At 55.7% G+C, this 115,343-nt stretch carries 104 protein-coding genes, 11 tRNA genes and 1 riboswitch (2 of these 116 cut by a window edge); of the genes, 60 read left to right on the top strand and 55 right to left on the bottom strand.

Features of this window, described 5'->3' with window-relative positions; all coding sequences use genetic code 11:
- The 4 genes from galK to gpmA form a co-directional block, all read left to right on the top strand.
- Nucleotides 1-102, top strand: the 3' end of a protein-coding gene (gene galK / locus H0S68_RS06210) for a galactokinase (RefSeq protein ID WP_410529234.1). Its footprint begins 1,050 nt before the window's first position; 102 of the gene's 1,152 nt are visible here — the last part of the coding sequence; the start codon falls outside the window, past its left edge; it ends in the stop codon at nt 100-102.
- Entirely contained in the window at nt 96-1,139 is a 1,044-nt protein-coding gene (gene galM / locus H0S68_RS06205; protein WP_217330921.1) for a galactose-1-epimerase, read from the top strand. The genes galK and galM overlap by 7 nt, the downstream gene beginning before the upstream one ends.
- Nucleotides 1,140-1,335: 196 nt before the next feature.
- Nucleotides 1,336-1,674 carry a PsiF family protein gene (locus tag H0S68_RS06200; protein WP_020825694.1) on the top strand — a complete coding sequence of 113 codons (339 nt, stop codon included), beginning with the start codon at nt 1,336-1,338 and terminating at the stop codon, nt 1,672-1,674.
- Between the two features lie 213 nt (nt 1,675-1,887).
- Nucleotides 1,888-2,640 carry a 2,3-diphosphoglycerate-dependent phosphoglycerate mutase gene (gene gpmA, locus H0S68_RS06195; RefSeq protein ID WP_004941818.1) on the top strand — a complete coding sequence of 251 codons (753 nt, stop codon included), beginning with the start codon at nt 1,888-1,890 and terminating at the stop codon, nt 2,638-2,640.
- Between the two features lie 70 nt (nt 2,641-2,710).
- On the opposite strand, the gene aroG is transcribed toward gpmA, so the two are convergent.
- Nucleotides 2,711-3,763: a 3-deoxy-7-phosphoheptulonate synthase AroG gene (gene aroG, locus H0S68_RS06190; protein WP_020825692.1), complete on the bottom strand. Its 1,053-nt coding sequence runs from the start codon at nt 3,761-3,763 to the stop codon at nt 2,711-2,713.
- Nucleotides 3,764-3,969: 206 nt separating this feature from the next.
- Between aroG and H0S68_RS06185 the strand changes: the two genes are divergently transcribed.
- From H0S68_RS06185 to zitB, 3 genes are read left to right on the top strand one after another with little or no spacing between them, the layout of a single operon-like run.
- On the top strand, nt 3,970-4,575 hold the full coding sequence (locus H0S68_RS06185; RefSeq protein ID WP_142815729.1) for a response regulator: 606 nt from the start codon (nt 3,970-3,972) through the stop codon (nt 4,573-4,575).
- Nucleotides 4,572-7,787 (top strand): ATP-binding protein, encoded by a 3,216-nt coding sequence (locus H0S68_RS06180; RefSeq protein ID WP_410529233.1) that lies wholly within the window; start codon nt 4,572-4,574, stop codon nt 7,785-7,787. The genes H0S68_RS06185 and H0S68_RS06180 overlap by 4 nt, the downstream gene beginning before the upstream one ends.
- Nucleotides 7,787-8,749: a CDF family zinc transporter ZitB gene (gene zitB / locus H0S68_RS06175; RefSeq protein ID WP_046374259.1), complete on the top strand. Its 963-nt coding sequence runs from the start codon at nt 7,787-7,789 to the stop codon at nt 8,747-8,749. The genes H0S68_RS06180 and zitB overlap by 1 nt, the downstream gene beginning before the upstream one ends.
- Nucleotides 8,750-8,787: 38 nt before the next feature.
- On the opposite strand, the gene pnuC is transcribed toward zitB, so the two are convergent.
- The 26 genes from pnuC to sdhC all read right to left on the bottom strand — a co-directional run bounded on the left by pnuC (nt 8,788) and on the right by sdhC (nt 31,210).
- On the bottom strand, nt 8,788-9,513 hold the full coding sequence (pnuC, locus tag H0S68_RS06170) for a nicotinamide riboside transporter PnuC (protein ID WP_020825689.1): 726 nt from the start codon (nt 9,511-9,513) through the stop codon (nt 8,788-8,790).
- Between the two features lie 21 nt (nt 9,514-9,534).
- Nucleotides 9,535-10,596 (bottom strand): quinolinate synthase NadA, encoded by a 1,062-nt coding sequence (nadA, locus tag H0S68_RS06165; protein ID WP_041415250.1) that lies wholly within the window; start codon nt 10,594-10,596, stop codon nt 9,535-9,537.
- A 348-nt stretch (nt 10,597-10,944) separates the two neighbouring features.
- A tRNA-Lys gene (locus H0S68_RS06160) sits at nt 10,945-11,020 on the bottom strand.
- Nucleotides 11,021-11,075: 55 nt separating this feature from the next.
- Nucleotides 11,076-11,151, bottom strand: a tRNA-Lys gene (locus H0S68_RS06155).
- A gap of 69 nt (nt 11,152-11,220) precedes the next feature.
- A tRNA-Lys gene (locus H0S68_RS06150) sits at nt 11,221-11,296 on the bottom strand.
- Between the two features lie 7 nt (nt 11,297-11,303).
- A tRNA-Val gene (locus H0S68_RS06145) sits at nt 11,304-11,379 on the bottom strand.
- A 32-nt stretch (nt 11,380-11,411) separates the two neighbouring features.
- Nucleotides 11,412-11,487: transfer RNA gene (locus H0S68_RS06140), tRNA-Lys, on the bottom strand.
- A gap of 179 nt (nt 11,488-11,666) precedes the next feature.
- Nucleotides 11,667-12,467: a cell division protein CpoB gene (cpoB, locus tag H0S68_RS06135; RefSeq protein WP_217330920.1), complete on the bottom strand. Its 801-nt coding sequence runs from the start codon at nt 12,465-12,467 to the stop codon at nt 11,667-11,669.
- A gap of 9 nt (nt 12,468-12,476) precedes the next feature.
- Complete coding sequence (gene pal / locus H0S68_RS06130; RefSeq protein WP_020825686.1) at nt 12,477-12,992, bottom strand: peptidoglycan-associated lipoprotein Pal; 516 nt, start codon at nt 12,990-12,992, stop codon at nt 12,477-12,479.
- A gap of 44 nt (nt 12,993-13,036) precedes the next feature.
- The gene (tolB, locus tag H0S68_RS06125; RefSeq protein WP_020825685.1) at nt 13,037-14,329 is read right to left on the bottom strand and encodes a Tol-Pal system beta propeller repeat protein TolB; all 1,293 of its coding nucleotides are present in this window, start codon (nt 14,327-14,329) and stop codon (nt 13,037-13,039) included.
- A 132-nt stretch (nt 14,330-14,461) separates the two neighbouring features.
- Nucleotides 14,462-15,727, bottom strand: coding sequence for a cell envelope integrity protein TolA (gene tolA, locus H0S68_RS06120; protein ID WP_410529232.1), 1,266 nt, complete (start codon nt 15,725-15,727; stop codon nt 14,462-14,464).
- Between the two features lie 82 nt (nt 15,728-15,809).
- A complete protein-coding gene (gene tolR, locus H0S68_RS06115; RefSeq protein ID WP_020825683.1) occupies nt 15,810-16,238 on the bottom strand; it encodes a colicin uptake protein TolR in 429 nt (142 codons plus the stop codon).
- A 12-nt stretch (nt 16,239-16,250) separates the two neighbouring features.
- Entirely contained in the window at nt 16,251-16,934 is a 684-nt protein-coding gene (tolQ, locus tag H0S68_RS06110) for a Tol-Pal system protein TolQ (RefSeq protein ID WP_039992358.1), read from the bottom strand.
- Nucleotides 16,931-17,335, bottom strand: coding sequence for a tol-pal system-associated acyl-CoA thioesterase (gene ybgC / locus H0S68_RS06105; protein ID WP_020825682.1), 405 nt, complete (start codon nt 17,333-17,335; stop codon nt 16,931-16,933). The genes tolQ and ybgC overlap by 4 nt, the downstream gene beginning before the upstream one ends.
- A 130-nt stretch (nt 17,336-17,465) precedes the next feature.
- The gene (ybgE, locus tag H0S68_RS06100) at nt 17,466-17,762 is read right to left on the bottom strand and encodes a cyd operon protein YbgE (RefSeq protein WP_020825681.1); all 297 of its coding nucleotides are present in this window, start codon (nt 17,760-17,762) and stop codon (nt 17,466-17,468) included.
- Entirely contained in the window at nt 17,762-17,875 is a 114-nt protein-coding gene (gene cydX / locus H0S68_RS06095; protein WP_004949761.1) for a cytochrome bd-I oxidase subunit CydX, read from the bottom strand. Before cydX ends, ybgE begins: the two co-directional genes overlap by 1 nt.
- A 17-nt stretch (nt 17,876-17,892) precedes the next feature.
- Nucleotides 17,893-19,032: a cytochrome d ubiquinol oxidase subunit II gene (cydB, locus tag H0S68_RS06090; RefSeq protein ID WP_020825680.1), complete on the bottom strand. Its 1,140-nt coding sequence runs from the start codon at nt 19,030-19,032 to the stop codon at nt 17,893-17,895.
- Between the two features lie 14 nt (nt 19,033-19,046).
- The gene (gene cydA, locus H0S68_RS06085) at nt 19,047-20,615 is read right to left on the bottom strand and encodes a cytochrome ubiquinol oxidase subunit I (protein WP_020825679.1); all 1,569 of its coding nucleotides are present in this window, start codon (nt 20,613-20,615) and stop codon (nt 19,047-19,049) included.
- A gap of 777 nt (nt 20,616-21,392) precedes the next feature.
- Nucleotides 21,393-22,265: a succinate--CoA ligase subunit alpha gene (sucD, locus tag H0S68_RS06080; RefSeq protein ID WP_020825678.1), complete on the bottom strand. Its 873-nt coding sequence runs from the start codon at nt 22,263-22,265 to the stop codon at nt 21,393-21,395.
- The gene (sucC, locus tag H0S68_RS06075; RefSeq protein WP_020825677.1) at nt 22,265-23,431 is read right to left on the bottom strand and encodes an ADP-forming succinate--CoA ligase subunit beta; all 1,167 of its coding nucleotides are present in this window, start codon (nt 23,429-23,431) and stop codon (nt 22,265-22,267) included. Before sucC ends, sucD begins: the two co-directional genes overlap by 1 nt.
- 240 nt (nt 23,432-23,671) lie before the next feature.
- Complete coding sequence (gene odhB / locus H0S68_RS06070) at nt 23,672-24,892, bottom strand: 2-oxoglutarate dehydrogenase complex dihydrolipoyllysine-residue succinyltransferase (protein ID WP_020825676.1); 1,221 nt, start codon at nt 24,890-24,892, stop codon at nt 23,672-23,674.
- Between the two features lie 11 nt (nt 24,893-24,903).
- Nucleotides 24,904-27,717, bottom strand: a complete 2,814-nt coding sequence (gene sucA, locus H0S68_RS06065; RefSeq protein WP_020825675.1) for a 2-oxoglutarate dehydrogenase E1 component — start codon at nt 27,715-27,717, stop codon at nt 24,904-24,906.
- A gap of 261 nt (nt 27,718-27,978) precedes the next feature.
- Nucleotides 27,979-28,695 carry a succinate dehydrogenase iron-sulfur subunit gene (locus H0S68_RS06060; protein ID WP_020825674.1) on the bottom strand — a complete coding sequence of 239 codons (717 nt, stop codon included), beginning with the start codon at nt 28,693-28,695 and terminating at the stop codon, nt 27,979-27,981.
- A gap of 16 nt (nt 28,696-28,711) precedes the next feature.
- Nucleotides 28,712-30,478 carry a succinate dehydrogenase flavoprotein subunit gene (sdhA, locus tag H0S68_RS06055; protein ID WP_020825673.1) on the bottom strand — a complete coding sequence of 589 codons (1,767 nt, stop codon included), beginning with the start codon at nt 30,476-30,478 and terminating at the stop codon, nt 28,712-28,714.
- A 1-nt stretch (nt 30,479) separates the two neighbouring features.
- The gene (gene sdhD, locus H0S68_RS06050) at nt 30,480-30,827 is read right to left on the bottom strand and encodes a succinate dehydrogenase membrane anchor subunit (RefSeq protein ID WP_020825672.1); all 348 of its coding nucleotides are present in this window, start codon (nt 30,825-30,827) and stop codon (nt 30,480-30,482) included.
- The gene (gene sdhC / locus H0S68_RS06045) at nt 30,821-31,210 is read right to left on the bottom strand and encodes a succinate dehydrogenase cytochrome b556 subunit (protein ID WP_020825671.1); all 390 of its coding nucleotides are present in this window, start codon (nt 31,208-31,210) and stop codon (nt 30,821-30,823) included. Before sdhC ends, sdhD begins: the two co-directional genes overlap by 7 nt.
- A 733-nt stretch (nt 31,211-31,943) precedes the next feature.
- Between sdhC and H0S68_RS06040 the strand changes: the two genes are divergently transcribed.
- Nucleotides 31,944-33,236: a citrate synthase gene (locus tag H0S68_RS06040; protein WP_020825670.1), complete on the top strand. Its 1,293-nt coding sequence runs from the start codon at nt 31,944-31,946 to the stop codon at nt 33,234-33,236.
- A gap of 56 nt (nt 33,237-33,292) precedes the next feature.
- Here the strand turns inward: H0S68_RS06040 and nei are convergent, their stop codons facing one another.
- From nei to H0S68_RS05980, 12 genes are all read right to left on the bottom strand, one after another.
- On the bottom strand, nt 33,293-34,084 hold the full coding sequence (gene nei, locus H0S68_RS06035) for an endonuclease VIII (RefSeq protein ID WP_046374263.1): 792 nt from the start codon (nt 34,082-34,084) through the stop codon (nt 33,293-33,295).
- Nucleotides 34,085-34,141: 57 nt separating this feature from the next.
- Nucleotides 34,142-34,786, bottom strand: coding sequence for a pyroglutamyl-peptidase I (gene pcp / locus H0S68_RS06030; protein WP_187962453.1), 645 nt, complete (start codon nt 34,784-34,786; stop codon nt 34,142-34,144).
- Nucleotides 34,787-34,795: 9 nt separating this feature from the next.
- Nucleotides 34,796-35,815 carry a DUF979 domain-containing protein gene (locus H0S68_RS06025; RefSeq protein WP_410529231.1) on the bottom strand — a complete coding sequence of 340 codons (1,020 nt, stop codon included), beginning with the start codon at nt 35,813-35,815 and terminating at the stop codon, nt 34,796-34,798.
- Nucleotides 35,812-36,543, bottom strand: a complete 732-nt coding sequence (locus H0S68_RS06020; protein ID WP_020825666.1) for a DUF969 domain-containing protein — start codon at nt 36,541-36,543, stop codon at nt 35,812-35,814. The genes H0S68_RS06025 and H0S68_RS06020 overlap by 4 nt, the downstream gene beginning before the upstream one ends.
- 170 nt (nt 36,544-36,713) lie before the next feature.
- Nucleotides 36,714-37,451, bottom strand: a complete 738-nt coding sequence (gene pxpA / locus H0S68_RS06015) for a 5-oxoprolinase subunit PxpA (protein WP_410529230.1) — start codon at nt 37,449-37,451, stop codon at nt 36,714-36,716.
- Entirely contained in the window at nt 37,441-38,373 is a 933-nt protein-coding gene (pxpC, locus tag H0S68_RS06010) for a 5-oxoprolinase subunit PxpC (protein WP_046374265.1), read from the bottom strand. The genes pxpA and pxpC overlap by 11 nt, the downstream gene beginning before the upstream one ends.
- Complete coding sequence (gene pxpB, locus H0S68_RS06005) at nt 38,367-39,023, bottom strand: 5-oxoprolinase subunit PxpB (protein ID WP_020825663.1); 657 nt, start codon at nt 39,021-39,023, stop codon at nt 38,367-38,369. The genes pxpC and pxpB overlap by 7 nt, the downstream gene beginning before the upstream one ends.
- 152 nt (nt 39,024-39,175) lie before the next feature.
- Nucleotides 39,176-39,919, bottom strand: coding sequence for a type 2 GTP cyclohydrolase I (locus H0S68_RS06000; RefSeq protein WP_122077604.1), 744 nt, complete (start codon nt 39,917-39,919; stop codon nt 39,176-39,178).
- A gap of 18 nt (nt 39,920-39,937) precedes the next feature.
- On the bottom strand, nt 39,938-40,918 hold the full coding sequence (locus H0S68_RS05995; protein ID WP_048759467.1) for an MBL fold metallo-hydrolase: 981 nt from the start codon (nt 40,916-40,918) through the stop codon (nt 39,938-39,940).
- 22 nt (nt 40,919-40,940) lie between these two features.
- Nucleotides 40,941-42,371 carry a deoxyribodipyrimidine photo-lyase gene (gene phrB, locus H0S68_RS05990; protein WP_259216573.1) on the bottom strand — a complete coding sequence of 477 codons (1,431 nt, stop codon included), beginning with the start codon at nt 42,369-42,371 and terminating at the stop codon, nt 40,941-40,943.
- A 15-nt stretch (nt 42,372-42,386) separates the two neighbouring features.
- The gene (locus H0S68_RS05985) at nt 42,387-43,340 is read right to left on the bottom strand and encodes a YbgA family protein (protein ID WP_020825659.1); all 954 of its coding nucleotides are present in this window, start codon (nt 43,338-43,340) and stop codon (nt 42,387-42,389) included.
- 144 nt (nt 43,341-43,484) lie between these two features.
- A complete protein-coding gene (locus H0S68_RS05980; protein WP_020825658.1) occupies nt 43,485-43,691 on the bottom strand; it encodes a YbfA family protein in 207 nt (68 codons plus the stop codon).
- 443 nt (nt 43,692-44,134) lie between these two features.
- Here H0S68_RS05980 and H0S68_RS05975 point away from each other — a divergent pair, with 443 nt between their 5' ends.
- The 6 genes from H0S68_RS05975 (at nt 44,135) to kdpE (ending at nt 52,328) form a co-directional block, all read left to right on the top strand.
- The gene (locus H0S68_RS05975) at nt 44,135-44,224 is read left to right on the top strand and encodes a K(+)-transporting ATPase subunit F (protein WP_004949718.1); all 90 of its coding nucleotides are present in this window, start codon (nt 44,135-44,137) and stop codon (nt 44,222-44,224) included.
- On the top strand, nt 44,224-45,912 hold the full coding sequence (kdpA, locus tag H0S68_RS05970; RefSeq protein ID WP_410529229.1) for a potassium-transporting ATPase subunit KdpA: 1,689 nt from the start codon (nt 44,224-44,226) through the stop codon (nt 45,910-45,912). Before H0S68_RS05975 ends, kdpA begins: the two co-directional genes overlap by 1 nt.
- A gap of 155 nt (nt 45,913-46,067) precedes the next feature.
- Nucleotides 46,068-48,137 carry a potassium-transporting ATPase subunit KdpB gene (gene kdpB, locus H0S68_RS05965; protein ID WP_020825656.1) on the top strand — a complete coding sequence of 690 codons (2,070 nt, stop codon included), beginning with the start codon at nt 46,068-46,070 and terminating at the stop codon, nt 48,135-48,137.
- 19 nt (nt 48,138-48,156) lie between these two features.
- On the top strand, nt 48,157-48,726 hold the full coding sequence (gene kdpC, locus H0S68_RS05960; protein WP_048759470.1) for a potassium-transporting ATPase subunit KdpC: 570 nt from the start codon (nt 48,157-48,159) through the stop codon (nt 48,724-48,726).
- Between the two features lie 200 nt (nt 48,727-48,926).
- On the top strand, nt 48,927-51,620 hold the full coding sequence (kdpD, locus tag H0S68_RS05955) for a two-component system sensor histidine kinase KdpD (RefSeq protein WP_020825654.1): 2,694 nt from the start codon (nt 48,927-48,929) through the stop codon (nt 51,618-51,620).
- An 18-nt stretch (nt 51,621-51,638) separates the two neighbouring features.
- Nucleotides 51,639-52,328 carry a two-component system response regulator KdpE gene (kdpE, locus tag H0S68_RS05950; RefSeq protein WP_046374274.1) on the top strand — a complete coding sequence of 230 codons (690 nt, stop codon included), beginning with the start codon at nt 51,639-51,641 and terminating at the stop codon, nt 52,326-52,328.
- Nucleotides 52,329-52,397: 69 nt separating this feature from the next.
- Here the strand turns inward: kdpE and H0S68_RS05945 are convergent, their stop codons facing one another.
- The 4 genes from H0S68_RS05945 to seqA all read right to left on the bottom strand — a co-directional run bounded on the left by H0S68_RS05945 (nt 52,398) and on the right by seqA (nt 55,807).
- Nucleotides 52,398-52,697 carry a DUF3861 domain-containing protein gene (locus H0S68_RS05945; RefSeq protein ID WP_020825652.1) on the bottom strand — a complete coding sequence of 100 codons (300 nt, stop codon included), beginning with the start codon at nt 52,695-52,697 and terminating at the stop codon, nt 52,398-52,400.
- Nucleotides 52,697-53,359, bottom strand: coding sequence for a PadR family transcriptional regulator (locus H0S68_RS05940; RefSeq protein ID WP_048759473.1), 663 nt, complete (start codon nt 53,357-53,359; stop codon nt 52,697-52,699). The genes H0S68_RS05945 and H0S68_RS05940 overlap by 1 nt, the downstream gene beginning before the upstream one ends.
- Nucleotides 53,360-53,546: 187 nt before the next feature.
- Nucleotides 53,547-55,190, bottom strand: coding sequence for a phosphoglucomutase (alpha-D-glucose-1,6-bisphosphate-dependent) (gene pgm, locus H0S68_RS05935; RefSeq protein WP_046375073.1), 1,644 nt, complete (start codon nt 55,188-55,190; stop codon nt 53,547-53,549).
- A 77-nt stretch (nt 55,191-55,267) separates the two neighbouring features.
- On the bottom strand, nt 55,268-55,807 hold the full coding sequence (gene seqA, locus H0S68_RS05930; protein WP_116691007.1) for a replication initiation negative regulator SeqA: 540 nt from the start codon (nt 55,805-55,807) through the stop codon (nt 55,268-55,270).
- Nucleotides 55,808-56,116: 309 nt separating this feature from the next.
- On the opposite strand from seqA, the gene ybfF reads away from it, so the two are divergent.
- The 4 genes from ybfF (at nt 56,117) to fur (ending at nt 59,004) form a co-directional block, all read left to right on the top strand.
- Nucleotides 56,117-56,890 (top strand): esterase, encoded by a 774-nt coding sequence (ybfF, locus tag H0S68_RS05925; protein WP_122077596.1) that lies wholly within the window; start codon nt 56,117-56,119, stop codon nt 56,888-56,890.
- A gap of 291 nt (nt 56,891-57,181) precedes the next feature.
- Nucleotides 57,182-57,469: a LexA regulated protein gene (gene ybfE, locus H0S68_RS05920; protein WP_004949692.1), complete on the top strand. Its 288-nt coding sequence runs from the start codon at nt 57,182-57,184 to the stop codon at nt 57,467-57,469.
- Nucleotides 57,470-57,698: 229 nt separating this feature from the next.
- Nucleotides 57,699-58,238, top strand: coding sequence for a flavodoxin FldA (gene fldA, locus H0S68_RS05915; RefSeq protein WP_048759474.1), 540 nt, complete (start codon nt 57,699-57,701; stop codon nt 58,236-58,238).
- Nucleotides 58,239-58,557: 319 nt separating this feature from the next.
- Nucleotides 58,558-59,004, top strand: a complete 447-nt coding sequence (gene fur, locus H0S68_RS05910; RefSeq protein ID WP_020825646.1) for a ferric iron uptake transcriptional regulator — start codon at nt 58,558-58,560, stop codon at nt 59,002-59,004.
- A 204-nt stretch (nt 59,005-59,208) separates the two neighbouring features.
- Here fur and H0S68_RS05905 read toward each other — a convergent pair whose 3' ends face one another.
- The 8 genes from H0S68_RS05905 to nagE all read right to left on the bottom strand — a co-directional run bounded on the left by H0S68_RS05905 (nt 59,209) and on the right by nagE (nt 72,440).
- Nucleotides 59,209-61,170: a glycosyltransferase gene (locus H0S68_RS05905; RefSeq protein ID WP_410529228.1), complete on the bottom strand. Its 1,962-nt coding sequence runs from the start codon at nt 61,168-61,170 to the stop codon at nt 59,209-59,211.
- Entirely contained in the window at nt 61,160-62,212 is a 1,053-nt protein-coding gene (gene galE / locus H0S68_RS05900; RefSeq protein ID WP_122077592.1) for a UDP-glucose 4-epimerase GalE, read from the bottom strand. The genes H0S68_RS05905 and galE overlap by 11 nt, the downstream gene beginning before the upstream one ends.
- 49 nt (nt 62,213-62,261) lie before the next feature.
- Nucleotides 62,262-63,407 carry an MFS transporter gene (locus H0S68_RS05895; protein WP_128864467.1) on the bottom strand — a complete coding sequence of 382 codons (1,146 nt, stop codon included), beginning with the start codon at nt 63,405-63,407 and terminating at the stop codon, nt 62,262-62,264.
- A 76-nt stretch (nt 63,408-63,483) separates the two neighbouring features.
- Complete coding sequence (locus tag H0S68_RS05890) at nt 63,484-66,141, bottom strand: beta-N-acetylhexosaminidase (RefSeq protein WP_410529227.1); 2,658 nt, start codon at nt 66,139-66,141, stop codon at nt 63,484-63,486.
- 14 nt (nt 66,142-66,155) lie between these two features.
- Nucleotides 66,156-66,482 carry a ChiQ/YbfN family lipoprotein gene (gene chiQ, locus H0S68_RS05885; protein WP_020825644.1) on the bottom strand — a complete coding sequence of 109 codons (327 nt, stop codon included), beginning with the start codon at nt 66,480-66,482 and terminating at the stop codon, nt 66,156-66,158.
- Nucleotides 66,483-66,595: 113 nt separating this feature from the next.
- On the bottom strand, nt 66,596-67,999 hold the full coding sequence (gene chiP / locus H0S68_RS05880) for a chitoporin ChiP (protein ID WP_020825643.1): 1,404 nt from the start codon (nt 67,997-67,999) through the stop codon (nt 66,596-66,598).
- 578 nt (nt 68,000-68,577) lie between these two features.
- A complete protein-coding gene (gene glnS / locus H0S68_RS05875; RefSeq protein WP_020825642.1) occupies nt 68,578-70,242 on the bottom strand; it encodes a glutamine--tRNA ligase in 1,665 nt (554 codons plus the stop codon).
- A 251-nt stretch (nt 70,243-70,493) separates the two neighbouring features.
- The gene (gene nagE, locus H0S68_RS05870) at nt 70,494-72,440 is read right to left on the bottom strand and encodes a PTS N-acetyl glucosamine transporter subunit IIABC (RefSeq protein ID WP_041414298.1); all 1,947 of its coding nucleotides are present in this window, start codon (nt 72,438-72,440) and stop codon (nt 70,494-70,496) included.
- Nucleotides 72,441-72,775: 335 nt separating this feature from the next.
- Between nagE and nagB the strand changes: the two genes are divergently transcribed.
- The 12 genes from nagB (at nt 72,776) to H0S68_RS05810 (ending at nt 81,620) form a co-directional block, all read left to right on the top strand.
- Nucleotides 72,776-73,576 carry a glucosamine-6-phosphate deaminase gene (gene nagB / locus H0S68_RS05865; protein WP_020825640.1) on the top strand — a complete coding sequence of 267 codons (801 nt, stop codon included), beginning with the start codon at nt 72,776-72,778 and terminating at the stop codon, nt 73,574-73,576.
- 18 nt (nt 73,577-73,594) lie between these two features.
- Nucleotides 73,595-74,734, top strand: a complete 1,140-nt coding sequence (nagA, locus tag H0S68_RS05860) for an N-acetylglucosamine-6-phosphate deacetylase (protein ID WP_020825639.1) — start codon at nt 73,595-73,597, stop codon at nt 74,732-74,734.
- 153 nt (nt 74,735-74,887) lie between these two features.
- The gene (locus H0S68_RS05855; protein WP_020825638.1) at nt 74,888-76,108 is read left to right on the top strand and encodes an N-acetylglucosamine repressor; all 1,221 of its coding nucleotides are present in this window, start codon (nt 74,888-74,890) and stop codon (nt 76,106-76,108) included.
- 67 nt (nt 76,109-76,175) lie between these two features.
- Complete coding sequence (locus H0S68_RS05850; RefSeq protein ID WP_020825637.1) at nt 76,176-76,928, top strand: HAD-IIA family hydrolase; 753 nt, start codon at nt 76,176-76,178, stop codon at nt 76,926-76,928.
- A 178-nt stretch (nt 76,929-77,106) separates the two neighbouring features.
- The gene (locus H0S68_RS05845; protein WP_410529226.1) at nt 77,107-78,561 is read left to right on the top strand and encodes a carbohydrate-binding protein; all 1,455 of its coding nucleotides are present in this window, start codon (nt 77,107-77,109) and stop codon (nt 78,559-78,561) included.
- A gap of 404 nt (nt 78,562-78,965) precedes the next feature.
- The gene (gene asnB, locus H0S68_RS05840; protein WP_020825635.1) at nt 78,966-80,630 is read left to right on the top strand and encodes an asparagine synthase B; all 1,665 of its coding nucleotides are present in this window, start codon (nt 78,966-78,968) and stop codon (nt 80,628-80,630) included.
- Between the two features lie 385 nt (nt 80,631-81,015).
- Nucleotides 81,016-81,092: transfer RNA gene (locus H0S68_RS05835), tRNA-Met, on the top strand.
- An 8-nt stretch (nt 81,093-81,100) separates the two neighbouring features.
- Nucleotides 81,101-81,185 (top strand) — tRNA-Leu (locus H0S68_RS05830).
- A 29-nt stretch (nt 81,186-81,214) separates the two neighbouring features.
- Nucleotides 81,215-81,289: transfer RNA gene (locus H0S68_RS05825), tRNA-Gln, on the top strand.
- A gap of 45 nt (nt 81,290-81,334) precedes the next feature.
- Nucleotides 81,335-81,409: transfer RNA gene (locus H0S68_RS05820), tRNA-Gln, on the top strand.
- A 40-nt stretch (nt 81,410-81,449) separates the two neighbouring features.
- Nucleotides 81,450-81,526 (top strand) — tRNA-Met (locus tag H0S68_RS05815).
- A 19-nt stretch (nt 81,527-81,545) separates the two neighbouring features.
- Nucleotides 81,546-81,620, top strand: a tRNA-Gln gene (locus tag H0S68_RS05810).
- A 104-nt stretch (nt 81,621-81,724) separates the two neighbouring features.
- Here H0S68_RS05810 and ubiF read toward each other — a convergent pair.
- Nucleotides 81,725-82,906, bottom strand: a complete 1,182-nt coding sequence (gene ubiF, locus H0S68_RS05805) for a 3-demethoxyubiquinol 3-hydroxylase (protein ID WP_410529225.1) — start codon at nt 82,904-82,906, stop codon at nt 81,725-81,727.
- A 196-nt stretch (nt 82,907-83,102) separates the two neighbouring features.
- On the opposite strand from ubiF, the gene miaB reads away from it, so the two are divergent.
- The 12 genes from miaB to H0S68_RS05745 all read left to right on the top strand — a co-directional run bounded on the left by miaB (nt 83,103) and on the right by H0S68_RS05745 (nt 94,786).
- On the top strand, nt 83,103-84,527 hold the full coding sequence (gene miaB / locus H0S68_RS05800; RefSeq protein WP_046374284.1) for a tRNA (N6-isopentenyl adenosine(37)-C2)-methylthiotransferase MiaB: 1,425 nt from the start codon (nt 83,103-83,105) through the stop codon (nt 84,525-84,527).
- 130 nt (nt 84,528-84,657) lie between these two features.
- Nucleotides 84,658-84,993, top strand: coding sequence for a zinc ribbon domain-containing protein YjdM (locus H0S68_RS05795; protein WP_020825632.1), 336 nt, complete (start codon nt 84,658-84,660; stop codon nt 84,991-84,993).
- Nucleotides 84,994-85,208: 215 nt separating this feature from the next.
- Nucleotides 85,209-86,264: a PhoH family protein gene (locus H0S68_RS05790; protein ID WP_020825631.1), complete on the top strand. Its 1,056-nt coding sequence runs from the start codon at nt 85,209-85,211 to the stop codon at nt 86,262-86,264.
- Nucleotides 86,261-86,734: an rRNA maturation RNase YbeY gene (gene ybeY / locus H0S68_RS05785; protein ID WP_115059640.1), complete on the top strand. Its 474-nt coding sequence runs from the start codon at nt 86,261-86,263 to the stop codon at nt 86,732-86,734. The genes H0S68_RS05790 and ybeY overlap by 4 nt, the downstream gene beginning before the upstream one ends.
- An 84-nt stretch (nt 86,735-86,818) precedes the next feature.
- Nucleotides 86,819-87,697, top strand: coding sequence for a CNNM family magnesium/cobalt transport protein CorC (corC, locus tag H0S68_RS05780; protein WP_012005653.1), 879 nt, complete (start codon nt 86,819-86,821; stop codon nt 87,695-87,697).
- 7 nt (nt 87,698-87,704) lie between these two features.
- The gene (gene lnt, locus H0S68_RS05775) at nt 87,705-89,234 is read left to right on the top strand and encodes an apolipoprotein N-acyltransferase (RefSeq protein WP_410529224.1); all 1,530 of its coding nucleotides are present in this window, start codon (nt 87,705-87,707) and stop codon (nt 89,232-89,234) included.
- 415 nt (nt 89,235-89,649) lie between these two features.
- Complete coding sequence (locus tag H0S68_RS05770; protein WP_020825628.1) at nt 89,650-90,546, top strand: amino acid ABC transporter substrate-binding protein; 897 nt, start codon at nt 89,650-89,652, stop codon at nt 90,544-90,546.
- A gap of 211 nt (nt 90,547-90,757) precedes the next feature.
- Nucleotides 90,758-91,498, top strand: coding sequence for an amino acid ABC transporter permease (locus H0S68_RS05765; protein WP_017891917.1), 741 nt, complete (start codon nt 90,758-90,760; stop codon nt 91,496-91,498).
- Nucleotides 91,498-92,172 carry a glutamate/aspartate ABC transporter permease GltK gene (gene gltK / locus H0S68_RS05760; RefSeq protein WP_020825627.1) on the top strand — a complete coding sequence of 225 codons (675 nt, stop codon included), beginning with the start codon at nt 91,498-91,500 and terminating at the stop codon, nt 92,170-92,172. The genes H0S68_RS05765 and gltK overlap by 1 nt, the downstream gene beginning before the upstream one ends.
- Nucleotides 92,172-92,897, top strand: a complete 726-nt coding sequence (locus H0S68_RS05755) for an amino acid ABC transporter ATP-binding protein (protein ID WP_020825626.1) — start codon at nt 92,172-92,174, stop codon at nt 92,895-92,897. Before gltK ends, H0S68_RS05755 begins: the two co-directional genes overlap by 1 nt.
- A 117-nt stretch (nt 92,898-93,014) precedes the next feature.
- Nucleotides 93,015-93,947 (top strand): pyrimidine-specific ribonucleoside hydrolase RihA, encoded by a 933-nt coding sequence (gene rihA, locus H0S68_RS05750; protein WP_261138632.1) that lies wholly within the window; start codon nt 93,015-93,017, stop codon nt 93,945-93,947.
- Nucleotides 93,948-94,093: 146 nt separating this feature from the next.
- Nucleotides 94,094-94,786, top strand: a complete 693-nt coding sequence (locus H0S68_RS05745) for an FMN-dependent NADH-azoreductase (protein WP_020825624.1) — start codon at nt 94,094-94,096, stop codon at nt 94,784-94,786.
- A 54-nt stretch (nt 94,787-94,840) separates the two neighbouring features.
- On the opposite strand, the gene H0S68_RS05740 is transcribed toward H0S68_RS05745, so the two are convergent.
- Nucleotides 94,841-95,323 (bottom strand): zinc ribbon-containing protein, encoded by a 483-nt coding sequence (locus H0S68_RS05740; protein WP_046374288.1) that lies wholly within the window; start codon nt 95,321-95,323, stop codon nt 94,841-94,843.
- A 388-nt stretch (nt 95,324-95,711) separates the two neighbouring features.
- Between H0S68_RS05740 and leuS the strand changes: the two genes are divergently transcribed.
- The 13 genes from leuS to lipA all read left to right on the top strand — a co-directional run bounded on the left by leuS (nt 95,712) and on the right by lipA (nt 109,324).
- A complete protein-coding gene (gene leuS, locus H0S68_RS05735; RefSeq protein WP_048759487.1) occupies nt 95,712-98,294 on the top strand; it encodes a leucine--tRNA ligase in 2,583 nt (860 codons plus the stop codon).
- 14 nt (nt 98,295-98,308) lie between these two features.
- Complete coding sequence (gene lptE / locus H0S68_RS05730; protein WP_020825621.1) at nt 98,309-98,869, top strand: LPS assembly lipoprotein LptE; 561 nt, start codon at nt 98,309-98,311, stop codon at nt 98,867-98,869.
- Nucleotides 98,866-99,900, top strand: a complete 1,035-nt coding sequence (gene holA / locus H0S68_RS05725) for a DNA polymerase III subunit delta (protein WP_130015901.1) — start codon at nt 98,866-98,868, stop codon at nt 99,898-99,900. The genes lptE and holA overlap by 4 nt, the downstream gene beginning before the upstream one ends.
- Complete coding sequence (nadD, locus tag H0S68_RS05720) at nt 99,890-100,552, top strand: nicotinate-nucleotide adenylyltransferase (protein ID WP_048759491.1); 663 nt, start codon at nt 99,890-99,892, stop codon at nt 100,550-100,552. The genes holA and nadD overlap by 11 nt, the downstream gene beginning before the upstream one ends.
- 189 nt (nt 100,553-100,741) lie before the next feature.
- Nucleotides 100,742-101,059 (top strand): ribosome silencing factor, encoded by a 318-nt coding sequence (rsfS, locus tag H0S68_RS05715; protein WP_020825618.1) that lies wholly within the window; start codon nt 100,742-100,744, stop codon nt 101,057-101,059.
- Nucleotides 101,060-101,062: 3 nt separating this feature from the next.
- Entirely contained in the window at nt 101,063-101,533 is a 471-nt protein-coding gene (gene rlmH, locus H0S68_RS05710) for a 23S rRNA (pseudouridine(1915)-N(3))-methyltransferase RlmH (RefSeq protein ID WP_004949595.1), read from the top strand.
- Between the two features lie 38 nt (nt 101,534-101,571).
- Nucleotides 101,572-103,467 carry a peptidoglycan DD-transpeptidase MrdA gene (gene mrdA / locus H0S68_RS05705; protein ID WP_020825617.1) on the top strand — a complete coding sequence of 632 codons (1,896 nt, stop codon included), beginning with the start codon at nt 101,572-101,574 and terminating at the stop codon, nt 103,465-103,467.
- An 8-nt stretch (nt 103,468-103,475) separates the two neighbouring features.
- A complete protein-coding gene (gene mrdB / locus H0S68_RS05700) occupies nt 103,476-104,588 on the top strand; it encodes a peptidoglycan glycosyltransferase MrdB (RefSeq protein WP_020825616.1) in 1,113 nt (370 codons plus the stop codon).
- A 10-nt stretch (nt 104,589-104,598) separates the two neighbouring features.
- Nucleotides 104,599-105,675, top strand: coding sequence for an endolytic peptidoglycan transglycosylase RlpA (gene rlpA / locus H0S68_RS05695; protein WP_130015899.1), 1,077 nt, complete (start codon nt 104,599-104,601; stop codon nt 105,673-105,675).
- A 177-nt stretch (nt 105,676-105,852) separates the two neighbouring features.
- A complete protein-coding gene (gene dacA, locus H0S68_RS05690; protein ID WP_020825614.1) occupies nt 105,853-107,064 on the top strand; it encodes a D-alanyl-D-alanine carboxypeptidase DacA in 1,212 nt (403 codons plus the stop codon).
- A 111-nt stretch (nt 107,065-107,175) separates the two neighbouring features.
- Entirely contained in the window at nt 107,176-107,439 is a 264-nt protein-coding gene (gene ybeD, locus H0S68_RS05685) for a DUF493 family protein YbeD (RefSeq protein ID WP_020825613.1), read from the top strand.
- A 258-nt stretch (nt 107,440-107,697) separates the two neighbouring features.
- Entirely contained in the window at nt 107,698-108,366 is a 669-nt protein-coding gene (lipB, locus tag H0S68_RS05680) for a lipoyl(octanoyl) transferase LipB (RefSeq protein ID WP_020825612.1), read from the top strand.
- Nucleotides 108,359-109,324, top strand: a complete 966-nt coding sequence (gene lipA, locus H0S68_RS05675) for a lipoyl synthase (RefSeq protein WP_020825611.1) — start codon at nt 108,359-108,361, stop codon at nt 109,322-109,324. The genes lipB and lipA overlap by 8 nt, the downstream gene beginning before the upstream one ends.
- Before the next feature lie 95 nt (nt 109,325-109,419).
- On the opposite strand, the gene tatA is transcribed toward lipA, so the two are convergent.
- On the bottom strand, nt 109,420-109,629 hold the full coding sequence (tatA, locus tag H0S68_RS05670; RefSeq protein WP_020825610.1) for a Sec-independent protein translocase subunit TatA: 210 nt from the start codon (nt 109,627-109,629) through the stop codon (nt 109,420-109,422).
- Nucleotides 109,630-109,847: 218 nt separating this feature from the next.
- On the opposite strand from tatA, the gene H0S68_RS05665 reads away from it, so the two are divergent.
- The 4 genes from H0S68_RS05665 (at nt 109,848) to H0S68_RS05650 (ending at nt 113,621) form a co-directional block, all read left to right on the top strand.
- A complete protein-coding gene (locus H0S68_RS05665) occupies nt 109,848-110,909 on the top strand; it encodes a diguanylate cyclase (protein ID WP_201895649.1) in 1,062 nt (353 codons plus the stop codon).
- Between the two features lie 98 nt (nt 110,910-111,007).
- A riboswitch (Fluoride riboswitch) is annotated at nt 111,008-111,070 on the top strand.
- A gap of 76 nt (nt 111,071-111,146) precedes the next feature.
- A complete protein-coding gene (gene crcB, locus H0S68_RS05660; RefSeq protein ID WP_020825608.1) occupies nt 111,147-111,530 on the top strand; it encodes a fluoride efflux transporter CrcB in 384 nt (127 codons plus the stop codon).
- Between the two features lie 298 nt (nt 111,531-111,828).
- Nucleotides 111,829-112,425, top strand: a complete 597-nt coding sequence (locus tag H0S68_RS05655) for a TetR/AcrR family transcriptional regulator (protein ID WP_020825607.1) — start codon at nt 111,829-111,831, stop codon at nt 112,423-112,425.
- A 5-nt stretch (nt 112,426-112,430) separates the two neighbouring features.
- Nucleotides 112,431-113,621 (top strand): multidrug effflux MFS transporter, encoded by a 1,191-nt coding sequence (locus H0S68_RS05650; protein WP_020825606.1) that lies wholly within the window; start codon nt 112,431-112,433, stop codon nt 113,619-113,621.
- Between the two features lie 67 nt (nt 113,622-113,688).
- On the opposite strand, the gene cspE is transcribed toward H0S68_RS05650, so the two are convergent.
- Nucleotides 113,689-113,898 carry a transcription antiterminator/RNA stability regulator CspE gene (gene cspE, locus H0S68_RS05645; RefSeq protein WP_002210315.1) on the bottom strand — a complete coding sequence of 70 codons (210 nt, stop codon included), beginning with the start codon at nt 113,896-113,898 and terminating at the stop codon, nt 113,689-113,691.
- A gap of 346 nt (nt 113,899-114,244) precedes the next feature.
- Between cspE and H0S68_RS05640 the strand changes: the two genes are divergently transcribed.
- Nucleotides 114,245-115,343, top strand: partial view of a M20 peptidase aminoacylase family protein gene (locus tag H0S68_RS05640; RefSeq protein ID WP_122077571.1) — the 5' portion only. The gene runs 65 nt beyond the window's last position; the window shows 1,099 of its 1,164 coding nt (coding positions 1-1,099); the start codon lies at nt 114,245-114,247; its stop codon lies beyond the right edge, outside the window.

The following is a 115,343-nucleotide window of genomic DNA, read 5'->3' as shown; positions in this document are numbered from 1 at the left end:
CCGGTCCGCGAGGCAGTAGCACGCGAATACCCGCTGCAGACCCATGGGCTGAAAGAAACCTTTTACGTCTGTAAGGCGTCAGAGGGGGCCGGCAGATGCTGAGCGACAGTCAAACGTTGGCCCCTGACGGCCAGCCCTACCAATTGACCCAGTTGAAAAACGCTGGCGGAATGACGGTAACGCTGATGGATTGGGGCGCCACCTGGCTCTCCGCAGTATTGCCGCTGAAATCGGGCAAAACGCGCGAGTTGCTGCTGGGGTGTCGTACCCCAGCGGACTACCTGAATCAAGCGGCCTACCTGGGCGCTACCGTCGGGCGCTACGCCAACCGCATCGCGCACGCCAGCCTGCAGATTGATGGCAAACCGCATCCGCTGGTCGCCAATCAGGGAGAACACCAGCTGCACGGTGGGCCGGAAGGCTTTAATGCCCGCCGCTGGCGCATTACCCAACAGGATCAGCAGCAGGTGAGCTACGCCTTGCATTCGCCAGACGGTGACCAGGGTTTTCCCGGCAATCTCGACGTTCAGGTCAACTATCGACTCACTGCCGACAATAGACTGGAAATCAGCTATCAGGCGCGGACCGACAGCGCCTGCCCGGTCAATTTAACCAACCACGCCTACTTCAACCTCGACGGGGCCGGAACCGACGCCCGCCATCAGCGGCTACAGCTGTTTGCCGACCGCTATCTGCCGGTCGACAGCGAAGGGATCCCCTGTGCCGATCTAACCCCGGTGGCAGACAGCGGCATGGACTTCCGCCAGCCAAAAACGCTGCTGCAGGATTTTTTGAGCGATCGCTGTCAACAGCGGGTAAAAGGCTACGATCATGCCTTTTTGCTGCATCGTACCTGTGGCGCATTGGACTGCCCGGCGGCCCATCTTTGGTCGGCTGATGGCCAGGTACAAATGAGCGTCTTCACCAGTGCGCCGGCGTTGCAGCTCTACAGCGGCAACTATCTGGGCGGAACGCCGGCACGCGAAGGCGGCAGCTATGCCAATTACGCCGGCGTGGCGCTGGAAAGCGAGTTTTTGCCGGACAGCCCGAACCACCCGGAATGGCCGCAGCCCGACTGTTGGCTGCAGCCGGGGCAACAATACCTGAGCGCCACCCATTATCAGTTTTATCCTATCTGACCCGCTACGCCCCTTGCCACGCGGCGAGGGGCCGTTTGTTATAAATGCTTACCTTTTTACCCCGCTGCCGCGCCGAGGGCTGCCTTTCCTTATTCCAAAGCGCGCACTAGAATCAGGCTACGGTGATAAGCACAACACCTTGTGCAACGTCACAATTTTCGGCCACCCCGGCCGGCCAATAGCTGAAGGAACACCTATGCGTCTGATTACTGCACTTCCATTACTGGCGGGTTTACTGCTGAGCACCAATCTGATGGCTGCCGAGACCGCAGCAAAAACGCCATCACCGGCACAGGCCGCGCAGCAGAAACGCATGACCGATTGTAATCAACAGGCCACCAGCAAAACGCTGAAAGGCGCGGATCGCTCTACCTTCATGAGCACCTGCCTGAAATCCGAAGGCACCGCTGCGACCAAAACGCTGACTCCGCAGCAGCAGAAAATGAAAACCTGTAACGCCGACGCCAAGACCAAAAGCCTGAAGGGTGACGAGCGTAAAACCTTTATGAGCAATTGCCTGAAAAAAGCAGCCTGATTGCCCTTCCCCACGGCACGGCCGAATCTCCCTTCGCCGTGCCGCACTCCCTGTCTGCACCAGCCTGATCGATTCAGCTTTTCCTCAGAACAGCACTTACTTTGCGGCAAGAAATTGGCTATGGTTAAACACTATCGATTGCCGAGCCCCCGGCCGCGGCAATATAATGATTTTCGTTATCATTGAAATGTCAGATTATTAAGGAGTTAAGCTATGGCTGTAACTAAGCTGGTTCTGGTGCGTCACGGCGAAAGCCAGTGGAACAACGAAAACCGCTTCACCGGTTGGTATGATGTTGATTTGTCCGACAAAGGCCGCACCGAAGCGAAAGCAGCAGGCAAACTGTTGAAAGACGAAGGTTTCTCTTTTGACTTTGCTTACACCTCCGTACTGAAGCGCGCTATCCACACCCTGTGGAACATTCTGGACGAACTGGATCAGGCCTGGCTGCCGACTGAGAAATCCTGGAAACTGAACGAACGCCACTACGGCGCGCTGCAGGGTCTGAACAAGGCTGAAACCGCAGAAAAATACGGTGACGAGCAGGTTAAGCAATGGCGTCGCGGCTTCGCCGTTACTCCACCAGAGCTGACCAAAGATGACGAACGTTACCCGGGCCACGATCCGCGTTATTCCGCGCTGACCGAGAAAGAGCTGCCGCTGACCGAGAGTCTGGCGCTGACCATCGATCGCGTGATCCCTTACTGGGACGAAGAAATTCTGCCACGCATCAAAAGCGGCGAGCGCGTTATCGTTGCTGCACACGGCAACTCCCTGCGTGCGCTGGTGAAATACCTGGATAACCTGAGCGAAGACGAGATCCTCGAGCTGAACATCCCAACCGGCGTGCCGTTGGTGTATGAATTTGACGAGAACTTCAAGCCAATCAAACGTTACTACCTGGGTAATGCCGACGAGATCGCTGCTAAAGCGGCCGCCGTGGCAAACCAGGGTAAAGCGAAGTAATTTTCGCCGCATGATCTAAAAAGCCCCCGGTTTTGGCCGGGGGCTTTTTTATTGGAACCAGGCAGGTTTATCAGCCGCGGCGCGCTTTCACCGCTGTTGCCAACTCGCGCAGCACGGTTTCGGTGTCTTCCCAACCGATGCAGGCATCGGTGACGCTCTTGCCATAAACCAGCGGATCGCCGCTTTCCAGGTTTTGGTTGCCCTCCACCAGATGGCTTTCAATCATCACGCCCATAATCGCCTTTTCGCCGCCGGCAATCTGCTTGCAAACGTCAGCATTCACTTCCAGCTGCTTTTTGAATTGCTTGCTGCTGTTGGCATGGCTGAAATCGATCATCACCTGCGCCGGCAGACCCGCTTTGACCAGGCCTTCTTTGACTTCTTTCACATGCGCCGCGCTGTAGTTCGGCTCTTTGCCGCCGCGCAGAATAATGTGGCAATCGCCGTTACCGCTGGTGTTCACAATGGCTGAATGGCCCCATTTGGTCACCGACAGGAAACAGTGCGGTGCGCTGGCAGCATTGATGGCGTCAATAGCAACCTTGATGGTGCCGTCGGTACCGTTCTTGAAGCCAACCGGGCAAGACAGGCCGGAAGAGAGCTCGCGATGCACCTGAGATTCAGTGGTACGAGCGCCGATCGCGCCCCAGCTCATCAGATCTGCCAGATACTGCGGGGTGATCATGTCGAGGAATTCACCCGCCGCCGGCAAACCGGTATCGTTAATATCCAGCAGCAGCTTACGGGCCAGACGCAGACCGTCGTTGATCTGGAAGCTGTTATCCATTTGCGGATCGTTGATCAACCCTTTCCAGCCCACGGTGGTACGCGGCTTTTCAAAATAAACCCGCATCACCACTTCCAGCTCGCCGCTCAGTTCCTGACGCAGCGACAGCAGGCGACCGGCATACTCTTTCGCCGCTTTGGTATCGTGGATTGAACAAGGGCCAATCACCACCAGCAGGCGATCGTCACTGCCGCGAAGGATCTGATGAATGGCACTGCGTGCCTTTGACACCGTCTCTGCTGCACGTTCAGTAGCCGGAAACTTCTCTAACAGGGCCACCGGTGGCAGGAGTTCCTTAATTTCTTTAATGCGTAAATCGTCGTTTTGGTAATTCATAACTTTTCCATTCGGTATCGAGAGGCGGTATTTCGCAGAGCATAGATCCAACCAATTTAGCCTGTGCGGATAACGCTGTAAATCACCTTTGCCACCTGCCGAATGAACCTCTAAATTAACAGTGGATTGTGCTGTTTCATCAGGGGAGCGCAGTGGCTCCTTTTTCGTTATGCTAACGGCCAGGATACTGTTACTCGAGCCAAGCCATGCCCTCTTTGTTATTAGTTGATGACCACCCGGTGGTTCATGTCGCACTGGAAGCGGCGCTAATCAAGTCATCCCGCCTCTATCACCTGCAGGCGGTGCAAGACGACGTTCAGGCAATGGCCCAATTGGCCACGGCCGACTTTGCGCTGGTGATCCTCGATATCGGTCTGCCGCAGGTGGACGGTTTGCAATTATTGAAAAAAATCCGCCGCCACTATCCGCAGCAACCAATCCTGATCTATACCGCACAGGAAGAAGATATCTACGCCCGTATGGCCTATTCGGCCGGCGCCAACGGATTTGTGCACAAGGGCAGCCGTCTCGAAGAGCTGGTGCTGGCGATTGAAACCGTACTGGATGGAAGCTTGAGCTTTCCCGCCACCGCCATGACCGAGGAGGCGCTACCGGCAGAAGGCACACTGCTGACGCCAAAAGAACTGCAGGTGCTCGGGCTGCTCAGCAAAGGCTTGTCCAATCTGCAAATCGCCGAGATGCTGAACATCAGCAACAAAACCGTCAGTACCCACAAGAAGAATATTCTGCGTAAGACCGGCGCCAGTAATCTGTTGGAGCTGGTGGCGGTGTTTAAAGAGCTGGCGCCATGATGCGTGCGCTTTTGCTGCTGGTAACGGTGTTGCTGTGCGTCGGTAGTCTGGCGCACGCGGCGCAGCCGGTACGTTATCAATTGGTCAGCAACCTGAATATCCCGCCCGACCTGCTGATTGCCAGCGAGAAAAACCCCTGGCGCGACGCGACGCTGCGCATCGGTATCATCAGTGAAAATACCAGCCCCTATAACATTATTGTGGATGACGACCTGTACGGTCTGAATGCCGACTACCTGGGCTATGTTCAGCAGGTCACCGGCATCCACTTTCAGATCTACGGCTTCTCCGATCTGGCGAAACTTGAGCAAGCGCTGCATGACGGGACTGTCGATCTGGTGTACGGCATTCCACAAAACGAAGCGCTACACGGCCTGAAAATTTCTCAGCCTTATTACGTCAGTAACCTGCGCGTACTGCGGGATCGCAGCAACGATCGCAAAGTGATGCTCAACTCCGCCAATGCCCGGGTGGCGATCAGCACCCTGACCGATATGCAGGCCGGCAATGCGCTAAAGACGGTGTCGTCCCACGTACAACGCTATGACAACAACCTTCAGGCGGTGTATGCCCTGCTCAATGGCAGCAGCGACTACTTTATTGCCGATGAAGCCAGCGCCAGCTTTATTATCGACCAGCTGCAGCTCGGCCAGCTTTATCAGATCGAAAGTACCCTCAACCTCGGCAACCTGTCGTTCGTATTTGCCGCCGCCAACCCGGCGCTGATCGAGACCCTCAACGTAGCCATCGCCGACACCCCGATGGAGTTGATGAATGCCATCCAAAGCCGCTGGAGTAAAAAGATCCCCAGCTATCTCGATACCGGCAACGCCGATCTGACGCAGATGGAGAAAAGCTGGGTGAAGACTCACCCCACCGTCTATTACGCCGCCATCGAGAATAACTTCCCCTTCGCTTACCGCGGTTCCGGTGGGCAAGCGCGCGGTTATGCCATCGACATTTTGAATATCATTGCGCAAAACACCGGATTGCGCTTTGTTCCGCTGTGGGCGCGCAATGCCGAACAGGCCGATCAATTGGTGCAATCCGGCCAGGCCAGCTTTCGCACCGCGTTGCCATTGGCGCGTGGGGTTAAAGCGCGCTACAGCGCAAGTATGCCCATCCACCGTTCGCTGTGGGGGGTGTATGTTGGCCAACACGACAACGGGATTTCCACCTGGAGCGATCTGGCCGGTAAACGCATTGGCGTACTGCAGGGCGATCTGGCACAAGGCCTGGTGCCTGCCAACGAAGAACAGATCCGTTTTGCCGACAGTAAGGCCATGTATGACGCTCTGGCTAACGGCCAGTTGGATGCGCTGGTGGATAACGTGATTTCGGCAAACTTTGTCGCTTTGTCTCGTTACTCCGGGGCGATAAAGTTGGCGTTCGCCGCCAATAATATTGCCTACCCGGTAGCGTTCGGCGTGCGGCAGGATCAGCCATTACTGTTGGCTATCCTCGATAAAAACCTGATGCAGATCCCGTCGGAAACGCTGCAATCACTGCGCGATGAGTGGATTGTCGATCGTAGCAACCTGATTGACGCCGTGAATGAAAACCGTATGCAGCCGCAAACCACCTGGCTGCTGGCGCTGCTGGCTGCGGCGATCCTGTTGCTGTTGGGGCTGACCCTGCGCCGGTTTATCCTGCAGAGACGGGATAAGCGCGAACGGGAAGTGCTTGAACAGGCTCGTCGGCATGCGGAAGCCGAAAACCGAATGAAGAGTAAATTTCTGGCTACCGTCAGCCATGAATTGCGCACTCCGATGCACGCCATTCTTGGTCTGTTGGAGCTGGAGCTGAAACGTCAGCCAACGCCCGAGGGGCTGCCGGTGATCTACAGCTCGGCATCATCGTTGCTCAACCTGCTCAATGACTTGCAAGATCATGCCCGGCTAGCCACCGGCTCGTTAACCTTAGCGCCCAAGGCCGTAGCCCTGCACCCTTGGGTGGCCCACATTAGCGCCCTGTACCGGCCGCTGATTGGCGAACGCCCGGTGACGCTAAAAGTGAGTGCGGCCGACAACCTGCCCGCAGCCGTTCTTATTGATGGTGAGCGTTTACTTCAGGTCGCTAACAATCTGATAAATAATGCGATTAAGTTTACACTGCGCGGCAGTATTCAGGTCAGCATCGGCTGGCGTGAGCAGTCTACACAGCAGGGAGAACTGTCGCTGACGGTGACCGACAGCGGGTGTGGCATCGCCGCCGATGAGATTGGCAAACTGTTCCAGCCGTTTTACCGCGCGCGTGGTGCACAGCGTGTATCCGTGCAGGGAACCGGATTAGGGCTGTCTATTTGCAAGGAAATTATCGAACAAATGGGCGGACGGATTGAGTTGCACTCGCGTCTCGGCGTCGGCACTGAGGTTTCCCTGTCGGTACCGGTCACCGAGGTTGCTCTTGACTCGGCGACACAGCAAACCGATAAGCCGCTCAACCTGCCGCCGCCGAGTTTGCGCGTGGCGCTGATTGACGATCACCCCACCAATCTCCTGCTGATGGAACGACAGTTGCGCCACTTCGGTCTGCAGCCGACGCTGTTCGAGCAGGGTTATCCGCTGCTGAAAGCCCATCGTCGGCAGCGGTTTGATCTGCTGTTCATTGATTACAATATGCCGCGCCCGGATGGCCTGACGCTGGCGAGGCTGATACGCCGCGACGAGCAGCGCCATCGACGCCCGGCTTGCCAAATTATCCTCTGCTCGGCGGACGTGCAGGAATTTACCCGTATCCCGCCGGAGTTGGTGGCTATAGATCGCTTTTTAACCAAGCCCATCTCGCTGGACGCACTCGCCCAAGCGTTGCCACAGCAACCCCAGGCGCTGGAGCAGCAGTTAGTCCTTACTGACCTTCAGCAGTCCCTGGCCGATATGGCCGGTAATGACCGACCGATGATCCAACGTTTGGCGACAACGCTGCTGACAACCCTACAGCAAGACCGACAGCGGCTCGCGCTAGCGGCACAAAGCGAGGACTGGCTACAGCTTGGGCAAGCCGCGCATCGCATTAAGGGTAGCCTGTTGATGTTGCAACTGCCGGCAGCGGCCAGCCTGTGCCAACAATTGGTGGAAAGCGGTCGTGAAGGAACATTGCTTCAGGACGCCTATACTGAACTAAGTACGTTAGTGGAACAGATACTGATAGAACTGGATGATCTGGTCAGCGCTAACGAGTCGTATATTGCTATGCATCATAAGGATGAATAATGTCGGATAGCCCGCACGTACACCTACCGAAAGACAGTAATAGTAAACGCCTACTGACCGCTTTTTTAGTCACTGCGGTATTCATGATCGCCGAAGTGATCGGTGGGTTAATTTCAGGGTCCCTGGCGCTGCTGGCCGATGCCGGCCATATGCTCACCGATGCGGCGGCGCTGCTGGTGGCATTGATGGCGGTGCACTTCTCGCAGCGTAAGCCCAATGCACGCCATACCTTCGGTTATCTGCGCTTGACGACGCTTGCGGCTTTCCTCAACGCCGCCGCGCTGTTGGTGATCGTGGTATTCATACTGTGGGAGGCGATACGGCGTTTCTTCGAACCACAGCCGGTGATGGGTACCCCAATGCTGATTATCGCCATAGCGGGGTTGCTGGCTAACCTGTTCGCCTTCTGGCTGTTGCACCGCGGCAGCGAAGAGAAGAACATCAACGTGCGGGCCGCGGCATTGCACGTATTGGGGGATTTACTGGGGTCGGTGGGTGCCATTGCCGCGGCGATTGTGATCCTGACCACCGGCTGGACGCCGATCGACCCGATATTGTCGGTACTGGTATCCTGCCTGGTGATACGCAGTGCCTGGCGGCTGCTGAAGGAGAGCTTCCACGAGCTGCTGGAAGGTACGCCACAGGAAGTGGATATCGCCAAACTGCAAAAAGACCTGTGCCTGAATATTCCGGAAGTACGCAATATCCACCACGTCCACGTCTGGCAGATTGGTGAACAGAAGCTGATGACGTTGCATGCACAGGTGATACCGCCGAATGACCATGATGGCTTGCTGCGCCGCATTCAGGGCTATCTGTTGGAACACTACCGGATTGGCCACGTGACCATTCAAATGGAATACCAGCATTGTGATACGCCCGACTGCGGAATTAATCGGGCTCCCGAGCCGAGTGACCACTCACATTCCGGCTCGCATTCCCATCTGGGGCATCATCATTAAAACAAACGGGGCGCCTTATAGGGCGCCCCGGCGATATTTTAAGGTGCGGAAGACAAAGGCCGCGATTGGTTGTTGCCGGCGCTTTTGATCCACAGCCAGGAACCGTTCAGCGCAATCAGCGTCAGGATCACGTATTCCAGCGCCATGGCGTAAACGCCCTGATAGGCAAAAATCGCCACGCTAATCACGTCAATCACCACCCACAGCAACCAGTTTTCCACGTACTTGCGCGTCATCAGAATCATCGCGACGATCGACAGCACCATCATCGCCGAATCCCAGAACGGGAAGGCGTCCGGTTGCAGCTCAGGCATTTGCACGCTGAGGCCCAAGCCCTGCATTACCGTCACCGCAACCTGAGTCAACCAGGCGAAAACGCGGTCGATATTAAAGGTCATCAGTGCAATGCCGATCACACATACCGCCGCCCAGCCCAATGCCTTCGGCAGCGGTAACCAACGAATCTTCAGCTCGGCCTGATTATCCTGCGTCTGACGACTCCAGGCGTACCAGCCGTAGATATTGGCAACAAAGAAGAACAGCTGCAGCAGCAGACTGGCGTAAAGCTGGATTTGGAAGAAAATCACCGCGAACAGCGTGACGTTAATCAGGCCGAACAGGTAATTGATGATTTTCTCTTTGCTGGCATACCAGATACACAACAAACCGAACAGGGTGCCGATCGCCTCAATCCATGACAGATCATAACCCCCTGCGCCCAGCGGGATATGCACCAAGATATTGCTGGTACTGAAAAAGCTCATTTTATTATCCTTATTAAACGGTTAAGCGTTCCCTTTTACCTGCATTTTTAATTGGGCAGCAAAATCCAACATCCGGTTCAGCGGGATTAGCGCCTTTTGACGTAACGCCGCATCCACGTGGATCTCATGCAGTGCACCGCCCTGCTCCAGCCCGTCGGCAATCGCCTTCAGGCCGTTCATCGCCATCCATGGGCAGTGCGCACAGCTGCGACAGGTGGCGCCTTCACCGGCGGTCGGCGCTTCAAAAAGCTCCTTGTCCGGGCAGGCCTGTTGCATCTTATAAAAAATACCGCGATCGGTGGCGACAATCAGCTGCGGATTAGGCAAAGTTTTCGCCGCCTGTATCAATTGGCTGGTTGAGCCTACCGCATCGGCCAGGTCAACCACCGCCTGTGGCGACTCAGGGTGCACCAGTATCGCCGCGTCAGGGTATAAGGCCTTCATGCGCATCAGGGCCTGGGTTTTAAACTCGTCATGGACGATACAGGCCCCCTGCCAACACAATACGTCGGCGCCCGTCTGCTTTTGCACGTAGTTGCCCAGGTGACGATCCGGGGCCCAGATGATTTTCTCGCCAAGGCTGTCGAGGTGCTCAATCAGTTCAACGGCGATACTGGAGGTAACCACCCAGTCCGCGCGAGCTTTTACCGCCGCCGAGGTATTAGCGTAGACCACCACGGTGCGATCGGGGTGGCTGTCGCAAAATGCATGGAATTCTTCTTCCGGACAGCCAAGATCCAGCGAGCACTCTGCGTGCAGCGTCGGCATCAGCACCTGTTTTTCCGGGCTGAGGATTTTGGCGGTTTCGCCCATAAAGCGCACGCCGGCGACCAGTAAGGTCGAAGCTGGGTGATTGCTGCCAAAGCGCGCCATTTCCAGCGAGTCCGCCACACAGCCGCCGGTTTCCTCCGCCAGCGCCTGGATCTCAGGATCGGTATAATAATGGGCCACCATCACCGCATTGCGCTGCTTGAGCAGGGTTTTAATCTTCTCACGATAAAACGCCTTCTGCGCGACGTCTAACGGCACGGGTTTGGGCGGGAACGGGTACACCGCCGCATTAACATCAAACATTTCACTCATCGCTGCAATCTCTGTGCTAGGCTGGGTGTCTGCTGCCCGGGTATTACCCATCGCAACCCCCTTCGTTTTATATACTAAACAAAATACCTAAAATTGAGCGAAAAGTCCGCTGATATTTTCAATATCACGCCAATGAAGTTTAATGGATTGAATTTTTGATCAAAGAGAGAGATCTGCAGGGGGAAAGTGCTTTCGTGATAGAGAGAATGGAGTGCGCATGCCAACAAAAATGGCGGAAGGTGGAACGTACCGGAGATTTCCTCGAATCTGAACGCAGCTTCTCACCGACACGATTCGTGCTATATGCCAATTCAGAGTTTTTAATAAGGGGGGGTATTTCTTTAAGAATGGTGGGTCGTGCAGGATTCGAACCTGCGACCAATTGATTAAAAGTCAACTGCTCTACCAACTGAGCTAACGACCCACTGATGTGGTTTACTGCTGAACCGCGTAAGCAGGAGAGGAACTCGCTGCAATAATGGTGGGTCGTGCAGGATTCGAACCTGCGACCAATTGATTAAAAGTCAACTGCTCTACCAACTGAGCTAACGACCCACTGACGTGGTTTACTGCCGAACAGCCAATACAAACCGAAGCCTGGATTGAGGAAAAACAATTCTGAAATGGTGGGTCGTGCAGGATTCGAACCTGCGACCAATTGATTAAAAGTCAACTGCTCTACCAACTGAGCTAACGACCCACAGCAGTGGTGGGTGATGACGGGCTCGAACCGCCGACCCCCTCCGTGTAAAGGAGATGCTCTACCAACTGAGCTAATCACCCACTGACGTGGTTACTGCTACTACTTCAGAAATTGGTGGGTCGTGCAGGATTCGAACCTGCGACCAATTGATTAAAAGTCAACTGCTCTACCAACTGAGCTAACGACCCAATTTCCTTGCTGCTTTAACATCTTGCAAGATGTCTTGGCAACGGCGGCATATATTACTAATTTATCTTGGCAGCGCAACCTAAATTTTTGAACAAGGGGTTCAACTGCTTGTTCTTCACGCGAATGAGCCCAGAAAGCGGTCAAATCGACTAACTTCTGGGCTCATTATTTTTTCTGACTAACCGGCTACGCGACTTTTCGCCTGTTTGGCCGCCGCACTGGTTGGGTATTGTTTAATCACCTGCTGGAACACGGCTTTGGCTTTATCGGCCTGCCCTTTCTCCTGCATGATGATACCTACCTTGTACATGGCGTCCGGCGCCTTAGGTGACTTTGAGTAATTCTTCACCACGACCGCATAATAGTAAGCCGCATCGTCTTTCTTACCCTTGTTGTAATACAACTGGCCCAGCCAATAGTTGGCATTAGGCTGGTAAGTAGACTTTGGGTACTGTTTTACGAAGGTCTGAAAAGCAGAAATTGCCTGGTCATACTGTTTTTTTTCCAGCGCTAATGAAACAGCGGCATTGTAGTCGCTGTTTTCATCACCCTTGCTGGCCGGCGCTGCTGCTGTAGCGCCCGCAGACGCACTGTCAGCGCCTTCGGAGGACGCAGCCGCTGCTGCTCCACCCGCGGCACCCGCTGCGGCGGCGGAGCTCTGAGCGCCGCCCTGGCTGATGCTATCCATCTGCTGATAGATTTGCTTTTGGCGTTCAACGACCTGATTCAGTTGATATTGGCTTTCCTGGATTTGCCCGCGGAGCGAGTCAATATCGCGCTGATTGTCAGAGAGTTGTTGCTGGAGTTGGTTTAAAAGCTGGCCTTGAGCATTGCTGATGCGCTCAAGCGAGGTGACACGGTCTTCGACCGAGCCGGAGCCGACATTACTGATTGGCGCTTGGGCAGTAGCGGCCCATGGGACCGCTACGCCAACCAGTAACGACAGACTCAACAAGTGACGTCTGAAGTTACTGTTCATGCGATTCTCTTAGTAAACCAGAACTGCACGACGGTTTTTAGCATAAGCCGCTTCGTCGTGGCCCAGTACTGCTGGTTTTTCTTTACCGTAAGAAACGATAGAGATTTGGTCAGCTGAAACGCCTTTACCTTGCAGGTACATTTTCACGGAGTTAGCACGACGCTCACCCAGGGCAATGTTGTATTCCGGCGTACCGCGCTCATCCGCGTGGCCTTCTACGGTCACTTTGTAAGACGGGTTGTTACGCAGGAATGCAGCGTGCGCGTCCAGCATCTGAGCGAACTCAGAGCTCACGTCATACTTGTCCAGACCGAAGTAAACAATGTTGTTCTTCTGCAGTTCTTGCATCTGCAGACGAGCTTGTTCTTCAGAAGACAGGTTGCTGCTGCCGTTTTCTGTACCAGTGCCAGCGCCAGCGCCCAGACCAGATTGGTCGTTGTTTGCGCTTTTGTTAGAACTACAAGCTGCTACAGCCAGGACTGGCAGTGCCAGCAGAAGCCCTTTCAGCACTTTGTTCAGTTGCATTTCTTTAATCCTTTTATAGTTTGCCATACATATTTACACATGCATCACAGATACGGCGACCAGGCAGGGAATTTGACCTGTCCATCAGTTGCCGGAAGACGCGCTTTAAAACGCCCATCAGTCGATACCAGTTGCAACACGGAGCCCATACCTTGCGTGGAGCTATAGATCACCATGGTGCCGTTTGGCGCAATACTAGGCGTTTCGTCCAGGAAGGTGCCGGTCAAAACTTGAACTGCACCCGATCCGAGATCTTGTTTGGCGATATGCTGAGCACCATTGTTTGAGCTCACCATCACCAGGAATTTACCATCAGAGCTGACTTCAGAATCCTGATTCTGAGAGCCTTCCCATGTCAGACGCTGTGACGCACCGCCACTGGCACTGACTTTATAAATCTGTGGCCGGCCACCCTGATCGGAGGTATACGCCAGAGACTGGCCATCCGGGAACCAGGTCGGTTCGGTATTGTTGCTGCGCCCGTCGGTGATTTGAGTAATCTGGCCAGAGCCCAGATTCATCACGTACAGGTTCAGGCTGCCGCTTTTAGACAGCGCGAAGGCCAGACGACTGCCGTCCGGTGAGAACGCCGGTGCACCGTTGTGGCGCGGGAACGAGGCGATCTGACGGATAGCACCGTTAGCCAGGGTCTGAACCACCAGCGCAGAGCGGCCGCTTTCAAAGGTCACGTACGCCAGTTTGCTGCCGTCCGGCGACCAGGCCGGGGACATCAGTGGTTCCGGTGAACGGTGTACCACAAACTGGTTGTAGCCGTCGTAATCCGCTACGCGCAGCTCGTACGGGAATTTCCCGCCGTTGGTCTGCACAACGTAAGCGATACGGGTACGGAATGCGCCCTTGATACCGGTCAGCTTTTCAAACACTTCGTCACTGGCGGTGTGAGCAGAATAACGCAACCACTGCTTGGTCACTTTATACTGGTTCTGCGCCAATACGGTGCCAGGAGAACCTGAAGTGTCCACCAGTTGATAAGAGATCAGGTAGCCGCCGTCCGCACCAGGTTGAACCTGGCCGACCACGACTGCGTCAATGCCCAATGCAGTCCAGGCCGCCGGCGTCACTTCAGACGCGGTGGTCGGTTGCTGCGGCATGCGCGCTACGTCAATTGGGTTGAATTTGCCGCTGTTGCGCAGGTCTGCGCCGACAATCTTGCCAATATCTTCCGGAGGCGTGCCTGGGCCAGCCCATTTAAACGGCACCACACCAATCGGGCGAGCGGAGTCGACCCCTTGGGTGATTTCAATGCGAACTTCCGCGTGAAGAACGGAGGCCCACAGTATTAAAAAACCTAACGCTACTCGAAATGCCTGCTTCATCTCATCTCCCTTATCCAGGCGGGATGCCTGCGATAAATTAGCAGAATTTTAACAAACCAACGCAAACAAAACTACATAATCCCTGTTGGTTACCTTAGTACATCCCTGCGATATGACTTAGCTAATCAACCGTTATTGTGGCTTAAATACAAGGGTCGAATTCTTAAAGTGCTGATAAACGGCATCGCTCGGTGGTTTCGGGATCTTCGCCTGATTCGCAGCAGCTACAGCCGCCTGGCACAGGGCAGGATCGCCACCTACCGATTTCACGTCAATCAAAAAGCCATCAGGCCCCAGCTTGATGCGTAGGTCACAGGTCTTACCGGCAAACGAACTGGCATCATAAAACTTATTCTGAATTGCTGTGCGAATCTGCCCAGCATAGCCATCAATATCGGCACCACTCGCCCCTGCAGCCTTGGCATTGCCCTGACCGGCCGGTTTACCGTCACCCTTCGCTTTAGCCCCGCCGCCTTTCGGCGCGTTTTTACCGTCCGCCAGGTCGCCAAACAGATCATTGACGTCCGAAGACTGAGCTGCCGCTGCGGCAGCCGCTTTCTTCTTGGCGTCTGCGGCCTTCTTGGCAGCAGCTTTCTCAGCGGCGGCTTTTTCGGCAGCGGCGGCTTTTTTCTCAGCTTCTGCAGCCGCTTTCTTCTCGGCATCAGCTGCGGCTTTTTTCTCGGCTTCTGCTGCAGCTTTCTTCTCGGCTTCGGCAGCGGCCTTTTTCTCTGCAGCTTCGGCAGCAGCGGCTTTCTTCGCTTCTTCCGCCTGTTTCTTGGCGGCAGCGGCAGCAGCCGCTTCTTTCTTGGCTTCAGACTCCGCTTTCTTCTGCGCGTCGGCCTGTGCTTTAGCGACTTTATCTGCCTCGGCCTTGGCCTTGGCGGCGGCCGCTTCCGCTACTTTCTGTTGTTCTTTGGCTTTCGCCGCGGCGTTCTCGGCCGCTTTTTGCTGTTCAGCAGCCTGCTTTTGTTGCTCCGCCGCCTGTTTTTGCTGCTCTGCGGCCTGCTTCTGCTGTTCAGCCTGTTCTTTCGCGTCCTGCGCCGCTTTTTCCTGCGCAGACAAACGCTCTTTCTCCAGCTCTTTCAGGCGCTGTTGCTCCGCCGCTTGCTTCTGCTGAAGTTCTTCGGCTTGTTGTTCCGCTTTTTTCTGGCGCTGCTTTTCAGCACGCTGCGCGTCGTTACTCTGCTGTTGCTGGCGGTTGTACTGCTCCACCACTGCCGCGGGATCGACCATCACTGCACCGACGACAGAACCATCGCCACCGCCGCCGGCACTGTTCATGTCGACGTTTTCTTGCAGCGATCCCCAAATCAGCAGGGCAATCAATACAAAGTGCAGAACGACCGAAACAATAACGGCGCGGTTCAGCTTATCGTTTTGCTCAGTTGCCTTTACCAAAATAGATTCCCAAAAACTGGTGTTGCTTATACGGGGTTCCTGAGCCAACGGCACAGGAACCGGGTTGCCACTGACCTTAGGGTCAGATTGGCTGGGTCATTAGCCCCACGGAAGCCACGCCCGCCTGATGGAGAATATTCAATGCCTTGATAATCTCATCGTACGGTACTTCCTTCGCCCCACCGATCAAAAAGACCGTTTTCGGGTTAGCCGCTAAACGCGACTTGGCTTCGGCGGCAACCTGTTCCGGCGGCAGCAGCTCCATGCGGTTGTGATCCACCACCAGGGTGTATTGACCCACGCCTGAAACCTCAAGGATCACCGGCGGGTTATCATCGCTGGACACCGTCTTGGAATCGGTGGCGTCCGGCAGATCAACCTCAACGCTCTGCGTGATAATCGGCGCCGTTGCCATAAAGATCAGCAACAGCACCAGCAACACGTCGAGCAACGGAACGATGTTTATTTCGGACTTCAGCTCGCGCCGATTACGTCCACGAACTCTCGCCATGCTACCTCCTACTTATTTGCTGTCGCTGGAGAAGGCCTGACGATGCAGAATAGCGGTGAACTCTTCCATAAAGTTGTCGTAATTCTGCTCAAGCTTGTTGACGCGCTGGTTGAGGCGGTTATAGGCCATAACGGCCGGAATAGCGGCGAACAAACCGATGGCGGTTGCGATCAGTGCTTCGGCGATACCCGGTGCTACCATTTGCAGCGTGGCCTGCTTCACCGCGCCCAGTGCGATAAAGGCGTGCATAATCCCCCACACGGTGCCGAACAGACCGATATACGGACTGATCGAACCCACGGTGCCGAGGAAAGGAATGTGGTTTTCCAGCGTTTCCAGCTCGCGGTTCATCGAGATGCGCATGGCGCGTGACGCCCCTTCGATCACCGATTCCGGCGCATGGTTGTTAGCGCGGTGTAAACGAGCGAACTCTTTGAAGCCAGAGTGGAAAATTTGCTCTGAGCCGGTCAGGCTATCGCGACGCGCCTGGCTTTCCTGGTACAGGCGAGAAAGCTCGATACCGGACCAGAATTTGTCTTCAAAGGCTTCGGCGTCACGCGTGGCCGCATTCAGGATGCGGGTGCGCTGGATGATGATCGCCCAAGAGGCCACTGAGAAGCATATCAAAATCAACATGATAAGCTTAACCAGCAGGCTCGCCTTCAAGAATAAATCTAGGATGTTCATGTCAGTCACTGCTTAAACTCCGCGACAATAGACTTAGGAAGCGCTATCGGCTTCATTTGGTGTGGATCAATGCATGCAATCAACACATCGGCCTGACTCAAGAGAGTCCCGTCAGAATTGACAATGCGTTGGGCAAACGTGAGAGAGGCCCCGCGCATTGAGGTGATTTCACTCTGCACTTCCAGCTGTTCGTCGAGACGAGCCGGAGCCAGGTAATCCACCGTCATGCGCCGAACCACGAAAGCGACATGTTCACTGAGCAGCTGCTGTTGATGAAAGTTGTGATGACGCAGCATCTCGGTGCGCGCTCTTTCAAAAAAGGCGACATAGCGGGCGTGATAGACCACACCACTGGCATCGGTATCCTCGTAGTAAACGCGAACCGGCCATCGAAACAACGTATTACTCACTCTACTTCCCAGCAATGCAATTTAACGGTGCTACTATACGCAAGACAGATCGGGTTGGGAATGGGTTACAAGAGGGGAACGAAAATAATTATGGGCCGGAAGGGCCCATAACTCGGGGTTATAACGGAGATTATAAAGAAACGTAAAGTAATCCTGCGGCGAGGATCACAATTGCCGGAAGTGGCGCGAAAAAAGCGCGCCATAACGTCCGCTGCGGTTTGAAGCCAACGCCGTGAACCACCCCGGCGCAAACTGCCCAAATCAGCAGCAGCCCTTCCCAAATCTCCAGCGAGCTGGTCTTCGCCGCAAAGCGGGTCGGATCCCAAAAAATACAGCCCGCCAAAATCAACGCCAGCACCAGTGAAAGGGCCCGGACAGGGCCCTTGTCAGTCATGGCGTACAGCTTGTCAGTTAATGACGAACTCATCACTTACCGTCTTGCTGTGCTTTTGAATCTTCGTGGTGCTCAAGCGCCAGCGCCGTGATGATACCGAAGGCACAGGCAAGAAGCGTTCCGAGAATCCAGGCAAAATACCACATGGTTTAGCTCCCTATCCTTAATACAGCGAATGCTTGTTGTTCTCGACGAAGTTTTTGTCGAGACGGCCGAACATTTTGTAGTACGACCAGCTGGTGTACCCCAGAACGATAGGCACGAAGATCGCCGCGACAACGGTCATCACTTCCAACGTCAACAGACTGGAGGTGGCATCCCACATGGTCAGGCTGATGTTAGGCACGGTGCTTGACGGCATCACGAACGGGAACATGGTCACACCGGCAGTCAGGATCACGCAGGCAATGGTCAGTGACGAAGTCACGAACGCCAGCGCGTCTTTCGACATGCGGGAGAACAGCACCGTAAACAGCGGCAGCACCACACCCAGGGCAGGCAATGCCCACAGCAGCGGATACTTGTTGAAGTTGATCAACCAGGCACCGGCCTGATGAGCCACTTCTTTACGCATCGGGTTAGACTCCGCCATGGTATCCAGCGCCGAGGTAATCACATAACCATCGATGCCTTTCACCAGCCAAATACCACCCAACAGGAAGAACACCGCCATCACCAACGTGGAGATCTGCGCCGCAGCACGTGCACGCAGGTGGATCTCACCGCTAGTACGCATCTGCAGGTAGGTTGCCCCCTGGGTCACCAGCATGGTCAGGCTGACGACACCCGCCAACAGGCCAAACGGATTCAGCAGTTGGAAGAAGTTGCCGGTGTAGAACAGACGCATGTATTCGTCCATGTGGAACGGCACGCCCTGCAGCAGGTTGCCGAACGCCACGCCGAACACCACCGCCGGCACAAAGCTGCCGATGAAGATGCCCCAGTCCCACATGTTGCGCCAGCGGCTGCTTTCCAGCTTCGAGCGGTAGTCAAAACCGACCGGGCGGAAGAACAAGGCGGACAGCACCAGGATCATGGCAACGTAGAAACCGGAGAACGCCGCCGCATAGACCATTGGCCAGGCGGCGAACAGCGCACCACCGGCCGTGATCAGCCACACCTGGTTACCGTCCCAGTGCGGCGCGATGGAGTTGATCATCACCCGGCGCTCGGTATCGGTTTTACCGATAATGCGCACCAGGATGCCGACCCCCATGTCGAAACCGTCGGTGACGGCGAAACCGATCAGCAGTACGCCAATCAGGACCCACCAGATAAATCGCAGTACTTCATAATCAAACATACGTGGACTCCTGTTTAGCGCGCTTCCTGCACGGCGGCAGTCGGTTGTTCAAAGTGGTAGCGGCCAGTTTTCAGGCTGCTTGGACCCAGACGTGCAAATTTGAACATCAGGTACATTTCAGCCACCAGGAACAGGGTGTACAAGCCGCAAATCAGCCCCATCGAGAACAGAATGTCGCCCGCAGTCAGTGAAGAGTTGGCAACCGCAGTCGGCAGCACCTCACCAATCGCCCAAGGTTGACGACCGTATTCAGCCACAAACCAGCCGGCTTCGATGGCAATCCACGGCAGCGGCAGGCCATACAGCGCCGCACGGTGTAGCCACTTTCTCTGGCCAATGCGGCCACGAAGCACGCTCCAGAACGACAGACCGATAATCAGCAACATCAGCACGCCACAGGCCACCATGATACGGAAGGCGAAGTACAGCGGTGCTACGCGTGGGATAGAGTCTTTGGTCGCCTGCTGGATCTGCGTTTCCGTCGCGTCGGTGACGTTCTGGGTATAGCGCTTCAGCAGTAAACCGTAGCCCAAATCCTGCTTGGCTTTATTGAACTCGGCGCGAACCGCCGGATCGGTATTGCCACTGCGCAACTCTTCCAGCAGTTGGTAGGCTTTCATCCCGTTGCGGATACGCACTTCATGCTGCGCCATCAGATCTTTCAGGCCGGTGACCTGAGTATCCGTTGAGCGGGTGGCAATCAGGCCGAGCGCATAAGGAATTTGGATCGCGTAGGAGTTTTCCATTTTATCCTGATTCGGAATACCGAACAGGGTAAAGGAAGCTGGAGCCGGTTGAGTGTCCCATTCGGCTTCGATGGCGGCCAGTTTGGTTTTCTGCACGTCACCCATTTCGTAGCCGGATTCATCACCCAGTACGATTACGGACAGTACGGCAGCCATACCGAAGCTGGCAGCGATTGCGAAGGAACGTTTGGCAAAGGCAGTATCACGGCCTTTCAGCAGGTAGTAAGAGCTGATACCCAGTACGAACATCGCACCACAGGTGTAGCCGGCAGCTACGGTGTGAACGAACTTAACCTGCGCAACCGGGTTGAGCACCAGTTCGGAGAAGCTGAGCATCTCCATGCGCATGGTTTCGAAGTTGAAGTCCGAGGCAATAGGGTTCTGCATCCAGCCGTTGGCCACCAGGATCCACAGCGCAGAGAAGTTTGAGCCCAGTGCCACCAGCCAGGTTACGGCCATGTGCTGCACCTTGCCCAGACGATCCCAGCCGAAGAAGAACAGGCCGACCAGCGTCGATTCAAGGAAGAACGCCATCAGACCTTCGATGGCCAGAGGGGCCCCGAAAATATCACCGACGTAGTGTGAGAAATATGACCAGTTGGTCCCGAACTGGAACTCCATGGTCAAACCGGTGGCCACACCCAGAGCAAAGTTAATTGCAAATAACTTGCCCCAGAATTTGGTCATATCTTTATAGATTTGTTTGCCTGACAGTACATATACCGTTTCCATAATTGCCAGCAAAAACGCCATGCCTAGCGTTAATGGGACAAATAAGAAGTGGTACATCGCCGTTAAAGCAAACTGTAAGCGCGACAGTTCGACAATATCAAACATCTTGACTCCTTGCTCCTCGCAGGAAGACTCCGACATGCGGTTATCGATATGACTTCGGGTGAAGCTACCGGTAACGCCCCGCAGTGAATGCCCTTAAACACAACAAAAATTTGATCCAGCTTCTCCGCTTTCAACCATGCATTCGACGCGGGCCGTACTGGCCAGTGCACTAAACACACCACTGAAAACCGACAACGGGTAACAAATGCAACAAGATCAACCATCCATATTCACCATGGATGATACTCGCCCAATCCCACACAATAAATAGGTTTTTACGTGATATGGGTTAGACTTTTGGTTACAGGTCAAATTTTAGCCCAAAGAGGTACTCAGCCCTAATTTGATCTGGAACAATTTAAGCCTATCTGAATTTTATTTCCAGATTCAGCTCACAATTTCTCATAATTATCTTGTGGTTATGTTACATAATGGTTTCGTAGTCTATCTAGGTACTTTTTGTGTTAAATAGATGTGATATTTAATGGTTATCTGTATTTAAATGAAGTCTCGAGTGTGAATGATGTTAACGCTTATTAACCTGCTAATAGGACAAGCTTAGCTTATTTTTTTACTCTGATAATTGTAGGCAATAAAAAGAATAATTATCGATAAAGCAGTGCTTAAATACGTCCACCCGTCCCTCCCCCCTTTAATTGATGCCGCTAACGCTCACCACGGCCACCGCAATGCCCTATTCCCTCTCGTGCAGGCAAAAAAAAACAGGGCCAGACACTTGGTCTGACCCTGCTTGAATACGGACTACCGCAGATTAAATTAGCGGTTCAGAACCGCTTTAACTGCCTCGCCGATGTCAGCCAGGCTGCGCACGGTTTTAACCCCTGCCGCTTCCAGCGCTGCGAATTTTTCGTCCGCAGTGCCTTTGCCGCCGGCAATGATGGCGCCGGCATGGCCCATACGCTTGCCTTTAGGCGCGGTAACACCCGCGATGTAGCCAACTACCGGCTTGGTCACGTGTTCTTTGATGTACGCCGCTGCTTCTTCTTCTGCGCTGCCGCCGATCTCACCGATCATGACGATCGCTTCAGTTTGCGGATCTTCCTGGAACAACTTCAGGATATCGATGAAGTTAGAACCTGGGATCGGGTCACCGCCGATGCCTACACAGGTAGACTGGCCCAGACCGGTATCGGTGGTTTGCTTCACCGCTTCGTAGGTCAGGGTGCCGGAGCGGGAAACGATGCCCACTTTGCCTGGCAGGTGGATGTGGCCTGGCATGATGCCGATTTTGCACTCGCCCGGGGTGATAACGCCTGGGCAGTTCGGGCCAATCATACGCACGCCGGCTTCATCCAGCTTCACCTTGACGGTCAGCATATCCAGCGTCGGGATGCCTTCGGTAATGGTGATGATCAGTTTGATGCCTGCATCGATAGCTTCCAGAATGGAGTCTTTGCAGAATGGTGCCGGTACGTAGATAACGGACGCCGTGGCGCCGGTCGCTTCTACCGCTTCACGCACGGTGTTGAACACCGGCAGGCCCAGGTGCTGAGTGCCGCCTTTGCCCGGCGTCACGCCACCGACCATTTTGGTGCCGTAAGCGATAGCTTGTTCGGAGTGGAAGGTCCCCTGGCTACCGGTGAAACCCTGACAGATAACTTTGGTGTTCTTATCGATTAAAATGGACATTATTTACCCTCCACTGCCGCAACAACTTGCTGAGCCGCATCAGTCAGGCTGGTCGCAGCAATGATATTCAGACCGCTGTCCGCCAGTTTCTTGGCGCCCAGTTCGGCGTTATTCCCTTCCAGACGCACCACCACCGGGACGTTAACGCCCACTTCGGCTACGGCGCCAATGATACCGTCAGCGATCAGGTCGCAGCGCACGATACCACCGAAAATGTTAACCAATACCGCTTTCACCTTGTCGTCGGACAGGATGATTTTGAAGGCTTCGGTCACGCGCTCTTTGGTTGCACCACCGCCTACGTCGAGGAAGTTGGCTGGCTCACCGCCGTGCAGCTTAACGATGTCCATGGTCCCCATCGCCAGGCCTGCGCCGTTAACCATGCAGCCGATGTTGCCGTCGAGAGCAACGTAGTTCAGCTCCCACTGTGCCGCACGGGATTCACGCTCGTCTTCCTGAGACAGGTCGCGCATTTCACGCAGCTCAGGTTGACGGAACAGTGCGTTACCGTCAGCGCCCAGTTTACCGTCCAGACAGATCAGATCGCCCTGCTTGGTCACCACCAGCGGGTTAATCTCAACCATCGCCAGGTCGCGCTCCAGGAACAAGGTCGCCAGGCCCATGAAGATCTTGGCGAACTGGCCAACTTGCTTGCCGGTCAGGCCCAGTTTGAAGGCCAGTTCACGGCCCTGGTAAGGCTGTGGGCCTGCCAGTGGGTCGATGGTCATTTTGTGGATCAGTTCCGGCGTTTCTTCCGCAACTTTCTCAATCTCAACGCCACCCTCGGTGGATGCCATGAACACCACGCGACGGCTGGCACGGTCTACTACCGCGCCCAGGTACAGTTCTTTATCGATGTCGGTCGCGGCTTCTACCAGGATCTGGTGAACAGGTTGGCCCAGCGCGTCAGTCTGGTAGGTCACCAGACGCTTGCCCAGCCAGGCTTCAGCGAAAGCGCGGATATCTTCTTTGCTGTTTACAACTTTAACGCCGCCAGCTTTACCGCGGCCGCCAGCATGAACCTGACATTTAACCACCCACGGGCCGGAGCCGATTTTGGATGCGGCTTCTTCCGCTTCACGCGGTGTGGTACAGGCGTAACCGGTTGGTGCCGGCATGCCATACCGAGCAAACAGCTGTTTTGCCTGATATTCGTGTAAATTCATGATGTTCTATCCATTCAGTTCTGAAGGTTTTAGCCGAGTCATTTTGGCGGAAAACCGCATGACTTTCGTCGGCCACATAGCACAGAGTGTGGGCGCGGCAATCTCTGTCATCCTTAAAGCTGCATCTTTGTTGGCTGCCTTCTCTCACCCCAGTCACATAGTTGACTATGCTCCTGGGGATTCGCTCCGTTGCCGCCGCGATGCAACTTCAATGATTTAAGATATACGCGCCCATCAGGGTTATACGTCCAGCAGCAGACGAGCCGGATCTTCCAGCATCTCTTTTACCGTCACCAGGTAACCGACGGATTCTTTACCGTCGATCAGGCGGTGATCGTAAGACAGTGCCAGATACATCATTGGCTGGATCACAACCTGGCCTTTAACCGCCATTGGGCGATCTTTAATGGCGTGCATGCCCAGGATGGCGCTCTGCGGTGGGTTGATGATCGGGGTAGACATCAGTGAACCGAATACGCCGCCGTTGGTAATGGTGAAGTTACCGCCGGTCAGCTCTTCCACAGTCAATTTGCCGTCACGGCCTTTAACTGCCAGCTCTTTGATTTTCTTCTCGATGTCCGCCATGCTCATGGTGTCTACGTCACGCAGTACCGGGGTTACCAGGCCGCGTGGGGTAGATACCGCAATGCTGATATCGAAGTAGTTGTGGTACACCACGTCGGTACCGTCGATGGAAGCGTTCACTTCCGGGAAGCGCTTCAGGGCTTCAACCACCGCCTTGATGTAGAAGGACATGAAGCCCAGACGTACACCGTGACGTTTTTCGAAGGCTTCACCGTACTGCTTGCGCAGGTCCATGATCGGCTGCATGTTGATTTCGTTGAAGGTGGTCAGCATCGCAGTGCTGTTCTTCGCTTCCAACAGGCGCTCGGCCACGCGTTTGCGCAGGCGGGTCATCGGCACGCGTTTTTCGCTGCGGCTGCTCAGAGCAGGCTGCGGTGCGGCTTCAACGGCGGCAGCGGCAGGCTTATCGGCTTTTTTGCCGTTAGCCAGGTGCGCTTCCACGTCTTCACGGGTGATACGGCCACCCACGCCGCTGCCTTTGATGGCGGCAGCATCGAGATCGTGTTCGGCAATCAGACGGCGGATCGCCGGGCTGAGCGCGTCGTTGCTCTCTTCTTCCAGGCTGGCAGTCGCGCGCTGTGCAGGCGTGGCTTCTTTCTCCTGGCTCTTCTCGGCGGTCGGCTTGCCGGAGCTGTCACCCGGGCGGATGCGGCCTAGCAGTTGGCGAGAAAGCACGGTTGCGCCCTCTTCTTCCACGATCGCATCGAGGATGCCAGCTTCACTTGCCGGAACTTCCAGAACCACTTTGTCAGTTTCGATTTCAACCAGAACTTCGTCACGCTGGACGCTGTCACCTGGTTTCTTGTGCCAGGTGGCTACGGTCGCATCCGCAACCGATTCAGGAAGGTCAGGTACCAGAATATCTACGCTACTCATTTAGCTTTCCCTTAATCTTTAACAATATTCAGCGCGTCATTAACCAGAGCCTGCTGCTGCTTCTGGTGTACGGACATGTAACCGACTGCCGGAGAGGCAGAGGCTGGACGTCCTGCGTAACGTAAAGAAGCCCCGAACGGCACCACTTCACGGAAGTTGTGTTGGCTGCAGTACCAGGCGCCCTGGTTCAGCGGCTCTTCCTGACACCAGACGAAATCATGCACGTGAGCATACTTCTCCAGCACCGCCTGAACGGCCTGATGCGGGAACGGGTACAGCTGCTCGATACGGATGATAGCCACGTCTTTCTGGTCGTTCTTGCGGCGTTGTTCCAGCAGATCGTAATAGACCTTACCGGAGCACATGACCACGCGTTTGACCGCTTTCGGATCCAACTCGTCGATCTCGCCGATAGCCGGCAGGAAGGTGCCGTTAGCCAGCTCTTCCAGAGACGAGGTTGCCAGCGGGTGACGCAGCAGAGATTTCGGCGACATCACCACCAACGGACGGCGCATACCGCGCAGCGCCTGACGACGCAGCATATGGTAGACCTGTGCCGGAGTGGACGGGATGCACACCTGCATGTTCTGCTCAGCACACAGCTGCAGGTAACGTTCCAGACGCGCAGAGGAGTGCTCTGGACCCTGACCTTCGTAACCATGCGGCAGCAGCATCACCAGGCCACACATACGGCCCCATTTCTGCTCGCCGGAGCTGATGAACTGGTCGATCACCACCTGAGCACCGTTGGCGAAGTCACCGAACTGCGCTTCCCAAATGGTCAGGGTGCGCGGTTCTGCGGTGGCGTAACCATATTCGAACGCCAGTACGGCTTCTTCCGACAGCACGGAGTCCCACACTTTGAACTCGCCCTGCCCGCTGTGAACATTGGCCAGCGGAACGTAGACCGAACCGTTTTTCTGGTTGTGCACCACAGCATGGCGGTGGAAGAAGGTACCGCGACCGGCATCTTCGCCGGAAAGGCGAATCGGGATGCCTTCATCGACCATGGTGGCATAGGCCAGCGTTTCCGCCGCGCCCCAGTCGAACGCTTTGTTGCCTGCCGCCATCTCGGCGCGGTCTGCGTAGATTTTCGCTACGCGTGACTGCATTTCGATCGCTTCCGGCACGGTGCTGATGCGACGGGCCAGTTCCTGCAGGCGCTTCATCTCAACCTTGCTTGGGTACTCTTCATCCCATTCGTGGTTAAGGTACGGCGACCAGGTAAAGCTATGCAGGTTCATCGGACGCCACTCTTCAACCACGCAATCGCCGCGGTCGAGTGCATCACGATACAGGTTGACCATTTCCGTGGCATCTTCCAGGCTGGCGACTTTTTGTTCGGTCAGCACGTCAGCATAAAGCTTGCGCGGCGTTGGGTGTTTTTTGATCTTCTGGTACATCACCGGCTGGGTTGCACTTGGCTCATCGGCCTCGTTATGCCCATGGCGACGGTAGCAGACCAGATCGATCATCACGTCACGTTTGAAGGTGTTACGGAAATCCAACGCCAGGCGGGTCACAAAGGCCACCGCTTCCGGATCGTCAGCATTTACGTGGAAGATCGGCGACTGCACCATCTTGGCGATGTCAGTACAATATTCGGTAGAACGCGCATCCAACGGGTTGGAGGTAGTGAAACCAACCTGGTTGTTGATCACGATACGCACCGTGCCGCCCACTTCGTAGCCGCGAGCCTGCGACATGTTCAGGGTTTCCTGAACCACGCCCTGGCCGGTAATGGCGGCATCACCGTGGATGGTGATTGGCAGTACCATATTGCTGCGCGCTTCGTCCAGACGGTCACGACGAGCACGAACTGAGCCCATGACCACCGGGCTGACGATCTCCAGGTGCGACGGGTTAAACGCCAGCGCCAGGTGAACCATGCCGCCTTCGGTTTCTACGTCGGAGGAGAAGCCCTGGTGATATTTAACGTCACCGGTGCCGAGGTGTTCTTTATGCTTGCCGGCAAACTCGTCGAACAGGTCGGCAGGTTTTTTGCCCAGTACGTTGATCAACACGTTCAGACGGCCGCGGTGGGCCATGCCCAATACCACTTCGCGCGTACCGTTCTTACCGGCGTGACGCACCATCTCTTTGAGCATCGGTACCAGCGCATCGCCACCTTCCAGCGAGAAGCGTTTCGCCCCTGGGAATTTGGCACCGAGGTAACGCTCCAGACCTTCCGCTGCGGTCAGTTCGTTCAGGAAGCGGCGTTTCTCATCATCGGTAAAGCTGGCGTGCCCCACCACCGATTCAATACGCTGCTGGATCCAGCGTTTCTCTTCAGTGTTGGTAATGTGCATGTATTCCGCACCGATCGAGCCGCAGTAAGTCTGCTTCAGCGCGGCATACAGGTCGCCCAGCTTCATGGTTTCTTTGCCGATAGCGAAAGAACCCACGTTGAAGGTTTCCTGGAAGTCGGCTTCGGTCAGGTTGTGATAGGCGGGTTCAAGGTCAGGAACTTGCTCACGCTGCCACAGACCGAGCGGATCGAGGTTGGCATGCTGATGTCCGCGGAAACGGAAGGCGTTAATCAGCTGCAGTACCTTGACCTGTTTGGCATCGGTGTCTGGGTCGTTGATGGTGGTGTTGTAACGCGCGGAGTCTTTCGCCAGGCGGCGGAAGTAGTCACGCGTTTGAGAGTGAAGCTGATCGGGTTTTACACCCGCGGTTGGTAGCTGTTGAAAAATGGAACGCCAGCTATCTTCAACGGAGCCCGGATCGGTTAAGAAGTCTTCATAGAGCTGTTCTATGTAAGACTGGTTCGCGCCCGCCAGATAGGAGGAATCCAGCCAGGCCTTCATTGCGCCGTTCTGCATCATGATCCCTTAAGCTTTGAAGCTTTAGTTTTCGCCGTGGTTAACATAATTACCGTGATGGATACGGTTTGCCGTAGAAACGGTTCACTCGACGTACTTTTACGGTACGTTCTGCTATGGACCTTGCGGTCCCTTACAAGGAACCTCTAAAAACCGGCGGGCGAACCTGGCTGCATAGTGCCGCAGCCACGGGTCAGTTTTTAGAGGCTCCCTCCTTTGTGATGTGCGCCGGAAACTGCCCGGCGCAGCATCTCATTCCGCTTATGCGCCGCGTTGCAGCAGCATAGACTTGATATGACCGATAGCACGCGTCGGGTTCAAGCCTTTAGGACATACACTGACACAATTCATAATGCTATGGCAGCGGAAAACACTGAAAGCGTCGTCTAGATCGTCTAAACGTTCTTCGGTTTCCGTGTCGCGGCTGTCAATCAGGAAGCGGTATGCCGCCAGCAGGCCAGCCGGGCCAATGAATTTGTCCGGGTTCCACCAGAATGACGGGCAAGAGGTCGAACAACAAGCGCATAAAATGCACTCATAAAGTCCGTCCAGCTTGGCGCGCTGCTCCGGCGATTGCAGGTGTTCACGCGCCGGCGGGTTCTTGCCGTCGTTCTGCAGGTAAGGTTTGATCTTTTCATACTGGGTGTAGAACTGACCCATATCCACCACCAGATCGCGCACTACCGGCAAGCCAGGCAGCGGGCGGATCACAATCTTGTTGTTGCCTTTACGCAGCGACGAGATCGGGGTGATGCATGCCAGGCCGTTTTTACCGTTCATGTTGATCCCGTCGGAACCACACACGCCTTCGCGGCAGGAACGACGGAACGACAGGCTAGGATCTTTTTCTTTCAGCAGGATCAAGGCATCCAGCAACATCATGTCGCGACCTTCTTCCGCTTCCAGGCTGTAATCCTGCATGTGCGGAGCGTCATCAACATCCGGATTGTAGCGATAAATTGAAAATTCGAGTTTCATCAATCGATCTCCGCAATTAGTAAGAACGCACTTTCGGCGGGAATGCCGGGCGCAGCTTCGGTTGCATGTTCACTTCACGACGCGTCATGCTTTCCGATTGCGGCTGATACAGCGAGTGACACAGCCAGTTGGCGTCATCACGTTCCGGGAAGTCGAAGCGGCTGTGTGCGCCACGGCTTTCGGTACGGAAGTTGGCCGACACGGCGGTGGAAAACGCGGTCTCCATCAGGTTATCCAACTCCAGGCATTCGATGCGCTGGGTGTTGAACTCGCTGGAGGTATCGTCCAGACGTGCGTTCTTCAGACGTTCACGGATCACTTTCAGCTCTTCCAGGCCTTTCGCCATCGCATCGCCTTCGCGGAATACCGAGAAGTTGTGCTGCATGCAGGCTTGAAGCGCCTTACGGATTTCGACCGGATCTTCACCGGAACGGGTGTTGTTCCAGCGGTTCAGACGATCCAGCGATGCTTCTACATCAGAATCGCTGGCATCACGGCTTTCGCCCTGCTCCGCCAGAGACTCATGCAGATGCATGCCGGCGGCACGACCGAACACCACCAGGTCCAGCAACGAGTTGCCGCCCAGACGGTTGGCACCGTGCACTGAAACGCAGGCAATTTCGCCCACGGCGAACAGACCCGGGATCACCACGTCTTCGCCTTTTTCGTTCACGGTCAACGCCTGGCCGGTCACTTTGGTCGGAATACCGCCCATCATGTAGTGGCAGGTTGGGATAACCGGAATCGGCTCTTTCACCGGGTCGACGTGCGCGAAGGTGCGCGACAGTTCCAAAATGCCCGGCAGACGGGATTCCAGCACTTCTTTGCCCAGGTGATCCAGCTTCAGCTTGACGTGTGGGCCCCATGGACCGTCACAGCCGCGGCCTTCGCGGATTTCAATCATGATAGAACGGGCTACGACGTCACGGCCCGCCAGGTCTTTGGCGTTCGGCGCATAGCGCTCCATGAAACGCTCGCCGTGTTTGTTCAGCAGATAACCGCCTTCGCCACGGCAACCTTCGGTCACCAAGACCCCGGCGCCGGCGATGCCGGTCGGGTGGAACTGCCACATTTCCATGTCCTGCACCGGCACGCCGGCGCGCAGCGCCATGCCGACACCGTCGCCGGTGTTGATATGGGCGTTGGTGGTGGACTGGTAAATACGGCCCGCACCGCCGGTCGCCAGCACGGTGGCCTTGGCTTTGAAGTAAACCACTTCACCGGTTTCGATGCAGATAGCCGTGGTGCCGACCACTGCGCCATCCTGGTTTTTCACCAGATCCAGCGCATACCACTCGGAGAAGATAGTAGTGTGGTTTTTCAAATTCTGTTGGTACAGGGTGTGCAGCAACGCGTGACCGGTACGGTCAGCCGCCGCAGCGGTGCGTGCCGCCTGTGCGCCACCGAAGTTCAGTGACTGGCCGCCGAACGGACGCTGATAAATGCGGCCTTCGTCCGTACGGGAGAACGGCAGGCCCATATGTTCCAGCTCCAGAACCGCTTCCGGGCCGGTTTTACACATATATTCAATGGCGTCCTGGTCACCGATATAATCGGAACCTTTCACCGTGTCATACATATGCCATTCCCAGTTATCATCGTGGTTGTTGCCCAGCGCAACGGTGATACCGCCCTGCGCAGACACGGTATGGGAACGGGTCGGGAATACTTTGGACAGCAGGGCACAGCTGGAGCCTGCTTGAGAAATTTGCAGTGCCGCGCGCATACCTGCGCCGCCTGCACCGATAACTACAGCATCAAATTCTCTGATCGGCAGTTTCATCTTATGCACCCCACACTACGATTGTTCCGTACAGTAAATAGACCAGCAACACGACAACAATCGCCAGTTGCAACACCAGACGTACCGCCAAAGGTTTGACGTAATCCGTCAATACCTGCCACAAACCGACCCAGGCGTGAACCAGAATCGACAGCAGCGTCAGCAGAGTGAACACTTTCGTAATAGAGGTGGCGAAGAAGCCGCGCCAGATTTCGTAGGTGAGATCCGGAGCCGTAACGAAGAAGCCCAGGATATACAGAACATACAGGGTGATGACGATAGCGGAAGCACGCAGTAACAACCAGTCGTGTACGCCGTTGCGTCCTAATGCAGAAACATTGTTTACCATACGAGGACTCCAGCCAGAACTGACAGCACGACGGTCAGACCGATCGCCACCTGGGCAGAACGGGTACCGGCAGCTAAACTCTCTTCGATATAGCCAAAATCCATTAACAAGTGGCGAATACCACCGCAAATGTGATAGGCCAGCGCCGTGAGGATGCCCCAGAATATGAATTTGACAACGAAGCTATTCATGATGGCGGCAGCCTGCATGAACCCCTCTTGGGAAGAGAGAGACAGGCCCAGCAGCCAGAGGAGGATACCCACGGCAACGAAGGTAATTACGCCAGAGACTCGGTGTAAGATGGACGCTATCGCAGTTACGGGAAACCGGATCGTTTGCAGATCCAGGTTGACAGGTCTTTGTTTTTTCACGTTTTTGCCCACACAGCTCTTATTATTTTCCTTCCTCCGGCCTGGGCGGGGATCAGACAGCGTTAAGAGCCAAAACCCTCACACGTCACGCGCTCAAACAACAACATCCTCTGTGCTTAAACGGCGCGTAGTTATAACGCTGGGTGCTCCTACTTCAGGGTATCCCGGAGACCTGGCGGCAGTATAGGAGGATCACATTCTGATTACAATTCCCATACAATCCCTTTGGTAACATTTCCCCCGAACAGTGATTTAGATCACGAATTTCACAATTGGCACAAAATTAATTATCTGATTTGACAAGAGATCAACAATTCCATTACATATAGGGGCACAAACGGTCCTATGATGCGCTATAGGTCAGCAGATACACTTCCCCCTGTGTTCAAGATATGCAACAGTGTATTTGGCAGAACCTATCCCAATGGCGGTTTTTGCCGGACATGTTTGCAGCAGTTCGCCGCAGATTAAACAAAATAAGGCATATAAAACAGTTTATTGGGATAGGTTCAACAACCCCCGAACACGTCGTAGGTAAGATTAACAGAATATAACGAATTCCGATGAATCGTTAACAACTGGTCACCCGCCTCGTTCGCCTGGTTAGCACTCTGTACCCTACCCGCGCATTTGCGCAGTCGCTCACAGAGTTAGCGTCCGCACCATTTTTTGCGGGCAACCTGAGGAGAATTAAGGTATTTCAGTTGTTAGAGGTTTTTAAAATAAGGCGCTAAGGAGACAGTAAATGACTGATAAGAAAGCGACGCTAACCATTAATGATGGTGAAGCTCCAATCGAACTGGGCGTATTATCCCCGACACTGGGCCCCGATGTCCTCGATGTCCGCGCCCTGGGCTCCAAAGGTTATTTCACGTTTGATCCCGGCTTTACCTCTACCGCTTCCTGCGAATCAAAAATCACCTTTATCGACGGTGACAAAGGCGTGCTGCTGCACCGCGGTTTCCCGATTGAACAGCTGGCGAAAGAGTCTTCTTACCTGGAAGTGTGCTACATCCTGCTGTACGGCGAGACCCCAACCGCAGAAGAGTTCGAAACCTTTAAAACGACCGTAACCCGCCACACCATGATCCACGACCAGATCACCCATCTGTTCCGTGGTTTCCGCCGCGACTCGCACCCAATGGCAGTACTGTGCGGCGTGACCGGTGCCCTGGCGGCGTTCTACCACGATGCGCTGGACGTCAACAACGAGCGTCACCGCGAGATCACCGCGTTCCGCCTGCTGTCCAAAATGCCTACCGTGGCGGCCATGTGTTATAAATATTCCCTGGGCCAGCCGTTCGTTTACCCACGTAACGACCTGTCCTACGCCGGTAACTTCCTGCACATGATGTTCGCAACCCCGTGTGAAGAATACGTGGTGAACCCTGTGCTGGAACGCGCAATGGATCGCATCCTGATCCTGCACGCAGACCACGAGCAGAACGCTTCCACCTCTACCGTACGTACCGCAGGTTCTTCAGGCGCTAACCCGTTTGCCTGTATCGCGGCCGGTATCGCCTCCCTGTGGGGGCCGGCACACGGCGGCGCCAACGAAGCCGCGCTGAAAATGCTGGAAGAGATCAAAACCGTTGAGCACATCCCTGAGTTTATCAAGCGCGCCAAGGACAAGAACGACTCCTTCCGCCTGATGGGCTTTGGCCACCGCGTGTACAAGAACTACGACCCACGCGCCACCGTGATGCGCGAAACCTGTCACGAAGTGCTGAAAGAACTGAACAAGAAGGACGACAACCTGCTGGAAGTGGCGATGGAGCTGGAACACATCGCGCTGAACGACCCGTACTTCATCGAGAAGAAGCTGTACCCGAACGTCGACTTCTACTCAGGCATCATTCTGAAGGCAATGGGTATTCCTTCATCCATGTTCACCGTAATCTTCGCCATCGCCCGTACCATCGGCTGGATTGCACACTGGAACGAAATGCACGACGAAGGCATCAAGATTGCCCGTCCGCGCCAGCTGTACACCGGCTATGCCGAACGCGATTTCAAATCCCAGGTGAAAAACAAATAACGCCGCTTTACCCTACATAAAGCAGCACAAGCCGCCCGATGGGCGGCTTTTTTTTGCTATTTCTGACAGCCTGGACACCAATAAAACGGCCGCGACGACAACGAGGTACGGACGATCATCGCGCCGCAACGTTCACAGGGTTCACCGCTGCGGTGAAACACCTTGAAACTGAATAACGCGCCGTGATGACGGTTCTCATCCACCTGCCCGCGAGTCTGGTAAGACAGCCTCGGTACCGCCAGCAGGGCCTTTGCCAGCCGTTGCAAAGCCTCCGGTGACAGATCCTGCGGCTTATGCTGCGGTGCCAGTTCGGCCTGCCAGAGAATTTCGGCGCGCAGGTAATTGCCCAGCCCGGCGAGAAACGCCTGATCGAGCAACATGCCACCCAGTTGCCTGCGACGAAACTTCGGCGACAACAGTCGCTGTTCTACCGCGGTTTCCGTCAGCGTCATATCCAGCACGTCGGGGCCGATACGTTGCAAAAACGGATGCTGTTCAATTTCTTCGCGCGGCCCCAGGGTAATATCTGACGCGCTGTACAACAGAATTGCCCGCTCCGCCGTTTCCAGCCGTACGCGCAGATCCCGTTTGGTTTCCGGCGTTTCCCCCGCGTTCACCACTTTCCACACGCCATACAATTGGTTATGGCTATAAAGCGTCAGCCCATTGGAAAAGTGGGTCAGTAACGCCTTGCCGCGCGGTTCGATAGCAATGATCCGCTCACCGATTAACCTGTCGCGATAGTGTTTAAGCTGGGGAAAGGCAAAACCGACGTCGGTCAGCGGCTGGTCGATCACCGCCGCCGCCAATGCATCTGCCGCCCGGCGAATCTCCGGTCCTTCCGGCATAGAATCACTCCTGAGTAGCCCCCGACGCGACAAACCGCGCCGGGGTAAAAACGGCGATTAATGCGTCGCGCCGCCGACGACTTTCAAATCGTGTTCAACCTGCAGCGCAATGGAAACGGCCAATTCCAGCGCAAACAGGACCGTGGTTGCCGCCATACTGGGGGCACCAGGATGGACAGCAGCCTGCTCCGGCAGATAAGGAATATGAATGAACCCGCCCTTGATCGCCTGCTGCTTGCTCAAACGGTGCAACAAGCCGTACATCACATGGTTGCAAACGTAGGTGCCGGCCGTTTGCGATACCGAAGCAGGGATACCCGCTTCACGCATCGCCTCAACCATAGCCTTGACGGGCAAGGTACTGAAATAAGCCGCAGGCCCCTTTTCAACGATAGGCTCGTCTATCGGCTGCTGCCCCTGATTATCCGGAATACGCGCATCGTCGATATTGATTGCCACGCGTTCCAGCGTAATGTCAGTCCGTCCACCGGCTTGGCCGATAGCTAACACCATCACTGGCTGCACGTCATCAATCGCCTCATTGAGCGCTTCCAGCGCCGCGCCGAATACGCAAGGCAGCTGGCGTGCAATAATGCGCGCGCCGGAAAGCTCCATATCATTGAGTTGCTTTACCACTTCCCACGAAGGATTAACGCGCTCGCCGCCAAAGGGCTCAAAGCCCGTGATCAATACCTTTTGCATGCGTTCTCCTTAAAGGAACATCAGGAAATAAAGCAGGAACACGTTCACCAGCAGCAGCAGCACCCCGGTCGGCACCTGCGCCTTGATCACCGCATTCTTGTCCGGCAATTCCAGCAACGCCGCCGGTACAATATTAAAGTTAGCAGCCATTGGCGTCATCAGCGTGCCGCAATAGCCGGAAAACATGCCGATGGCCGCCATCACCGCCGGGTTACCACCGTGTTGCAGCACCAGGATCGGGATACCGATACCGGCGGTGACGATAGGAAAAGCGGCAAAGGCGTTACCCATCACCATGGTCAACAGCGCCATACCAATGGCATAAACCGCCACCGCGATGAAGCGGTTATCCACCGCCAGATACTCTTGAGTCAGATGAGAGATGGCGGTACCGACGCCTGCGGTGGTAAACAGCAGGCCCAGCGTGGCGAGGATTTGCGGCAAAATAAACGCCCAACCGATGGAGTCCAGCAGGCGGCGCGCTTCCTGAATCGGCTGCAGCGCTTTCTCATGAGTCATTTTCACCGCAATGACCAACCCCAGCAAACAACCGACGGTCATCGAGAACAGAGTAATCAAGGTTGCGTGGTTACCGCTGCCGAATATCGCCGTTTGCAATGCCGGAATATTGTTGAACAGCAGCACGCCAACCACCGTCACCACCGGGATGGCCAGTGCCGGAATAAACAGCCGGTTACCCAGACGTTTCGCGCTCTCTTCGCGCTGCTGTGGGGTACGTTGATGATAGCTCCCCAGACGCACACCGCCAAAGCCGGCGATCAACGCCATCACCACGACCACCACGCCGACGATAATATGCAGCATGCGTTCTTCGTTGCTGCCCTCCCCCAGCACGTCGCCCAACAGGCTATAGGTCCAGTCGCCAACCAGGAACACCACACCGTACAACGCCCAGAACAAACCGGTGGTAATACGCCGCGGGTTGGCGCGATCGCGGAACGACATCACGGCGACAATCAGCAGCACCACGCCGGCCAGCCAATAGAGATATTGTTGTTGGAAAGTCATTGGGCATCTCCTTTGGCCTGCAGTGCCGCCTGATTAAGCTGCGACAATTCAGCGCTGAGCTGCTTATCCATCCGGTAAAGTCGAAACGCATGGATCAGGAAGGCAAAAATAGCGGTGGGAATGCCCCACAAGGCGATATGCAGCGGCTCGGTCTGGATACCGCCGGATTCCAGCATAAAGTTGTGCATGAAGATGATCGCGCCGAAGGCCACAAAAATGTCTTCGCCAAAGAATAACCCGACGTTATCCGTCGCGGCAGACATGGCACGCAGGCGGTGACGCGTACGCTCCGGCAGCTCACCGTAACGGTTTTCCGCAGCCCCTTCCGCCATGGGGGCCAACAGTGGACGCACCATTTGCGGGTGCCCGCCCAGGCTGGTCAGCCCCATGGCGGCAGTAATTTCACGCACGAACAGATAGACGATCAACAAACGTCCAGCGGTGGCGCTTTTGATCTTGGCGATCCATGCCTGTGCACGCTCTTTCAAACCGTGGCGTTCCAGCAAACCGATCACCGCCAACGGCAGCAGCAGGATCAGCGGCAGGTTACGGGTATTCAAGAAGCCCTCACCGAGTTTTTCCAGGATCACATCCAGCGGCATCAATGCCGCCAGCCCGGTGATAATGCCGGCGACAATCACCACCAGCACGGGGTTAAAGCGTAAAACAAACCCGACCACGATGGCGGCAATGCCAATCAGTGGCCATAAGTTAACAACCTGTTCCATAGCGCCTTCCTTTTCCCCTCGTCTTTCAAGCCACAGCGTTGTTAGCTGCATGGGCAAACGCCAGTCACTTACTCAAGTAAGCTCCTGGAGATTTACCCCCTTGCTGCCTGGCTGTGACTCGAAATCCATTGGGTATTATTGTGTTGTGTGTTGTGTATGTTTAATTATTTTTATTCTGCGCTGACGTTAATGCCTTCCACGGCAAAACGTTTGCGCAGCGTGCGCGCGTATTCCAGCGCATGTTCACCGTCGCCATGCAGGCAGACGGTTTCGGCCCGAACAGCGGCCCAGGTGCCGTCCAGAGTGCGAACCCGATGGTGGCGTACCATTTCCAGCGTTTGCGCCAGCGCCAGTTCGTCGCTGGTAATCAAAGCCCCTGGCTGGCCCCGTGGTACCAGCGTGCCATCGGCCTGATAACCGCGATCGGCAAAGACCTCTTGTCGCGTCGCCAAACCTTGCTTTTCACCGGCGCGGATCAGTTCGCTGCCCGCCAGCCCCACCAGGCGCAAAGCCGGATCGACTGCTTTAACCGCGCGGGCAATGGCTTCCGCCAGCGCCGGCTCCACGGCCGCCTGGTTGTACAACATGCCGTGCGGCTTCACGTGCACCATTACCCCGCCTTCTGCACGGGCAATCGCCGCCAGCGCACCGAGCTGATACACCACCTGCGCATACACCATTTCCGGCGGCAACTGCATGCGGGTACGACCAAAGTTCTCGCGATCGGGAAAACTCGGATGCGCGCCAATCGCCACGCCGTACTGCAGCGCCCAACGCACCGACTGGCGCATGGTTTGCGCATCTCCGGCGTGAAAACCGCAGGCGATATTGGCCGAACTGACCAATTGCAGCAGCGCCTGATCGTTAGCGCAGCCCTCACCCAGATCGGCATTCAAATCAACGTTCATCTAACCCCCAGGCAATCTGTTGGATAAAGTGCTCCTGTTCGGCCTTGGCGCGCTGCGCCTGGGCCAGGGTACAGGGTACAAAGTGGATAGCTTCGCCCAGACGGATTTGCGCCAGATGATAGAGATCGGCTTCGATCACGCAGGCAATGCGCGGGTAACCACCGGTAGTTTGAGCATCGGCCATCAACACGATAGGCTGACCGTTATGCGGCACCTGCACCACGCCCGGCAACAGGCCATGCGACAACATTTCGCGTTCGGTGGTACGGTTCAGCGCGCTGCTGCCGTGCAAGCGGTAGCCCATGCGGTTGCTCTGCGGGCTCAGTTGCCAGGCAGTACGCCAGAAAGACTCTTTCGCCTCTTCGCTGAATTCGTCATATTCCGGCCCCGGCAAGGCCCGGATACGGTTGTTGAACAACAGTTGTTTCACGCCGGTGCTTTGCTTTTGCAATTCGCGCCCCGCTCCCAACGGCAGGCAGTCGCCATCTCGCAGGTTACGTCCTTCCAGCCCGCCAAAAGCGGCTTTGTTGTCGGTGCTGCGTGAGCCGAGTATTTCCGGCACCGCGATACCACCGTCTATCGCCAGATAGCTGCGCATGCCACGTTTTGGCATTTTCAACATCAGCTGTTGGCCCGCATTGACCTGATAACGCCAGCCGGTCCACAGCGGCTTGCCGTCCAGTTGCGCATCACAACCGGCGCCGGTCAGCGCGATCCAGCCTGGCCGGGTAAATTCGGCGCTAAATTGCCCGAGGGTGATTTCCAGCCCGGCGGCATTCGTATCGTTACCCACCAGCAGGTTGGCGATCCTCAACGCGGGTTCGTCGAGCGCGCCGCCCTGGCTGACGCCCAGACGACGGAAACCGTTACGGCCCAAATCCTGCACCGTGGTGTAAATGCCCGCACGCAGGATCTTCAGCATACGCCCTCCTTCTGTGGCACAAACCGCACGCTGTCGCCAGGGCGCAGCAGGGTGGGCGGCATTTCATAGGGATTAAACAACGCCAGAGGTGTACGGCCAATCAACTGCCAGCCGCCGGGGGTCACCAGCGGATAAATACCGGTCTGACTGCCACCGATACCCACGGAGCCAGCCGCCACCGACAGGCGCGGTTCGGCACGGCGCGGCGTTGCCAACTTGTCCGGCATGCCGCCCATGTAGGAGAAACCAGGTTGAAAACCAAGGAAATAGACTACGTAATCCGCAGAGGAGTGGCACTCCACCACCTGCTGCGGAGTCATGCCGGTGTGGCGCGCGACCTCATCCAGATCGGGCCCGTCCTGTCCGCCATAGATCACCGGAATATCCACCTGACGTGATTCCGGCACCAGGATCTCCTCGCTGTCCCATCCCTGTTGCAACAGCGCTAACATCATTTCGGCGTCGGCCTGCGGCGTCTTCAGCAGCAGCGTAAGGTTGTTCATGCCGGGCACCACTTCGCGCACGTCGGGATGATGATTCAGCTTTTCGGCCAGCGCCCAAATCCGCTGCTGGCTTGGCAGCGTCACCGGCGGCGACAGTTCAAGCACTACCGCGCGTTCACCTAACAGGTAACATCGTGCTCGTTGCACCCTTTTCTCCTTATTATTATCGCGATGAAAACACATCAGTTATGCGCGACAGCGCTCCGGCTGTCAATAGAACAACCTTCGAGAAAATAAGGGATTAGGCTATTAAAAGGATTCAGCCTCGGTATAAACCGGGCTGGATCCTCGGAGGGAAATCAGGCGGGATTTGGGATATCGATAAAGGTCACATCAAAACCATGCTGCTCAGCCAGCCATTCACCGAGCGCCTTGACGCCACCGCGTTCAGTGGCATGATGCCCGGCGGCAAAAAAGTGAATGCCCATTTCACGCGCGCTGTGAATGGTTTGCTCAGAAACCTCTCCGGTAATGAAAGCATCGACGCCAAATCGCGCGGCGCTGTCGATAAAGCCCTGACCGCCACCGGTGCACCAGGCCACACGGCGGATATGCGCCGGGGCGTTATCACCACAGTGCAGTACGGCCCGCCCGAGGCGGCTCTCAATACGTTGCTGCAGTTCAACGCCGGTCAGCGGTTGCTCAAATTCCCCGTGCGGCACCAGCGGTTCCACTTCGCCAATCACCCGAATGCCCAGTTGATGCGCCAGCTGCGCGTTGTTGCCCAACACCGGATGCGCGTCCAGCGGCAGGTGATAAGCGTACAGGTTGATATCATTGCTCAACAGCGTTTTCAGCCGAGTGCGCTTCATGCCACGTACCGAGGGCGCCTCGTTTTTCCAGAAGTAGCCGTGATGTACCACAACGGCGTCGGCCTGGTGTTCCACCGCCGCATCCAGCAGCGCCTGACAGGCGGTAACGCCGGTAACGATACGCTGCACATGGGGCCGCCCTTCCACCTGCAACCCATTAGGGCCGTAATCCTGAAACGCGCCGGTATTCAGTTCGGTGTTGATCAACTTTTCAAGATCGAGGTTACGCATAAAAATTCTCTCTTCAATTCAAAATGTCTGGCGGTCGCCCTGTTCCATCAGGATAAATTTCACGCCCAGATCGTTGCCCTGTTCCAACTGCTGTTTGATGGTCGCCCGCACATCTTGCCCTTGCTTCAGGCTGGGTTTGATATGGCTGATGACCACCGGGAAATCCTTCAGCGATCCTTCTCCCCCACTGTACTGGGTCAAATTTTTCAACTCTTTCAACAACCATGCCGGCGTCAGGTGCCCGTAGAGATTTTTATCTTCAACCTCGTTGGGATAGGAGCTTTCGATGATCATGCCTTTCAGCTTTTTCTGCTCGATGAGCGGCCCCAACGCGCGCCAGGCGCCGTCCAGATTGCGCGACTGCTCAAGCGCATCCGGGCCGGTATCGCCGAAATAGGCGAAAGAGCCGCTGCGATCGGAGACCAGCAGCATCGAAGAAGGATACCGATCGTGGCTGAGCGGATACATTACGCCGCTTAAACCGGTCACGCCCAGGGTCACACGCTGCTGCGGGCGCACGGTTTGCAGCCGGTAAGTCCCCAACCGCGATCCGTTGCCGGAATCGGTGAAGTTGGGCCAGGCCTTCCAGTTAAAGTAATGATTGCGCAGGGTCAGAATGGTATCGGCCTGGGCATAGATATTCTTCTTGCTGTCCTCCGGCGAACCGATTATCAACCCCGCCACGTGGTCCAGATGACCATGGCTGATAAAGTAAGCGCCGATCAGTTGGCGGAATACATAACCCTGCGGAGTATAAGGCGCCGCCAGTTCAGGGGTCACCTGCGGGAAACTCCCCTTCTCCAGCCCTTTGGCGATACCCGGTAACAACGAGCCGGCATCCAGCGCCAGATACTGCGGTTGGTTGTCGCTGCGGATCAGATAAGAGGTCAGATTGCCGTCGCTGACGCCGCCATCCACGCCCAGCGCCACCACGTCAAAACCGGCCAGCGCCAGGGCTGAATAGCCGCTCAGGCACAGGGCCAGCACCTTTTTCATCATTATTTCGCTCCTTGCTGTTGCCTTAATATTCCCCGCGCTTCGCCGCCTCAAAGGCCGCCAGCGTTTCCAGCCGCGCCTGCTTGTGGTCGACAATCGGCAGCGGATAATCCAGCACGCGCTGCTGTTGTTCTGCCCAGCGATGGGGTTGATGGATAGCATTGTCCGGTACATCCGCCAGCTCGGGCAACCATTTACGGATAAAAGTGCCTTGCGGATCAAAACGTTCGCCCTGAGTGGTCGGGTTAAAGATGCGGAAATACGGCGCGGCGTCGGTACCGGTGGAGGCCGCCCACTGCCAACCGCCGTTGTTGGCCGCCAGATCGCCGTCCAGCAGTTGCGACATGAAATAGCGCTCACCTTCGCGCCAGTCGATCAGTAAGTCTTTCACCAGAAAACTGGCGCTGATCATGCGTAACCGGTTATGCATCCAGCCGGTTTTATTCAATTGTCGCATAGCGGCATCAACGATCGGATAGCCGGTGGCGCCCTGCTGCCAGGCCTGCAGCAGCTCACGGTCGTTCCGCCAGCGTACCTTATCCGTCCAATCGATAAAGGGACGGTGCTTGCATAACGCAGGATAGGCCACCATCAAATGCCGATAAAACTCGCGCCAGATCAGTTCATTCAGCCAGCCAAAAGCGCCGCCGTCGGGATTTTCCAGCACCTGTGGGCATTCAGCACGCAGGCGGTTAAAGCATTGGCGCGGTGACAACACGCCAATCGCCAAATAGGGCGACAGGCCGCTGGTACCGTCAATGGCCGGCAGATCGCGCTGCTTAAGATAGTCCTGCACCTGCTCCCGGCAAAAAGAACGTAATCGCTGCAAAGCCGCCTCTTCCCCGCTTGGAAAATCCCCGGTCGGCTCTGCCGGTGGATAATCGAACGCCTCGGGTACTGCAGGGGTGGGCAGTGCGCCACCGGCTCGCGGTTTGGGGGCGGGAACAGAGCGGATGTCGGATTCGGTCAGACGCTGGATAAAGGCTTTACGAAAAGGCGTATAGACCTTGTACATTTCACCGCCGCCGGTTTGCACGCTCCCCGGCGGCAGCAGCAGGCTGTCGTCGAAACTCTGGCAAATCACCTGCCCGGCTAAACGCTGTTCCAGCCGTTGGTCGCGCTGGCGCTCGTTGATTTCGTACTGGCGATTGTAAAACAGCGCATCCACCCGCTCCTGTGTGCAGTACGCCACCAGCCAATCCACTGCAGCTGAGAAGTCGTCGCATTGGTGATAGCTAAGGGGAATGCCGCGCTCGGCAAGGGCCTGCTGTACCTGCAGCAAACCCGCATGGATAAACGCCGCCTGACGTGGCGCCATTTGGTGCTGCTGCCATTGTTGCGGCGTGGCGATAAACACCGCCAGCACCCGAACTTCGGGATCGCTACAGGCGGCGTGCAGGGCTTTGTTGTCGGTGATACGCAAATCGTTACGCAACCAGACCAGATGCGTGGTCATAAAACTCCTTGTCAATCAGTGGCCATAACGCAGGCGCAGCGCCTCGGGATAGGGCTCGAAATAGCGTTGGTCGGCCAGATAACGATCGGGGTATTCGGCCATGTAGTGTTTGAGCAGGGTTATCGGTGCCAACAACGGCTGCACGCCCTGCCGATAACGATCGATCAACTGCGCCAGTTCCTGGCGCTGCGCGGAGCTCAGATGATTGCGGAAATAGCCCTGCACATGCATCAATACGTTGGTGTGGTTACGACGGGTAGCCTTGTGCGCCAGCAGTTTCATCAGGCGACTGCGGTATTCGAGGGTGAAGGCTTCCAGCGAATCCCATTTATCGATGCCCGCCACAAAACGGCCAAGCTCCCGGTATTCCTGCTGAGAATGCGCCAACAGCGACAGCTTATAGCGACTGTGAAAGGCGATCAGTCCGCCGCGGCTCAGGCCTTTACGCCACAGCATGTTTAACTCATACAGCGCATAAACGCGTTCGACAAAGTTCTCCCGCAGCGTTGCGTCGTTCAGCCGCCCGTCCTCCTCCACCGGCAGCCAGGGCATTTGCCGCAGTAGCTCGGCGGTGAACAATCCGACGCCACTTTTACGCGCGCCGCTACCGTTCTCATCATACAGACGGACCCGCTCCATGCCGCAGCTTGGCGAGTTGGCGCAAACAATGTAACCGCACAGGTGCTGCAAAGCGGCGATTCGCTGCTCGGAAAACTGCTGCATCCGCTCGGTTACGTCAATGCTATCGTCATTGCTGTGGCGCAGTGCCACGTGATGTTGTTTTTTGATCAACCGCAGCGCCGGGCGCGGGGTCGGTAAACCGATGGCCATTTCCGGGCAAATCGGCTCAAACCGCACAAAAGGGGCCAGTTGTTCCACCGCAAAGGCCAGTCGTTTATGGCCGCCGTCAAAACGTACCGTCTCGCCAAGCAGGCAGGCGCTGATACCGACCGGAATTTTGTCACTCATTGATAGGCTCCCGCAGCGTTGGATGTGACTAAAAGTGTAGAAGAATTCGCGCTATGACACGAACGCTATCGACACCATGCCCGAACCGCAGCCATAAAAAAACCCCCGCTGGAAAGCGAGGGTTTTCGTTGGGGCAAGCTGCGATCAGTAGAAATCGCAGGACGCCAGTTCCGCCTGTTGCAGCCAGACCGGCTTATCGCTGGTTTTTGACCAGACGCGGTGCAAATAGCTGTAAAAACGGGCGCGGTCGCTGCGGAACAGCATTACCGGTAAAGCCAACACACCTGCCAGGATCACTGCGCTACGGCGCAGGAGAATCCGATGCAATGAATAAGCGTGATAAGTAGACATGCGAACCTCCTCAAAAACGCCTGGCCGTTGATTTACTGCGAAACAGCGCTGGCGTAAACAATAGAAACAAGACCATTTGGTAACTGGACAAAATTTTAGCGCAATTGATGAAAGTTTACTACTCATCCGACCACTGAATCGCACAAAAAATCGCAAATAATTCGCCTAATCCGTAATTTTGTTACATCAAGGTTAATAATTAACTAACCATTGGTTACATTGTGGTTATTTACGCCCTGTTTACGCAAACCTTCATCTTCACGCCCCCAAACAGGAGTCCAATCGCGCTACGCCCCCCAAAACCGAGGCTAAAAAGCCATTTTTTGCTGTAATTTCAGCCATTTTTATACTTTTTTTACACCGGCCAACGCTATTTTTTCATCTTCTTTCTACCGCCCTCCCTACACTCGCTCTATCAAAAACTACACCTCTGGAGGTGTCCCGTGAGTATCAGCGTTATTGGTGGTGCGCTGTTGGTTCTGCTGCTGTTGGGCTATCTGGTTTATGCCCTGTTCAATGCGGAGGATTTCTGATGGCAGCTTCAGCCTTTTTATTGATTGCCAGCTTCCTGCTGGTGCTTCTGCTGCTGGCGCGACCGCTGGGCGGTTTCCTGGCACGCCTGATTGAAGGAGAGCCGCTGCCGGCGCTGCGTCGGCTGGAAGCCGGCATTTGGCGTTGCTGTGGCACAACCCCCGCCGAAATGAACTGGTGGCAATACGCACTGGCGATCCTGTGGTTTAACCTGCTCGGTCTGGTGCTGCTGTTCGCGTTGCTGATGGCGCAAGGCTCGCTGCCGCTTAACCCGCAGGGCTTCCCCGGCCTGTCCTGGGATCTGGCGTTCAATACCGCGGTCAGCTTTGTCACCAACACCAACTGGCAAGCCTACAGCGGTGAAAGCACTCTCAGCTATCTCAGCCAAATGGCCGGTCTGGCGGTGCAGAACTTCCTGTCCGCCGCGACCGGTATCGCCGTGGCCTTTGCGTTGATCCGCGCCTTCACCCGTCGTTCCAGCGCCACTATCGGCAACGCCTGGATCGATATGTTCCGCGTGACGCTGTATGTGCTGCTGCCGATTTCGCTGTTGATCGCTTTGTTCTTCGTCAGCCAGGGCACGCTGCAAAACTTCCTGCCCTACCTGCACATCAACACGCTGGAAGGCGCGCAGCAGACGCTGCCGATGGGGCCTGTGGCCTCTCAGGAAGCGATCAAAATGCTCGGCACCAATGGCGGCGGTTTCTTCGGCGCCAACTCGGCTCACCCGTTCGAAAACCCGACCGTGCTGACCAACTTTGTGCAAATGCTGGCGATCTTCCTGATCCCCTGCGCGTTGTGTTTTGCTTTCGGTCAGGTTGCCGGTGAAAACCGCCAGGGCCACGCGCTGATCTGGGCGATGGCGCTGATCTTCGTGGTTGCCGTGGTGGTGGTGATGTTCGCCGAACTGGCGGGTAACCCTCATCTGGGCGAATTGGGCAGTGCCAGCAACATCAATATGGAAGGCAAGGAGTCGCGCTTTGGCATTCTCACCACCAGCCTGTTCTCGGTGGTGACCACCGCGGCGTCCTGCGGTGCGGTCAATGCGATGCATGACTCCTTCACCGCGCTGGGCGGCATGGTGCCGATGTGGCTGATGCAGATTGGCGAAGTGGTGTTTGGCGGTGTTGGCTCGGGCCTGTACGGCATGCTGTTGTTCGTCCTGCTGACGGTGTTTATTGCCGGGCTGATGATCGGGCGCACACCGGAATACCTGGGCAAAAAGATTGACGTCTACGACATGAAAATGACCGCTCTGGCGATCCTGGTCACGCCGACGCTGGTGCTGTTGGGCACGGCGCTGGCCATCGCCACCGACGCCGGTCGTGCAGGCATCCTTAACCCGGGCGCGCACGGCTTCAGCGAAGTGCTGTATGCGCTGTCTTCCGCCGCCAACAATAACGGTAGCGCCTTTGCCGGCCTGAGCGTCAATACGCCGTTCTATAACCTGCTGCTGGCCTTCGCCATGTTCGTCGGCCGCTTTGGGGTGATCCTGCCGGTGCTGGCCATTGCCGGTTCGCTGTGTGCGAAGAAACGTCAGCCTGCGGGCAACGGTACTCTGCCAACCTACGGGCCGCTGTTTATCGGTCTGCTGATCGGCACCGTGCTGCTGGTGGGCGCATTGACCTTCGTACCAGCGCTGGCGCTGGGACCGGTGGCCGAACATTTGCAACTTTGGCTGGCCAAATAACAGGCGCATTCCCGTCGCCTTTCGAGCCGCAGCGTTGTTACTGGCACTCGCTCACCCCAGTTACTTACTCAAGTAAGCGCCTGGGGATGTGCGAGTTGGGTGCCTAGCTGCAACTCGAAATCCATAGGGAATGAAATAAAGAGAGAGATTAAGTGATGACTCGCAAACAACGTGCGCTGTTTGAACCGGCACTGGTCCGTACCGCGCTGATCGATGCGCTGAAAAAGCTAGATCCACGCACCCAGTGGCGTAACCCGGTGATGTTCGTGGTGTATATAGGCAGCATCCTGACTACGGCCATCTGGCTGGCGATCCTCGCCGGACAGACCGACGGCAGCGCGGCTTTCACCGGCAGTATCGCTCTGTGGCTGTGGTTCACCGTGCTGTTCGCCAACTTTGCCGAAGCGCTGGCCGAAGGGCGCAGCAAAGCCCAGGCGGAAAGCCTGAGGGGCACCAAGAAAACCAGTTGGGCGAAAAAATTGGCCGCGCCGCGCCGTGATGGTGCCACCGAGAAAGTGTCCGCCGAAAGCCTGCGTAAGGGTGACATCGTACTGGTGGAAGCCGGCGATACCATCCCCTGCGACGGCGAAGTGCTGGAAGGTGGCGCCTCCGTGGACGAAAGCGCCATTACCGGCGAATCCGCACCGGTGATCCGCGAATCCGGCGGTGACTTCTCGTCGGTGACTGGCGGTACCCGCGTGCTGTCCGACTGGCTGGTGGTGCAGTGCAGCGTTAACCCGGGCGAAACCTTCCTCGACAGGATGATCGCCATGGTGGAAGGCGCCAAACGGCGTAAAACCCCGAACGAAGTAGCGTTGACCATTCTGCTGGTCGCACTGACCATCGTGTTCGTGCTGGCGACCGCGACGCTGTTTCCGTTCTCGCAGTACAGCGTGGACGCCGCCAACGGCGGTTCGGTAGTCACCATTACCGTGCTGGTGGCGCTGCTGGTCTGCCTGATCCCTACCACCATCGGCGGGTTGCTGTCGGCCATTGGCGTGGCCGGGATGAGCCGAATGCTGGGGGCCAACGTGATCGCCACCAGCGGGCGCGCGGTGGAAGCCGCTGGTGACGTTGATGTGCTGCTGCTGGACAAAACCGGCACCATTACGCTGGGTAACCGTCAGGCCTCCGAGTTCTTGCCTGCGCCGGGCGTGAAGGAGCAAGATCTGGCCGACGCGGCCCAGCTGTCATCCCTGGCGGACGAAACGCCGGAAGGCCGTAGCATCGTGGTGCTGGCGAAGCAACGCTTCAACCTGCGCGAACGTGACCTGCAGGCGCTGAACGCCACTTTCGTGCCCTTCTCCGCCCAAACGCGCATGAGCGGCGTCAACGTGCAGGACCGGATGATCCGCAAAGGCGCGGTGGACGCCATTCGTCGTCACGTGGAGTCCAATCAGGGCCACTTCCCGCAGGCGGTGGACGAACTGGTCGCCAGCGTGGCGCGCACTGGCGGTACGCCGCTGGTGGTAGCAGAAGGCCCGCGCGTATTGGGCGTGGTAGCGCTGAAGGATATCGTCAAGGGCGGCATTAAAGAGCGTTTCGCCGAGCTGCGTAAAATGGGCATCAAAACGGTGATGATCACCGGTGATAACCCACTGACCGCCGCCGCGATCGCCGCCGAAGCCGGGGTAGACGACTTCCTTTCGGAAGCGACGCCGGAAGCCAAGCTGGCGTTGATTCGCCAATATCAGGCGGAAGGCCGTCTGGTAGCGATGACCGGTGACGGCACCAACGACGCGCCAGCGCTGGCTCAGGCTGATGTGGCGGTGGCGATGAACTCGGGCACTCAGGCCGCCAAAGAGGCGGGCAACATGGTCGATCTGGACTCTAACCCGACCAAGTTGATTGAAGTGGTGCACATCGGCAAACAAATGCTGATGACGCGCGGTTCACTGACCACCTTCAGCATCGCCAACGACGTGGCCAAGTATTTCGCCATTATCCCGGCGGCGTTTGCGGCAACCTATCCGCAGCTTAACGCCCTGAACGTGATGCATTTGCACTCCCCAGCCTCCGCCATTATGTCGGCGGTGATCTTCAACGCCCTGGTGATCGTATTCCTGATCCCGCTGGCGCTGAAAGGGGTGAGCTATAAACCGATGAGCGCAGCTGCACTGCTACGACGCAACCTGTGGCTCTATGGCGTGGGCGGTCTGTTGGTGCCTTTTGTCGGCATCAAGCTGATCGACCTGATCCTGGTCGCCTTGCACATCGCCGGTTAATCATTGAGAGGAAATGAAAATGTCTTATTTACGCCCTTCGTTGGTGATGTTGATTCTGCTGACGTTGATTACCGGTATCGCCTACCCGTTGCTGACGACCGGACTTTCGCAGCTGCTGTTTTCCGGCGCGGCCAACGGTTCGCTGCTGTATCAGGGCGATAAGGTGGTCGGCTCCGCGTTAATCGGCCAAAACTTTACCAAACCCGAGTATTTCTGGGGCCGCCCTTCTGCCACCGGCGATTCGGCCTATAATGCGATGGCGTCCGCCGGCAGCAACCTGGCCGCCACCAACCCGGCGCTGGATAAAGCCATCGCCGAGCGTGCCGCGCAATTGCGTCTGGCCAACCCGGCGATGAAGGGCCCGATCCCGGTCGATCTGCTGACGGCCTCGGGTAGCGGACTGGATCCGCAGATCTCTCTCGCGGCGGCGCAATATCAACTGGCCCGGGTTGCGGCGGCGCGCCAACTACCGCCGGAGCAAATCGCCAAGCTGATTGATCAAAGCACCGATCAGGCCACCCCCAACTTTATGGGCGAGTCGGTGGTAAACGTGCTGAAATTGAACCTGGCGCTCGACGCATTGAAATAATCCGTTGCGTGTTAAAGGATAAGTATCGGGTTCGGCGTGCCGAACCCGATATATATACCCAAAATAATTCGAGTTGCTTGTAGGCGGAAACTGAGTGAATCCCCAGGAGCTTACTCAAGTAAGCGACTGGGGTGAGTGAAGGCAGCCAACACCCAAGCAGCTTGCAGTATGACGGGTACATTGCTGCAAAAGGAACTCCGATGGTGGATGAGGAACAACAACGCCCTGACCCTGACAGCCTGCTGGCGCTGGCCAATGAAAAGCCCCGCGGCCGGTTGAAGGTTTTCTTCGGCGCCTGTGCCGGGGTGGGCAAAACCTACGCCATGCTGCAGGAAGCCCAGCGGCTGCGCAGCCAGGGGTTGGACGTGCTGGTCGGCGTGGTGGAAACCCATGGCCGCAGCGAAACCGCAGCGCTGCTGAACGGCTTGGATCTGCTGGCGCAAAAACGCATCCAGCATCGCGGACGCTTAGTGCAGGAATTTGATCTCGATGCCGCGCTGGCACGCCACCCGGCACTGATCCTGATGGATGAGCTGGCGCACAGTAACGCCTACGGTTCGCGCCATCCGAAGCGCTGGCAGGATGTGGAAGAGCTGTTGGACGCCGGTATCGACGTGCTGACCACCGTCAATGTCCAACATCTGGAAAGCCTGAACGACGTGGTCGGCGGCGTGACCGGCGTGCGTGTACGTGAAACGGTGCCCGATCACGTGTTCGACGAGGCCACCGAGGTGGTGCTGGTTGACCTGCCGCCAGACGATCTGCGTCAGCGATTAAATGAAGGCAAGGTGTACATTCCCGGCCAGGCCGAGCGCGCCATCGAGCACTTTTTCCGCAAGGGCAATCTGATCGCGCTGCGCGAACTGGCGCTGCGCCGCACCGCCGACCGGGTTGATGACCAGATGCGCGCCTTTCGCGATACTCAGGGCCGCGAGCGGGTATGGCACACTCGCGACAGCATTTTGCTGTGCGTGGGGCATAGCAGCGGCAATGAGAAACTGGTGCGTATCGCGGCGCGGCTGGCGGCCCGATTGGGTTGCCACTGGCACGCGGTGTATGTAGAAACACCGAAACTGCACCGCTTGCCGGAAAATCAACGCCGGGCGATCCTGCGGGCGCTGCGGCTGGCGCAGGAGTTGGGGGCTGAAACCGCTACCCTGTCTGAACCTTATGAAGAACGTGCGGTGTTGCGCTATGCCCGCGAACATAACCTGGGCAAAATCATTATCGGCCGCCGCAGCGAACAACGCTGGAAACTGCGCGGCAGCTTTGCCGATCGTCTCGGTCGCCTGGGACCCGATCTCGATCTGGTGATCGTCGCGCTGGAAAACGACACCCCTGCGCCGCAGGGGAAAGAACATGATGGCCGCAACTTTACCGAAAAATGGCGCATGCAATTGCGCGGCTGCGCCGTGGCCGTTGCACTCTGCGCCCTGATCACCCTGCTCTCCCAATGGTTGTTGCCGGGCTTTGACCAGGCCAACCTGGTGATGGTGTATCTGCTCGGGGTGGCGATCGTCGCGCTGTTCTTCGGCCGTTGGCCCTCGGTACTGGCGGCGGTGATTAACGTCGCCAGCTTTGATCTGTTTTTCGTCCAGCCTGAATGGTCGTTTGCCGTCAGCGATATGCAGTATCTGCTGACCTTCGGCGTCATGCTGATCGTCGGCATCACCATCGGCAACCTGACCGCCGGCGTGCGTTATCAGGCGCGAGTGGCCCGTTATCGCGAGCAAAGAGCTCGGCACCTGTATGAAATATCTCGTGGGCTGAGCCAGGCGCTGACCACCGAAGATATCGCCAAAACCAGCCGCCACTTCCTTTCCAGCAGCTTCCAGGCCAAAACCGTCCTGCTGCTGCCACAGGAAGACGGCAAGCTGCAGCAAATGGTTGGCGAAACGGGCGGGCTGCTGTCGGTGGATGAGGCTATCGCCCGTTGGAGTTTCGACAAGGGCATGCCGGCCGGCGCCGGTACCGACACCTTGCCTGGCGTGCCTTACCAACTGCTCCCGCTCACCACGTCGAAACAAACCTTCGGCCTGCTGGCTATCGAACCCAGTAACCTGCGCCAACTGATGGTGCCGGAACAACAGCGGCTGCTGCAAACCTTTGCGGTGCTGATCGCCAGCGCGCTGGAACGATTGCATCTGGCGCGCAGCGCCGAGGAAGCAAAACTGGACGCCGAGCGGGAGCAGCTGCGCAACTCGCTGCTGGCGGCGCTGTCCCACGATTTGCGCACGCCGCTGACGGTGCTGTTCGGCCAGGCGGAAATTCTGACGCTCGATCTGGCCGCGGAAGGCTCCAACCATGCTCCGCAGGCCAGTCAGATCCGCCAGCAGGTATTGAGCACCACCCGGCTGGTGAACAACCTGCTGGATATGGCACGCATTCAATCCGGTGGCTTTAATCTGCGAAAAGAGTGGCAGTCGCTGGAGGAGATCGTCGGCGCTTCGCTGCACATGCTGGAACCGCTGATGACCCAACACCAGATCAAGGTTGAGCTGCCGCCGGAGCTGATATTGGTTAATTGCGACGGCAGCCTGCTGGAGCGGGTTTTCACTAACCTGTTGGAAAATGCCAATAAATACGCCGGTATCGATGCTACTATCGGCATTCGCGCCCATACGCTGCCCGACTGGCTGGAAGTCGAAGTCTGGGACGATGGCCCAGGCATTCCTGAAGGGAAAAAACAGCTTATCTTCGATAAGTTTTCCCGCGGCAATAAAGAGTCGGCCATTCCCGGCGTAGGTTTGGGGTTAGCGATTTGCCGTGCCATTATTGAAGTGCACGGCGGCCGCATTTGGGCGGAAAACGGCGCTAACGGCGGTGCCAGCTTCCGCTTTGTGCTGCCGCTGGAAAAACCGCCGGAAATAGACAGCGAAGCCTTTGATCTCTAACCAACTCCAGGGAGCCTTGTGAGCAGCACGCCAACCAATATTCTGATTGTCGAAGATGAGAAAGAGATCCGGCGCTTCGTCCGTACCGCGCTCGAAAGTGAGGGGCTACGGGTGTTTGAAAGCGAAACGCTGCAGCGCGGGCTGATTGAAGCTGGCACGCGCAAGCCGGATCTGATTATTCTCGATTTAGGGTTGCCGGACGGTGACGGGCTTAACTATATCCGCGATCTACGCCAGTGGAGCGCCATTCCGGTGATTGTGCTGTCGGCGCGTAATGCCGAAGAAGACAAAATTGCCGCGCTGGACGCCGGGGCGGATGACTATCTCAGCAAACCGTTTGGCATCGGCGAACTGCTGGCCCGCGTGCGAGTCGCCTTGCGCCGCCATTCAGGCAGCCAGCAGGAGAGTCCGTTGGTCAGCTTTTCCGAAATCACCGTCGATCTGATCAACCGCCGGGTACTGCGCCAGGGTGAAGATCTGCATCTGACACCGATAGAGTTTCGCCTGCTGGCCGAACTGCTGGCCAACTCCGGCAAGGTCATCACCCAGCGTCAGCTATTAAGCCACGTCTGGGGACCGAACTACGTCGAACACAGCCACTATCTGCGAATTTATATGGGGCATCTGCGGCAAAAACTGGAGGCCGATCCGGCCCGGCCAAAACACTTGCTGACCGAAACCGGCGTCGGTTACCGCTTTATGCCATGAGGTGAAAGGGTGCAGCATGCGGTTAAGCTGATGCAATATTCGATTAAACGGGTGCAGCATGCGGCCCCCCTACACGTTTTGGCCTTTCTTCAGCCCCACCATAAATTCTTTGAACGCCTCGCGCAGCGGGGCAAACACCGGGTGCTTGCGGTTTTCGATCATCACTTCAGAGAACAGCTTCAAGCCGACGGCGAAGGCCGCGCTGTTATTTTCGCCAAAGTTCAGATCTTCGCGCGCTTTGATGCGCTCAACGATGCCAAGAATATCGTCGTGGTTTTCCACCTCAAAACTCAGTGGCGTTTTCTCAACGGGCTCGCCTTGGCGATCGCTCAGGGCTTCAACGGTAATGCGGAAACGGTGGCCAGGCATCAGTTGTTTTCCTTATCTGTATCTGTTGGAGCAATGTTCATTTCACTTTCAATTGCCGCCACCGCGGTGAGCAGCGCCGCATTGATGCGTTCGACCTGCTGTGGCGAAAGATCGGCGCGCATCACATTGCCACGCAACAAACTGCGCAGGCGGTTCATGGCGTCGGAGATGCCTTCCGCCAGATTGCCATGATGATGGTGGCCGCGACCGGCACCGGCCAAACGAGCCAGGATCACATCGACGACGGCCTGGTGTTTTTGTAATTCACTCTGGCCCAGCTCGGTGATCTGATAGCTTTTACGGCCGTTGCCGCTGGTGATCGGCTCGAGGAAATCCTGCTCTTCCAGCAGCGTCAGTGTCGGATAAATCACCCCTGGGCTTGGCACATAGAGACCGGAAGACGCCTCGTCGATCGCCTTGATCAGTTCGTAACCGTGGCTCGGTTTACGCGCCACCAGCGCCAGCAGCACCAGCCGCAGATCGCCGTGTTCAAACATGCGGTGACGGCCGCCACGACCGCCGCGCCCTCCCCGGCCATGCTCTTCACCATGGTCGCCGCCAAAATGATGGCGACCGCCACGACGACGATGGTGATGTTCGTGCCCTTCTTCGCTGTCATGGCGACAGCCGTGACGACGGTGTAAATCTAAACGGTGAAACATAGTCTGTACCTCGCATTGGATAATCAGCTTACGAGGTGATTTAGATATATCTAAGTCACTTCGATATATCTAATCTAGATCGATATATCTAAATGCGCAAGAGGTGAAGAATGAAAAAGATATATCTAAATTGCAGGCATAAAAAAAGCGCTGTTAAAACAGCGCCTTTTTTCAAGGGAGAGAAGCCTTACTTGGCAGAAGCCAGCACTTCGCTGACGATTTCTACCGCTTCGTGCTCGATCTTTTCACGGTGCTCAGCACCGAGGAAGCTCTCACAGTAAATCTTGTAGGCTTCTTCGGTACCAGAAGGACGTGCTGCGAACCAACCGTTGTCGGTCATCACTTTCAGGCCACCAATCGATGCGCCGTTGCCCGGTGCCGCCGTCAAACGTGCGGTAATAGGATCACCCGCCAGAGTATCGGCTTTGACCATTTCCGGTGACAGCTTGGACAACGCCGCTTTCTGCGCAGAAGTTGCCGGTGCCTGAATGCGGTTGTAGCTCGGGGCACCAAAACGCTTGGCCAGGTCTTCGTAGTGATGCTGCGGATTTTCGCCGGTCACTGCGGTGATTTCCGCCGCCAACAGGCACATGATGATACCGTCTTTATCAGTAGACCACGGGGTAGCATTGAAACGCAGGAACGAAGCCCCTGCGCTCTCTTCGCCGCCAAAGCCCAGGCTACCGTCATGCAGGCCATCAACGAACCATTTGAAGCCCACCGGCACTTCCACCAGCTTGCGGCCCAAATCAGCTACCACGCGGTCAATCATCGCGCTGGAAACCAGCGTCTTGCCTACCGCTACGTTAGCACTCCACTGTGGACGATGCTGGAACAGATAGTTGATGGCAACCGCCAGATAATGGTTCGGGTTCATCAGCCCCGCAGGCGTAACTATGCCGTGGCGGTCGTAATCCGGATCGTTGGCAAACGCCAGGTCGAACTTGTCGCGCAGCGCCAGCAGGCCACCCATCGCCGGTTCTGAAGAGCAGTCCATACGGATCACACCGTCGTGGTCCAGGTGCATAAAGCGGAAGGTCTGATCGATAGCATCGTTCACCAGCGTCAGATCCAGCTTGTAATGCTCGGCGATACGCTGCCAGTAGGCGATGCCGGAACCGCCGAGCGGATCGACGCCCAGCTTCAGGCCGGCACGCTGAATCGCAGGCATATCAACCACGTCCACCAGCCCTTCAACATATGGCTGCACCAGGTCCTGTGCATGCACACGGCCGCTGGCCCAGGCCTTATCCAGCGATTGACGCTGAACGCCTTTCAGCTGCAGAGACAGCAGTTCATTGGCGCGCTTTTCAATCACCGAGGTCAGGTTGGTGTCCGCCGGGCCGCCGTTGGTCGGGTTATATTTGATGCCGCCATCTTCAGGCGGATTGTGGGACGGGGTGATCACGATGCCATCGGCCAATGCCCCACCGTTACGGTTGTGGCACAGGATAGCATGGGAGACCGCAGGCGTTGGCGTGAAGCCGTTATTTTCCTGCACGATCACATCAACGCCGTTGGCGCTCAGCACTTCCAGCACTGAAATGAAGGCAGGCTCCGACAGCGCATGGGTGTCTTTACCCACGTAGCATGGACCGGTCACGCCCTGCTGATGACGCACTTCGGCAATCGCCTGCGCGATAGCGAGAATGTGGGCTTCGTTAAAGCTGTGGCGCAGCGCACTGCCGCGATGGCCTGAAGTCCCGAACTTGACCGCGTGTGCGGCGTTGCCCGCTTCAGGTTGCAGTACATAGTACTGCGACGTCAGCTGGGCTACGTTGATCAAATCGCTTTGCTGAGCCGGCTGCCCGGCACGTGGGTTATTCGCCATCGACATATCTCCCTAATCCCTGTCCTGCGGCCTGGCAATATGTCGCTCACGGCCACCATGACGGGCTGTTCGCTAAATTAGATAGTGCCGCAAACTTTTTCAGTCAGTTCCGTCGGGAACTGCATAGCCTGCATGATGTGTTCAACCATGCTGCGTTTGCGACCGGTATTGGTATTGGTGATCACCCAGTAAGGCGTGCCCGGAACGTGCTTTGGCTTGGTGTGCGTTCCGTTCGCCAACAGGGTTTGCTGATCGCCGGCAAAATAGGTACGGGTACGGCCATGCAACGCATCGGTGGCGCTGGCAAAGCCGGCCGCATCGAGGGTATACAGGGTGGAAAGTACCAGCATAAAACGGTTCACCGCTTTGCTCTGTTCGGCGTACTCGTCCGACAACAACAGTTCACGCACGGCACGTACGCGATCGCGCGGGCGCGATGCGGCAACGATTTTTTCCTGTTCTGCGCTCTGTGCGCTGGCGGCCGGCGCTGCACGTAACGGCTGGCCTGCGGTAAATTTCAACATACGGCGCAAAATATCGGACGCGCTCTCACCAATATGTTGCGTGTGGCTGGCAATATAGCGGTAGAGCTCTTCGTCGACTTCAATAGTTTTCATCTTTATCCAGTACTGTTTTTTTCTACTTAGAACCTGAAGCCAGATCCGGCATTCAAGCCATGGGATTATAAGGTTAAAAGCGCAGAGGCGAACATAACAATGTGCCCCAATACGGCAAAAGCAGACTAATACCTATAGCCCGCCGGACACCGGCGCTGCCAAACCTGCACCTTACCATGAAAAATCCACGTTTTATCCTATGGATTTTAAGTTGCAGCAAGTACAGCGAACAACCCTGCCGCTTGAAAGGCGACGGGTTTATTCATCGAGTGTTTTAATCATGATAACCTAATCTGAATCTCTCTCAGTATGAACTTCGCCATGAAATTACATTATCAACTGCTGGCCACCGAGTCCGATGCATTGCCGGTGATCCTGATCCACGGGCTGTTTGGCAATTTGGACAACCTGGGCGTGCTGGCGCGCGACCTGAACCAGCAGCACAGCGTAGTTAAAGTCGATCTGCGCAACCACGGCCTGTCACCGCGTTCTGAGGTCATGACCTACCCGGAGATGGCGCAGGATCTGCTGACGTTGCTGGACGATTTGCAGTTGGAAAAAGTGATTGTCATTGGCCACTCGATGGGCGGCAAAGCGGCCATGGCGCTGACGGCAATCGCCCCGCAGCGCGTGGAGAAGCTGATCATCATTGACGTTGCGCCGGTGGACTATCAAACGCGCCGCCACGACGAAATTTTTGTCGCGTTGCAGGCGGTAAGCGCCGCCGGCATTACCCAACGCCAGCAGGCGGCGGAATTGATGCGCGGCTACCTGAATGAGGAAGGCGTGATCCAGTTCCTGCTGAAATCCTTCCATCAAGGCGAATGGCGTTTCAATCTGCCGGTGCTGATCGAAGAGTACGAGAACATCACCGGCTGGCAGGAAGTGCCGGCCTGGCCTCACCCGACGCTGTTTATCCGCGGCGGCCTGTCGCCTTACGTGCAGGACAGCTATCGCGAAGATATTGCCCGTCAATTTCCGCAGGCTCGCGCTCACGTCGTTGCCGGTACCGGACATTGGGTTCATGCAGAAAAACCGGAGGCGGTGTTGCGCGCCATTCACCGCTTTCTCGGCGAAGCCTGAGTCGCGCCAGGCCCAACAAATGGGCCGTTTCCCTCCCAAAGTCACCATCTGATGAAAAAACGCGCTAAAGATAACGGCTTAGCGCGTTTTCGGCTCAGTTAAGCATTGTCGTCGCTCTACCTGCTGGGGTAATATGGCGCGCTATAATTTTGCCGCCGTGCCGAGCGTGTTCGCTAACGTCAGGCTGGGGTGAATTTGGGTTAGGGTTTATTGGCCCGAAGTGTGTTAACCGAACCGTCCGGAAGCGTGTAAGCGCTTTTTGATGCAAACTCCCTTGCAGTACCGCTACCTATGGCAAAAGAACAAACGGATCGCACGACGCTGGATCTGTTCGCAGATGAACGCCGTCCGGGGCGCCCGAAAACCAACCCGCTATCCCGAGATGAACAGCTTAGAATCAATAAGCGTAATCAGCTTCGACGCGATAAAGTCCGTGGCTTACGGCGTGTGGAACTGAAGATCAACGCGGATGCGGTGGACGCCCTGAACAAACTGGCGGAACAGCGTAATATCAGCCGCAGCGAGCTTATTGAGCAAATGCTGCTGGCACAACTGGCGGACGAGCAGCCAGAACATTGATCATTGCAGCCGCACATGCGGCGCGGCGTTAAGGATGACGCCCGATCAACACCGCTTTATTCCACCCGGCATCGCATTAAAGTGATAAATACCCGGGGTAAATTTCTGGCATGATACGCACTTACCGGTAAGAGATAATCTCTTGCCATGGCATCATTTTAATCGGTGTTATCGTAGTCTACGCTAACATCGTGAATGCAATTTATTGAATTTAAAGGTTATACGCGATATGGCTAATGTAGGCATTTTCTTTGGCAGCGACACTGGCAATACCGAAAACATTGCCAAGATGATCCAGAAAATTCTTCAGCAGCAGTTTGGTAAAGAGGTGGCTGAAATTCATGACATCGCCAAAAGCAGCAAAGAAGATCTGGAAGCTTTCGATATCCTGCTGCTCGGTATCCCAACCTGGTACTACGGCGAAGCGCAGTGCGACTGGGACGATTTCTTCCCAACGCTGGAAGAAATTGACTTCAACGGCAAGCTGGTTGCGCTGTTCGGCTGTGGCGATCAGGAAGACTACGCAGAGTATTTCTGTGATGCGATGGGTACCATTCGCGACATCATTGAACCGCGTGGCGCCGCGATCGTAGGCCACTGGCCGACCAAGGGTTACCACTTTGAAGCGTCCAAAGGCTTGGCCAACGACAGCCATTTCATCGGCCTGGCCATTGACGAAGATCGCCAACCTGAGCTGACCAACGAACGTGTTGAAGGCTGGGTAAAACAAATCGTCGAAGAGCTGAGCCTGGCCGAAATCGTCGGGTAACGCCAAAGGTTGAACAAAAGCCCTGCAAAGTGCATAGTGTGCCGGCAGGGCCATCATTGGCAGTACAAATTACTGCAATAGAAGCTACAGATTTGTAACTTCCCACACCATCAAGGTAGACTGAGTTTTCGGTTTATCCCATTCATCAAGACGTTGCATGTATAACATGCAATTGTGCAATTATAGCTTTGTTAACAACCGGCGGTTTCCATTTAGAGCAACCGGTTCTATAATGAGACGCAATTAACTCTTTGTGCCGACCGATGCCAAAGGCGAGAACGCCTCAACTTGATTAGCATAGTAACAGGACTGAATCCGCATGACTGACAACAACACCGCATTGAAGAAGGCCGGCTTAAAAGTCACGCTTCCGCGACTCAAAATCCTGGAAGTACTGCAAAATCCGGAATGCCATCACGTCAGTGCGGAAGATCTGTACAAAAAACTGATAGATATGGGCGAAGAAATTGGCCTGGCTACGGTTTACCGCGTACTGAACCAATTTGATGATGCCGGCATTGTGACCCGTCACAACTTCGAAGGCGGCAAGTCCGTGTTCGAATTGACCCAGCAACATCACCACGATCACCTGATTTGCCTGGATTGCGGCAAAGTGATCGAATTCAGCGATGAGTCTATCGAAGTGCGTCAGCGTGATATCGCCAAACAACACGGCATCAAGCTCACCAACCACAGCCTGTACCTGTACGGCCACTGTGAAACAGGTGACTGCCGCGAAGACGACACCCTGCACGACAAAAAATAATGTCCTAACCGGCATTGAGAACCGCCTTAACGGCGGTTTTTTTGTGCCTGCGATAATAGGATAAAAAATCCCCGGACAGGCCGGGGAAAGTTTACAGCGTTAAATACAACAATTGCAGCGGCACTTCTCTACAGCACTTCTCTCGCTTCCCACTTACACTCTCAGCACTCACTCACCCGCCGACACGCGGATGGGCAAACCTCTTCACAGCTCATACTCAAGAAACAGCAACCGATCAAAAAACAGCGACCAGACGTGATCGAATACACCTCGAACACGGAACCCCTTGTTCAGATAGATTTGGCTGGCATCACTGCGTTGCCATACGCACAGCACGATATTTTTCGCCTGGTGCTGTTGTGCTCGCTGCCTTATCTGCGCAAACAGCTGGTTAAAATGCCCTAGCCCGCGGAATTGGCTCTCAATCGCCAGACTGCAGATGAAATAGTCATCCTCAGTGCACTGGCTTTGGACAAAGCTGTCATAAGCCTCATCAAGCGGCCTTATTTCATCGCGATAATGATAATCCGCTTCTATGCCATACAGCTCGCTAATGGTGGCCGCATTAAAAAAACCGACAAACTCTCCACGCCGATCGTAAGCTACCGTGATCAGCCCCAGATAAGGCTCAATATTTTGCGCCTGCTGTAATGACACCAGATCCATCCCGGCTCGATTGCCAACAGAACAGTACTCAAGGTAGCTGGTACTGAAAATCAGCTTCGCCATACGGGTTTTATCTGTTTCACTCGCCTGGTGTCCAGGCAGAAAATGCAATGCCCCACCCGGCTCCGGCAAAACCGCCCCCCCTACCCCAGCGGTCGGACACCAGTAATTACCCGCCGTAATCTGCCGCCGGTTATCGGCGATCAGGTACTCGCCAAATAGCTGGTTTACCCGATCAAGCGTGCGGTCATGGGAAAGTACGGAATAATAGTGGTAATGGTCAATATCGGAACGGATCTGCGCTGGATAGGCCATACGCGGCACTTCATCAACGGTAAATATTTCCGCATAACGTGCCAGATCCAGCGGCTGCTCAAGCTGCCAGTCCACCTGCTCCAGCCGGCTGACGCATTGCCGGTAGCTGTGTTGCTCTTCCTGCGACAGCGGTAGTCGTTCATTGGTGATCACATCCTCCAGCAGACGCATTCCGCGAATACCGCAGGTGACGGCCTGTGGGTGCGCATCATAATGGACGCCATAATCCTGGCAGAAGCGATCGTGACTGAGGAAAGAGCGGCCTATGTGGCGACTCCACAGCTGATAAAAGGGATCAAACAGTTTGCGTTCATAATCCGAATTCTTGTCCGGGACTTCGCCGCTTTCCGCCGCATAGATCTGATCCAACCCCGCCAGCATTCGGCACAGTGAGATATCGCCCTTGCGGCTGACTATCATGCCGGTTTCATCGAGAAACAGATTCAACCAGCTGACGTGGCTGACCTCGCCCTCAGCCAGGAACTGAAGATAATCAGGCACCTCTGGTTTGATCAAAAACAGCGTCGCCGACCGGTGGGGTATGGTATCGATATCCATATACAGCCCCCCCATCTCGATCAAAATCAGAAAACGGAAGTAGTCGGAAAGCGTGGCGTAATAGCGCTTATCGTGCAGTTGATGGATAAAGCCCAGGTTGTCGCCGACCCTTTTTTGCGCCAGTTCGCTCAGCGAATGCACCTGCAGGCGATGGTTGCCCGCATCATACTCCCCCAGGTAGCCGCCTTTTATCACCGGTACGGGGATGAAATACGCATCCCTTGCCAGCTGCTGTGCGTCCCAAACCCATAACATGCCGACCCAGTCATTCGTCTCGGTGCTAGCCACCGCCTGCTGCGCGGCCCCCCACTGGGAGATAACCTCTCTGGCGTCGTCAGGTATCGCGCCCCCCAGCCAGATCCGGTGCAGCCGTTTTTCACTCGCAGCCAGCGGGCGAGTAGGCACACAAAATAGTGAAGAACAGCGGGCGGCATCGAATAAATGTCCATGTGCAGCCCGCCACTCACGCAGTTGCGCGACACCGCGCTGATAACGCTCCAGCAGCAGCAACGAAGCCTCACGTTGATATTTCACAAACTCAAACTTTAGATCGTTGATCCGCGCCTCATATTCAGCCCGGAACAGATCATCCTGCATAACCCCCAAATGCCCGTCGTTAAGCTTCATCGGCCAGCATCCTTATCGATGACAGCGGCACCGAAGAGCCATAACCCTGCGGATTTTTGCTCTGCCATGACCAGGCATCGCGCACCATTTTTTCCAGACTGCGTTTGGCTTGCCAGCCCAGCTTCTCTGCCGCCAGAGACGGGTCGGACCAACACTCGGCAATATCTCCCGCACGCCGGGGATTAAATTGGTAGGCGATTTTGAAGCCACAGGCGCGTTCAAACGCCCGAATAATCTCCAGCACCGAGTAGCCTTTACCGGTGCCCAGGTTATAGACGTTAAATCCTGGCTGCAGGTTATCCAGCGCTTTTAAATGCCCTTCGGCCAAATCCATAACGTGAATGTAATCACGTACCCCGGTACCATCGCTGGTAGGGTAGTCGTTGCCATACACCGGCAACACCGCGAGTTTGCCAATAGCCACCTGCGCCAGATAAGCCAGAAGATTATTGGGAATGCCGGCGGGATCCTCACCAATCAAGCCGGACTCGTGCGCCCCGGCCGGATTAAAGTAACGCAGCGCGGTGATTGCCATCTGCGGTGCCGTTGAAGCGAACTCCGCCAGGATCTGCTCGACAATCAGCTTTGAGGTTCCGTAAGGATTGGTGGTCTGCCCAACACGACAGCTTTCCGTCAGTGGGGTATATTCTGCCGGCCCATAGACGGTGGCTGAAGAGCTGAAAATAAATTGCTTAACGCCAGCATGGCGCATTCTGTCCAGTACGATCAATGAGCCGGAAATATTATTTTGATAATATTTCAGTGGCTCTTCGGTAGATTCTCTGACCGACTTCAAACCCGCAAGATGAATAACCGCATGAACATCATGCTGGCGAAAGATATGATCCAGCAAATGATGTTGCTGGATATCTCCCTGATAAAAAATTACTTTTTTACCGGTTAATCGCTCCACCCGAAACAAAGACTCTGGCGAACTGTTGGACAGGTTGTCCAGTACGACAACTTCCTCCCCCCTTTCTAACAGTGCCAATACCGTATGCGAGCCGATATAACCGGCGCCGCCCGTCACCAATATAGCCATCATATATCCTTGTTTGTGTTTAAAAATAAACGACTCACTCAGAAACCACCTAGACTTCCCGGGTTTTAAAACCGACAGGTAAAGCAATACAAAGCAGTAATATGGCTAACAGATAAACGGAGGAATGCGGCCCGTACTCGGTCAGGATCCCTTGTAATATTCCGGCCAGGATCACACCGGTGGAAATGCTGTTGGTGAACAACGTGGTGGCCATGCCCGCCCGCTCCGGCATCAAGTCCTGGAAATACAGCATGCCGACGGTGGCGAGAATGCCGATAAATATCGCGTTAAACAGCTGCCAGACCAGCAACCCAGCGGCCGAGGTAAACCACAGCATCCCGGCATAAAACAGTATGCCGGCCACCATCGCCCCCGCCATCATCAGGCGCTTGCCCACCCGATTTACATATCGGCCTACCAGGATCATGATGGGGATTTCTATCGCGGCCGCGATGCCCATCATCCAACCGGTCAGACTTTGCGGCAAACCCAACTCGGCCGTGATATACAGCGGCACATCAATCAGATACATGGCGCTGCAGGTCCACATCAATACCGAGGCGAAAAACAACCGGCTAATATCTTTATCGAAGAACGTTTTTTGCGGTATGCCGATTTCATTGCCCACAGGCGGGCGAGCCACCTCGGGTAATATCCACCAGGCCAGCAGCGTGACCAGCAGGAATATGCCGGCAGCAAACATAAACATCGCCGTAAAGCCATAATTCACCACCAGCATAAAAGCCAATGGCGGGCCAAAAACCCAGGCCAGAGAGAGTTGGGCGCGCATGATGGCGCTGAACATCGCCACGTTTTGCGATGACCGTTCCCCGTATTCACGCGCCAGGGCGAATAACTGTGGTATCGCAGTATTGGCGATGGCGGTTAACAGCACGCCTGCGGTAATTAACGTCAGATAATTGCGATTAAAAGCAAATAGCAGACAGTTTCCCGCCGCCAATAAATAACAGATTAAAATCAAATGGCGCCGGTCACGCTGACGATCTGATTTTTTCGCCAGCAAAAAACTGACAATAATGCCGACCCCGGCATTAACCGCATAAAAAAAACCGACCCATAATGAAGTCACCCGAACCTCGGTGGTGAGGAACAGGCTCAGGGTCGGTATTTGCAGTGCCCCGGCAATGCCAGAAAAAAAAGCAACGACCATAAAGGTCAGCCGTATCGAATTCATCGCTGATTACCGCCGGTCGCTGCTGTTAACCATCAATAACGGCCCGCCTGCGAACAGACGGGCCGTGGTTCAGGAGTTACACTTTCTCGGCGCGACTATAACGCTTGCCGTCCGGGCTCACAGCGCGGATTTGTACTTCACCGCTAACCCCAGGCTTGGCCTTGGCATCGTAACGTTGCCATTGCTTACCACCGTCGGTGGAATATTCAATGCCCAGACCCGGCAGCGAAATATTGGCTTCCAGCTTGCCCCCCACCACTCGGGCGCCTGGCACCGGCAACCGGTAGTTCACGCCACCTTTGTCCAGTTTTGCCAGCTCACGCTGACCGAGCAGGTTGGCAAAGCGCAACCAATCGCGGTCCAGCTTCTTGGTATCGATGAAGTGGGTTTCGCCGCCTTTATACTCCCGGCCCGCCCGGTAATCCTGCTCCCACTCTGCCCGGTGCCATGCGCGCTCAGCCACCGACAGCGAACGAGGGAAGATCATGTACTCCATTTGTTCGTCGGTTCGCTGGGTTTCGCTCCACATCTGCGCGGAAATACCGTAAGCCCCCGGCCAGGGCTTGTCGCTCTTGGCGGTAAAGTGATTACCATCGCGATCAACCGAGGTTTCGGCGTTTTGCGGCAGGTTGTTTGGCGCAAAGCTGAACATTTTCTGTTCGTCGCTGAAACGCGTTCCCCAGTAGTAACCGCGCTCGTCCGGGTTCACCTCATACGGGAAGTCCATGTAGACATAATCCGGGTTTGAAAGGATCAGTTCGTAGCCCTTGTTCGCCCAGTCGTTGGCACTGTCGAACCCGCCCCAATACAGCGTATCCCAGAAGTTAACCCCGACACGCTGGGTAGCAAAGGCCTTGGCGTTTTTGGCATCTTTCAGGCCATCCTGCCAGGCTTGCATTCTGTCGATCCCATGCGCTTTCACCAATTGGCTGACTTCTACTCCGAAGTAGCTTGGCAGGTGCTCCATATCGGCGACCTTGCCATCTTTGATCATCGCCTGGCAGACCTGAGATTTTGCCCATGGCTTGTCTTCTTTGCTCTGATCGATGATGCCTTTGCCGGCTTCCGGCTTGTTCACATCGGTATAACCAGCACCTAACCGGATGTTTTTCGCCTCGTCACCGCCAAAGTGCCAGGTACTCAGCGGCTGCCCGGCCTCTTTATGCATCTGGGCAATCTCGCCGATCACCTTGTCGACAAAACGTTTGGATGAATCCAGGCAAGGGTTGAGATAGCTTTGGCGGTTGAAGTACTGCACCGAGGTGGTGTTAGAGGTATCGGTTGGATCCACTAAACGGAACTCGTTGGCCTCTTGTTCTTTACCGGCGGCATGCAGTTTCTTATAGCGCGCTTCCATTGAGACCACCGCCGCACGGGCATGTGCCGGCATATCGATTTCCGGGATCACTTCAATCTGGCGCGCCTTGGCGTACTTGATAATGTCGATGTAATCCTGGCGAGAGAAGAAGCCGCCATAAACCTCCGGCCCCTGGCCATACTGCGGCAACAGGCAGGTGGTTTCGCTCAAGTCGTGGCAACGCTGCCCACCGACTTCGGTCAGTTCCGGCAAGCCCGGAATGGCGATGCGCCAACCTTCGTCATCACTCAGATGGAAGTGGAATTTATTGAGCTTGTACGCCGCCATTTGGTCCAGCAAGCGCAACACCGCATCCTTCTGGTGGAAGTTACGTGCGACATCCAGGAAGATGCCACGATACTGGAAGCGCGGCGCATCTTTGGCCTCCAGCGTAGCGATTTTTACGCTGCCTTCGGTAGGCACTAATGACAAGATGGACTGCAGGCCATAGAACACCCCGGTCTGATCGAAACCAATGACTCGCGCTTCCTGCTTGCCGATGATCAATTCATAAGCGCCCGGTACCGCCAGTTCGCCTTTGAATATTCCCGGTTGGATATCGGTTTTGATCGGATAACCGGCTGCGTTACTGGTTATTCCCAACAGCGCGAAACGCTGGGCAACGGCGTCCGCCGCCGGTTTGGACAATGCGCTCAGCTCCAATGCAACGCCTTTGCTCAGATCAACATCCTGCGCATGCACTTTAACCTGCAACGGCGTTGGCACTATCTGACCGCGTAACGACGCGGTGGGTAAGGTTTTTAGCTCGGCGTTTTTCGTAAAGCGCGAGGCCGGCGTCATCAGGATGTTATTGTCGTCTTTGGTACGCTTCCACTGGTCGCCGGTAAAGGGCGCAACGAACTGGTTCAGATCTTCGGTATCGGTATTGACCAGAATTTTAGGCTTGGCATCGCCCGAGGTGGCGTACCAACGTGGCACGAAGTCGGTTTTAAACAGTTGCCAATATTCAGTGATAATCGGGATCTCTACCGTTTTCCCCGCAGGGAAGCCGGTAAATTTGTCGGTAGGTTCCAGCTTGTACAGATCACCGGTCAGGTGAGATATCTTGAACTGGTCGTTATCCACACGCAGGGTCTGACGGGCGCTGTGGAAGTAAATCGCCCAGTCCTGACCGTTGATCTCCTGATTGTCGTTGGTCAGGCCGATCAGCACCTTGTTGCAAGCCGCCCAGTCGGCACCCAACTTGCCGCAATCCAGACCGTTTTCGGCTGCCCGGTTATCGACCATTTTCAAATTCAGTTTCAGCTGGCTCAGTTGATCCACCAGCGGCTGATTGGCCATCGCGTTCCCCACGCTGCCAAATAACCCAATGGTTGCCGTCAGTGCGGCAAGCGCGCTCAATTTGAATTTATTCATTTTTATCATCGTCCTTAATTGTTGTTATCGCGGATCTCTTTCCAAATCTGGCCACATTTGGCGTCATAAGCCTGGCCGTTACCGCTATGAACTGCCTGAATGCAGTTTTGATAATCCATCACCCGCACCGTTTCTTTCTCGGCGAACTGTTGATGCTGTTTCTCTTGTTTCAGTACGTTCAGCACTGCCTGGCATGACTGCAATTTTTCCGGTGAGCCCTCCGCGGTGTTGATACAGGCGCTGTAGGCCTGTTTCAATTTGGCATCTTCCGGCGGCGCCGCAGGCTGTACGCAGGCGCTCAACGTGGCTACCGCAGCCAACATCATCATGATTTTTTTCATCGTGTTATTCCCGTTAAATGACCCCGGCGCTGCCGCCGGGGAATATACCCGCGATCTTTCAAGCCGCAGCGTTGTTATCTGCACCAGCTGCAACTCGCAAGCTCTGGGTATGTTTAGAAAATGGTGAATGGCGCGATAACCATGAATTTGACGTCTTTCTCGTCCTGGAAGATGTTGCCGTAACCCCCGCCCCAGCTTGGGATATTGGTGTGGTTGTCGTATTGGGTGTAATGCAGTTTCAGCAGCGTGCCTTTGGCGCGGCCTTCCTGAATGGTATACATGGCGTCCAGGCTCCAGGCGCTCTCTTTCAGACGCTGGCTCTGATCGTACATAGGGTTGGTGCTCGGTTTAGCGTCCCAGGCGTAAACGTAAGAACCGCCCACCGCCATGCCCGGCAGGTTCCAGTTGCTCAGGTCGTACATCACCCCGGCATAAACCGCTTTTTCGCCGTTGGCGTTAAAGTCGGAACGGTTATCCCACCACACGTCGAGGCGGCCGTTGGAAGAAGCATAGGTTGGCGTCATACGCTGCAGGAAGTAGCCCTGGTTGCCTTCGGCCTTGACCATGGTCCCTTCCAGGCGCCAGTTGAACTGGCCAGTGGTGTAACCAAAGGTCAGCGCCTGCAGCCAGGCCAGGCCGTCGTAAATACTGTTCGGGTCGTTCTTGTCGTTAATGCGGTCTTCGGTGCCATAGAATTGGTAACTGGTGGTCAGCGGGTTGCCTACCAGATCGAATTTATAAGACGCCTTGGTGAAGTACTGATTCACATAGCCCTGGGCTTGGCCGAATGCCGCCTCCAGCACCAAATCGTTTTTGAAGTCGTATTTGGCACCCAGCGAGTGCAGATAGGAGACACCGGTTTTTTTATCGTTCTGGCGGAAGTCGTCCATCTCGATATGCCATGGCGCTTTATATTTATTGGTCCACATATAAGAGAAGCTCAACTCACCGGCATCGCCGTAGTCAAACTTGGCACCGGCCTCTGCACCCTGATAGGTGCCGGGCATAAAGCTCCAATGCGGCGCCAACAGAGTTTGGCCGCTTGGCTGGATATAACCGCCACGTGCCCAGACGGGGCCATATTTGAATTTACCGGCGGCTTTATACAGGCTGATGCCGCCTTTGTCGCCGGAGTAGTCTTCATCGTAGGTACGGTTTTTGGAAGAGAACGCGATTTCATTCGGGTGGCCGCTGGCGCTGGATTCAGCCAGCTCGATGGCGGTAAAGGCGCCGACGTCCAGGCCGAACATGTCCCAGGCATAGCCCGAGGCAAAATCCAGGCTCAGGTTGGCCGTCGAATGCGACAAGTTGGTGGTGTATTTATTGTAATCGTCACTGGTCGGATTGAGATCTTTACGGTCACGCTCACGTTGCCAGTAATATACGCCGCCGGTCATCGTGGAATCATCGATAAATCCTGCGGCTTTCGCCTCAGGGGCCATGGCAAACCCTGTTCCCAACAGCGCACCCGCGACTGCGAGCGCCAGCGTTTTACGCTGAGCACCGTGCGTACCCATAATGAAATTCCTCTTTGACTTAACTTTAAAAGTTGCAGCCGCCCGTGTTCACCACTGCCCTGCACGACTGCCAATAAAAACCCAATCGGGTAAAAAATATTGCTGACAGGGCTAAAACCCCACAGCACTTATTGCTACAGACAGACTATTTTTCGCGACGCGAATTATCAAATGAAATATCAGAGAGATTTGTCAAAGTATGACAAAGAGCACATATCGATGAGATTTTGTTACGCGGCTATGCAAGGAGAGTGTCGAATAAAAAATTCAATAAAATCAGAATAAATAATGATATGAGGTCAATATAAGACGATTAATGGTTTCAGCCGAATCAAAAAAGTCAGCCAGAGGAAAAAATATGAGAGCGCTCTCTAGATGACATTAATTCGCATCACGAATATATAAGACAATGTTATATGAGTGATGATTTATATCAAGAAATTACGGATACAACGGCCAGAGAAAAATTTAAACATTGATTGAGCGAACTACATCGCAACAGGAAAGGTAAATAACGGCGACAGACATAAAAAAAGCGCAACCGAAGTTGCGCTCTTATTGCGTTAACCACTTATCACTCAGGCACCGATTTTAGCCCAGGTGTCGCGCAAACCAACGGTGCGGTTAAACACCAGATGCTCTGCCGAGGAGTAACGATTATCGGCGCAGAAATAGCCCTCACGCTCGAACTGATAGGCTTTTTCCGGCTGTGCAGTTGCCAGGCTTGGCTCCACAAAGCCATGCTTGATTACCAGCGACTCAGGGTTAATGGTGGCAAGGAAGTCCTCTGCCGCTGCCGGGTTTGGCACGTTGAACAGACGATCGTACACGCGAATTTCCGCCGGCAACGCGTGCTCGGCAGACACCCAGTGGATCACGCCTTTCACCTTACGGCCATCGGCAGGATCTTTGCTCAAGGTATCCGGATCGTAGCTGCAGAAGATAGTGGTGATCTCGCCTTCAGCGTCTTTCTCCACGCGTTCCGCTTTGATCACGTAGGCATTACGCAAACGCACTTCTTTCCCCAGCACCAGACGCTTGTATTGCTTGTTGGCTTCTTCGCGGAAGTCAGCACGGTCGATATAAACCTCGCGGCTGAACGGCACTTCACGGCTGCCCATTTCCGGCTTGTTCGGGTGATTAGGCATCGTCACCATTTCCACGCCGGAAGTCATATTTTCAATGACAATCTTAACCGGATCCAGCACCGCCATCGCACGCGGTGCGTTGTCGTTCAGCTCTTCACGAATGCAAGCTTCGAGCGCCACCATTTCAACGTTGTTATCCTGCTTGGTCACGCCGATACGCTGGCAGAATTCGCGGATGGATGCGGCGGTATAGCCACGACGACGCAGGCCGGAAACGGTCGGCATACGCGGGTCATCCCAGCCTTCAACGATTTTCTCGGTCACCAACTGGTTCAGCTTGCGCTTAGACATGATGGCGTATTCGAGATTAAGGCGTGAGAATTCGTACTGACGCGGATGACAAGGGATGGTGATGTTGTCCAACACCCAGTCATACAGGCGACGGTTGTCCTGGAATTCCAGCGTACACAGCGAATGGGTGATCCCTTCCAGCGCATCGGAAATGCAGTGGGTGAAATCGTACATCGGGTAGATGCACCATTTGTTGCCGGTCTGGTGGTGTTCCGCGAACTTGATGCGGTACAGCACAGGATCGCGCATCACGATAAACGGTGACGCCATGTCGATCTTGGCACGCAGGCAGGCGCTACCTTCGGCAAATTCGCCGTTGCGCATTTTTTCGAACAGCGCCAGGTTTTCTTCCACGCTGCGACCGCGGTACGGGCTGTCTTTGCCCGGCGAGGTCAGGCTGCCGCGATATTCGCGGATTTGCTCAGGCGACAGCTCGTCGACGTAGGCCAGCCCTTTGTTAATCAGCTCTACCGCATACTGGTGCAACTGATCGAAGTAATCTGAGGAGTAACGGACGTTGCCGCTCCACTCAAAGCCCAGCCACTCCACGTCGTGTTTGATCGACTCAACGAACTCAATATCTTCTTTTACCGGGTTGGTGTCATCGAAACGCAGGTTGCACTGGCCCTGGTAATCTTTGGCGATGCCAAAGTTCAGGCAAATGGATTTAGCATGGCCGATATGCAGATAACCATTCGGCTCCGGCGGGAAACGGGTATGTACCGACGTATGTTTCCCTGAAGCCAGATCTTCATCGACGATCTGACGGATAAAATTGGTTGGGCGGGCTTCAGCCTCACTCATTTCACTATTCCTCAATGCAAAGCGCTACACATAACCGCCTATGATCCAACAAGCCACGCCCGGAAACAACCGTTTGTTTCACGAAAAATGCGGGGCGTTGCACCACGACAGATCGCAGCACCACCACGGGGCAGCTTTCGTCACCTATCGCCCATAAAAAAGCGGGAAGAGATTGCTCTCTTCCCGCCAAAGGTAGGGTGCGTTCCGTCATGACTCGTTAAACACCCCGGGTACTACTCAGGTAAATCGGTTTACTTTTGGATCTCGAACAGTTTGGTCTGGCCTGCGACCACAGAACCGGTCGCCAGCGCCGACAGGCCGGCGTAATCGTCAGCGTTGCTGACCACTACCGGGCTTATCATCGAGCGTGCGTTGGCGTTCAGGAAGTCCAGATCCAGTTCAAGGATTGGCTGGCCGGCTTTCACCTCAGCGCCCTCTTCAACCAGACGCTTGAAGCCCTGACCGTTCAATGCCACGGTGTCGATACCCATGTGCACCACAATCTCCGCACCCTTGTCGGTTTCCAGGCAGAAGGCGTGGTTGGTGTTGAAGATTTTCACGATGGTGCCGTCAGCTGGCGCCACGACGGTTTTATCCGTTGGGCGAATCGCCAGACCGTCACCTACCGCTTTGCTGGCAAAGGCTTCATCAGGAACCTGATCCAGCGCCACTACTTCACCGGTGACCGGAGCCACCAGCGACTCGAAGGCCACTTTCACCGCATTAGGCACCGCCTGTGCTTTTACTGCGGTCACACCGGCTGCCGGTGCCACTTCTGCCGCAGGAACCGGACCGGCTGCAATAACCGCACGCATACCGTCGGCAATGGCTTCCGCTTTAGAACCCACGATGACCTGAACGGTTTGCTTGTTCAGTTTCACCACGCCGGAGGCACCCAGACGTTTGCAGCTTGCATCAAGCACTTTCGAAGAATCTTTCACGCTCAGACGCAGACGGGTGATGCAAGCATCAATGCCGGTCAGGTTGTCTGAACCGCCGATGGCACCGATATAGCTGCGAGACAGCGCGCGCAAGCCTTCATCAGTGTTGCTGTTGGCTTCCGGTGCAACGATATCGTCAGACGCATCTTCACGACCCGGAGTTTTCAAATTGAATGCACGGATAATGATGGAGAACAGTACAAAGTACACCGCGAAGGCGACCAGACCCATCACGACCAGCATCCAGACGTTTTTACTGGCGGCCGGCAGGTTGTACATCAACACATAGTCGATGGCGCCTGCAGAGAAGGAGAAGCCGGCGTGAATGCCCAGCAGGGTGGCTACAAACAGGCTGATACCGGTCAAAATGGCATGGACCAGATACAGCAGCGGAGCCAGGAACATGAACAGGAATTCAAGCGGCTCGGTCACACCGGTCAGGAACGCGGTCAGCGCCACAGACAGCAACATACCGCCAACCATTGGGCGACGCTCTTTCGGCGCAGCGAAATACATGGCCAGTGCCGCCCCCGGCAAACCGAACATCATGATTGGGAAGAAGCCGGACATGAACATCCCGGCAGTGCCGTCGCCCGCGTAGAAGCGGTTGATGTCACCGTGGAAGATGGTGCCCGCGGCATTGGTGAATTCACCAATCTGGAACCAGGCGATGGTGTTCAATACCTGATGCAAACCGGTTGGGATCAGCAGACGGTTAACGAAACCGAAGATGCCGGAACCCACAGCGCCCATGGACACAATCCATTCACCGCCGGCGTGGATGGCATTCTGAACCGGTGGCCAGATATAACCAAAGATCGCCGCAAGGATTAAACAGAAAAAGCCGGTTGCGATAGGAACGAAGCGTTTACCGCCGAAGAAGGAAAGGAACTCAGGCAGTTTGATGCCGGACCAGCGGTTATAAACCGCCCCGCCCACCAGACCGGTAATAATACCGGCCAGCACGCCCATATTGATCGCCGGGTTGATGGTGACCATCGCTTTAGTCAGGATGAAGTAACCTACCGCACCCGCCAGTGCCGCTGAACCAGCATTGTCTTTCGACCAGGTTGCTGCCACACCGATAGCGAAGATCAACGCCAAATTATCAAAGATTGATCCACCGGCCTGTGCGATGAACGAAATATTGAGTAAGTCGGGCTGGCCGAAGCGGAGCAAAAGCGCCGCCACGGGCAGTACTGCGATTGGCAGTTGCAACGACCTGCCCAATCTTTGGAAAAAGCCGAGTATGTTCACCTTAATATTCCCCCTAATGCCCTTTTATGGGCTTTATCATATTTTACGCTAGCGCCATCACACACTGCGATTAACTCTGGACGAACGACAACAAAGTGGAGTGTAAAAAAATTATTTCGTATCGCAAATTAAAACCTCCTTTTTTGTGATTTATATCACCAAAAAGCAGTCTTAAGCTGCCACATTGCTAGCCATCACACAAAACTTATTTTATCATTAAAAAAATCATCGAACCTGACGCATCACGTGAGAATCATAAACCTGGGTTAGGCTTAAGACTCTCGTTCAGGCTCGAACCAGTATAGCTTTAGTTTACTTACCCCAAGAGGTGTTAGATGAGACTTATCCCACTGAAAGATACTGCACAAGTCGGCAAATGGGCCGCACGCCATATCGTCCAGCGCATCAACGCATTCAAGCCTACTGCGGAGCGTCCGTTTGTGCTCGGCCTGCCAACCGGCGGCACTCCGCTGGAAGCGTACAAACATCTGATTGCGATGCACAAAGCAGGTGAAGTAAGCTTTAAGCATGTGGTGACTTTCAACATGGATGAATACGTTGGCCTGCCGCAGGAACACCCGGAAAGCTATCATACCTTCATGTACCGTAATTTCTTTGATCACGTTGATATCCCACGCGAAAATATCAACCTGCTGAATGGTAATGCACCGGACGTTGACGCCGAGTGCCGCCAGTACGAAGCGAAAATCAAATCCTACGGCAAGATCAACCTGTTCATGGGTGGCGTTGGCATCGACGGTCATATCGCGTTTAACGAGCCGGCTTCATCTCTGGCCTCGCGCACTCGCATCAAAACCCTGACCGAAGATACCCGCATCGCCAACTCCCGCTTCTTTGGCGGCGACGTTAGCCTGGTACCGAAGTTTGCACTGACCGTGGGCGTGGGCACGCTGCTCGACGCTGAGGAAGTGATGATTCTGGTGACCGGCCACGCCAAGGCTCAGGCGCTGGAAGCCGCTGTGGAAGGCAACATCAACCACATGTGGACCATCAGTTGCCTGCAGTTGCATGCCAAAGCCGTTGTGGTGTGCGATGAGCCATCCACCATGGAGCTGAAAGTCAAAACCGTTAAGTATTTCCGCGAATTAGAAGCGGAAAGCGTGAAGAGTCTTTAATTCCTGCAGGGGGCTACGATGTTCGCTTTAACCCACGGCCGTATTTTTACCGGCCACGACGTACTTGACGACCATGCAGTGGTAATCGCTGATGGGCTGATTGAACGAGTTTGCCCGCTGGCTGAACTGCCGGCCGGCATTGAAACGCGCGATCTGGGTGGCGCTATCCTGGCCCCCGGTTTGATCGACGTGCAGCTTAACGGCTGCGGCGGCGTGCAATTTAACGATTCGCTGGACGCCATTTCGGAAGAGACGCTGGAAATTATGCAGCGTGCCAACGAAAAATCCGGCTGCACCAGCTATCTGCCGACGCTGATCACCAGCAGCGACGAATTTATGAAGCACAGCATCGAAGTGATGCGCGCTTATCTGAAAAAACATCAGAATCAGGCGTTGGGTCTACACCTTGAAGGGCCGTACCTTAGCCCGTTGAAAAAAGGCACCCATAACCCGGCGTTTATCCGCAAGCCAACCAGCGAGATGATCGACTACCTGTGCGCGAATGCCGATGTGATCACCAAGGTGACGCTGGCGCCGGAAATGGTAGAGCCACACTTTATCAAGCAACTGACCGACGCCGGCATCGTGGTGTCCGCCGGTCACTCGAATGCGACTTACGAACAGGCCCGCACCGGTTTTGCTGCCGGCATCACTTTCGCCACGCACCTGTATAACGCCATGCCGTATATCACCGGGCGCGAACCGGGGCTGATGGGGGCAATTTTCGACACGCCTGAAGTCTACACCGGCATTATCGCCGACGGCCATCACGTGGCCTGGGCGAGTATCCGTAACGCCAAACGCATGAAAGGTGATAAATTGGTGCTGGTCACCGACGCCACCGCCCCGGCGGGTGCCGATATTGACCAATTTATTTTTGCCGGTAAAACAATATACTATCGCGATGGGTTGTGCGTGGACGAGAACGGCACCCTGAGCGGCTCTGCGCTGACCATGATTGACGCGTTGAAAAACAGCGTTGAACACGTTGGCATCGCGTTGGATGAAGCGCTGCGTATGGCGACACTCTATCCGGCGCGTGCTATCGGCGTGGACGATCGTTTAGGCACGATCGAAGCCGGTAAGGTGGCAAACCTGACCGCGTTTACCCGCGACTTTAGCATCACCAAAACGCTCGTTAACGGTAACGAGGTTTAACTAACATATATACCCAAAATAATTCGAGTCGCAGGTAGGCGGCAACTGAACGAACCTCAATGAGCATACACTGGTATGTGATTTGAGTGAGTAAAGGCGGCCAACACCCCTGCGACTTGAAGTATGAAGGGTAGACAGCGAGTAAAATTATTGATGAGTACTGGCGGACAGGCACAGATAGGGAACGTTGACTTAGTCAAACAACTCAACGGCGCGGCAGTTTACCGCCTGATCGACCAACAGGGTCCGATCTCGCGCATTCAAATAGCCGAACTGAGCCAGCTAGCGCCCGCCAGCGTCACTAAAATTACTCGCCAGCTGTTGGAGCGCGGGCTGATCAAAGAAGTCGATCAGCAAGCCTCCACTGGCGGCCGCCGCGCCATTTCCATTGTCTCCGAAACCCGGCATTTCCACACCGTGGCCGTTCGCCTCGGGCGTCATGATGCCACCATCACCCTGTACGACATGAGCGGAAAATCGCTCGGTGAAGAGCACTATCCGCTGCCGGAAAGGACCCAGGAAACACTGGAAAATGCGTTGTTCACCGCCATTGCGCAATTCATCGAAGACTACCAGCGCAAGCTGCGCGAACTGATCGCCATCGCGGTGATCCTGCCAGGTCTGGTTGACCCGGCGCTCGGTGTGGTGCGCTATATGCCGCACATCAGCGTCAGCAACTGGCCGCTGGTAGACAACCTGCAGCAACGTTTTAACGTCACCAGCTTTGTCGGCCATGACATCCGAAGCCTGGCTTTGGCCGAGCACTATTTTGGCGCCACCCGCGACTGCGAAGACTCCATTCTGGTGCGTCTGCACCGCGGCACCGGTGCCGGCATTATCGTCAACGGTCAGATTTTCCTGGGTAATAACGGCAACGTCGGCGAAATCGGCCATATTCAAATCGACCCGCTGGGCGAACGCTGCCACTGCGGCAACTTCGGCTGTCTGGAAACCGTCGCCGCTAACGCCGCGATTGAACACCGCGTGCGCCAGTTACTGACTCAGGGCTACCCGAGCAAGCTGACACTCGACGACTGCAGCATCTCCGCCATCTGCAAGGCCGCCAACCGCGGGGATCTGCTGGCCAGCGAAGTGATCGAACACGTCGGCCGCTACCTCGGCAAAGCCGTGGCCATTGCCATTAACCTGTTTAATCCGCAGAAAGTGGTGATCGCCGGTGAAATTACCGAGGCGGAAAAAGTGCTGCTGCCGGCGATCCAAAGCTGCATCAATACTCAGGTGCTGAAGGACTTCCGCAAGAACCTGCCGGTGGTCACCTCCGAACTCAATCATCGCTCGGCGATCGGGGCTTTCGCCCTGGCCAAGCGAGCAATGCTCAACGGCGTGCTATTGCAGCGATTGCTGGAAAGCTGATCCGCCGCCTAAGGCAGGTGTGTTATCTTCGCGTTTTGCCTGCCGCCAATCATGAGAAACAGCAACAATGACAATCAAAAACGTTATATGTGATATCGACGGCGTGCTGCTGCATGACAACACGCCAGTTCCCGGCGCCGATCTTTTCCTGGCGCGGATTCAGGAACAGGGCATGCCGCTGGTGGTGCTGACCAACTACCCATCGCAGACGGCGCAGGATCTGGCGAACCGCTTCTCCGCCGCCGGGCTTGAAGTCCCGGAAAGCGCGTTTTATACCTCCGCCATGGCCACCGCCGATTTCCTGCGCCGTCAGGAAGGCAAAAAGGCCTACGTGGTGGGCGAAGGCGCGCTGATCCATGAATTGTATAAAGCCGGTTTCACCATTACCGACATCAACCCGGACTTCGTGATTGTCGGGGAAACCCGCTCCTACAACTGGGACATGATGCATAAGGCCGCCTACTTCGTTAATAACGGTGCGCGCTTTATCGCGACCAACCCGGATACTCACGGCCATGGCTTTGTGCCTGCCTGCGGCGCGCTGTGCGCCCCGATCGAGAAAATCACCGGCCGCAAGCCGTTTTACGTCGGCAAACCCAGCCCGTGGATCATCCGCGCCGCGCTCAACAAAATGCAGGCGCATTCGGAAGAAACGGTGATCGTCGGCGACAACCTGCGTACCGATATCCTGGCGGGCTTCCAGGCCGGTCTGGAAACCGTGCTGGTGTTGTCCGGCGTCTCGACGTTGAACGACGTGGAAACCATGCCGTTCCGCCCGAGCTACATCTTCCCTTCCGTTGCCGATATCAATATTTTCTAATCGCTGAGGTGGCCATCACGGCCACCTTATTTTCGCGCCAATTTGAATTTAATTTATTATTGTCGCGAAAAGGTTTCACCCCGCCCTCGTTAAAAATCCGCACTATGTATTTACGCCCCGCCAATAATCCCTATTGACGGCGTGTGGAATTAATCTTACCTAAAATAACGAGGTTACTATGAGCTCCGATAACATTATCAATGCACAAGCTGCAGATGACGCAGCCGCCATGCCGGATATGTCCAATAAAAAAATCATGATGGGTTTTTGGCACAACTGGGCCGCCGGCGCCAGTGACGGTTATCAGCAGGGCCAATTCGCCAATATGAACCTGACCGACATCCCGGCCGAATATAACGTGGTGGCCGTAGCCTTTATGAAGGGCGTGGGTATCCCAACCTTCAAACCTTACAACCTGTCCGATGCCGAGTTCCGTCGCCAGGTCGGCGTATTGAACAGCCAGGGCCGCGCGGTACTGATGTCTCTGGGCGGCGCCGACGCACATATCGAATTGAAAACCGGCGACGAAGACAAACTGAGCAATGAAATTATCCGTCTGGTGGAAACCTACGGTTTTGACGGTCTGGATATCGATCTGGAACAGGCGGCTATCGGTGCAGCCAATAATAAAACCGTTTTGCCTGCCGCACTGAAAAAAGTAAAAGCGCATTATGCCGCCGAAGGTAAAAACTTTATTGTCAGCATGGCGCCAGAATTCCCTTATTTGCGGACTAACGGGACTTACCTGGATTATATTACCGCTCTCGAAGGGTTTTATGACTTTATTGCACCGCAATATTATAACCAGGGCGGTGACGGTATTTGGGTCGATGAAGCCAATGGCGGCAAAGGCGCCTGGATCACCCAGAATAACGACGCGATGAAAGAAGACTTTCTGTATTACCTGACCGAAAGCCTGGTTACCGGCACCCGCGGCTACACCAAAATCCCGGCATCCAAATTTGTGATCGGTTTACCTACCAACAATGATGCCGCCGCCACCGGTTATGTGGTCGACAAACAGGCGGTCTATAACGCTTTCGCGCGCCTTGACGCCAAAAGCTTGTCGATCAAGGGCCTGATGACCTGGTCGGTGAACTGGGACAATGGCAAGAGTAAGGCTGGCGTGGCCTATAACTGGGAATTCAAAACTCGTTATGCCGCGCTGATCCAGGGAGGAGTCACCCCGCCGCCGGGAAAGCCTGAAGCGCCTACCGCGCTGAACGCCAGTGCGATTACCGCAACGTCGCTGACGTTGAACTGGGCTGCGGCAAGCAGCGTCAAACCGATTAGCCATTATACGGTTTACCGTAACGGCAGCGCCATTGGCCAAACCGGTGGCCTGTCGCTGCAGGACAGCGGCCTGACGGCAGCCACTCAGTACAGCTATTTTGTCACCGCCACCGACAACCAAGGCAATACGTCGCTGCCAAGCAGTGCGCTGGCAGTTAAAACCTCGGATGGCAGTACGCCTCCCGATCCGGGCGTGGCCGAGTGGCAGAACAACCACAGCTATAAAGCCGGTGACGTGGTGACGTATAAAGGCAAGAAATACACCTGCCTGCAGGCGCACACCTCCAATGCGGGATGGACGCCGGATGCGGCCTTCACCCTGTGGCAGTTGATCGCCTGATAGTCGGCAATGAGTTGCCGGTAAAATTAACCGGCAACTCATCCATTGATTGAAAAAATGAATATTCATCAATTTTTATATCATTTAACTGAACATCCGCTAATTTTCGACCTCCCCCAAACAACTATTTTTCGGTGCAGCGCTAAAACGCTTGCATCCCCTGCCGGTTTTGACGCATTTTCATAAACACAACGCAGCAAAACCGCGCCATCGTTGATGCAGCGGCCATGCTGCCTATAACAGCAAATACAACATCACAGTCTATGCCCAAAATAATTCGAGTTGCTTGTCGGCGGCAACTGAGCGAAGCCCCAGGAGCTTACTCAAGGGGTGAGTGAAGGCAGCCAACACCCAAGCCACTTGAAGTATGACAGGTATAAAAAAGTCGTTAGGAGAGTCGGTATATGTGTTCTATTTTCGGTGTGCTCGATCTGAAGTCCGATCCCGTTGAATTGCGTAAGAAAGCGCTGGAGCTGTCCCGTCTGATGCGCCACCGCGGCCCGGATTGGTCCGGTGTTTACGCCAGCGATAAAGCCATCCTGGTGCATGAGCGCCTGTCGATTGTCGACGTCAACAATGGCGCCCAACCGCTGTACAACGCTGCGCACACCCACGTTCTGGCCGTTAACGGCGAGATCTACAACCATCAGGCGCTGCGCCAGCAGTTTAGCGATCGCTACCAATTCCAGACCGGCTCCGACTGTGAAGTGATTCTGGCGCTGTACCAGGAGAAAGGCCCTGACTTCCTCGACGAACTGCAAGGGATGTTCGCCTTCGCGCTGTACGATTCAGAGAAAGACGCTTACCTGATTGGCCGCGACCATCTGGGCATTATCCCGCTGTACATGGGCCATGACGAATTCGGCAACCTGTATGTCGCCTCTGAAATGAAAGCGTTGGTGCCAGTTTGCCGCACCATTAAAGAATTCCCGGCGGGCAGCTACTTGTGGAGCCAGGACGGCGAGATCCGCGAATATTATCAACGTGACTGGTTCGATTACGACAACGTTAAAGACAACGTGACCGACGCCAATGCCCTGCGCAACGCGCTGGAAGACTCGGTGAAAAGCCACCTGATGTCCGACGTACCCTATGGCGTACTGCTGTCCGGCGGCCTGGATTCTTCGGTGATCTCCGCCATTACCAAAAAGTACGCGGCACGCCGTGTCGAAGATCAAGAGCGCAGCGAAGCCTGGTGGCCACAGCTGCACTCCTTCGCCGTGGGTCTGGAAGGTTCACCGGATCTGCGCGCCGCGCAGGAAGTGGCAAACCACCTGGGCACCGTGCACCATGAGATCCACTTCACCGTACAGGAAGGTCTGGACGCCATTCGCGACGTGATTTATCACATCGAAACCTATGACGTTACCACCATTCGCGCTTCCACTCCGATGTATCTGATGTCACGCAAGATCAAGGCGATGGGCATCAAGATGGTGCTGTCTGGCGAAGGCGCGGACGAAGTGTTCGGCGGCTACCTGTACTTCCATAAAGCGCCGGATGCCCGTGAGTTCCACGACGAAACCGTACGTAAACTGTTAGCACTGCATATGTTTGACTGCGCGCGCGCCAACAAGGCGATGTCCGCCTGGGGTGTGGAAGCCCGTGTGCCCTTCCTGGATAAAAAATTCCTCGACGTGGCAATGCGCATCAACCCTAAGGACAAAATGTGTGGCAATGGCAAAATGGAAAAACATATCCTGCGCGAATGTTTTGAATCCTATCTGCCGGCCAGCGTCGCCTGGCGCCAGAAAGAGCAGTTCTCCGACGGCGTGGGTTACAGCTGGATAGACACGCTGAAAGAGGTCGCTGCCAAGCAGATCAGCGATCAACAGCTCGAAACCGCACGTTTCCGTTTCCCGTACAACACGCCGAGCTCCAAAGAAGGCTACCTGTATCGCGAAATTTTCGAAGAGCTGTTCCCGCTGCCAAGCGCGGCAGAATGCGTGCCTGGCGGCCCGTCAGTGGCCTGTTCCTCAGCCAAAGCCATCGAATGGGACGAGTCATTCAAGAAAATGGACGATCCTTCTGGTCGTGCAGTCGGCGTTCACCAGTCCGCCTACAAATAATCACGCCGGGTTTTCTCCCCAAGGCGGGCCTCCGGGCCCGCCTTCAGGTTATTGACAAAGGGGGATAAAAGCGTGGTTTTTCCCCCTTTGTGTTCTTAGCCGAAAATCAATAAATTGATTTTCCTGGTTTATTTTCAAATCCTTTATCGCCTGCCGCCAAACATTATATGTTTGTCCGCAGTCTCAAGGCGGACCTCCGGGTCCGCCTTTTTGCTGATGTTTTCAACCATTAATTGCCTGAATTGATGCTTTTATCGCCATACTGTTCACAACCCAGACAAACGACACATCCAGCCGCTTTTTCGGGAAAAAACTTGTTGACGCAAAACGGCCATATACGCATAATGCGCCCCGCAACGCCGATGAAGGTTGCGCGAAAAAAGATGGCTACGTAGCTCAGCTGGTTAGAGCACATCACTCATAATGATGGGGTCACAGGTTCAAATCCCGTCGTAGCCACCATCTTTTTTGCGGGAGTGGCGAAATTGGTAGACGCACTAGATTTAGGTTCTAGCGCCGCAAGGTGTGCGAGTTCAAGTCTCGCCTCCCGCACCATTTCTTTTCATCGAGTTGCAGGCAACAGGTGGGGTATCGCCAAGCGGTAAGGCACCGGTTTTTGATACCGGCATTCCCTGGTTCGAATCCAGGTACCCCAGCCATCTTTTTTAGGATGGGGATGTTGCAAAAAAAGTTAAACGTGTTGATGGGGTATCGCCAAGCGGTAAGGCACTGGTTTTTGATACCAGCATTCCCTGGTTCGAATCCAGGTACCCCAGCCATACCAATGCTGTTGACTTTTAAAGTAAAATATCGAAAAATGGCTACGTAGCTCAGCTGGTTAGAGCACATCACTCATAATGATGGGGTCACAGGTTCAAATCCCGTCGTAGCCACCATATTTTACTGTTACACCATTGGGGTGTCGCCAAGCGGTAAGGCTCTGGTTTCTGATACCAGCATACCCAGGTTCGAATCCTGGCACCCCAGCCACATTTAGAAAAGCCCGCTTCGGCGGGCTTTTTGCTATCTGAAATTTGGCGAGACCGAATGAATAAGGGCGCGACATTGAACTGCGCCCTTGTAGGAAGGGCCGCCTACAGCCCCAACGCGTATTTCAGCGCATGTTCCTTCAACTTGCCCGCCCGCTGGGCCGCCATCAACGCAATATTGCGCGCCACGCAAAGCGGCGACAAATTATTGCTGAAAGCGGTATAAAACAGATCCATACCACTTTGCATCAGCAAGTTATCGGTGCGACGGCGACGCTGATAACGCATCAGCACCGCTTCGCTGCTCCAGTCTTCACCCAACTCGCGTGCATCACACAAAACCGCCAGCAAGGCTTCCACGTCACGATACCCCAGGTTTACTCCCTGCCCGGCTAACGGGTTGATGGTATGTGCCGCGTCACCGAGCAACACCAACCCCGACAACACATAGCGTTGCGCATGGCGGCGCGCTAACGGGAAAGATCCGGCCGCATGCACCTTCACTTCCCCTAAGCGGGCAGGAAAGGCTTCGGCGATCTCTTTCTCAAGCTGCGCTGGCGGCATCGCCTGCAGCTGGCGGATACGCTGCGGGCTGTCGTACCACACCAGCGAGGCCCATTGATCATATAACGGCAGGAAAGCCCGGGGACCGGAAGGGAAAAACTGCTGCCAGGTCGTATCTTGCTGCGGCTCGCCGGTATCGACGGTGATCAGCATGCAGGACTGGCGGTACTGCCAGCCACTGGTGCCGATAGCGGCCAAATTGCGCACCTGCGAGTTGGCTCCATCGGCCCCCACTACCAAACGTGCTTGTAGCGTCTGTGAAGAGTCCAGCGTCACTTGCCAGTGGTCGTCATTCCGCTGCAGCGAACGCAGCCTGGCGGGGCAATAGAGCGTCAGATTTTCGCACTGCTCCAGCTGTTGCCAGAGCGCCAGTTGCAAAATACGGTTTTCTACCATAAAACCCAGCTCCGGCAGGCCGAGCGAGGCGGCGTCAAACGCTACCCGTGAAGAGGCCCACTCCCAGGTTTCCAATCGGCGGTAAGGCGCCGAGCGCATCGCTTGCACCGCCGGCCAGGCGCCGAGTTGTTTCAGCAACCCCACCGAGGTGCAGCCGATGGCGGAAATACGCAGATCCGGCGGGCTTTGCGCATCGAACGCCTGCGGCGCCTGATGTTCCAGCAAGGCCACCGACCAACCGGCCTGCGCCAGCCCCAATGCGGCGGCCGCGCCGACCATCCCGCCGCCTACCACCACGGCGTCATACCGTTTTTGAGATACGTTCATATTGGCTATGTTTTCTTAGTGAATTATCGCCATTCCCACCGGCATGGCGTTTGGCTCCAGTGTAACGGATTTTTAATTTGGCTTCAGGTCGCATGGTGTTTTCCCCGCGCTGGTCACAACGGCGTCAAATGTTTACAATAAGCGCCCTGCATGTCGCGTATCGCAACTTTCGTCCGCACTGAGTAATGGCAAGTCAATGACCAAAAAACTACATATCAAAACCTGGGGCTGCCAGATGAATGAATATGATTCATCGAAAATGGCGGACTTACTGGGAAGCACACACGGTTACCAATGGACCGACAACGCTGAAGAAGCGGACGTGCTGCTGCTGAATACCTGCTCGATCCGCGAGAAAGCGCAGGAAAAAGTTTTCGCCATGTTAGGGCGTTGGAAACTGCTGAAAGAAAAGAACCCGGCGCTGATCATCGGCGTCGGTGGCTGCGTGGCCTCACAGGAAGGCGAACACATTCGCAGCCGCGCGCCTTGCGTCGACGTCGTGTTCGGGCCGCAGACCCTGCACCGCCTGCCGGAAATGCTCAACCACGTGCAGGGCACCCGCAGCCCCATCGTCGACATCAGCTTTCCGGAAATCGAAAAATTCGATCGCCTGCCGGAACCGCGTGCCGAAGGCCCTACCGCCTTCGTCTCCATCATGGAAGGCTGCAACAAGTACTGTACCTTCTGCGTGGTGCCTTATACCCGCGGTGAAGAAGTCAGCCGCCCAAGCGATGACGTCCTGTTTGAAGTCGCCCAACTGGCGGCGCAGGGCGTACGCGAAGTCAACCTGCTCGGCCAGAACGTCAACGCCTATCGCGGCGCGACTTACGACGGCGAAATTTGCTCGTTTGCCGAACTGCTGCGCCTGGTGGCAGCCATCGACGGTATCGACCGCATCCGTTTCACCACCAGCCATCCGATTGAATTCACCGACGATATCATCGCGGTTTATGAAGACACGCCGGAGCTGGTGAGCTTCCTGCATCTGCCGGTACAAAGCGGCTCAGACCGTATACTGACCATGATGAAGCGCGCGCATACCGCGTTGGAATACAAAGCGATCATTCGCAAGCTGCGCAAGGCGCGGCCGGACATCCAGCTCAGCTCCGATTTTATTATCGGCTTCCCGGGCGAAACCCAGGCCGATTTCGAACAGACCATGAATCTGATTGCCGAGATCAACTTTGACACCAGCTTCAGCTTTATCTACTCGTCTCGCCCTGGCACACCGGCGGCCGATATGGTCGATGACGTCAGCGAAGACGAAAAGAAACAGCGTCTGTATATCCTGCAGGATCGCATCAACCAGCAGGTGCTGCAGTTCAGCCGCCGGATGCTCGGAACCGTACAGCGTATTTTGGTGGAAGGCACTTCCCGCAAAAGCGTGATGGAACTGGCGGGCCGGACAGCCTGCAACCGCGTGGTGAACTTTGAAGGCACGCCGGATATGATCGGTCAGTTCGTTGATGTGGAAATCACCGAGGTTTTGACCAACACACTGCGTGGCGCAGTGGTACGTACCGAACAGCAGATGGACCTGCGCGTGCATGAATCCCCGCAGTCAGTCATCGCCCGAACCCGAAAAGAGAACGCGCTGGGCGTCGGCATTTATCAGCCCTGACGCCCTCTCCGCAGTGCTGTAAGCCGTGGCGCCCGACGCCACGTCAGCGATTATCCTTATGACTTATCAGCCGGGTCTCGATGCCCGGCCATTTTCTTTTTTTATTTTTTTGATTAAGAGGCGACATAACATGCAACTCCCACACTGCCCAAAGTGCAACTCCGAATACACCTACCAGGATAACAACCTGTTTATCTGCCCTGAGTGCGCCCACGAGTGGAGCGACAGCGCGCCGGCGGACGACAGCGATACGCTGATTGTCAAAGACGCCAACGGCAACCTGCTGGCCGACGGCGACGCCGTGACCGTAGTGAAAGACCTCAAGGTCAAAGGCAGCTCTTCCATGCTGAAAATCGGCACCAAAGTGAAGAACATCCGCCTGGTGGAAGGCGACCACAACATCGACTGCAAGATCGATGGCTTTGGCCCGATGAAGCTGAAATCCGAATTCGTGAAAAAGAACTGATCGCCAGCCCTGAATCTCCCAAGCATTACGCGGCTGTTTTGGCCGCGTTTTTCCTCCTTCGGCCCTTGAATTTTGCCGCCGACGCACAGATAGATCATGGGTAAACTTGCGCCAGTGCGGCGCACCATGAATAATTCAAGGTAGAGAGTTCAGGCTTGGCCCTGGACGCGCGTACCGAAAACCAACCAGGCCCGATATGAGCCTTGAGGAATAGTTTGAACGTCGCAACACAAGAAATTTTGTTAGAGCCGGCAGACAATAAGCGATTGCTCAGCCTGTGCGGCCCGTTTGATGACAATATCAAACAACTCGAACGCCGGTTGGGCATTGAGATCAACCGCCGTGACAACCGTTTCAAGCTGGTCGGCAAGAACCCGTGCGTGGTTGCCGCCGCCGATATCTTGCGCCATCTGTATGTGGACACCGCCCCCATTCGCGGCGTGATCCCGGATATCGACCCGGAGCAGATCCATTTAGCGATCAAAGAAAGCCGGGTACTGGAACAGGTTGCCGACAGCGTGCCGGATTACGGCAAGGCGGTGACCATCAAAACCAAACGCGGCATGGTGAAACCGCGCACGCCGAATCAGGCGCAATACATTGCCAATATTCTCGATCACGACATCACCTTCGGCATCGGCCCGGCCGGTACCGGCAAGACCTACCTGGCAGTCGCCGCTGCGGTGGACGCATTGGAACGCCAGGAGATCCGCCGCATTCTGCTGACCCGTCCAGCGGTTGAAGCCGGTGAAAAACTGGGCTTCCTGCCGGGGGATCTGAGCCAGAAGGTCGATCCTTACCTGCGCCCGCTGTATGACGCCCTGTTCGAAATGCTGGGCTTTGAGCGCGTGGAGAAGCTGATCGAACGTAACGTGATAGAAGTCGCGCCGCTGGCCTATATGCGCGGCCGTACGTTGAACGACGCGTTTATCATCCTCGACGAGAGCCAGAACACCACCATCGAACAGATGAAGATGTTCCTGACGCGTATTGGCTTCAACTCCAAGGCGGTCATCACCGGTGACGTAACGCAGATAGACCTGCCGCGCAACCAAAAATCCGGCCTGCGCCACGCGGTGGAAGTGCTTTCTGACGTCGAAGAACTGAGCTTCAATTTCTTCCATAGCGAAGACGTGGTACGCCATCCGGTGGTGGCCCGCGTGGTCATCGCTTATGAAGCCTGGGAAGCCGCCGAACAAAAACGCAAAGATGCGATTGCCGAACAACGTAAACGCGAGGCAACCATCGCCTCCGAGCAGGAGACACCATGAGTCAGGTGATTTTGGATCTGCAGATTGCCTGTGCAGACAGCAACGGCCTGCCGGATGAAGCCACCTTCCAGCGCTGGCTGGAAGGCGTGCTGCCGCAGTTTCAGGAGGAGGCCGAGGTCACCATTCGCCTGGTGGATGAAGCGGAAAGTAACGAGTTGAACCTGACCTATCGCGGCAAAGACAAACCGACCAACGTGCTGTCTTTCCCGTTCGAAGCTCCCCCGGGTATCGAGCTGCCGCTGCTGGGCGATCTGATCATCTGCCGTCAGGTGGTTGAACAGGAAGCCATCGAGCAAGAGAAGGCGCTGGAGGCCCACTGGGCGCATATGGTTGTCCATGGTAGCCTTCATCTGCTAGGGTATGACCACATCGAAGACGATGAAGCCGAAGAAATGGAGTCTTTGGAAACCGAAATCATGCACGGACTGGGTTACCCGGACCCGTACCTGGCGGAAAAAGACCCCCTCTGACGTCAGCTGATTTCCCCGCAGCCCCCGTATGGGGCTGCCGCTGACTCCCCTAACTCTGACATGAGTGATATTAACTAAAACGCCATGAGCGACGACCATTCACAAAGCAATGACAGCCCCAGTCCCAAGAAGGGGTTCTTTACTCTTATCCTTAACCAGCTGTTCCACGGCGAACCCAAAAACCGTGGCGATCTGGTAGAGCTGATCCGTGATTCCGAGCAAAACGACCTGATCGATCCCGATACCCGAGACATGCTGGAAGGCGTGATGGATATCGCCGAGCAGCGCGTGCGCGATATCATGATCCCGCGCTCCCAGATGGTGACGCTCAAGCGTAACCAAACGCTGGAAGAGTGCCTGGACGTGATCATTGAATCCGCCCACTCGCGCTTCCCGGTGATCAGCGAAGATAAAGATCACATCGAAGGCATTCTGATGGCCAAGGATCTGCTGCCGTTTATGCGCGCGGAATCCGAGGAATTCAGCATCGACAAGGTGCTGCGCACCGCCGTGGTGGTGCCTGAAAGCAAGCGAGTAGACCGGATGCTGAAGGAGTTCCGCTCCCAGCGTTATCACATGGCGATTGTCATTGACGAGTTCGGCGGCGTGTCCGGCCTGGTCACCATCGAAGATATTCTGGAACTGATTGTCGGCGAAATCGAAGACGAATATGACGACGAAGACGATCTGGATATCCGCCAGCTCAGCCGCCATATGTATACCGTGCGAGCGCTGGCGCCGATTGAAGACTTCAACGAAGCCTTCGGCACCCACTTCAGCGACGACGAGGTCGACACCATCGGCGGCCTGGTGATGCAGGCCTTCGGTCACCTGCCTGCACGCGGGGAAACCATTGAAATCGAAGGTTACCTATTTAAAGTTGCGATGGCGGACAGTCGACGTATCATCCAGGTTCATGTAAAAATTCCGGACGATTCTCCGCAACCGAAACTGGAAGAATAAATCAAACATGGCTAAAGCCTCTTTCCTTGAACGCCAGTGGGTTCGCGCCCTGCTGGCGCTGTTGACCGGCGCCATCGGCACGCTGGCGTTTTCTCCTTACGATATCTGGCCGGCGGCCCTTGTCTCTCTGTTCGGCCTGTTGGCCGTAACCCTGAACCGCACCACCAAACAGTCTGCCTTGCTCGGTTTTTGCTGGGGTTTCGGTCTGTTCGGGACGGGAATCAACTGGGTTTACGTCAGCATTGCCGACTTCGGCGGCATGCCTTTCTCCATCAACATTTTCCTGGTCGTGCTGCTGGCGGCTTACCTGTCGCTGTATACCGGGCTGTTCGCCGGGTTGCTGGCACGTCTGTGGCCGACCACCAGTTGGTACCGTTTAGCGATTGCCGCCCCCGTGTTGTGGCAAGTCACCGAGTTTTTACGTGGCTGGGTGCTGACCGGTTTCCCCTGGCTGCAGTTTGGCTACAGCCAGATTAACGGCCCGCTGAAAGGCGTGGCGCCGTTGCTCGGGGTAGATACCATCACCTTTATGCTGATGGCGATCGCCGGGCTGTTGGTGTACGCCGTCAATCAGCGCCGGAGCGCCGCGGCAGGGGTTGCCGTCGCACTGCTGTTGCTGCCGTGGCCGTTGCGCCAGCTGCACTGGTTTACCCCGCAACCGGACAAGGCGGTCAACGTCGCGATGGTGCAGGGCAATATCGCTCAGTCGATGAAGTGGGATCCGAAAGCGTTGGTCAGCACCTTGCAAACCTATTTGGACGAAACGCGTCCTTATATGGGCAAAGCGCCGATCATCATCTGGCCGGAGTCTGCCATTCCGGATTACGAAGCCAGCCAGAACGGCTTCCTGACCATGATGGATGACCTGATGCGCGCCAAAAACAGCAGCCTGATCACCGGTATTGTTGATGTGCGTGCTACGCCGCAGGGCCAGCAAATCTACAACAGCGCCATCGTGCTGGGCGAACCGACGCCGTACGTTTATCCGGCCAAGGACCGCTATAACAAGCACCATCTGGTGCCGTTTGGCGAGTTTGTGCCGCTGGAAACGCTGCTGCGCCCGCTGGCACCGTTCTTCGATTTACCGATGTCTTCATTCAGTCGTGGCGACTACGTCCAGCCACAGCTCAGCGTGAAAGGCTATAACCTGACGGCGGCGATCTGTTATGAGATTGTTCTCGGCCAGCAGGTACGCGACAACTTCCGGCCGGACACCAACTTCCTGCTGACCATCTCCAACGACGCCTGGTTCGGCCATTCCATCGGCCCATGGCAGCACTTCCAGATGGCGCGCATGCGTGCTCTGGAGCTGGGTCGCCCTCTGTTGCGCAGCACCAATAACGGCGTCACCGCCGCGGTAGACGCCAACGGTGAGGTGATCGCTGAGATCCCTCAGTTCACCCGCAAGGTGCTGGAGGTGAAAGTCACACCAACCACCGGCATAACGCCTTATGCCCGTTTTGGCGCCACGCCATTGTGGATAATCACCCTGCTGCTTGGCGGCCTGGCGTTGATCCTCGGCCTGCGCCGTAAATAAGCCCCCGGGGCGCTGCCCGTCAGCGCCCCGCTTCCCTCATCCACCTTGCAGCTTGCCACGCCGCACTCTCCTACGCGGCTAGCATAAAGCGTCGCCAAATCAATGCTTCTGGCACACTCCTTGCTTTAATTACTCTGCTAGAGAGAGCCGATTTACTTTTACTGACGTTTTGTCGCACCTGTGCACAACTCAAGAGCATGACCGGCACCACAAAGGTGCATTGGGGTTTTGTTGCATTAATTTGGTGCGCGTGGCGTCTCAAAAAAAGAAACATTTTAGTTTCAATCCATTCACAATCGGCTATTTTCTAACGGTTATGTGTTCTAAGACTATCTTTATACTTGAGCAATAAATCTCCATTTAGAATCTGATGCTCTTTGAATTTGAGCCACCACAACAGCAAAGGAGTTGGACCATGCAAATGCGTAAATTGGCGTTATCGTTACTGCTGATCGGTATGGCAGGTAACGTAGCCCATGCGGAAGAACTGACCGGTACGCTGAAGAAAATCAAAGACAACGGCGTGATCGTTGTCGGCCACCGCGAATCGTCAGTGCCGTTCTCCTACTACGACAACCAGCAAAAAGTTGTGGGTTACTCCCAGGACTACTCCAACCAAATCGTTGAAGCGGTTAAGAAAAAACTGAACGCTCCTGATCTGCAGGTCAAAATGCTGCCGATCACCTCACAGAACCGTATCCCGCTGCTGCAAAACGGCACCTTTGACTTCGAATGCGGCTCGACCACCAACAACCTCGAACGCCAAAAACAGGCGGCCTTCTCCGATACCATCTTCGTGGTCGGTACCCGTCTGCTGGTGAAAAAAGGCTCTGACGTCAAAGACTTCAAGGATCTGGCGGGCAAACCTGTCGTGGTGACCTCAGGCACCACCTCTGAAGTGCTGCTCAATAAACTGAACGACAGCGGCAAGATGAACATGCGCATCATCAGCGCCAAAGACCACGGCGACTCCTTCCGTACCCTGGAAAGCGGTCGTGCAGTAGCCTTTATGATGGATGACGCCCTGCTGGCGGGTGAACGAGCGAAAGCGAAGAAGCCTGACCAATGGGAAATTCTGGGCACACCGCAGTCGAAAGAAGCCTACGGCTGTATGCTGCGTAAAGACGATCCTGAGTTCAAGAAACTGGTCGATGACACCATCGCTCAGGCTCAAACTTCAGGCGAAGCAACAAAATGGTTTGATAAGTGGTTCAAACAGCCTATTCCACCGAAAAACCTCAACATGAACTTCGAACTGTCCGACGACATGAAGCAACTGTTCAAAGAGCCTAACGATAAAGCATTGAACTAATAGAACAAGAGCTGGGGCGGCCGCCAGGCCAAACCAGCCCTGTTGATGGCTGGGACAGACAGGAATACGGGAGGCCGTTCCCCTCCCGTATTTTTCCCATAACGCATTACCGATGCCCGCACACATAAGTCAGCCCGACTGGCCGCGGCGCCCTCGGCGTTGAATAGTCATCAATCTTTAGGCGCTCTGCGCCCGCTTAACGGAGTTTGTTATGTCAATAGATTGGAACTGGGGTATCTTCCTGCAGCAGGCCCCGTTTGGGAATACCACCTACCTCGGCTGGATTTGGTCCGGCTTTCAGGTCACGGTAGCCCTCTCCGTCTGTGCATGGATTATCGCTTTCTTTGTCGGTTCGCTATTCGGTATTTTGCGTACCGTGCCCAACCGCTTTCTTTCCACCCTCGGTACCTGTTACGTCGAACTGTTCCGTAATGTGCCGCTGATCGTCCAATTCTTTACCTGGTATCTGGTGATCCCGGAACTGCTGCCGGCGAATATCGGCATGTGGTTCAAAACCGAACTCGATCCTAACGTGCAATTCTTTGTTTCCTCGATGCTGTGCCTCGGGCTGTTTACCGCCGCTCGCGTCTGCGAGCAGGTACGTGCTGCCATTCAGTCACTGCCACGCGGTCAAAGAGCGGCCGGGTTGGCGATGGGTCTGACGCTGCCGCAAACCTACCGCTACGTGCTGTTGCCGAATGCCTACCGGGTGATTGTGCCGCCGATGACCTCGGAAATGCTCAACCTGGTCAAAAACTCCGCCATCGCTTCCACTATCGGGTTGGTCGACATGGCTGCCCAGGCAGGCAAACTGCTGGACTACTCTGCGCATGCCTATGAATCCTTTACCGCGATTACGCTGGCCTATATCGCCATCAACGCCGTGATCATGCTGTTTATGCGGTTGGTAGAGAGAAAAGTGCAGTTGCCCGGCAACTTGGGGAGTAAATAATGTACGAATTTGACTGGGCATCGATTGTCCCAAGTTTCCCTTATCTGCTTCAGGGCCTGTTGATCACGCTGAAGATCACCGTGACCGCCATCGTCGTCGGTATTCTGTGGGGAACCGTTCTGGCGGTAATGCGCTTGTCGCCCATCAAACCGATCAGCTGGTTCGCTGCCGTTTACGTCAACCTGTTCCGCTCCGTCCCGCTGGTGATGGTGCTGCTGTGGTTCTATCTGGTGGTTCCAAGCTTATTACAACAGGTTCTAGGGCTGTCGCCGAAAACCGATATTCGCCTGATCTCGGCTATGGTAGCCTTTTCCCTGTTTGAAGCGGCTTATTACTCGGAAATTATCCGCGCCGGTATCATCAGCATCTCACGCGGCCAGTCCTCCGCCGCGCTGGCACTGGGCATGACCCAATGGCAGTCAATGAAGCTGGTGATCCTGCCGCAGGCGTTCCGCGCCATGGTGCCGCTGCTGCTGACCCAGGGCATCGTACTGTTCCAGGATACCTCCCTGGTGTACGTACTGAGCCTGGCTGACTTCTTCCGTACCGCCTCGACCATTGGCGAGCGCGACGGCACCCAGGTTGAAATGATCCTGTTTGCCGGCTTTGTCTACTTTGTTATCAGTCTCGCCGCCTCGGCGCTGGTAAGCTATTTGAAGAAAAGGACTGTTTGATGATATCCCTGAAAAATGTTTCTAAGTGGTACGGTCACTTTCAGGTTCTGACCGATTGCACCACCGAAGTAAAAAAAGGCGAGGTGGTGGTGGTCTGCGGTCCTTCAGGCTCGGGCAAGTCTACCCTGATCAAAACCGTCAACGGTCTGGAGCCGATCCAGCAGGGCAATATCCTGGTGAACGGTACTCCGGTCAACGACAAGAAAACCAATCTGGCGCAGCTGCGTTCCAAGGTCGGTATGGTATTCCAGCACTTCGAGCTTTTCCCGCACCTGTCGATCATCGATAACCTGACGCTGGCGCAGGTGAAAGTGCTCAAACGCGACAAAGACGCCTCGCGCGAGAAAGGCCTGAAACTGCTGGAGCGCGTCGGCCTGACCGCACACGCCAACAAGTTCCCCGGCCAGCTTTCCGGCGGCCAGCAGCAACGCGTGGCTATCGCCCGAGCGCTGTGCATGGATCCTATCGCCATGCTGTTCGATGAGCCCACTTCGGCGCTCGATCCGGAAATGATCAACGAAGTGCTGGACGTTATGGTCGAACTGGCCAATGAAGGCATGACCATGATGGTGGTAACCCACGAGATGGGCTTTGCCCGTAAAGTGGCGAACCGGGTGATCTTTATGGATGAAGGCAAAATCGTCGAAGACCGTAATAAAGACGACTTCTTCAACAATCCGGAGTCCGAACGGGCGAAGGACTTCCTGGCGAAAATCCTGCACTGATGCCTCGCCTGCGCCCCGCCCGGGGCGCAGTTTCATTACCTCTTTCCGGCACTAAAAGCACTTGTTTCTCTCCGATTTTGATCCGATGCTCATTGGATAACAAATAAGGAGATAAACATGCCCCGCCCTATCATTATCGATTGCGACCCTGGTCTGGACGATGCCATTGCCCTTGCCATGGCGCTGAGTTCACCAGAATTGGACGTTAAAGCCATTACCACCTCCGCCGGTAACCAGACGCCGGAAAAAACCCTGCACAATGCGCTGGGTCTGTTGACGTTGATGAAGCGTGAAGACATTCCCGTCGCTGCCGGTGCTGCCGCGCCGTTGATGCGAGACCTGGTGATTGCCGACTACGTTCACGGCAAAACCGGCATGGGTAATACCCATCTGCCAACGCCCGCCATCCAGCCGGTGGCGCAAACTGCCGTAGAGCTGATCGCCAGCCTGCTACGCAGCAGTCCGCAGCCGATCACGCTGGTGGTCACCGGCCCCATGACCAATATCGCGCTGCTGCTGGCCCAACACCCAGAGCTGAAAGGTAACATTGAACGCATCGTGTTTATGGGGGGAGGTATGAATGCCGGCAACACCACCCCGGTGGCAGAGTTCAACATCTATGTCGATCCCGAAGCCGCCGAAATGGTGTTGAAATCCGGCGTGCCGCTGACCATGGCAGGGTTGAACGTGACTCACCAGGCGCTGGTGCTGCCACAGGATATCGAACGCATCCGTCAGATAAACAACCCGGTGGCACAGGCGGTGGCCGAAATGCTCGACTTCTACCTGCCGCTGTACCTTAGCCATCCGCGTGGGCTGCCCGGTGCCGCGATGCACGACCCCTGCACCATCGCCTGGCTGCTGGCACCACAGCTGTTTGACAGTATCGAACGCTGGGTCGGCGTGGAAACCAAAGGGGAATATACCCTCGGCATGACCGTGGTGGATATCTTCGGCCAGAACGGCAAGCCGGCCAACGTTGAAGTGCTGACCGATATCGATCGCGAAGGCTTTATCGATCTGTTGGCCGAGCGCGTAGCCCGCTATTGACCACCGGGCGGGAAACCGCCCTGACATTCAATATTTTTGATTTAACTCAGCGAATTTTTACGCTATCACTGGCCCAGGCTTGCCTCTAAGATGCTGTTAAACGCACAGCATCGCTGACACCTTAGACCAAGCCTGGAGATAGCCCAATGAGTCGTATACTGGTCCTGAAATCAAGTATCCTGGGTGATTACTCCCAGTCTGGAAAATTAGTCGATTTTTTTGTTCAACAGTGGCATGAAGCACACCCCAATGACAGCTTTACGGTTCGCGATTTAGCCAACCCGACACTGCCGGAGCTGGATGGTGAAGTGATTGGCGGGTTTAGCGCCGGTGACAAACCTTTAACACCGCATCAGCAAAAGACGCTGGCACTTTCCGATGAGCTGATCGCCGAGCTGAAATCGCACGACACCATTATCATCAGCGCGCCGATGTACAACTTCAACATCCCGACGCAGTTGAAAATCTATTTCGATCTGGTGGCGCGCGCTGGCCAAACCTTCCGCTACACCTCTGAAGGCTCTGAAGGTCTGGTCACCGGCAAGAAAGCGATTGTGATCTCCAGCCGCGGCGGTATCCACGCGGATACGCCAACCGATCTGATCACGCCGTACCTGAAGCTGTTCCTGGCGTTTATCGGCATTACCGACGTCGAGTTCGTGCTGGCGGAAGGCTTTGCTTACGGCCCTGAAGCAGCAGAAAAAGCCGCTCAGGAAAGCCGGGTTGCGGTGGCACAGAAAGTGCCGGCCAAAATCGACACCGCCCCGCAGGCTGAAGTGGCTACGGCCTCGGCTGGCGGAAGCTTTCTTGGCAACCTGATGAAAAAACTGTTTGGCTAAGAGCAGCGCCTGCCCTGACCTTTTCCAGCGGAGAGGCCAGGGCGCGCAGCAAGCTTAAGGTTCGAAAGGCCGACGCTGGAACTGGTCATGACCGCATTTCGGGCACAGCGGCAGCACTTCCGGCGTGTAAAACGCCAAATGATGGTGGCATTTTTCGCACACCAGATTACCCAGCCCGACAACCTCACCGCTGTGGTAAACGCCATGGTGGCTGACGTCCTTGAACACCTCGCGCCATTCCAACTGAGTTTTGTCGGTAATATCCGCCAGCTCCTGCCACAGGCTCTCCTTGATGACCCGCATGAAAACGCTGTCGGTAAACTCGTCCCGGCTCTCCTGATAACTGCGAGCGAACTCTTCCAGATCGCGCCGTACCGCCTGTGTAACCTGCTCAACTTCGTCGCGCGTCAGTTCACCCGCTTCGCTTAGCCGTTTTTCTGCGCTCGCGACCAGCGAGTCAATATCACGCTCGCCATTTTTCAGGCGTTCTGTCAGAGATGCCACCAATTCGCGGTAGTACTGAGCAACCTTGTTCATAATCTCTCCTCGATGAACTTACGTGACTGGGCCTACCTCCTAAACTATCCCTTATCATTTTAGCCGTAAATTGCTGATGTCACTTGGCAAGACATGGTTTCCTCAAGATGTGAGTCTTATCATGGCCGGTATTTTTTAAATACGTCGAGTCGGGCGCTTGGTGTTGTTGCCGGGAGGTCTTATCAGCTATGCTATGCGGATCTATAAGTACTCAACAGAATGCTACAGAAATCCCCCCGATAGGTTTCGAGTCACGGCCAGGCGGCCAGTACGTGAAACCCAAGAGCTTACAAAGGTAAGTGACTGGGTTGAGTGTACGCAGCCAACAACGCTGTGGCTTGAAAGATGAAGGGGGAGCTGTTTTACACCTACAGGACCACCAGCCGCCATGCAAGAGCAATACCGTCCAGAAGACATAGAATCGAACGTACAGCTTCACTGGGAAGAGAAGCAAACTTTCAAAGTTACCGAAGATGCGAGCAAGGAAAAGTATTACTGCCTATCCATGCTGCCGTACCCATCAGGCCGTCTGCACATGGGTCACGTTCGTAACTACACTATCGGCGACGTGATCTCGCGCTACCAGCGCATGCTAGGTAAAAACGTGCTACAGCCTATTGGTTGGGATGCGTTCGGCCTGCCGGCGGAAGGCGCTGCGGTTAAAAACAACACCGCACCGGCTCCGTGGACCTACGACAATATCGAATACATGAAGAACCAGCTGAAACTGCTGGGCTTCGGCTATGACTGGGATCGCGAGATCGCCACCTGCGATCCGGACTACTACCGTTGGGAACAGTGGTTCTTCACCAAGCTGTACGAAAAAGGCCTGGTCTACAAGAAGACTTCCGCGGTGAACTGGTGCCCGCACGATCTGACCGTGCTGGCCAACGAACAGGTGATCGACGGCTGCTGCTGGCGCTGCGACACCAAGGTTGAGCGTAAAGAGATCCCACAGTGGTTTATCAAAATCACCGACTACGCCGATCAGCTGCTCAACGATCTGGACACGCTGGAAAGCTGGCCAGAACAGGTGAAAACCATGCAGCGCAACTGGATTGGCCGTTCCGAAGGGGTGGATATCACCTTTGACGTAGCGGGCAGCGACGAAAAGCTGACGGTTTACACCACCCGTCCTGACACCTTTATGGGCGCGACCTACGTGGCCGTAGCCGCAGGTCACCCATTGGCGCAGCAAGGCGCGGTGAACAACCCGGCGCTGGCTGAATTTATCGAAGAGTGCCGTAACACCAAAGTGGCCGAAGCCGAAATGGCGACGATGGAGAAAAAGGGCATGCCGACCGGCCTGTTCGCCATCCATCCGCTGTCCGGCGAGCAAGTGCCAATTTGGGTCGCCAACTTTGTGCTGATGGAATACGGTACCGGCGCGGTGATGGCGGTTCCGGCTCACGATCAGCGCGACTGGGAATTCGCCACCAAATACGGCCTGCCAATCAAACCGGTCGTTCTGGCCCTCGACGGCAGCCAACCGGATGTACAAGCTGAAGCGATGACCGAGAAAGGCACGCTGTTCAACTCCGGCGAGTTTGACGGTCTGGATCACCAAGACGGTTTCAACGCCATTGCCGACAAACTGGTCGCCAAAGGCGTTGGTCAGCGCAAGGTTAACTACCGTCTGCGCGACTGGGGCGTTTCCCGCCAACGTTATTGGGGCGCACCAATCCCGATGGTCACGCTGGAAGACGGTACCGTGATGCCAACGCCAGAAGACCAACTGCCGGTGATCCTGCCGGAAGATGTGGTGATGGACGGCATTACCAGCCCGATCAAAGCCGATCCTGAGTGGGCGAAAACCACCGTTAACGGCCAACCGGCGCTGCGCGAAACCGACACCTTCGACACCTTTATGGAGTCGTCCTGGTACTACGCGCGCTATACCTGCCCGCAGTACGACCAGGGGATGCTGGATCCAGCCGCTGCCAACTACTGGCTGCCGGTCGATCAGTATGTCGGCGGCATCGAACACGCCATCATGCACCTGATGTATTTCCGCTTCTTCCACAAGCTGCTGCGTGACGCTGGCCTGGTCGACTCCGACGAGCCGGCAAAACGCCTGCTGTGCCAGGGCATGGTGCTAGCAGACGCCTTCTATTACACCGGCAACAGCGGCGAACGCGTCTGGGTTTCCCCGGTCGACGCCAACGTTGAACGTGATGACAAAGGCCGCATTATCAAAGCCACCGATCCACAAGGTCGTGAACTGGTCTATGCTGGCATGAGCAAAATGTCGAAGTCGAAAAACAACGGCATCGACCCGCAGGTGATGGTTGAGAAATACGGCGCAGATACCGTCCGTCTATTCATGATGTTTGCTTCACCGGCAGAAATGACGCTGGAATGGCAGGAATCCGGCGTAGAAGGGGCAAACCGCTTCCTGAAACGCGTGTGGAAACTGGCCTACGAACACCTGGAAAAAGGCGCCGTTCAGCCGCTGAACGTGGCAACGCTGAGCGAAGATCAGAAAGCGCTGCGCCGCGATCTGCACAAAACCATTGCCAAAGTGACCGACGATATCGGCCGTCGTCAGACCTTCAACACCGCGATTGCCGCCGTGATGGAACTGATGAACAAGCTGGCCCGTGCACCGCAAGAGAGCGAGCAAGATCGCGCCCTGCTGCAGGAAGCGCTGTTGGCAGTCGTTCGCATGCTGTATCCGTTCACTCCGCACGTGTGCTTCTCACTGTGGCAGGCGCTGGGCGGTGAAGGCGATGTGGATACCGCAGCCTGGCCGCAAGCCGACGAGCAGGCTATGGTCGAAGACTCCAAGCTGGTGGTGGTGCAGGTCAACGGTAAGGTTCGCGCTAAAATCACCGTGGCTGCCGATGCAACCGAAGAGCAGGTACGTGCGCGTGCCGCTGAGGAGCATCTGGTCGCTAAATATCTGGACGGGGTCACGGTTCGTAAAGTGATCTATGTTCCGGGCAAATTGCTTAACCTGGTTGTGGGTTAACACAAGGAGGCGTTGTGCGACATCGTATTCTGACGTTGTTGCTGGGGTTGGCGGTGCTGGTCACCGCCGGCTGCGGTTTTCACCTGCGTGGTACCACGCAGGTCCCTTCGGAAATGAAGACGCTGCTGCTGGACAGCTCGGACCCTTATGGTCCGCTGACCCGCGCGGTGCGTGAGCAGTTACGTCTCAGCGACGTGACCATCGTCAAGGATGCCAAGCGTAAGGATCTCCCTTCCCTGCGCATCATTGGCGCCACGGAGAGCCAGGATACCGCCTCTATCTTCCAGGACGGTAAAACCGCTGAGTACCAAATGGTACTGACCGTTCAGGCACAGGTGCTGATCCCGGGTCACGATCTGTATCCGCTAAACGTTAAAGTTTTCCGTTCGTTCTTCGATAACCCGTTGACCGCATTGGCAAAAGATTCCGAACAGGACATTATTCGCCAGGAAATGCGCGAGCAGGCCGCCCAACAGCTGGTACGTAAGCTGCTGACGGTGCACGCTGCGGAAGAAGAAACCCAACAGAAAGCCGCTGCCGCCGGTGAAAAAGCGGCAAGTCGCGTAGATCAATGATTCGTATTTACCCTGAACAACTTGCCGCGCAGCTCCGAGAGGGGCTGCGCGCTTGTTATTTATTGACCGGCAACGAGCCGCTGTTACTGCAGGAAAGCCAGGATCTGATCCGCCACGCGGCCCAAGAGCAGCAGTTCACCGAGCATTACAGCATTTCGCTCGACGCCCATACCGATTGGGATGCCATCTTCAGCATCTGCCAGGCCATGAGCCTGTTCGCCAGCCGTCAGACGCTGCTGCTGATCTTCCCTGAGAACGGGCCGACGGCACCGATCGGCGAACAGTTGATCAAACTGGCCGCACTGCTGCATGACGACATTTTGCTGATGCTGCGTGGGCCACGCCTGACCAAAGCGCAAGAAAACAGTGCCTGGTTCAAGGCGCTCAGCCCGCACGGCGCTTACGTCAGTTGCCAGACGCCGGAACAGGCGCAGCTCCCCCGCTGGGTCGCCCAACGTGCCAAAACCCTGAAGCTGGAACTGGACGACGCGGCAAACCAACTGCTGTGTTACTGCTACGAAGGCAACCTGCTGGCGCTGTCGCAGGCGCTGGAGCGGCTGTCGTTGCTGCACCCGGATGGCAAACTCACGCTGCCGCGCGTTGAACTGGCGGTAAATGATGCAGCCCACTTCACGCCATTCCACTGGCTGGACGCCCTGTTGGCCGGAAAAAGCAAACGCGCCTGGCATATCCTGCAGCAGATGCAGCAGGAAGATGTCGAGCCAGTGATCCTGCTGCGAACCCTGCAACGGGAACTGCTGCAGTTGCTCAACCTGCAACGCCGCATGGCGACAGTGCCTTTGCGTACGCTGTTCGATCAATACAAGGTTTGGCAAAACCGCCGTAACCTGGTAACTCAGGCATTGCAACGGCTGTCCGGCGCCCAGCTGCGGCAAGCGGTTCATCTGCTGGCGCAGATAGAAATCACCCTTAAGCAGGATTACGGCCAGTCGGTCTGGTCTGAATTGGAAACCCTGTCGATGCTGCTGTGCGGCAAACCTCTGGCCACGAGTTTTTCAGATGTCCACTAATCCGCAAGGCACTCCCGTTCTGCACGCCCTGTTTGGCGGCACCTTCGACCCTATCCATTACGGGCATCTGCGGCCGGTGGAAGCGCTGGCCGCAGAGGTTGGTCTGAACCGGGTTACGCTGTTGCCGAACCATGTTCCGCCGCACCGCCCTCAGCCCGAAGCGAACGCTCAGCAACGGTTGAAAATGGTGGAATTGGCCATTGCCGGTAACCCGCTGTTTGCTGTTGACGATCGTGAACTGCATCGCACCACCCCTTCCTATACCATCGAGACGCTGGAAGCCATTCGTAAAGAACGTGGCGCCGCCTTGCCTCTGGCGTTTATCATTGGCCAGGACTCGCTGTTGACGCTGCACAAATGGCACCGCTGGCAGTCGCTGCTGGATACCTGTCATCTGCTGGTGCTCGCTCGCCCTGGTTACAACGATCGCATGGATACGCCTGAGTTACAGCAGTGGCTGGAGCAACATCAGGTGAGCGATCCCGCCCAGCTCAGCCGGCATCCTCACGGATTTATTTATCTGGCCGATACGCCACAGCTGGAGATTTCGGCCACGGAAATTCGTCAGCGCCGCCATCAGGGACTCAACTGTGACGACCTGTTGCCGCGTTCAGTACAGCGCTATATCGAGTTACAGGGTTTATATCGCTAGCAACAGCCGCGTGATATACTGCGCCGCTATTTTTCAGGTATTCGCTGAAAACCCCGGAATCCTTAGCTGGCCGGGCAGTCACCAGCTGGCTTTCAGCGGCATCCTGCCGACTTATCATTGATTCAGGCCGCAAAACGGGCAAGTTGCCCGCCGCAGTCGAATGAACAGAACACACCCGAGGGGGAACCTTTGCAAGGTAAAGCGCTCCAAGATTTCGTCATCGATAAAATTGATGACCTGAAAGGCCAAGACATTATCGCTCTGGATGTACAAGACAAATCCAGCATCACCGATTGCATGATCATCTGCACCGGGACCTCTACCCGTCACGTGATGTCGATCGCCAACCACCTGGTGCAGGAAGCCCGCACCGCCGGTATGGAACTGTTCGGCATGAAAGGCCAGGAAGCCTCCGACTGGATCGTTGTCGACCTGGGTGACGTGATCGTTCACGTGATGCAGGAAGAGAGCCGTCAGTTGTACGAGCTGGAAAAACTCTGGAGCTAAGCGGTGAAACTGCAACTGGTAGCCGTCGGCACTAAAATGCCAGACTGGGTGCAGACCGGCTTTATGGATTATCTGCACCGCTTTCCGAAAGACATGCCGTTTGAGCTGACCGAAATCCCGGCGGGCAAGCGCGGCAAGAATGCCGATATCAAACGCATTCTGGAAAAGGAAGGCGAGCAGATGCTGGCTGCGGTAGGCAAAGGCAATCGCATTGTCACGCTGGATATTCCCGGTACGCCGTGGGAAACGCCGCAGTTGGCGCAACAACTCGAACGCTGGAAGCAGGACGGCCGCAACGTCAGCCTGCTGATTGGTGGCCCGGAAGGGCTGGCCCCGGCGTGTAAGGCTGCCGCCGAACAGAGTTGGTCGCTCTCACCGTTGACATTACCGCATCCTTTAGTGCGCGTGCTGGTGGCTGAAAGCCTCTATCGCGCCTGGAGCATTACAACAAATCATCCTTACCACCGGGAATAACCGGTGGTAATAGTGACAGAGTGAAATAAAGCAGCGGGATGAAAATAGAACGTAACCCTTTTCGCGACTATACGGCCGAATCCGCCCTGTTTGTACGCCGCGCCCTGGTGGCGTTCTTGGTCATCCTGGTGCTGACCGGCACCCTCATCGCCAATCTGTATAACCTGCAAATCGTCCGCTTTGAGGATTACCGCACCCGCTCCAACGAAAACCGCATCAAACTGGTGCCGATCGCGCCCAGCCGCGGCATTATTTACGATCGCAACGGCACTCCGCTGGCGCTCAACCGCACCATCTATCAACTGGAGTTGATGCCGGAAAAGGTCGATGACCTGAAAGCCACGCTACAGGCGCTGCGTTCGGTGGTCGATTTGACCGATGACGACATCACCAACTTCGAAAAAGAGCGCAAGCGCTCGCGCCGTTTCGTCTCTATCCCGGTGAAAACCGCCCTGAGTGAAGTGCAGGTGGCGCGTTTTGCGGTTAACCAGTTCCGCTTCCCCGGCGTAGAGGTCAAAGGCTACCAGCGTCGCTATTACCCTTACGGCTCCGCCCTGACCCATGTGATCGGCTACGTGTCGAAGATCAACGACCGTGACGTCGAACGCCTGGATAAAGACGGCAAGCTGGCCAACTACGCTGCGACGCACGACATCGGCAAGCTGGGCATCGAACGCTATTACGAAGAAACCCTGCATGGCAAAACCGGCTACGAAGAGGTTGAAGTCAACAACCGTGGCCGGGTGATCCGCCAATTGCATGAGCAACCGCCTTCCGCCGGCAAAGACGTCTATCTGACGCTGGATCTCAACCTGCAGCGCTATATCGAGCAGTTGCTGGTGGGCAGCCGTGCGGCAGTGGTGGTGAGCGATCCGCGCACCGGCGGCATTCTGGCTATGGTGTCCAACCCCAGCTATGACCCGAACCTGTTCGTCGACGGCATCTCCAGCAAGGATTACCAGGGGCTGCTCAACGATCCGAACCGGCCGCTGATCAACCGTGCCACGCAAGGGCTCTACCCACCCGCCTCCACGGTGAAGCCGTATATTTCCGTTTCGGCGCTCAGCGCCGGGGTGATCACCAAGAACACCATCGTCTTCGATCCCGGCTGGTGGCAATTGCCCGGCTCGGAAAAACGCTTCCGCGACTGGAAAAAATGGGGCCACGGCCGCCTGAACGTCACCAAAGCGTTGGAAGAGTCCGCGGATACCTTCTTCTATCAGGTCGCTTACGACATGGGCATCGATCGCCTTTCAACCTGGCTGACCAAGTTCGGTTACGGCGAATATACCGGCATCGATCTGTCAGAAGAGCGTTCCGGCCTGATGCCGACTCGTGACTGGAAATTCAAGCGCTATAAAAAACCCTGGTATCAGGGGGACACCATTCCGGTAGGTATCGGCCAGGGTTATTGGACGGCGACGCCGATCCAGATGGCCAAGGCGCTGACCACCCTGATTAACGACGGCAACGTCAAAACGCCGCACCTGCTGCAGAGCACCCGTATCAATGGCGTGCTGGTGCCTTTCCAGCAGGAAGAGAGCACGCAGATCGGCGATATTCATTCCGGCTTCTGGGAAATTGCCAAAGACGGCATGTATGGCGTGGCCAACCGCCCAAATGGGACGGCACGCAAGTACTTTGCAGGTACGCCATACAAAGCCGCGGCGAAATCGGGGACCGCACAGGTATTCGGTTACGAAACCTATAACGCCCACAAACTCGCAGAGCACCTGCGTGACCACAAACTGATGACGGCCTTCGCTCCCTTCGATAATCCGACGGTTTCGGTCGCCATCATTCTGGAAAACGGCGGTGCCGGTCCAGCGGTCGGGACGATCACTCGTCAGATCCTCGACCATATCTTGCTGGGCGACAACAATACGCAATTACCGGACGCGGCTCCGCTGCCGCCTGGTGTAGAAGGTGATTAAGGTAGAACATGACTGAAAGCCAACAAAAAGCGTCGATCTGGACCAAAATCCATATCGACCCCACATTCCTGCTGTTAATTCTGGCCCTGCTGGTCTACAGCGCTTTCGTGATGTGGAGCGCAAGCGGCCAGGACATCGGCATGATGGAGCGCAAGATCGGCCAGATTGTCATGGGGTTGATCGTCATGGCCGTCATGGCGCAAATCCCGCCGCGGGTCTATGAAAGCTGGGCACCGTATCTGTATATTTTCTGCGTGATACTGCTGATTTTGGTAGACGCTTTCGGCCAGATCAGTAAAGGTGCCCAGCGCTGGCTGGATCTCGGCTTCGTGCGTTTCCAGCCGTCCGAGATCGCCAAGATCGCGGTACCGCTGATGGTAGCGCGCTTTATGAACCGCGACGTCTGCCCCCCTTCGCTGAAGAATACGGCGATTGCGCTGGTACTGATTTTCCTGCCTACGCTGCTGGTTGCCGCACAGCCGGATTTGGGTACCTCGATTCTGATCGCCGCCTCCGGCCTGTTCGTGCTATTCCTCTCCGGCATGAGCTGGAAGCTGATCGCCGTAGCCGCCGTGCTGCTGGCGGCCTTTATCCCGGTGCTGTGGTTCTTCCTGATGCACGGCTATCAGCGCGACCGCGTTATGATGCTGCTCGATCCGGAAACCGACCCCCTTGGCGCCGGCTACCACATTATTCAGTCGAAAATTGCCATCGGCTCAGGCGGTCTGTCCGGTAAAGGCTGGCTGCATGGTACTCAGTCACAGCTGGAATTTCTGCCGGAACGCCACACCGACTTTATCTTTGCGGTGCTGGCCGAGGAGCTGGGGCTGGTCGGGGTACTGGTGCTGCTGGCGCTATACCTGCTGGTGATAATCCGCGGTTTGATGATCGCCGCCAAGGCGCAAACCACCTTCGGCCGAGTGATGGTCGGCGGGCTGATGCTGATTTTGTTCGTTTATGTGTTTGTTAACATTGGTATGGTCAGTGGTATTTTACCGGTAGTTGGCGTACCTTTGCCTCTGGTCAGTTACGGGGGTTCGGCGCTGATTGTGCTTATGGCTGGGTTCGGCATTATCATGTCGATCCACACGCATCGGAAAATGATGTCTAAAAGTTTATAAGAGGTGAGTAATGCGTAAGGAATGGCTTTGGGTCGGCGTAGTCGCGGTATTGCTTTCCGCCTGTACCGCCCCGACCACGGAACAGCAAGCGCCGCCGCAGCAGCCGTATAACGGACCGGTGGTGGAAATCGGTGGCGTAGAGCCTCAATATGAACCCTATAACCCTAATAACCTGCAGGATTATAAGGTTAATGGCGACACTTACCGCATTGTAAAAGATCCTCAGAACTTCTCGCAGACCGGTCTGGCCAGTTCCTATGGCGAAGAAGCCAGGGGGAATACCACCGCGCTGGGGGAACAGTTTGATCCTAACGGCCTGACCGCCGCACACCCGACGCTGCCGATCCCAAGCTACGTACGCGTGACTAACCTGGCCAACGGTCGCCAACTGGTAGTGCGCGTTAACGATCGCGGGCCTTACACCAAAGGTCGCATCATCGATTTGTCGCGAGCCGTCGCCGATCGTCTGAACCTGTCCAACAACACCAAGGTCAAGGTTGATTTCATCAACGTTGCCCCGGATGGCACCCTCAGTGGCCCTGGCACCATCGGCACTACCGTCGCCAAACAAAGCTATGCCCTGCCCGCTCGCCCGGATCTGGGCTCCAGCAGCATGGGAACTCCCATTCAACAGGACGTCCCAGTAGCCAGCGGTGCCGCCGTGCGCCCGATTGACAACAGCAGCCTGAACACCGGCGACGCGGCTCCGGCAAGCAGCGCCGGCAATAGCCGCAGCGGCTTCCTCGGCGCGCCAAGCGCCGTACCGGCCGGCGTGTTGGAAGGCTCAGAGCCTGAACCCGTCGCCATTGCCGCACCGGTCGCCGCGACCGCCGCCGTTGCAGCAAGCAGTGCCTCTTCAACAGGCGGCTATGTGGTGCAGGTCGGCGCGCTGAGCAGTGCCGAGCGCGCGCAAAGCTGGCAGCAAAGCCTGAGCCAAAAATTCGGCGTACCGGGTAAAGTTGCCGCCAACGGCAGCGTCTACCGCGTACAGCTCGGCCCGTTCAGCGACCGTCAGCAAGCGGCTCAGCTGCAGCAGCGCCTGGCCACTGAAGCGCAGCAACAATCTTTTGTCACTGCCGCACCCTAAACATAGACCGGCGGGCAATCGCGACCGATAAGCTGATTTTTAGCTGAAACATTTTCTTTCAGCAAAAGCTTGTAAAGCGTGATAAGTCAGAGGATTGACTAATGCCTGCCAGGATCTCATCTGTTATAGTGTGGCTCGTTTTTTAACTTTACCCTCATGGATGTTGTAGTCTCGATCATGAAACAAGTAACTTCTTTTCGCTTAATCAAGAGCATAGCGCTCGGCACCGTTATCGCGATGAGTGCAACCACCGTTGCGCATGCCGATGACGTTAATATCAAGACCATGATCCCAGGCGTGCCGCAGATCGATGCGGAATCCTACGTCCTGATTGATTACAATTCCGGTAAAGTTTTGGCGGAAATGAACGCCGATGCGCGCCGTGACCCTGCCAGCCTGACAAAAATGATGACCAGCTACGTCATCGGTCAAGCGCTGAAAGCAGGCAAAATCGGCCAGGAAGATCTGGTGACCGTAGGTCAAGACGCCTGGGCAACCGGCAACCCGGTATTCAAAGGGTCTTCCCTGATGTTCCTCAAGCCTGGCGACCGCGTACCGGTCTCCAAGCTGACCCGCGGCATCAACCTGCAGTCAGGTAACGACGCCTGCGTGGCCATGGCCGACTACGTGGCCGGCAGCCAGGACGCATTCGTTAACCTGATGAACACCTACGTCAGCAAGCTGGGCCTGCAGAACACCCACTTCCAAACGGTACACGGCCTGGACGCACAGGGTCAGTACAGCTCCGCACGCGATATGGCGTTGATCGGCCAGGCGCTGATCCGCGACGTGCCGGACGAATACGCGATTTATAAAGAAAAAGAGTTCACCTTCAACAATATCCGCCAGATGAACCGTAACGGTCTGCTGTGGGATACCAGCCTGAACGTGGACGGCATCAAAACCGGCCATACCGACGCCGCGGGCTATAACCTGGTGGCTTCTGCGACCGAAGGCCAGATGCGTCTGATCTCCGCAGTGCTGGGCGGTCGTACTTACAAGGGCCGCGAAACCGAGAGCAAGAAACTGCTGACCTGGGGCTTCCGCTTCTTCGAAACCGTTGCGCCACTGAAAGTAGGCAAAGAGTTTGCGTCTGAGCCAGTCTGGTTCGGCGATGCAGATCGCGTTGAGTTGGGCGTAGACAAAGACGTTTACCTGACCATCCCACGCGGCCGCATGAAAGATCTTAAAGCCAGCTACGTGCTGAACACCCCGGAAATTCATGCGCCACTGGCTAAAAACCAGGTTGTCGGCAGCATCAACTTCCAGTTGGACGGTAAAACCATCGACCAGCGTCCGCTGGTAGTGATGAACGAAGTGAAAGAAGGCGGTTTCTTCAGCCGTATCGTCGATTACATCAAACTGATGTTCCACCACTGGTTCGGTTAACAGTTGAAATGGGCAAAATTGCCCCCATATACTGATTAACATTAACTCCCGCTCCGGCGGGAGTTATAATTTATAGACTCGCTATATCGATAGCCGCACTCTGGAGCGCACATGAAAACTAAACTGAACGAACTGCTCGAATTCCCTTGCTCATTTACCTACAAGGTAATGGGCCTGGCACAACCCGAGCTGGTAGACCAGGTGGTTGAAGTGGTGCAGCGCCACGCTCCTGGGGACTATAACCCGCAGGTTAAACCTAGCAGCAAAGGCAATTACCACTCCGTGTCCATCACCATCAATGCCACCCATATTGACCAGGTGGAAACCTTATATGATGAGTTGGGCAACCTTGAAATTGTCCGCATGGTGCTGTAATTCCAGCACAATCCTCTGCTTTTCAACCCGGGCCAGAGCATCCTCTGCCCGGGTTGCGCATTTTGGGTCAGCTATCCCAAAATGATTGGAGCTGCATCAAGGCGGCAAGCGGCCGAATCCCGCTGAGCTTACTTAAGTAAGTGATTCGGGTGAGAAAGCGTGGCCAACACAGAGGCAGCTTCAAGCATGAAGGGTATAAATGCTGGTCGCGGGCCAGAGCGCCCGGTATAATGGCTTTACCACTTCTGTAACCTGACGATGACTCTTTTGCAACCAGACAAGATCATTTTGCGTCAGCTGGGGTTGCAGCCCTACGAGCCTGTATCCCAAGCCATGCACAACTTCACCGATCGCCGAACCGAAGCCACACCCGATGAGCTGTGGTTGGTTCAGCATCAGCCCGTATTTACTCAGGGCCAGGCCGGTAAAGCGGAGCATCTGTTAATGCCGGGTGACATTCCGGTGATCCAGAGCGATCGCGGTGGCCAGGTAACCTACCACGGGCCGGGGCAACAGGTGATGTACGTGATGGTCGATCTGAAACGCAGCAAGGTTGGCGTTCGCCAACTGGTCACGGCTATCGAAGATACCGTTATTAATACCCTCGCCCACTTTCACATAGAATCGCGTGCCCGTCCGGATGCGCCCGGTGTTTACGTGGGGGAGCAAAAGATCTGTTCGTTGGGTTTGCGGATCCGCAAAGGCAGTTCATTCCACGGCCTGGCCCTGAATGTGGCCATGGATCTCACCCCTTTCCAGCGTATCAACCCTTGCGGTTACGCCGGCATGCAGATGGCGCAGGTCAGCGCGCTGGCGCCCGGCGTCGGCATAGAAGACGTACACCCCGTCCTGGTACAGGAATTTGTTCATTTACTCGGCTACCCGAAGGTCGAGCTTCGTAACTGGAACCTGCACGATTATGAGTAAACCAATTCAGATGGAACGCGGCGTCAAATACCGCGATGCAGACAAAATGGCGTTGATCCCGATTAAAACGGTGGTCACCGAACGGCAGGAGCTGTTGCGTAAACCCGAGTGGATGAAAATCAAACTCCCTGCCGACTCTACGCGCATTCAGGGCATTAAAGCCGCAATGCGTAAAAACGGTCTGCATTCGGTGTGCGAAGAAGCTTCCTGCCCGAACCTGTCTGAGTGTTTCAACCACGGCACCGCGACCTTTATGATCCTGGGCGCAATCTGTACTCGTCGCTGCCCGTTCTGCGACGTAGCGCACGGTCGTCCGGTAGCCCCGGATGCCAACGAGCCGGAGAAACTGGCTCAGACCATCGCCGATATGGGCCTGCGCTATGTGGTGATCACCTCGGTTGACCGCGACGACCTGCGTGACGGCGGTGCCCAGCACTTTGCCGACTGCATCGCTGCCATCCGCGCGAAAAACCCAACCATCAAGATTGAAACCCTGGTGCCTGACTTCCGCGGCCGTATGGATCGCGCACTGGAAATTCTGACCGAAACGCCGCCGGATGTGTTTAACCACAATCTGGAAAACGTGCCGCGTGTTTATCGCCAGGTGCGTCCGGGCGCTAACTACGAGTGGTCACTGAAGCTGCTGGAGCGGTTCAAGGAAGCGCATCCGCATATCCCAACCAAGTCTGGCCTGATGGTCGGCCTGGGGGAAACCAATGCGGAAATCGTTGAGGTCATGCGCGATCTGCGTCGCCATGGCGTCACCATGTTGACCTTGGGCCAGTATTTGCAGCCAAGCCGTCATCACCTGCCGGTGCAGCGTTACGTCAGCCCGGCCGAATTCGATGAAATGAAAGAAGAAGCGATGGCAATGGGCTTTACCCATGCAGCCTGCGGTCCGTTTGTTCGTTCCTCCTACCATGCCGATTTGCAGGCAAAAGGGATGGAAGTGAAGTAATCGCAGCAATGATTTGTTACGTTTCCCCCTGCGGAAACGGCAAAAAACGGATGTCCTCGCGGCATCCGTTTTTTATTGCCTGGCAGAAAGCGTGATTAAACGTCTTTCTTTTCGACGCTCTGCGGGTTGGCCTGGCTTTCTGCGGTGTTGGCTGGCGGTGGGGTGGTATCGTCGCCCACGGCCTTTTTAAAGCCCTTCAGCGCCGCACCTAAATCCGCGCCCAACGTGCGCAGTTTGCTGGTACCGAACAGCAAGATGATCAACACCGCAATCACCAGAAGTTTGGTAATACTGATCCCTTCCATACTCACCTTCTTATTCATATAGCGCTGCGAATGCAGCGAGAAAACAAACCTTGCCTGCGGGTATTTACCTACTTTCTCCGGAGCAAGACAACAGCAACATGTAACAGAGTGAGATCCCCACCACGGCTCAATTTTATCCGCACTGGACATTAATCAGACTATTCTGAGTTTAGAAGCCGCGTGGTACGCTGTCACCCTGCTCATCATGGAGTTGCCGGATGTACAAGCCATCAGTCATAGATACCCGAAAATCCGGCCTTAGCTTTGCCAGACGCACCTATCTGCCGCGCATCGTCGGCCTGGGCATAGGTTCTCTGTGCGTATTTTCAGTTTTCTACACCCAAAACACCGCCCCATGGTTGTGGGTCCTGCTGATTTTGCACGGCTTTATCTGGCCACACCTCGCCTATCAATGGGCACGACGTTCCTCCCAGCCGTTCAAGGCCGAAATCCGTAACCTGCTGATCGATTCGTTTTTCGGCGGCCTGTGGGTGGCGATGATGGCCTTCAACGCCTTGCCGTCGGTGGTAATCTTATCGATGATGGGAATGAACAACATAGCCGCTGCGGGTAAGCCGCTGTTCTTCAAAGGCCTGGGAGCACAACTGGCCGGCGCTCTGACGATCGGCGCCCTGATGGGCTTTCCCTTTCAGCCGGAAAGTACGGCGTCGCAGGTCTACCTGTGCCTGCCAATGATCTACCTCTATCCGATACTGCTGGGGTTAGTCACCTACCGCACCGCCAAACGGCTGGCGGAGAAAAAGCAGGAGCTGCTGCGCATCAGCATGCGTGACGGCCTTACCGGGTTGTACAACCGCCGCCACTGGGAGCATTTGCTGCATCATCAATTTGACAGCTGTCGCCGTTATCAGCACACCGCAACCCTGATCCTGATGGATATCGATCGCTTTAAAACCATCAACGACACCTTCGGCCATGCGTTGGGGGACGAAGCGCTGGCGGTGCTGGCGGAAGAACTGTTAATTGGTCTGCGCGCCGTAGATATTGTCGGACGCTACGGCGGCGACGAATTTGGCGCAGTGCTGCCCAACACCAGCGCCGAACAGGCCAGCATTGCGTTATTGCGCATTCAGGAACGGCTCAATGAGGTCATTTTTCGCGAAGCCCCGCAACTGCGGCTCAACATCAGCGCCGGCATTGCGGATTATCACGGCGAGATGAGCGGCTATCTGGACTGGTTGAAAGCCGCAGACAATGCGTTGTACCGCGCCAAGAACAACGGCCGCAATCGCCTGGAGCTGGCCATACCCGGCCATTGACGCCCAGAGTGACGACTTCCGCTTTTTCTGTCACTTTTGCTACTACAAAACGGGCTGCGCTAGGTGTAACATCCCCTATGCACAGCCAAACAGCCGTGCCGAACAACGGAGATGACATTCCTCCATAACCGCCCTCACAGGCTGATGATGTCTACGTAACCTCTCAGAGGGGTGCGTAGCGTTACGCCTGAACCTTTCTGAGTTTTATTTCCCCTTGAATGAAAGGTAGTTTCGACCATGTTGAGTTCTTTACTGGCAGTTTTTATTGGCGGCGGTGTCGGCAGCGTGCTGCGCTGGGCCATAAGCATGAAGATGAACCCGCTAAACGCACACATCCCGCTGGGTACGCTGGCGGTGAACCTGCTGGGCGGTTTTATCATCGGCCTGGCTATGGCGATATTCACCCGGATGACACACCTGGATCCGACCTGGAAACTGCTGATCACCACCGGTTTTTGCGGCGGCCTGACCACCTTTTCCACCTTTTCTCTGGAAGTGGTGTATTTGCTGCAGGATGGTCGTTTCGCCTGGGCGTTGGGCAATATGCTGCTCAACCTGGCGGGATCGCTGGCGATGACCCTGTTGGCATTTATGCTGGTCATCTGGGTCAACGGGCAATAAGTGATTTCGCTGCCTTAATGTTTCCTTAATCTCCCGTGCGCATAATCTCATCCAGTCACCCCAACTGGATGAGAACTCAGATGCCAAGCCTGCCAAGAACCGTCACTGAAGTTGCCGCAACCCTGCTGTGCCTGCTGGTTGTTGTCGCCTTTATCAAGGTATATCTGTTCGCCTAAACCACAGCGCTTCCCCACCTTTACCCTTGCCCTATTGCCTATTGCCGTTGTTGCATTACAATTGAGAATGAACGTTCACACCCAGAAGGTGAACAACACATTTCTTGGCAAAGGATCGGGACATGATATCCACCAGCGACAGCAAGCAGGCTAAAGTACAGGCCCGCCGCGATCAGATTGTCGACGCCGCAAAACTCTGCTTTCGCCAGCACGGTTTCCACGCCGCCAGCATGGCGGAAATCGCGCATGCCTCGCAGCTGAGCGTTGGCCAGATCTACCGCTATTTCGACAATAAAGACGCCATCATCGAAGAAATCGTCAACCGCATCATCGCCAGTAAAATGCGCCGCCTGGAAGATCTCGGCGACCATATCAACCTGATCGCCGGCACTCTGGCAGCACGCAGCCTGTTTCAGCAACCGGGCGAAACTGAAACCGATCACATGCTGATGCTGGAAGTGACCGCTGAAGCCACCCGTAACCCGACGGTGGCGAAAATGCTCAGCGATGCGGAAACGCGCTTGTTTCATCATGTTTGCCAAAGCCTGCGTCGGCTCTACCCATATTTCAGCGAGCAGGAAATTGCCGCCAGGGTGGAATTTATTGCCGTATTAAGCGAAGGCACCGGCTATCGCATACTCACCACACAAAAAGCCGACGTCAGCTTGCTGAACGGCTTATACCAACAAGCTATCTCTCACCTGTTCAGGAAACCTTAATCCTTATGACCAGACCATTAGCCAGACAACGTCTGGTGTACGCGCTCGTGCTTGGCCTGCTCGCCTCACTGGGGCCGCTGTGCATCGATCTCTACCTGCCCGCTCTGCCGGAGATGGCCGGAGAGCTGAATACCTCTACCGCCACGGCACAGCTCAGCCTGACCGCCGGCCTGCTGGGGTTAGGCGTCGGCCAGCTGATTTTCGGCCCTTACAGCGACAAGCTCGGCCGCATGCGTCCGCTGCTGGTGTCGTTAGCGCTGCTGCTGTTCGCGTCACTGTGGTGCGCGTTGGCGCCGAATATCGACCAGTTGTTGATTGCCCGCCTGTTGCAAGGGCTGGCCGGGGCCGGTGGTGCCGTCATTTCGCGCGCTATAGCCCGCGATCTCTATTCCGGGCATGAACTGACACGGTTCTTCGCCCTGCTGATGTTGGTTAACGGCCTGGCGCCGATCGTTGCGCCAGTGCTGGGGGGAGCCATGCTGCAGTTCATGGACTGGCGAGGAATTTTCGGCGTGCTGGCAGGTATCGCAGTGCTGCTGTTTACGCTAGCCAGTTTGAAGCTCAGCGAGTCACTGCCCGCGGAACGTCGCAGCCAGGGCGGGATTTTGGCGATGTTGCAGTCGCTGGGCGGCTTGCTGACCCAACGCCAATTTATGGGCCTGTGCCTGACGCAAGGTTTCGTCATGGCCGGGATGTTCGCCTACATCGGCGCCTCTCCTTTCGTGCTGCAACAGATTTACGGCCTCAGCCCGCAGATGTTCAGCCTGTGCTTCGCCATCAACGGCGTCGGGCTGATTATTTCGGCGCAAATATCCAGTCGCCTGAGCATACATTGGGGAGAAAGAAAGGTGCTGAAAGGCGGCTTAACGCTGGCTGCGGTTTCCTCGCTGCTGCTGTTGCTGGCTGCCAGCCTGCACGCCCCGCTGGTGCTATTGCTGGTGCCGCTGTTCTTCTCGGTAGCGGTGATCGGCATCGTGGGCCCTACGGCGTCATCTTTGGCGATGCAAAGCCAAGGGGACAAAGCCGGCAGCGCCTCCGCATTGATTGGCGTGAGCATGTTTGCTTTGGGTGCCTGCAGCGTGCCACTTACCGGCCTGGGCGGCACCTCCAGCGTGTCGATGGCGCTAACCATCGTCGGCTGTTATGCCATCGCCATCCTGCTGTTTAAGCTGCTGGTACGTAAACCGCAGGCGTAAATCGTCGTAAAAAGGCAATAAAAAACCCGCTCTGAGAGCGGGTTTTAAGAATTTCGGCTACTGTAGCTTAGATAGCGATAACGTTAGCAGCAGATGGCCCTTTGGCACCGTTCGTGATTTCAAATTCTACACGCTGGCCTTCAGCAAGAGTTTTGAAACCATTGCTAGCGATGGCAGAGAAGTGAACGAAAACGTCCTTGCTACCATCTTCCGGAGTAATGAAGCCGAAGCCTTTGGATTCATTAAACCACTTAACGCTACCTTTAATCTTAGACATCAAACTTACCTTTAACGTGAATGTAAGACACAAAACGTGTGTCCAGTACAGTACAGCAATTAGACGGGATTTTGTCCACAACCTGGATCACATAAAAACGATAAAAAGTGAAAAAATCCGTCTCCCCCGCTGTAAACCACCCAGCCCCTTGGCCATTGCCGCCACGGGCAGTCCAATCCTCTCTAAACCCCAGCGAACAGCGGTCGAACGCCTGTTTGATGGGGCGTCAATGCGTATTGACGGCGTGATGCAGACACAATCGCTATGAAATATAACCATATAGTCTTTTTGCTTCCGGCCGCGCTGCACTAGGGTTAAAACTTGTTAACCACTGTGAGCCAAGACTATGACCAGCCAACTGGCCGAAAAAATCATCGCCTATCGCCGTGAACTGCATCAGAACCCTGAGCTGTCCAACCAGGAGTTTGCCACGACCGCCCGCCTCACCCGTTGGCTGGAAGAGGCCGGTATCCGTATTTTGCCGCTCGGGCTGAAGACTGGCGTAGTGGCCGAAATCGGCAGTGGCAAGGGGCCGATCATTGCGCTGCGTGGCGATATTGACGCCTTGCCGATCGAAGAAATTTCCGGCGTGCCGTTCAGCTCGCAAAACAGCGGCGTGATGCACGCCTGCGGACATGATTTTCACACGTCGGTCATGCTCGGCGCCGCGCACTTGTTGAAAGCGCGTGAGGCGACTCTGCCCGGTACGGTGCGTATTTTCTTCCAGCCGGCAGAAGAAACCTTTAACGGTGCCCAACACCTGATCGACGCCGGTGCGCTGGATAACGTGGCGGCAGTGTTCGGTTTGCACAATGCCCCCGAATTGCCGACCGGCACCTTTGCCACCCGAGCAGGCCCGTTTTACGCCAACGTCGATCGTTTCCAAATTCTGATCACCGGCAAGGGCGCGCACGCTGCCAAGCCGGAGCAAGGAGTCGACACCATCGTCACCGCCAGCCAGATCGTTACCGCATTGCAAACCCTGCCCAGCCGCAGCTTCAGTTCGCTGGAATCCCTGGTGGTGAGCGTCACGCGTATCGAGGGCGGCAATACCTGGAACGTTCTGCCGCAGACCGTAGAGCTGGAGGGCACGGTGCGCACCCACAGTGATGCGGTTCGCCGTCAGGTACCGGATAAAATCCGCCAGGTGATTAACGGCGTGGCAGCCTCGCTTGGCGCAGAAGCAGAATTGCGCTGGCAGGCCGGGCCACCGGCGGTCATTAACGACCCACGCTGGGCAGCGTTCAGCAAAACCGTCGCCGCCGAAGCGGGTTACCGGGTGGAAGAAGCCGAGTTACAAATGGGCGGCGAAGACTTCGCGCTTTATCTGCATCATGTCCCGGGCGTGTTCGTCAGCATCGGTTCGGCAAGCGAGTTCGGCCTGCACCATCCGCGTTTCAATCCGGATGAACAGGCGATTTTCCCCGCTTCGCAATATTTCGAAC

Origin of the sequence: Serratia sp. AXJ-M, from assembly GCF_046531865.1 — a bacterium.
GTDB lineage: Bacteria > Pseudomonadota > Gammaproteobacteria > Enterobacterales > Enterobacteriaceae > Serratia > Serratia liquefaciens.
The sequence above is the reverse complement of the archived record's forward strand: the minus strand, read 5'-3'. Positions and strand labels throughout refer to the sequence as shown.

What these genes read in the sequence shown, in the direction of transcription:
- tolB (WP_020825685.1), bottom strand. Translation starts at nt 14,329, where the DNA reads ATGAAGCAGGCATTTCGAGTAGCGTTAGGTTTTTTAATACTGTGGGCC.
- pal (WP_020825686.1), bottom strand. Translation starts at nt 12,992, where the DNA reads ATGCAACTGAACAAAGTGCTGAAAGGGCTTCTGCTGGCACTGCCAGTC.
- sdhD (WP_020825672.1), bottom strand. Translation starts at nt 30,827, where the DNA reads ATGGTAAACAATGTTTCTGCATTAGGACGCAACGGCGTACACGACTGG.
- ubiF (WP_410529225.1), bottom strand. Translation starts at nt 82,906, where the DNA reads ATGAACGTATCTCAAAAACGGTATGACGCCGTGGTGGTAGGCGGCGGG.
- sucA (WP_020825675.1), bottom strand. Translation starts at nt 27,717, where the DNA reads ATGCAGAACGGCGCAATGAAGGCCTGGCTGGATTCCTCCTATCTGGCG.
- galM (WP_217330921.1), top strand. Translation starts at nt 96, where the DNA reads ATGCTGAGCGACAGTCAAACGTTGGCCCCTGACGGCCAGCCCTACCAA.
- cydA (WP_020825679.1), bottom strand. Translation starts at nt 20,615, where the DNA reads ATGTTTGATATTGTCGAACTGTCGCGCTTACAGTTTGCTTTAACGGCG.
- leuS (WP_048759487.1), top strand. Translation starts at nt 95,712, where the DNA reads ATGCAAGAGCAATACCGTCCAGAAGACATAGAATCGAACGTACAGCTT.
- kdpA (WP_410529229.1), top strand. Translation starts at nt 44,224, where the DNA reads ATGGCAGCTTCAGCCTTTTTATTGATTGCCAGCTTCCTGCTGGTGCTT.
- H0S68_RS05845 (WP_410529226.1), top strand. Translation starts at nt 77,107, where the DNA reads ATGAGCTCCGATAACATTATCAATGCACAAGCTGCAGATGACGCAGCC.
- miaB (WP_046374284.1), top strand. Translation starts at nt 83,103, where the DNA reads ATGACCAAAAAACTACATATCAAAACCTGGGGCTGCCAGATGAATGAA.
- tolR (WP_020825683.1), bottom strand. Translation starts at nt 16,238, where the DNA reads ATGGCGAGAGTTCGTGGACGTAATCGGCGCGAGCTGAAGTCCGAAATA.
- zitB (WP_046374259.1), top strand. Translation starts at nt 7,787, where the DNA reads ATGTCGGATAGCCCGCACGTACACCTACCGAAAGACAGTAATAGTAAA.
- H0S68_RS05665 (WP_201895649.1), top strand. Translation starts at nt 109,848, where the DNA reads ATGTACAAGCCATCAGTCATAGATACCCGAAAATCCGGCCTTAGCTTT.
- H0S68_RS06000 (WP_122077604.1), bottom strand. Translation starts at nt 39,919, where the DNA reads ATGCGTAACCTCGATCTTGAAAAGTTGATCAACACCGAACTGAATACC.
- H0S68_RS05985 (WP_020825659.1), bottom strand. Translation starts at nt 43,340, where the DNA reads ATGAGTGACAAAATTCCGGTCGGTATCAGCGCCTGCCTGCTTGGCGAG.
- glnS (WP_020825642.1), bottom strand. Translation starts at nt 70,242, where the DNA reads ATGAGTGAGGCTGAAGCCCGCCCAACCAATTTTATCCGTCAGATCGTC.
- cspE (WP_002210315.1), bottom strand. Translation starts at nt 113,898, where the DNA reads ATGTCTAAGATTAAAGGTAGCGTTAAGTGGTTTAATGAATCCAAAGGC.
- H0S68_RS05655 (WP_020825607.1), top strand. Translation starts at nt 111,829, where the DNA reads ATGATATCCACCAGCGACAGCAAGCAGGCTAAAGTACAGGCCCGCCGC.
- pnuC (WP_020825689.1), bottom strand. Translation starts at nt 9,513, where the DNA reads ATGAGCTTTTTCAGTACCAGCAATATCTTGGTGCATATCCCGCTGGGC.
- H0S68_RS06060 (WP_020825674.1), bottom strand. Translation starts at nt 28,695, where the DNA reads ATGAAACTCGAATTTTCAATTTATCGCTACAATCCGGATGTTGATGAC.
- lipB (WP_020825612.1), top strand. Translation starts at nt 107,698, where the DNA reads ATGACTCTTTTGCAACCAGACAAGATCATTTTGCGTCAGCTGGGGTTG.
- kdpC (WP_048759470.1), top strand. Translation starts at nt 48,157, where the DNA reads ATGTCTTATTTACGCCCTTCGTTGGTGATGTTGATTCTGCTGACGTTG.
- kdpD (WP_020825654.1), top strand. Translation starts at nt 48,927, where the DNA reads ATGGTGGATGAGGAACAACAACGCCCTGACCCTGACAGCCTGCTGGCG.
- fldA (WP_048759474.1), top strand. Translation starts at nt 57,699, where the DNA reads ATGGCTAATGTAGGCATTTTCTTTGGCAGCGACACTGGCAATACCGAA.
- H0S68_RS06040 (WP_020825670.1), top strand. Translation starts at nt 31,944, where the DNA reads ATGACTGATAAGAAAGCGACGCTAACCATTAATGATGGTGAAGCTCCA.
- cydB (WP_020825680.1), bottom strand. Translation starts at nt 19,032, where the DNA reads ATGTTTGATTATGAAGTACTGCGATTTATCTGGTGGGTCCTGATTGGC.
- cydX (WP_004949761.1), bottom strand. Translation starts at nt 17,875, where the DNA reads ATGTGGTATTTTGCCTGGATTCTCGGAACGCTTCTTGCCTGTGCCTTC.
- pxpC (WP_046374265.1), bottom strand. Translation starts at nt 38,373, where the DNA reads ATGCTGAAGATCCTGCGTGCGGGCATTTACACCACGGTGCAGGATTTG.
- H0S68_RS06180 (WP_410529233.1), top strand. Translation starts at nt 4,572, where the DNA reads ATGATGCGTGCGCTTTTGCTGCTGGTAACGGTGTTGCTGTGCGTCGGT.
- pxpA (WP_410529230.1), bottom strand. Translation starts at nt 37,451, where the DNA reads ATGAACGTTGATTTGAATGCCGATCTGGGTGAGGGCTGCGCTAACGAT.
- nadD (WP_048759491.1), top strand. Translation starts at nt 99,890, where the DNA reads ATGTCCACTAATCCGCAAGGCACTCCCGTTCTGCACGCCCTGTTTGGC.
- ybeY (WP_115059640.1), top strand. Translation starts at nt 86,261, where the DNA reads ATGAGTCAGGTGATTTTGGATCTGCAGATTGCCTGTGCAGACAGCAAC.
- H0S68_RS05940 (WP_048759473.1), bottom strand. Translation starts at nt 53,359, where the DNA reads ATGTTTCACCGTTTAGATTTACACCGTCGTCACGGCTGTCGCCATGAC.
- phrB (WP_259216573.1), bottom strand. Translation starts at nt 42,371, where the DNA reads ATGACCACGCATCTGGTCTGGTTGCGTAACGATTTGCGTATCACCGAC.
- gpmA (WP_004941818.1), top strand. Translation starts at nt 1,888, where the DNA reads ATGGCTGTAACTAAGCTGGTTCTGGTGCGTCACGGCGAAAGCCAGTGG.
- ybfF (WP_122077596.1), top strand. Translation starts at nt 56,117, where the DNA reads ATGAACTTCGCCATGAAATTACATTATCAACTGCTGGCCACCGAGTCC.
- lnt (WP_410529224.1), top strand. Translation starts at nt 87,705, where the DNA reads ATGGCTAAAGCCTCTTTCCTTGAACGCCAGTGGGTTCGCGCCCTGCTG.
- H0S68_RS05745 (WP_020825624.1), top strand. Translation starts at nt 94,094, where the DNA reads ATGAGTCGTATACTGGTCCTGAAATCAAGTATCCTGGGTGATTACTCC.
- H0S68_RS05945 (WP_020825652.1), bottom strand. Translation starts at nt 52,697, where the DNA reads ATGCCTGGCCACCGTTTCCGCATTACCGTTGAAGCCCTGAGCGATCGC.
- H0S68_RS05740 (WP_046374288.1), bottom strand. Translation starts at nt 95,323, where the DNA reads ATGAACAAGGTTGCTCAGTACTACCGCGAATTGGTGGCATCTCTGACA.
- tatA (WP_020825610.1), bottom strand. Translation starts at nt 109,629, where the DNA reads ATGGAAGGGATCAGTATTACCAAACTTCTGGTGATTGCGGTGTTGATC.
- seqA (WP_116691007.1), bottom strand. Translation starts at nt 55,807, where the DNA reads ATGAAAACTATTGAAGTCGACGAAGAGCTCTACCGCTATATTGCCAGC.
- pcp (WP_187962453.1), bottom strand. Translation starts at nt 34,786, where the DNA reads ATGCAAAAGGTATTGATCACGGGCTTTGAGCCCTTTGGCGGCGAGCGC.
- H0S68_RS05770 (WP_020825628.1), top strand. Translation starts at nt 89,650, where the DNA reads ATGCAAATGCGTAAATTGGCGTTATCGTTACTGCTGATCGGTATGGCA.
- lipA (WP_020825611.1), top strand. Translation starts at nt 108,359, where the DNA reads ATGAGTAAACCAATTCAGATGGAACGCGGCGTCAAATACCGCGATGCA.
- H0S68_RS05765 (WP_017891917.1), top strand. Translation starts at nt 90,758, where the DNA reads ATGTCAATAGATTGGAACTGGGGTATCTTCCTGCAGCAGGCCCCGTTT.
- aroG (WP_020825692.1), bottom strand. Translation starts at nt 3,763, where the DNA reads ATGAATTACCAAAACGACGATTTACGCATTAAAGAAATTAAGGAACTC.
- odhB (WP_020825676.1), bottom strand. Translation starts at nt 24,892, where the DNA reads ATGAGTAGCGTAGATATTCTGGTACCTGACCTTCCTGAATCGGTTGCG.
- gltK (WP_020825627.1), top strand. Translation starts at nt 91,498, where the DNA reads ATGTACGAATTTGACTGGGCATCGATTGTCCCAAGTTTCCCTTATCTG.
- chiP (WP_020825643.1), bottom strand. Translation starts at nt 67,999, where the DNA reads ATGGGTACGCACGGTGCTCAGCGTAAAACGCTGGCGCTCGCAGTCGCG.
- chiQ (WP_020825644.1), bottom strand. Translation starts at nt 66,482, where the DNA reads ATGAAAAAAATCATGATGATGTTGGCTGCGGTAGCCACGTTGAGCGCC.
- H0S68_RS06200 (WP_020825694.1), top strand. Translation starts at nt 1,336, where the DNA reads ATGCGTCTGATTACTGCACTTCCATTACTGGCGGGTTTACTGCTGAGC.
- H0S68_RS05995 (WP_048759467.1), bottom strand. Translation starts at nt 40,918, where the DNA reads ATGATGAAAAAGGTGCTGGCCCTGTGCCTGAGCGGCTATTCAGCCCTG.
- H0S68_RS05855 (WP_020825638.1), top strand. Translation starts at nt 74,888, where the DNA reads ATGAGTACTGGCGGACAGGCACAGATAGGGAACGTTGACTTAGTCAAA.
- nei (WP_046374263.1), bottom strand. Translation starts at nt 34,084, where the DNA reads ATGCCGGAAGGACCGGAGATTCGCCGGGCGGCAGATGCATTGGCGGCG.
- H0S68_RS05895 (WP_128864467.1), bottom strand. Translation starts at nt 63,407, where the DNA reads ATGAATTCGATACGGCTGACCTTTATGGTCGTTGCTTTTTTTTCTGGC.
- fur (WP_020825646.1), top strand. Translation starts at nt 58,558, where the DNA reads ATGACTGACAACAACACCGCATTGAAGAAGGCCGGCTTAAAAGTCACG.
- H0S68_RS05980 (WP_020825658.1), bottom strand. Translation starts at nt 43,691, where the DNA reads ATGTCTACTTATCACGCTTATTCATTGCATCGGATTCTCCTGCGCCGT.
- nadA (WP_041415250.1), bottom strand. Translation starts at nt 10,596, where the DNA reads ATGAGTGAAATGTTTGATGTTAATGCGGCGGTGTACCCGTTCCCGCCC.
- H0S68_RS05650 (WP_020825606.1), top strand. Translation starts at nt 112,431, where the DNA reads ATGACCAGACCATTAGCCAGACAACGTCTGGTGTACGCGCTCGTGCTT.
- rihA (WP_261138632.1), top strand. Translation starts at nt 93,015, where the DNA reads ATGCCCCGCCCTATCATTATCGATTGCGACCCTGGTCTGGACGATGCC.
- H0S68_RS05850 (WP_020825637.1), top strand. Translation starts at nt 76,176, where the DNA reads ATGACAATCAAAAACGTTATATGTGATATCGACGGCGTGCTGCTGCAT.
- nagB (WP_020825640.1), top strand. Translation starts at nt 72,776, where the DNA reads ATGAGACTTATCCCACTGAAAGATACTGCACAAGTCGGCAAATGGGCC.
- H0S68_RS05755 (WP_020825626.1), top strand. Translation starts at nt 92,172, where the DNA reads ATGATATCCCTGAAAAATGTTTCTAAGTGGTACGGTCACTTTCAGGTT.
- corC (WP_012005653.1), top strand. Translation starts at nt 86,819, where the DNA reads ATGAGCGACGACCATTCACAAAGCAATGACAGCCCCAGTCCCAAGAAG.
- crcB (WP_020825608.1), top strand. Translation starts at nt 111,147, where the DNA reads ATGTTGAGTTCTTTACTGGCAGTTTTTATTGGCGGCGGTGTCGGCAGC.
- H0S68_RS06185 (WP_142815729.1), top strand. Translation starts at nt 3,970, where the DNA reads ATGCCCTCTTTGTTATTAGTTGATGACCACCCGGTGGTTCATGTCGCA.
- H0S68_RS05905 (WP_410529228.1), bottom strand. Translation starts at nt 61,170, where the DNA reads ATGAAGCTTAACGACGGGCATTTGGGGGTTATGCAGGATGATCTGTTC.
- sucD (WP_020825678.1), bottom strand. Translation starts at nt 22,265, where the DNA reads ATGTCCATTTTAATCGATAAGAACACCAAAGTTATCTGTCAGGGTTTC.
- asnB (WP_020825635.1), top strand. Translation starts at nt 78,966, where the DNA reads ATGTGTTCTATTTTCGGTGTGCTCGATCTGAAGTCCGATCCCGTTGAA.
- sdhA (WP_020825673.1), bottom strand. Translation starts at nt 30,478, where the DNA reads ATGAAACTGCCGATCAGAGAATTTGATGCTGTAGTTATCGGTGCAGGC.
- pgm (WP_046375073.1), bottom strand. Translation starts at nt 55,190, where the DNA reads ATGGCGAATAACCCACGTGCCGGGCAGCCGGCTCAGCAAAGCGATTTG.
- ybgE (WP_020825681.1), bottom strand. Translation starts at nt 17,762, where the DNA reads ATGAGTTCGTCATTAACTGACAAGCTGTACGCCATGACTGACAAGGGC.
- kdpB (WP_020825656.1), top strand. Translation starts at nt 46,068, where the DNA reads ATGACTCGCAAACAACGTGCGCTGTTTGAACCGGCACTGGTCCGTACC.
- cpoB (WP_217330920.1), bottom strand. Translation starts at nt 12,467, where the DNA reads ATGAACAGTAACTTCAGACGTCACTTGTTGAGTCTGTCGTTACTGGTT.
- rlpA (WP_130015899.1), top strand. Translation starts at nt 104,599, where the DNA reads ATGCGTAAGGAATGGCTTTGGGTCGGCGTAGTCGCGGTATTGCTTTCC.
- ybeD (WP_020825613.1), top strand. Translation starts at nt 107,176, where the DNA reads ATGAAAACTAAACTGAACGAACTGCTCGAATTCCCTTGCTCATTTACC.
- dacA (WP_020825614.1), top strand. Translation starts at nt 105,853, where the DNA reads ATGAAACAAGTAACTTCTTTTCGCTTAATCAAGAGCATAGCGCTCGGC.
- galE (WP_122077592.1), bottom strand. Translation starts at nt 62,212, where the DNA reads ATGGCTATATTGGTGACGGGCGGCGCCGGTTATATCGGCTCGCATACG.
- mrdB (WP_020825616.1), top strand. Translation starts at nt 103,476, where the DNA reads ATGACTGAAAGCCAACAAAAAGCGTCGATCTGGACCAAAATCCATATC.
- ybfE (WP_004949692.1), top strand. Translation starts at nt 57,182, where the DNA reads ATGGCAAAAGAACAAACGGATCGCACGACGCTGGATCTGTTCGCAGAT.
- H0S68_RS06025 (WP_410529231.1), bottom strand. Translation starts at nt 35,815, where the DNA reads ATGACTTTCCAACAACAATATCTCTATTGGCTGGCCGGCGTGGTGCTG.
- mrdA (WP_020825617.1), top strand. Translation starts at nt 101,572, where the DNA reads ATGAAAATAGAACGTAACCCTTTTCGCGACTATACGGCCGAATCCGCC.
- sucC (WP_020825677.1), bottom strand. Translation starts at nt 23,431, where the DNA reads ATGAATTTACACGAATATCAGGCAAAACAGCTGTTTGCTCGGTATGGC.
- nagA (WP_020825639.1), top strand. Translation starts at nt 73,595, where the DNA reads ATGTTCGCTTTAACCCACGGCCGTATTTTTACCGGCCACGACGTACTT.
- holA (WP_130015901.1), top strand. Translation starts at nt 98,866, where the DNA reads ATGATTCGTATTTACCCTGAACAACTTGCCGCGCAGCTCCGAGAGGGG.
- H0S68_RS06020 (WP_020825666.1), bottom strand. Translation starts at nt 36,543, where the DNA reads ATGGAACAGGTTGTTAACTTATGGCCACTGATTGGCATTGCCGCCATC.
- H0S68_RS05795 (WP_020825632.1), top strand. Translation starts at nt 84,658, where the DNA reads ATGCAACTCCCACACTGCCCAAAGTGCAACTCCGAATACACCTACCAG.
- H0S68_RS05890 (WP_410529227.1), bottom strand. Translation starts at nt 66,141, where the DNA reads ATGAATAAATTCAAATTGAGCGCGCTTGCCGCACTGACGGCAACCATT.